Annotated in this window: 105 protein-coding genes and 1 riboswitch (2 of these 106 running past the window's edge); of the genes, 83 read left to right on the forward strand and 22 right to left on the reverse strand. The window is 71.0% G+C overall.

Features of this window, described 5'->3' with window-relative positions; translation table 11 throughout:
• From HQK15_RS09610 to HQK15_RS09625, 4 genes are all read left to right on the forward strand, one after another.
• On the forward strand, positions 1-767 hold the 3' portion of the coding sequence (locus tag HQK15_RS09610) for a 3-hydroxyacyl-CoA dehydrogenase family protein (protein WP_173491256.1). It extends 427 nt beyond the left edge of the window; the window shows 767 of its 1,194 coding nt (coding positions 428-1,194); the start codon falls outside the window, past its left edge; the stop codon is at positions 765-767.
• 114 nt (positions 768-881) lie between these two features.
• Positions 882-1,232 carry a hypothetical protein gene (locus HQK15_RS09615; RefSeq protein WP_173491257.1) on the forward strand — a complete coding sequence of 117 codons (351 nt, stop codon included), beginning with the start codon at positions 882-884 and terminating at the stop codon, positions 1,230-1,232.
• A gap of 31 nt (positions 1,233-1,263) precedes the next feature.
• Positions 1,264-1,530: an Rv1322 family protein gene (locus tag HQK15_RS09620; protein ID WP_173491258.1), complete on the forward strand. Its 267-nt coding sequence runs from the start codon at positions 1,264-1,266 to the stop codon at positions 1,528-1,530.
• A 21-nt stretch (positions 1,531-1,551) separates the two neighbouring features.
• Positions 1,552-2,346 carry an alpha/beta hydrolase gene (locus tag HQK15_RS09625; RefSeq protein ID WP_173491259.1) on the forward strand — a complete coding sequence of 265 codons (795 nt, stop codon included), beginning with the start codon at positions 1,552-1,554 and terminating at the stop codon, positions 2,344-2,346.
• Here HQK15_RS09625 and HQK15_RS09630 read toward each other — a convergent pair whose 3' ends face one another.
• The 3 genes from HQK15_RS09630 to mce form a co-directional block, all read right to left on the reverse strand.
• A complete protein-coding gene (locus HQK15_RS09630; RefSeq protein ID WP_173491260.1) occupies positions 2,347-3,498 on the reverse strand; it encodes a coiled-coil domain-containing protein in 1,152 nt (383 codons plus the stop codon).
• Between the two features lie 118 nt (positions 3,499-3,616).
• The gene (gene ccrA, locus HQK15_RS09635) at positions 3,617-4,954 is read right to left on the reverse strand and encodes a crotonyl-CoA carboxylase/reductase (protein WP_173491261.1); all 1,338 of its coding nucleotides are present in this window, start codon (positions 4,952-4,954) and stop codon (positions 3,617-3,619) included.
• Positions 4,955-5,037: 83 nt separating this feature from the next.
• Positions 5,038-5,487: a methylmalonyl-CoA epimerase gene (gene mce, locus HQK15_RS09640; RefSeq protein ID WP_173491262.1), complete on the reverse strand. Its 450-nt coding sequence runs from the start codon at positions 5,485-5,487 to the stop codon at positions 5,038-5,040.
• A 116-nt stretch (positions 5,488-5,603) separates the two neighbouring features.
• Between mce and HQK15_RS09645 the strand changes: the two genes are divergently transcribed.
• The 7 genes from HQK15_RS09645 to HQK15_RS09675 all read left to right on the forward strand — a co-directional run bounded on the left by HQK15_RS09645 (position 5,604) and on the right by HQK15_RS09675 (position 11,730).
• Positions 5,604-6,794: an acetyl-CoA C-acetyltransferase gene (locus HQK15_RS09645; RefSeq protein WP_173491263.1), complete on the forward strand. Its 1,191-nt coding sequence runs from the start codon at positions 5,604-5,606 to the stop codon at positions 6,792-6,794.
• Positions 6,795-6,819: 25 nt separating this feature from the next.
• Positions 6,820-7,809 carry a methylmalonyl Co-A mutase-associated GTPase MeaB gene (meaB, locus tag HQK15_RS09650; RefSeq protein ID WP_173491264.1) on the forward strand — a complete coding sequence of 330 codons (990 nt, stop codon included), beginning with the start codon at positions 6,820-6,822 and terminating at the stop codon, positions 7,807-7,809.
• A 52-nt stretch (positions 7,810-7,861) separates the two neighbouring features.
• Positions 7,862-8,020 carry a hypothetical protein gene (locus tag HQK15_RS09655; protein WP_173491265.1) on the forward strand — a complete coding sequence of 53 codons (159 nt, stop codon included), beginning with the start codon at positions 7,862-7,864 and terminating at the stop codon, positions 8,018-8,020.
• Positions 8,021-8,029: 9 nt separating this feature from the next.
• Positions 8,030-8,578, forward strand: coding sequence for a PH domain-containing protein (locus HQK15_RS09660; RefSeq protein ID WP_173491266.1), 549 nt, complete (start codon positions 8,030-8,032; stop codon positions 8,576-8,578).
• Between the two features lie 32 nt (positions 8,579-8,610).
• On the forward strand, positions 8,611-9,522 hold the full coding sequence (locus HQK15_RS09665) for a tetratricopeptide repeat protein (protein ID WP_173491267.1): 912 nt from the start codon (positions 8,611-8,613) through the stop codon (positions 9,520-9,522).
• 166 nt (positions 9,523-9,688) lie between these two features.
• A complete protein-coding gene (locus tag HQK15_RS09670; RefSeq protein ID WP_173491268.1) occupies positions 9,689-10,759 on the forward strand; it encodes a hypothetical protein in 1,071 nt (356 codons plus the stop codon).
• A complete protein-coding gene (locus HQK15_RS09675; RefSeq protein WP_173491269.1) occupies positions 10,756-11,730 on the forward strand; it encodes a DUF8094 domain-containing protein in 975 nt (324 codons plus the stop codon). The genes HQK15_RS09670 and HQK15_RS09675 overlap by 4 nt, the downstream gene beginning before the upstream one ends.
• A gap of 3 nt (positions 11,731-11,733) precedes the next feature.
• On the opposite strand, the gene HQK15_RS18295 is transcribed toward HQK15_RS09675, so the two are convergent.
• The gene (locus HQK15_RS18295) at positions 11,734-12,591 is read right to left on the reverse strand and encodes an NUDIX hydrolase (RefSeq protein WP_217361573.1); all 858 of its coding nucleotides are present in this window, start codon (positions 12,589-12,591) and stop codon (positions 11,734-11,736) included.
• Positions 12,592-12,670: 79 nt separating this feature from the next.
• Between HQK15_RS18295 and HQK15_RS09685 the strand changes: the two genes are divergently transcribed.
• Complete coding sequence (locus tag HQK15_RS09685) at positions 12,671-13,132, forward strand: aminoacyl-tRNA deacylase (protein ID WP_173491270.1); 462 nt, start codon at positions 12,671-12,673, stop codon at positions 13,130-13,132.
• A gap of 18 nt (positions 13,133-13,150) precedes the next feature.
• Here HQK15_RS09685 and HQK15_RS09690 read toward each other — a convergent pair whose 3' ends face one another.
• Complete coding sequence (locus HQK15_RS09690; RefSeq protein WP_173491271.1) at positions 13,151-14,305, reverse strand: S1C family serine protease; 1,155 nt, start codon at positions 14,303-14,305, stop codon at positions 13,151-13,153.
• Between the two features lie 141 nt (positions 14,306-14,446).
• Between HQK15_RS09690 and HQK15_RS09695 the strand changes: the two genes are divergently transcribed.
• Together HQK15_RS09695 and HQK15_RS09700 are read left to right on the forward strand one after the other, a co-directional pair.
• The gene (locus HQK15_RS09695; protein ID WP_173491272.1) at positions 14,447-14,857 is read left to right on the forward strand and encodes a hypothetical protein; all 411 of its coding nucleotides are present in this window, start codon (positions 14,447-14,449) and stop codon (positions 14,855-14,857) included.
• 111 nt (positions 14,858-14,968) lie between these two features.
• Positions 14,969-15,748, forward strand: coding sequence for an enoyl-CoA hydratase/isomerase family protein (locus HQK15_RS09700; RefSeq protein ID WP_173491273.1), 780 nt, complete (start codon positions 14,969-14,971; stop codon positions 15,746-15,748).
• A gap of 12 nt (positions 15,749-15,760) precedes the next feature.
• Here the strand turns inward: HQK15_RS09700 and HQK15_RS09705 are convergent, their stop codons facing one another.
• The gene (locus HQK15_RS09705; protein ID WP_173491274.1) at positions 15,761-16,255 is read right to left on the reverse strand and encodes a hypothetical protein; all 495 of its coding nucleotides are present in this window, start codon (positions 16,253-16,255) and stop codon (positions 15,761-15,763) included.
• A gap of 107 nt (positions 16,256-16,362) precedes the next feature.
• Here HQK15_RS09705 and malQ point away from each other — a divergent pair, with 107 nt between their 5' ends.
• The 4 genes from malQ (at position 16,363) to treZ (ending at position 24,469) form a co-directional block, all read left to right on the forward strand.
• A complete protein-coding gene (gene malQ / locus HQK15_RS09710) occupies positions 16,363-18,354 on the forward strand; it encodes a 4-alpha-glucanotransferase (RefSeq protein ID WP_173491275.1) in 1,992 nt (663 codons plus the stop codon).
• Entirely contained in the window at positions 18,344-20,479 is a 2,136-nt protein-coding gene (glgX, locus tag HQK15_RS09715; protein WP_217361575.1) for a glycogen debranching protein GlgX, read from the forward strand. Before malQ ends, glgX (HQK15_RS09715) begins: the two co-directional genes overlap by 11 nt.
• On the forward strand, positions 20,476-22,761 hold the full coding sequence (treY, locus tag HQK15_RS09720) for a malto-oligosyltrehalose synthase (RefSeq protein ID WP_173491276.1): 2,286 nt from the start codon (positions 20,476-20,478) through the stop codon (positions 22,759-22,761). Before glgX (HQK15_RS09715) ends, treY begins: the two co-directional genes overlap by 4 nt.
• 76 nt (positions 22,762-22,837) lie before the next feature.
• Complete coding sequence (gene treZ, locus HQK15_RS09725; RefSeq protein WP_173491277.1) at positions 22,838-24,469, forward strand: malto-oligosyltrehalose trehalohydrolase; 1,632 nt, start codon at positions 22,838-22,840, stop codon at positions 24,467-24,469.
• Here treZ and HQK15_RS09730 read toward each other — a convergent pair.
• From HQK15_RS09730 to HQK15_RS09740, 3 genes are read right to left on the reverse strand one after another with little or no spacing between them, the layout of a single operon-like run.
• Positions 24,448-25,032, reverse strand: coding sequence for a hypothetical protein (locus HQK15_RS09730; RefSeq protein ID WP_173491278.1), 585 nt, complete (start codon positions 25,030-25,032; stop codon positions 24,448-24,450). The two genes, treZ and HQK15_RS09730, sit on opposite strands and share 22 nt — an antisense overlap.
• Positions 25,029-26,558 (reverse strand): WXG100 family type VII secretion target, encoded by a 1,530-nt coding sequence (locus tag HQK15_RS09735; RefSeq protein ID WP_173491279.1) that lies wholly within the window; start codon positions 26,556-26,558, stop codon positions 25,029-25,031. Before HQK15_RS09735 ends, HQK15_RS09730 begins: the two co-directional genes overlap by 4 nt.
• Entirely contained in the window at positions 26,545-26,826 is a 282-nt protein-coding gene (locus HQK15_RS09740) for a hypothetical protein (RefSeq protein ID WP_173491280.1), read from the reverse strand. The genes HQK15_RS09735 and HQK15_RS09740 overlap by 14 nt, the downstream gene beginning before the upstream one ends.
• 115 nt (positions 26,827-26,941) lie before the next feature.
• Here HQK15_RS09740 and HQK15_RS09745 point away from each other — a divergent pair, with 115 nt between their 5' ends.
• The 7 genes from HQK15_RS09745 (at position 26,942) to glgB (ending at position 37,550) form a co-directional block, all read left to right on the forward strand.
• Positions 26,942-27,433, forward strand: a complete 492-nt coding sequence (locus HQK15_RS09745; RefSeq protein ID WP_173491281.1) for a hypothetical protein — start codon at positions 26,942-26,944, stop codon at positions 27,431-27,433.
• A gap of 76 nt (positions 27,434-27,509) precedes the next feature.
• Complete coding sequence (glgX, locus tag HQK15_RS09750) at positions 27,510-29,636, forward strand: glycogen debranching protein GlgX (RefSeq protein ID WP_173491282.1); 2,127 nt, start codon at positions 27,510-27,512, stop codon at positions 29,634-29,636.
• A 40-nt stretch (positions 29,637-29,676) separates the two neighbouring features.
• Positions 29,677-30,357: an alpha/beta hydrolase gene (locus HQK15_RS09755; protein ID WP_173491283.1), complete on the forward strand. Its 681-nt coding sequence runs from the start codon at positions 29,677-29,679 to the stop codon at positions 30,355-30,357.
• A 77-nt stretch (positions 30,358-30,434) separates the two neighbouring features.
• A complete protein-coding gene (locus HQK15_RS09760) occupies positions 30,435-32,399 on the forward strand; it encodes an alpha-1,4-glucan--maltose-1-phosphate maltosyltransferase (protein ID WP_173491284.1) in 1,965 nt (654 codons plus the stop codon).
• Between the two features lie 2 nt (positions 32,400-32,401).
• Complete coding sequence (treS, locus tag HQK15_RS09765; RefSeq protein WP_173491285.1) at positions 32,402-34,246, forward strand: maltose alpha-D-glucosyltransferase; 1,845 nt, start codon at positions 32,402-32,404, stop codon at positions 34,244-34,246.
• Complete coding sequence (locus tag HQK15_RS09770; RefSeq protein WP_173491286.1) at positions 34,243-35,643, forward strand: maltokinase N-terminal cap-like domain-containing protein; 1,401 nt, start codon at positions 34,243-34,245, stop codon at positions 35,641-35,643. The genes treS and HQK15_RS09770 overlap by 4 nt, the downstream gene beginning before the upstream one ends.
• On the forward strand, positions 35,640-37,550 hold the full coding sequence (gene glgB, locus HQK15_RS09775) for a 1,4-alpha-glucan branching protein GlgB (protein WP_173491287.1): 1,911 nt from the start codon (positions 35,640-35,642) through the stop codon (positions 37,548-37,550). The genes HQK15_RS09770 and glgB overlap by 4 nt, the downstream gene beginning before the upstream one ends.
• A 4-nt stretch (positions 37,551-37,554) precedes the next feature.
• On the opposite strand, the gene HQK15_RS09780 is transcribed toward glgB, so the two are convergent.
• The 4 genes from HQK15_RS09780 to HQK15_RS09795 are packed head-to-tail and all read right to left on the reverse strand — an operon-like array spanning position 37,555 to position 41,233.
• On the reverse strand, positions 37,555-38,220 hold the full coding sequence (locus tag HQK15_RS09780) for a class I SAM-dependent methyltransferase (protein WP_367649131.1): 666 nt from the start codon (positions 38,218-38,220) through the stop codon (positions 37,555-37,557).
• The gene (locus HQK15_RS09785) at positions 38,202-39,269 is read right to left on the reverse strand and encodes a prenyltransferase (protein ID WP_217361576.1); all 1,068 of its coding nucleotides are present in this window, start codon (positions 39,267-39,269) and stop codon (positions 38,202-38,204) included. Before HQK15_RS09785 ends, HQK15_RS09780 begins: the two co-directional genes overlap by 19 nt.
• A gap of 4 nt (positions 39,270-39,273) precedes the next feature.
• Positions 39,274-39,987 carry a class I SAM-dependent methyltransferase gene (locus tag HQK15_RS09790; protein ID WP_173491288.1) on the reverse strand — a complete coding sequence of 238 codons (714 nt, stop codon included), beginning with the start codon at positions 39,985-39,987 and terminating at the stop codon, positions 39,274-39,276.
• Entirely contained in the window at positions 39,974-41,233 is a 1,260-nt protein-coding gene (locus HQK15_RS09795) for a glycosyltransferase family 4 protein (protein ID WP_173491289.1), read from the reverse strand. Before HQK15_RS09795 ends, HQK15_RS09790 begins: the two co-directional genes overlap by 14 nt.
• A gap of 276 nt (positions 41,234-41,509) precedes the next feature.
• On the opposite strand from HQK15_RS09795, the gene HQK15_RS09800 reads away from it, so the two are divergent.
• Positions 41,510-44,272, forward strand: a complete 2,763-nt coding sequence (locus HQK15_RS09800) for a coiled-coil domain-containing protein (RefSeq protein ID WP_173491290.1) — start codon at positions 41,510-41,512, stop codon at positions 44,270-44,272.
• Between the two features lie 21 nt (positions 44,273-44,293).
• On the opposite strand, the gene HQK15_RS09805 is transcribed toward HQK15_RS09800, so the two are convergent.
• Positions 44,294-44,479, reverse strand: a complete 186-nt coding sequence (locus HQK15_RS09805) for a hypothetical protein (protein ID WP_173491291.1) — start codon at positions 44,477-44,479, stop codon at positions 44,294-44,296.
• A gap of 379 nt (positions 44,480-44,858) precedes the next feature.
• Between HQK15_RS09805 and HQK15_RS09810 the strand changes: the two genes are divergently transcribed.
• The 18 genes from HQK15_RS09810 (at position 44,859) to HQK15_RS09890 (ending at position 69,834) form a co-directional block, all read left to right on the forward strand.
• Positions 44,859-46,121: a hypothetical protein gene (locus HQK15_RS09810; RefSeq protein ID WP_173491292.1), complete on the forward strand. Its 1,263-nt coding sequence runs from the start codon at positions 44,859-44,861 to the stop codon at positions 46,119-46,121.
• Between the two features lie 122 nt (positions 46,122-46,243).
• Positions 46,244-46,378: a hypothetical protein gene (locus tag HQK15_RS18855; protein ID WP_302477575.1), complete on the forward strand. Its 135-nt coding sequence runs from the start codon at positions 46,244-46,246 to the stop codon at positions 46,376-46,378.
• Positions 46,379-46,581: 203 nt separating this feature from the next.
• Positions 46,582-47,364: an electron transfer flavoprotein subunit beta/FixA family protein gene (locus HQK15_RS09815; protein ID WP_367649132.1), complete on the forward strand. Its 783-nt coding sequence runs from the start codon at positions 46,582-46,584 to the stop codon at positions 47,362-47,364.
• Positions 47,365-47,379: 15 nt separating this feature from the next.
• Positions 47,380-48,327, forward strand: a complete 948-nt coding sequence (locus HQK15_RS09820) for an electron transfer flavoprotein subunit alpha/FixB family protein (RefSeq protein WP_173491293.1) — start codon at positions 47,380-47,382, stop codon at positions 48,325-48,327.
• Positions 48,328-48,585: 258 nt separating this feature from the next.
• The gene (locus HQK15_RS09825; protein WP_173491294.1) at positions 48,586-50,229 is read left to right on the forward strand and encodes a peptide ABC transporter substrate-binding protein; all 1,644 of its coding nucleotides are present in this window, start codon (positions 48,586-48,588) and stop codon (positions 50,227-50,229) included.
• Positions 50,230-50,374: 145 nt separating this feature from the next.
• Positions 50,375-51,304: an ABC transporter permease gene (locus tag HQK15_RS09830; RefSeq protein WP_173491295.1), complete on the forward strand. Its 930-nt coding sequence runs from the start codon at positions 50,375-50,377 to the stop codon at positions 51,302-51,304.
• Positions 51,297-52,277, forward strand: a complete 981-nt coding sequence (locus tag HQK15_RS09835; RefSeq protein ID WP_173491296.1) for an ABC transporter permease — start codon at positions 51,297-51,299, stop codon at positions 52,275-52,277. The genes HQK15_RS09830 and HQK15_RS09835 overlap by 8 nt, the downstream gene beginning before the upstream one ends.
• Positions 52,274-54,001 (forward strand): dipeptide ABC transporter ATP-binding protein, encoded by a 1,728-nt coding sequence (locus HQK15_RS09840; protein ID WP_173491297.1) that lies wholly within the window; start codon positions 52,274-52,276, stop codon positions 53,999-54,001. Before HQK15_RS09835 ends, HQK15_RS09840 begins: the two co-directional genes overlap by 4 nt.
• Positions 54,002-54,063: 62 nt before the next feature.
• Positions 54,064-54,714: a DnaE2-dependent mutagenesis accessory factor ImuA' gene (gene imuA' / locus HQK15_RS09845; protein WP_173491298.1), complete on the forward strand. Its 651-nt coding sequence runs from the start codon at positions 54,064-54,066 to the stop codon at positions 54,712-54,714.
• Complete coding sequence (locus HQK15_RS09850; RefSeq protein WP_367649133.1) at positions 54,711-56,243, forward strand: DNA polymerase Y family protein; 1,533 nt, start codon at positions 54,711-54,713, stop codon at positions 56,241-56,243. The genes imuA' and HQK15_RS09850 overlap by 4 nt, the downstream gene beginning before the upstream one ends.
• Before the next feature lie 135 nt (positions 56,244-56,378).
• Positions 56,379-59,780 (forward strand): error-prone DNA polymerase, encoded by a 3,402-nt coding sequence (locus HQK15_RS09855; RefSeq protein ID WP_173491763.1) that lies wholly within the window; start codon positions 56,379-56,381, stop codon positions 59,778-59,780.
• 204 nt (positions 59,781-59,984) lie between these two features.
• The gene (locus tag HQK15_RS09860; protein ID WP_254450914.1) at positions 59,985-60,677 is read left to right on the forward strand and encodes an NUDIX hydrolase; all 693 of its coding nucleotides are present in this window, start codon (positions 59,985-59,987) and stop codon (positions 60,675-60,677) included.
• On the forward strand, positions 60,674-61,930 hold the full coding sequence (gene nadA, locus HQK15_RS09865) for a quinolinate synthase NadA (RefSeq protein ID WP_173491299.1): 1,257 nt from the start codon (positions 60,674-60,676) through the stop codon (positions 61,928-61,930). The genes HQK15_RS09860 and nadA overlap by 4 nt, the downstream gene beginning before the upstream one ends.
• Positions 61,931-61,957: 27 nt before the next feature.
• Entirely contained in the window at positions 61,958-63,499 is a 1,542-nt protein-coding gene (gene nadB / locus HQK15_RS09870; protein WP_173491300.1) for an L-aspartate oxidase, read from the forward strand.
• A gap of 123 nt (positions 63,500-63,622) precedes the next feature.
• Positions 63,623-64,465, forward strand: coding sequence for a carboxylating nicotinate-nucleotide diphosphorylase (gene nadC / locus HQK15_RS09875; RefSeq protein WP_173491301.1), 843 nt, complete (start codon positions 63,623-63,625; stop codon positions 64,463-64,465).
• Positions 64,466-64,468: 3 nt separating this feature from the next.
• Complete coding sequence (locus tag HQK15_RS09880) at positions 64,469-65,587, forward strand: cysteine desulfurase family protein (RefSeq protein ID WP_173491302.1); 1,119 nt, start codon at positions 64,469-64,471, stop codon at positions 65,585-65,587.
• Positions 65,588-65,634: 47 nt separating this feature from the next.
• Positions 65,635-66,729, forward strand: a complete 1,095-nt coding sequence (locus HQK15_RS09885; protein ID WP_173491303.1) for a hypothetical protein — start codon at positions 65,635-65,637, stop codon at positions 66,727-66,729.
• A 114-nt stretch (positions 66,730-66,843) separates the two neighbouring features.
• On the forward strand, positions 66,844-69,834 hold the full coding sequence (locus HQK15_RS09890) for a glycosyl hydrolase (protein WP_217361577.1): 2,991 nt from the start codon (positions 66,844-66,846) through the stop codon (positions 69,832-69,834).
• Here HQK15_RS09890 and HQK15_RS09895 read toward each other — a convergent pair.
• Positions 69,824-70,282 carry a DUF3995 domain-containing protein gene (locus HQK15_RS09895; RefSeq protein WP_173491304.1) on the reverse strand — a complete coding sequence of 153 codons (459 nt, stop codon included), beginning with the start codon at positions 70,280-70,282 and terminating at the stop codon, positions 69,824-69,826. The two genes, HQK15_RS09890 and HQK15_RS09895, sit on opposite strands and share 11 nt — an antisense overlap.
• Positions 70,283-70,328: 46 nt before the next feature.
• Here HQK15_RS09895 and HQK15_RS09900 point away from each other — a divergent pair, with 46 nt between their 5' ends.
• The 11 genes from HQK15_RS09900 to HQK15_RS09950 all read left to right on the forward strand — a co-directional run bounded on the left by HQK15_RS09900 (position 70,329) and on the right by HQK15_RS09950 (position 81,221).
• A complete protein-coding gene (locus HQK15_RS09900; protein WP_173491305.1) occupies positions 70,329-71,399 on the forward strand; it encodes a hypothetical protein in 1,071 nt (356 codons plus the stop codon).
• Positions 71,400-71,476: 77 nt separating this feature from the next.
• On the forward strand, positions 71,477-72,682 hold the full coding sequence (locus tag HQK15_RS09905) for a cysteine desulfurase family protein (RefSeq protein WP_173491306.1): 1,206 nt from the start codon (positions 71,477-71,479) through the stop codon (positions 72,680-72,682).
• An 11-nt stretch (positions 72,683-72,693) separates the two neighbouring features.
• Positions 72,694-73,782: a tRNA 2-thiouridine(34) synthase MnmA gene (gene mnmA / locus HQK15_RS09910; RefSeq protein WP_173491766.1), complete on the forward strand. Its 1,089-nt coding sequence runs from the start codon at positions 72,694-72,696 to the stop codon at positions 73,780-73,782.
• Between the two features lie 123 nt (positions 73,783-73,905).
• Positions 73,906-74,877 carry a uroporphyrinogen decarboxylase/cobalamine-independent methonine synthase family protein gene (locus HQK15_RS09915; protein WP_173491307.1) on the forward strand — a complete coding sequence of 324 codons (972 nt, stop codon included), beginning with the start codon at positions 73,906-73,908 and terminating at the stop codon, positions 74,875-74,877.
• 4 nt (positions 74,878-74,881) lie between these two features.
• Positions 74,882-75,775 (forward strand): ribokinase, encoded by an 894-nt coding sequence (locus HQK15_RS09920; protein ID WP_173491308.1) that lies wholly within the window; start codon positions 74,882-74,884, stop codon positions 75,773-75,775.
• 53 nt (positions 75,776-75,828) lie between these two features.
• Positions 75,829-77,982, forward strand: a complete 2,154-nt coding sequence (gene ligA / locus HQK15_RS09925) for an NAD-dependent DNA ligase LigA (RefSeq protein ID WP_173491309.1) — start codon at positions 75,829-75,831, stop codon at positions 77,980-77,982.
• Positions 77,982-78,368: a VOC family protein gene (locus HQK15_RS09930; protein ID WP_173491767.1), complete on the forward strand. Its 387-nt coding sequence runs from the start codon at positions 77,982-77,984 to the stop codon at positions 78,366-78,368. The genes ligA and HQK15_RS09930 overlap by 1 nt, the downstream gene beginning before the upstream one ends.
• A 16-nt stretch (positions 78,369-78,384) precedes the next feature.
• Entirely contained in the window at positions 78,385-78,633 is a 249-nt protein-coding gene (locus HQK15_RS09935; RefSeq protein ID WP_173491310.1) for a DUF1272 domain-containing protein, read from the forward strand.
• Positions 78,630-79,274, forward strand: coding sequence for a hypothetical protein (locus HQK15_RS09940; protein ID WP_173491311.1), 645 nt, complete (start codon positions 78,630-78,632; stop codon positions 79,272-79,274). Before HQK15_RS09935 ends, HQK15_RS09940 begins: the two co-directional genes overlap by 4 nt.
• On the forward strand, positions 79,275-80,303 hold the full coding sequence (locus HQK15_RS09945) for a hypothetical protein (RefSeq protein ID WP_173491312.1): 1,029 nt from the start codon (positions 79,275-79,277) through the stop codon (positions 80,301-80,303).
• A 99-nt stretch (positions 80,304-80,402) separates the two neighbouring features.
• Positions 80,403-81,221, forward strand: coding sequence for a pseudouridine synthase (locus HQK15_RS09950; RefSeq protein ID WP_217361624.1), 819 nt, complete (start codon positions 80,403-80,405; stop codon positions 81,219-81,221).
• Here the strand turns inward: HQK15_RS09950 and HQK15_RS09955 are convergent.
• Positions 81,218-81,565, reverse strand: coding sequence for a YrdB family protein (locus HQK15_RS09955; protein WP_173491314.1), 348 nt, complete (start codon positions 81,563-81,565; stop codon positions 81,218-81,220). The genes HQK15_RS09950 and HQK15_RS09955 overlap by 4 nt on opposite strands.
• Positions 81,566-81,597: 32 nt before the next feature.
• On the opposite strand from HQK15_RS09955, the gene HQK15_RS09960 reads away from it, so the two are divergent.
• On the forward strand, positions 81,598-83,262 hold the full coding sequence (locus tag HQK15_RS09960) for an NAD(P)/FAD-dependent oxidoreductase (RefSeq protein ID WP_173491315.1): 1,665 nt from the start codon (positions 81,598-81,600) through the stop codon (positions 83,260-83,262).
• Here the strand turns inward: HQK15_RS09960 and HQK15_RS09965 are convergent.
• Positions 83,259-84,095, reverse strand: coding sequence for an alpha/beta fold hydrolase (locus HQK15_RS09965; protein ID WP_173491316.1), 837 nt, complete (start codon positions 84,093-84,095; stop codon positions 83,259-83,261). The two genes, HQK15_RS09960 and HQK15_RS09965, sit on opposite strands and share 4 nt — an antisense overlap.
• 143 nt (positions 84,096-84,238) lie before the next feature.
• On the opposite strand from HQK15_RS09965, the gene gatC reads away from it, so the two are divergent.
• From gatC to HQK15_RS09990, 5 genes are all read left to right on the forward strand, one after another.
• Entirely contained in the window at positions 84,239-84,547 is a 309-nt protein-coding gene (gatC, locus tag HQK15_RS09970) for an Asp-tRNA(Asn)/Glu-tRNA(Gln) amidotransferase subunit GatC (protein ID WP_173491317.1), read from the forward strand.
• A gap of 1 nt (position 84,548) precedes the next feature.
• Entirely contained in the window at positions 84,549-86,063 is a 1,515-nt protein-coding gene (gene gatA / locus HQK15_RS09975; RefSeq protein ID WP_173491318.1) for an Asp-tRNA(Asn)/Glu-tRNA(Gln) amidotransferase subunit GatA, read from the forward strand.
• Positions 86,060-87,556 carry an Asp-tRNA(Asn)/Glu-tRNA(Gln) amidotransferase subunit GatB gene (gene gatB, locus HQK15_RS09980; RefSeq protein WP_173491319.1) on the forward strand — a complete coding sequence of 499 codons (1,497 nt, stop codon included), beginning with the start codon at positions 86,060-86,062 and terminating at the stop codon, positions 87,554-87,556. Before gatA ends, gatB begins: the two co-directional genes overlap by 4 nt.
• Before the next feature lie 98 nt (positions 87,557-87,654).
• A complete protein-coding gene (locus HQK15_RS09985; protein WP_173491320.1) occupies positions 87,655-88,641 on the forward strand; it encodes a GGDEF domain-containing protein in 987 nt (328 codons plus the stop codon).
• A gap of 87 nt (positions 88,642-88,728) precedes the next feature.
• A complete protein-coding gene (locus HQK15_RS09990) occupies positions 88,729-89,022 on the forward strand; it encodes a DUF1540 domain-containing protein (RefSeq protein WP_173491321.1) in 294 nt (97 codons plus the stop codon).
• A gap of 9 nt (positions 89,023-89,031) precedes the next feature.
• Here HQK15_RS09990 and HQK15_RS09995 read toward each other — a convergent pair whose 3' ends face one another.
• The 3 genes from HQK15_RS09995 to HQK15_RS10005 form a co-directional block, all read right to left on the reverse strand.
• A complete protein-coding gene (locus tag HQK15_RS09995; protein ID WP_173491322.1) occupies positions 89,032-89,913 on the reverse strand; it encodes an alpha/beta fold hydrolase in 882 nt (293 codons plus the stop codon).
• Positions 89,914-90,028: 115 nt separating this feature from the next.
• Positions 90,029-91,282: an HNH endonuclease signature motif containing protein gene (locus HQK15_RS10000; protein ID WP_173491323.1), complete on the reverse strand. Its 1,254-nt coding sequence runs from the start codon at positions 91,280-91,282 to the stop codon at positions 90,029-90,031.
• 179 nt (positions 91,283-91,461) lie between these two features.
• Entirely contained in the window at positions 91,462-92,313 is an 852-nt protein-coding gene (locus tag HQK15_RS10005; RefSeq protein ID WP_173491324.1) for an ATP-grasp domain-containing protein, read from the reverse strand.
• Positions 92,314-92,385: 72 nt separating this feature from the next.
• Here HQK15_RS10005 and HQK15_RS10010 point away from each other — a divergent pair, with 72 nt between their 5' ends.
• From HQK15_RS10010 to HQK15_RS10025, 4 genes are read left to right on the forward strand one after another with little or no spacing between them, the layout of a single operon-like run.
• Positions 92,386-93,015 carry a SatD family protein gene (locus HQK15_RS10010; protein WP_217361579.1) on the forward strand — a complete coding sequence of 210 codons (630 nt, stop codon included), beginning with the start codon at positions 92,386-92,388 and terminating at the stop codon, positions 93,013-93,015.
• Positions 93,012-93,674 carry a hypothetical protein gene (locus HQK15_RS10015; protein ID WP_173491325.1) on the forward strand — a complete coding sequence of 221 codons (663 nt, stop codon included), beginning with the start codon at positions 93,012-93,014 and terminating at the stop codon, positions 93,672-93,674. Before HQK15_RS10010 ends, HQK15_RS10015 begins: the two co-directional genes overlap by 4 nt.
• A 59-nt stretch (positions 93,675-93,733) precedes the next feature.
• Positions 93,734-95,419, forward strand: coding sequence for a dihydroxy-acid dehydratase (gene ilvD, locus HQK15_RS10020; protein WP_173491326.1), 1,686 nt, complete (start codon positions 93,734-93,736; stop codon positions 95,417-95,419).
• Between the two features lie 4 nt (positions 95,420-95,423).
• Positions 95,424-96,089, forward strand: coding sequence for a hypothetical protein (locus tag HQK15_RS10025; protein WP_173491327.1), 666 nt, complete (start codon positions 95,424-95,426; stop codon positions 96,087-96,089).
• Between the two features lie 104 nt (positions 96,090-96,193).
• Here HQK15_RS10025 and HQK15_RS10030 read toward each other — a convergent pair whose 3' ends face one another.
• Positions 96,194-96,598 carry a hypothetical protein gene (locus HQK15_RS10030; RefSeq protein ID WP_173491328.1) on the reverse strand — a complete coding sequence of 135 codons (405 nt, stop codon included), beginning with the start codon at positions 96,596-96,598 and terminating at the stop codon, positions 96,194-96,196.
• Positions 96,599-96,710: 112 nt separating this feature from the next.
• On the opposite strand from HQK15_RS10030, the gene HQK15_RS10035 reads away from it, so the two are divergent.
• Together HQK15_RS10035 and HQK15_RS10040 are read left to right on the forward strand one after the other, a co-directional pair.
• Positions 96,711-98,168, forward strand: a complete 1,458-nt coding sequence (locus HQK15_RS10035) for an SDR family NAD(P)-dependent oxidoreductase (protein ID WP_173491329.1) — start codon at positions 96,711-96,713, stop codon at positions 98,166-98,168.
• Positions 98,165-98,788, forward strand: a complete 624-nt coding sequence (locus HQK15_RS10040; RefSeq protein ID WP_173491330.1) for a maleylpyruvate isomerase N-terminal domain-containing protein — start codon at positions 98,165-98,167, stop codon at positions 98,786-98,788. Before HQK15_RS10035 ends, HQK15_RS10040 begins: the two co-directional genes overlap by 4 nt.
• 57 nt (positions 98,789-98,845) lie before the next feature.
• Here HQK15_RS10040 and HQK15_RS10045 read toward each other — a convergent pair whose 3' ends face one another.
• Positions 98,846-99,145 (reverse strand): hypothetical protein, encoded by a 300-nt coding sequence (locus HQK15_RS10045; RefSeq protein ID WP_173491331.1) that lies wholly within the window; start codon positions 99,143-99,145, stop codon positions 98,846-98,848.
• 351 nt (positions 99,146-99,496) lie between these two features.
• On the opposite strand from HQK15_RS10045, the gene HQK15_RS10050 reads away from it, so the two are divergent.
• The 16 genes from HQK15_RS10050 to HQK15_RS10125 all read left to right on the forward strand — a co-directional run.
• The gene (locus HQK15_RS10050) at positions 99,497-101,275 is read left to right on the forward strand and encodes an acetolactate synthase large subunit (RefSeq protein WP_217361580.1); all 1,779 of its coding nucleotides are present in this window, start codon (positions 99,497-99,499) and stop codon (positions 101,273-101,275) included.
• Positions 101,275-101,808, forward strand: coding sequence for an acetolactate synthase small subunit (gene ilvN / locus HQK15_RS10055; RefSeq protein ID WP_173491332.1), 534 nt, complete (start codon positions 101,275-101,277; stop codon positions 101,806-101,808). Before HQK15_RS10050 ends, ilvN begins: the two co-directional genes overlap by 1 nt.
• Positions 101,809-101,848: 40 nt before the next feature.
• Positions 101,849-102,874 (forward strand): ketol-acid reductoisomerase, encoded by a 1,026-nt coding sequence (ilvC, locus tag HQK15_RS10060; protein WP_173491333.1) that lies wholly within the window; start codon positions 101,849-101,851, stop codon positions 102,872-102,874.
• Positions 102,875-102,934: 60 nt separating this feature from the next.
• A riboswitch (TPP riboswitch) is annotated at positions 102,935-103,031 on the forward strand.
• Entirely contained in the window at positions 103,022-103,825 is an 804-nt protein-coding gene (gene thiM / locus HQK15_RS10065; protein ID WP_173491334.1) for a hydroxyethylthiazole kinase, read from the forward strand. It overlaps the preceding riboswitch by 10 nt.
• Before the next feature lie 23 nt (positions 103,826-103,848).
• On the forward strand, positions 103,849-104,463 hold the full coding sequence (gene thiE / locus HQK15_RS10070; RefSeq protein WP_217361581.1) for a thiamine phosphate synthase: 615 nt from the start codon (positions 103,849-103,851) through the stop codon (positions 104,461-104,463).
• On the forward strand, positions 104,460-105,257 hold the full coding sequence (thiD, locus tag HQK15_RS10075; RefSeq protein ID WP_217361582.1) for a bifunctional hydroxymethylpyrimidine kinase/phosphomethylpyrimidine kinase: 798 nt from the start codon (positions 104,460-104,462) through the stop codon (positions 105,255-105,257). Before thiE ends, thiD begins: the two co-directional genes overlap by 4 nt.
• Entirely contained in the window at positions 105,254-105,913 is a 660-nt protein-coding gene (locus HQK15_RS10080) for a TenA family protein (RefSeq protein WP_173491336.1), read from the forward strand. The genes thiD and HQK15_RS10080 overlap by 4 nt, the downstream gene beginning before the upstream one ends.
• A gap of 202 nt (positions 105,914-106,115) precedes the next feature.
• Positions 106,116-106,940 carry an amidohydrolase family protein gene (locus HQK15_RS10085; protein ID WP_173491337.1) on the forward strand — a complete coding sequence of 275 codons (825 nt, stop codon included), beginning with the start codon at positions 106,116-106,118 and terminating at the stop codon, positions 106,938-106,940.
• A gap of 96 nt (positions 106,941-107,036) precedes the next feature.
• Positions 107,037-107,561, forward strand: a complete 525-nt coding sequence (locus HQK15_RS10090) for an MSMEG_0572/Sll0783 family nitrogen starvation response protein (RefSeq protein WP_173491338.1) — start codon at positions 107,037-107,039, stop codon at positions 107,559-107,561.
• A 40-nt stretch (positions 107,562-107,601) separates the two neighbouring features.
• The gene (locus HQK15_RS10095) at positions 107,602-108,693 is read left to right on the forward strand and encodes an MSMEG_0568 family radical SAM protein (protein ID WP_173491339.1); all 1,092 of its coding nucleotides are present in this window, start codon (positions 107,602-107,604) and stop codon (positions 108,691-108,693) included.
• Position 108,694: 1 nt separating this feature from the next.
• Entirely contained in the window at positions 108,695-110,164 is a 1,470-nt protein-coding gene (locus HQK15_RS10100) for an MSMEG_0567/sll0787 family protein (RefSeq protein ID WP_173491340.1), read from the forward strand.
• The gene (locus HQK15_RS10105; RefSeq protein ID WP_173491341.1) at positions 110,161-111,018 is read left to right on the forward strand and encodes a carbon-nitrogen hydrolase family protein; all 858 of its coding nucleotides are present in this window, start codon (positions 110,161-110,163) and stop codon (positions 111,016-111,018) included. Before HQK15_RS10100 ends, HQK15_RS10105 begins: the two co-directional genes overlap by 4 nt.
• Positions 111,011-111,313 (forward strand): MSMEG_0570 family nitrogen starvation response protein, encoded by a 303-nt coding sequence (locus HQK15_RS10110; RefSeq protein WP_173491342.1) that lies wholly within the window; start codon positions 111,011-111,013, stop codon positions 111,311-111,313. The genes HQK15_RS10105 and HQK15_RS10110 overlap by 8 nt, the downstream gene beginning before the upstream one ends.
• Entirely contained in the window at positions 111,310-112,563 is a 1,254-nt protein-coding gene (locus HQK15_RS10115; protein WP_173491343.1) for an MSMEG_0569 family flavin-dependent oxidoreductase, read from the forward strand. Before HQK15_RS10110 ends, HQK15_RS10115 begins: the two co-directional genes overlap by 4 nt.
• A 5-nt stretch (positions 112,564-112,568) precedes the next feature.
• Positions 112,569-113,432 (forward strand): carbon-nitrogen hydrolase family protein, encoded by an 864-nt coding sequence (locus HQK15_RS10120; RefSeq protein ID WP_254450916.1) that lies wholly within the window; start codon positions 112,569-112,571, stop codon positions 113,430-113,432.
• Positions 113,429-113,914 carry the beginning of an MSMEG_0565 family glycosyltransferase gene (locus tag HQK15_RS10125; protein WP_173491344.1) on the forward strand. Its footprint extends 597 nt past the window's final position, so only the first 486 of its 1,083 coding nucleotides appear in the window; it begins with the start codon at positions 113,429-113,431; the stop codon falls past the right edge of the window. Before HQK15_RS10120 ends, HQK15_RS10125 begins: the two co-directional genes overlap by 4 nt.

The raw sequence follows: 113,914 nt of genomic DNA on the forward strand, positions 1-113,914 counted from the left end.
ACGCCGTGACGTTCGTCGGACGCGGCGACGACAAGATCGCCGGCGTCGTCGCCGCGATCACCAAGAGCCTCGACAAGGCTGTCTCGCGCGGCAAGCTCGACGAGGACGGCAAGTCCGCGGTGCTCGGACGCCTGACCGGTGCGACCGAGCGCGAGGCGCTGGCCGACGCCGACATCATCGTCGAGGCCATCGCCGAGGACCTTGACATCAAGCTCCAGCTCTTCGCCGACCTCGACCGCATCGCCAAGCCCGGCGCGATCCTGGCCACGACCACGTCGTCGCTGTCGATCAACGCCTGCGCCGCCGCGACGAAGCGCCCGCAGGACGTCATCGGCATGCACTTCTTCAACCCGGCCGCGATCATGAAGCTGGTCGAGGTCGTCACGGCCGACGAGACGTCGGTGGAGGTCGACGAGACGGTGCGCGCCCTGTGCCTCGCCACCGGCAAGCACCCCGTGTCGTGCGGCGACCGCGCCGGGTTCATCGTCAACGCCCTGCTGTTCCCCTACCTCAACGACGCGATCAAGCTCACCGAGGCCGGCGGCGGCTCGCTCGACGAGATCGACGAGGCCCTCAAGGCGACGCTGCTGCCGATGGGTCCGTTCCAGCTGCTCGACGTCGTCGGCAACGACGTGTCGCTCGCGATCCAGCAGTCGCTCGTCGGCACGTTCGGCCACGCCGGGTGGCAGCCCGCGCCCACGCTGGAGCGCCTCGTCGCGGAGGGCAAGCTCGGTCGCAAGACCGGAGCGGGCTTCCACACGTACTGAGAGGTGAAAAGTCACGGCCGTCGTCCGTGATCTTTTTTCTCTGCGAGGCCGGTAACTCCGTGTTGCCGGCCTCGTTGCTCTGTGCGGGGGATCGACGCGCAGACAGGAGCGGCCATGACGTTGACCTCCCGGGTCGTCGCCGTCGCGCGGATGGTCCGAGCCGTCACCCTGGGTCTCGCGCTGTCGATGACGCTCGGGTTCGTCGCCGTCCAGGCCTTCTCGTCACAGTACGGTGACCGGGGCGTGACGACGGTGCTGATCGACTCCCGGTCCGACGACACGATGTTGACCGCGGCGATCGCGCGGCAGGAGTCGGCCGGGCTCCGCTGCTCGGAGAGCCCGACGCTCACCGACGTCATCCTGTTCCAGCGCGAGCAGGGGGCCGAGGTCACGGTGATGACGTTCGACGAGGCCATCACCGCCTCGGCGTCCCGTCTGGGCTGGATCCGCCGCTACTGCGTCTGAGCCCGCGGGCCCACCTCCGTAGACTGGCCGCATGCCCCGTCGCCGAGTCGCCCGACCGTCGACACCGCCACTGCGGGCCGCAGCCGAGCAGCAGGAGCACAAGGCGGACGGTGACTGGTACGTCCGCGCGACCCGCGGGTCGTCGACGAAGGACTACCGGTGCCCGGGCTGCTCGCAGCTGATCGGACGTGGGCTCGCGCACCTGGTGGTGTGGCCCGTGGAGAGGGCGCTGCTGAGCGAGGCCGCGATCGACGAGCGACGACACTGGCACACCGCGTGCTGGGCACGCCGCCACTGACCCCGAGGACTGACTGACCCCATGACCGAGAAGATCCGCGGGAACTCCGTGCTGCCGGCGAGGCGCGAGCCCATCACGCTGGAGACCGCCGACGGCCTGTCCCTCGTGGGCGAGCTCGCGCTCCCGCCCGATCGTGATCCCGTCGCGACGATGATCTGCCTGCACCCCCTGCCGACGCACGGCGGCATGATGGACAGCCACCTGTTCCGCAAGGCGTCCTACCGCCTGCCCGCGCTGGCTGGCATCGCCGTCCTGCGGTTCAACACCCGAGGCACCTCGAGCATGCAGGGGACCAGCGACGGGGCGTTCGACAACGGTGTGGGGGAGCGGTTCGACGTCGCGGCCGCGGTCGAGCACGCGGAGTTCGCCGAGCTGCCCCACATCTGGCTCGTCGGGTGGTCGTTCGGCACCGACCTGACCCTGATGTACGGCCTCGAGCCGTCGGTCGAGGGCATCGTGCTGCTGTCACCGCCGCTGCGCTACTCCCGGCCCGAGCACCTGGCCGCCTGGGCCGGGTCGGGACGTGCCGTGACGGCGCTCGTGCCCGAGCACGACGACTACCTGCAGCCGCCGGAGGCCCGCGAGCGGTTCGCGGCGATCCCGCAGGCCGAGGTCATCGGTGTCGATGGTGCCAAGCACCTCTGGGTGGGTGACGCGGAGCGGGCGCTCGACGAGATCACCCGCAAGCTCGCCCCGGGGGTGCCGCTGCCGCTGCCTGACACGTGGGACGGCCCGATGGAACGGGCCGACTCCTCGGCGTACGCCGACCGCACGGTCGCCGCGTTCAGCGACGTGCCCGTGCAGCCGGCGGACTGACTAGCTGGCGTCCTTCGCCTCGGCGGCCTTGTCGTCGGCGTTCGGCTCGTCGACCTCGGCGTCCGGGGTGGCCTTGGCCTGCGGGGCGGCCTTGTCGGCCACCGCGTCGGCGACCGCACCGGGGGCGAAGGTGGCCACGATGTCGCGCAGCTGACCCATCTGGGCCATGATGCCGTCGCGCTTGCGCTGCAGCTCCTCGACCTCGGCCCGCAGCGAGCGGGTCTGCCGCTCGGCCTCGGTGGTGGCGGTCGCCCGGATCTTCTGTGCCTCGGCGTTGGCGCCGGACACGAGCTGGGAGGCCTCGGTCTTGGCGTTGTCGAGCAGCCGGGCAGCGTCGGCGCTCGCGGCGTCGCGGGCCTTGGTGGCCTGCGCCATGATGTCGCGGGCACGGTCGTCGGCGGCCGACGCGCGGGTCTCGGCGTCCTTGACCAGCTTGCCGGTCTGCTCGGTCGCGGAGGCGTGGTTCTCGGACGCCTCGCGGGCGAGCCGCTCCTTCTCCACCGCGAGCACGCGGCGGGCCTCGGTGACCTCGCGGTCGGCCGCGGCGCGGGCCTGCTCGACGTCGCGGGTGGCGCCCAGGCGCATGTTCTGCGAGTCCTGCTCGGCGGCGAGCTTGAGCTGCGCGGCCTCGCGCTCGGCCTGCGCGCGCAGGTCCTCGGTGTGGGCCAGGGCGTCGGCGTGCATGGCCTCGGCGTCCTCGAGCAGCTGCTTGCGCTTCTCCTCGAGCTCGGTGACGGCCTGGCCGCGCATCTCCTCGGCGTCGTGGTGGGCCGCTGCGCGCACCATGGCGGCCTCCTCCTCAGCCTTCTTGACCAGCTCGTCGGCCTCGCGGATGGCGCGGTTGCGCACGTCCTCGGCCTCCTGCTCGGCCAGGCCGAGCAGCTGGGCGGCGTGGTTGCCCAGGCCCGTGTAGGTCGGCTTCTCGACGGCCTCGACGCGGTCCTTGAGCTTCTCGATGATCTCGCGCAGGCTCTCGTTCTCGGCCTGGGACGTCTTCAGGCCCTCGGCCGCGCGCTGGAGCTCGGCGGACTGGGTGCGGACCCAGGCATCGACGGCGTCGCTGTCGTAGCCGCCGCGACGAGCCAGCGGGAACGAGGCGTCGGCCGACTTGTCGGCGGCATCGAAGATGGACAATCCGGGCTGGTCGGACATGCAGATCCCATTCGTGGCGATTGGTCGGTTGGCGAGGCCCACCTTACCTGTCCGAAAAGAGCAGGGGCACGACCGATGTCGGTCGTGCCCTTGCCCGGGACGGATGGCCCAGAAGGCCTCAGATGCCGCGGAAGCGGTTGATCTTGTCGAGGTGGACGGCGCGCTTCTCCTCGTTGCGGACGCCGAGCCCCTCCTCGGGCGCCAGGCACAGCACGCCGACCTTGCCCTGGTGCAGGTTGTGGTGGACGTCGAGCGCGGCCTGGCCGGTCTCCTCCAGCGAGTAGACGCGCGACAGGGTCGGGTGGATCAGGCCCTTGTCGATGAGGCGGTTGGCCTCGAACGCCTCACGGTAGTTGGCGAAGTGCGAGCTCTTGATGTTCTTGAGGTTCATCCACAGGTAGCGGTTGTCGTACTGGTGCATGTAGCCCGACGTCGACGCGCAGGTGATGATCGTGCCGCCCTTGCGGGTCACGTAGACCGAGGCGCCGAACGTCTCGCGACCCGGGTGCTCGAACACGATGTCCGGGTCCTCGCCGCCGGTGAGCTCGCGGATCTTCTTGCCGAAGCGCTGCCACTCCTTGGGGTCCTGGGTGTTCTCGTCCTTCCAGAACTTGTAGCCCTCGGCCGAGCGGTCGATGACGTGCTCGGCGCCGAGCGAGCGCACGATCTCGGCCTTCTCGGGCGACGAGACGACGCACACGGGGATCGCGCCACCGTTGAGGGCGAACTGCGTCGCGTAGGAGCCGAGGCCGCCGGAGGCGCCCCAGATGAGGACGGTGTCGCCCTGCTTCATGTTGGCGCCGTTCTTGGACACCAGCTGGCGGTAGGCGGTCGCGTTGACGAGGCCGGGGCTGGCCGCCTCCTCCCACGTGAGGTGGTCGGGCTTGGGCAGCAGCTGGTTGGACTTGACGATCGCGAGCTGCGCGAGGCCACCGAAGTTGGTCTCGAAGCCCCAGATGCGCTGCTGCGGGTCCATCATCGTGTCGTCGTGGCCGTCAGGGCTCTCGAGCTCGACCGACAGGCAGTGGGCGACGACCTCTGCGCCGGGCGCCCAGGCGTTGACGCCGGGCCCCGTGCGCAGCACGACGCCGGCCAGGTCGGAGCCGACGACGTGGTAGGGCAGGTCGTGGCGCTTGGTGTACTCCGACAGCCGGCCGTAGCGCTCGAGGAAGCTGAACGTCGAGACGGGCTCGAAGATCGAGGTCCACACGGTGTTGTAGTTGATCGCGCTGGCCATGACGGCGACGAGCGCCTCGCCCGGGGCGAGCTCGGGGATCGGTACGTCGTCGAGGTGCAGGCTCTTGCGCGGGTCCTTGTCGCGGCTGGCCAGCCCCTCGAACATGTCGACCTCGTCCTTGTGGACGGTGATGCCCTTGTAGGAGTCGGGAAGGGCGATGGACGCATAGTCCTCGGCGGCGGTGTCGCCGGCGAGGATGGCATCAAGGATCTGCTGCACGAGTGGAACCTCCAGGTTGGTATCCCGGCGATGTTACCGAGCCGTAATCTAAGCCGTCACCCGTCCGCGCTGTGATCCAAGACTCAGTGCGCTGGGGTTGCGGCCGGCTCGACGAGCTCCACCAGCACGCCGCCGGCGTCCTTGGGGTGCACGAAGTTGACCTTGGAGTCCGACGTCCCGCGCTTGGGGGCGTCGTACAGCAGGCGGACGCCACGCTCGCGCAGGATCGCCGACACCGCCTCGATGTCGGCGACGCGGTAGGCCAGCTGCTGGATGCCCTGGCCGTTGCGGGCGATGAACTTGGCGATCGTCGACTCCTCGCTGAGCGGCGCGAGCAACTGGATGCGCGTGTCGGAGTCGCCGACGGCGAGCATCGCCTCGCGGACGCCCTGCTCCTCGTTGACCTCCTCGTGGACCGAGTGGAGGCCGAACGTCGTGGCATAGAACTCGAGCGCGTCGTCCAGGTCGGGGACGGCGATGCCGACGTGGTCGATCGTGAGCAGGAGGTGGTCGGGGACCAGCGGGGTCGTCATGCAGACGAGGGTAGGGCACGACCAGCGAGGTCGAGAGGTGATCCAGCGCACACCGCGGTCTCGCGCAGGTTACCTCTGAGTAAAGTGGCAGAAATGTCTTCGAAGGAGCCTCTCTCATGACCCAGTCCGTCATCATCGCCGGCGCGCGCACCCCGATCGGCCGCCTCCTCGGCGGTCTCAAGACCCTCTCCGGCTCGGACCTTGGCGGTCTGGCCATCAAGGGAGCCCTCGAGAAGGCCGGCGTCAGTGGCGACCAGGTCGACTACGTGATCATGGGCCAGGTGCTGCAGGCCGGCGCCGGTCAGGTTCCCGCCCGCCAGGCTGCGCACAAGGGTGGCATCCCGCTGGGTGTCCCCGCGGTCTCGATCAACAAGGTCTGCCTCTCGGGCATCAACGCGATCGCGCTGGCCGACCAGCTCATCCGCGCAGGCGAGTACGACGTCGTCGTCGCCGGTGGCCAGGAGTCGATGACCCAGGCGCCCCACATGCTGCTGGGCTCGCGCGAGGGCACCAAGTACGGCGACACCAAGCTCGTCGACCACATGGCGGCCGACGGTCTCTGGGACGCGCTGACCGACCAGGCCATGGGCGGCCTGACCGAGCAGATCAACGCCGACCAGCAGAAGTTCACCCGCGAGCAGCAGGACGCGTTCAGCGCCGCGTCGCACCAGAAGGCGGCCGTCGCGCAGAAGAACGGTGTCTTCGACGAGGAGATCGTCCCGGTCGAGATCCCGACCCGCAAGGGTGACCCGATCGTCGTCGCCGCCGACGAGGGCGTGCGGGGCGACACCACGACCGAGTCGCTCGGCAAACTGCGCCCGGCGTTCGACAAGAACGGCACCATCACGGCCGGCTCGGCCAGCCAGATCTCCGACGGCGCCGCCGCGGTGGTCGTCATGAGCAAGGCCAAGGCCGAGGAGCTCGGGCTGTCGTGGATCGCCGAGATCGGCGCCGCCGGCGTCGTCGCGGGCCCCGACTCCAGCCTGCAGAGCCAGCCGGCCAACGCCATCGCGCTGGCGTGCGAGAAGGAGGGCATCACGCCCGCCGACCTCGACCTCGTCGAGATCAACGAGGCCTTCGCGGCCGTGGGCATCGCCTCGACCGCCGAGCTCGGCATCAGCGAGGACATCGTCAACGTCAACGGCGGCGCCATCGCCCTGGGTCACCCGATCGGCGCCAGCGGCGCCCGCATCGCGCTGCACCTCGCGCTCGAGCTGGGACGTCGCGGCGGCGGCATCGGCGCTGCTGCCCTGTGCGGCGGTGGCGGTCAGGGCGATGCGCTGATCATCCGCGTCCCCAAGAAGTAGTCGTCCGCACGGACGAGCCCGACCGATGACGTCAGACAGCCGCGCCACCACGCCCCCGCAACCCGGAGGCGCCCCGAGCGTGGCCGATCTCGTGCAGCAGGCACGTGACGGCCAGCCTCGGGCGGTGGCGCGGCTGATCTCGTTGGTCGAGGACCGGTCGCCGTCGTTGCGCGAGGTGAGTGCCGCACTGACGCCGCTCGTCGGCGGTGCTCACGTCGTGGGCATCACCGGCTCGCCCGGCGTCGGCAAGTCGACCTCGACGTCCGCGCTCGTCACCGCGCTGCGCGCGCAGGGGCAGCGCGTGGGAGTGCTGGCGGTCGACCCGTCGTCCCCGTTCTCCGGTGGTGCCCTGCTCGGTGACCGGATCCGCATGCAGGACCACGCCCTCGACGAGGGCGTCTACATCCGGTCGATGGCCAGTCGCGGTCACCTCGGCGGGCTGTCGGCCACGGCGCCCCAGGCCCTGCGGGTGCTGGACGCTGCCGGCTGCGACGTCGTCCTGGTCGAGACGGTGGGAGTCGGTCAGTCCGAGGTCGAGATCGCGGGCCTCGCCGACACGACGCTCGTGCTGCTCGCGCCCGGCATGGGCGACGGCATCCAGGCGGCCAAGGCCGGCATCCTCGAGATCGGCGACGTGTTCGTCGTCAACAAGGCCGACCGCGACGGTGCGGTCTCGACGCGGCGCGAGCTGCGCTCTGTCATCGCGATGACCGACCGCGCCGACGGCTCGTGGACGCCCCCGATCCTCCTGACGACGGCCACGACGGGGGAGGGCGTCCCCGAGGTCGTCGAGCAGATCCTCGCCCACCGTGCCCACCTGCAGGACTCGGGCGAGCTGGAACGACGTCGCCTGGCCCGCACCCGTCGCGAGATCGAGGCCCTCGCGCTCACCCAGGTGCGGTCGCGGTTCGCCCACCTGTCGGGCGACACCCGGCTCGACACCCTGGCCGCGCAGGTCCTGGCCGGGCAGACTGATCCCTTCGCGGCGGCGGACACGCTCGTCGAGCACCTGTGACCCGTCGGCGCGCCTGCAGGGATTCGTCAGCTTCGGTCGACACAATGGGACCGTGTTGAAGAAGGTCATCGCGCTATTCGTCGTGGGGTTCATCATCTATTACCTGTTGAACACGCCCGCGAACGCCGCAGACGTCGTCAGTGATGCTGCCGGCGGGATCATGGACGCCTTCAGCCAGGTCGGCGTCTTCTTCAACGAGCTCGTCGCCTAGGGCATCGACATGATCCGGGCGCTGCTCGATCGTCTGCCCGAACAGGATGTCGACCGACACCTCCTCGCCGACGAGGGCGAGATCGTCATCGACCTCGTGCGTCACCACTACATCGTCTTCTGGCGTCCGGTCGCCGAGGCGCTGGGCGGTGTCCTCTCGCTGCTGCTGGCCTTCGTCGGACCGATCAGCCTCGGCTGGTTCTTCATCATCGTGTTCCTCGGGCTGACGCTGCACGCGCTCTACCTCACGGCTCGTGAGCACCGCGACATCTTCGTCATCACCAACATGCGGGTGTTCCGCATGACGGGCGTCTTCTCGGTGCGCATCGCAACGATGCCGATCACCCGCATCCTCGACATCACGGTCGAGAAGCCGCTGCTCGGCCGCATGATCGGCTACGGGCACTTCATCTTCGAGTCCGCGGCGCAGGCACAGGGGCTGCGACACATCCGGTTCATCGGCGACCCCGATGCCCGTGACCTGACGATCCAGCGCGTGATCCAGCGCTCCGGCCTGCGTGGCAAGACGATGGAGCAGCGCCTGATGGATGGCAACTGACCGCTCCGGGCCCTCCTTCCTACAATGGGGGCATGACGTTCTCGCGCCCCGGTGCCATCGACCTCTCTGCACTGAAGCAGCCCGCCGCACGACCGACCCCGGCCCCTGGTCCGGGCGGCGGATCCTACGCCGTCGACATCGACGAGACGACGTTCCAGACCGTCGCGCTCGAGGGCTCCATGTCGTACGTCGTGGTGCTCGGTCTCTGGTCGTCACGGGCGCCTCAGGGGGCCGCCTTCAACGACACCCTCGGATCGGTCGTCGACTCCTACGCCGGCCAGATCATGCTCGCGCGGGTCGACGTCGACGCCAGCCCCCAGATCGCCCAGGCGCTCAACGTGCAGGGCGTCCCCTACGTCGCCGGTCTGGTCAAGGGCCAGCCCGTCCCGCTCTTCCAGGGCACGGTCGACGAGACCGAGATGCGTCGCTACTTCGACGAGCTCGTCCGCATCGCCGCCGAGAACGGCCTCACCGGCCGGGCCCAGCCCGTCGGGGGAGCGCCCGCCGCGAGCGAGCCGGCCGAGGAGCCGGAGGACCCGCGCTTCGCAGCCGCCGAGGAGGCGTTCATGGCGAGCGACTTCGAGACGGCGGTAGCCGAGTACGAGAAGCTGCGCGTGCAGTACCCCGCCGACGTCGAGGTCGCTGAGCGCCTCGCCCGGGTCAAGTGGCTGTCGCGCACCAAGGGTGCCGACCTGCAGGCGGCCCGCAGGGCCGCGGCCGACGATCCCGACGACGTGCCGGCGCAGATGCTGGTCGCCGACCTCGACATCAGCGGCGGCAACGTCGAGGACGCCTTCCTGCGGCTGATCGACCTGGTCAAGCGCACCTCCGGCGACGAGCGCGAGGCCATCCGCGAGCGGCTTCTCGAGCTCTTCACGGTCGTCGGCATCGCCGACCCCGTCGTCATGTCGGCCCGACGGTCGCTCGCGACCGCCCTGTTCTAGGAGACGCCCCCGGGACCGGCCCGGACGACCCGTCTGACAACCGGCCCGAACTGACGGTCTGGGGCGGTCGGGACAGGTAGGGTCAGGGCGGCGTCACCACCGGTGGGACGTGAGAGGGAGCGGTCAGATGCGGACGAGGTGGGGCTGGGCGTTGTCCGGTCTCGGCGTGCTCGTCGCACTCCTCGGGGCGGCCGTCATGGTCGTCCTCGGGCCCGACAGCCGCTTCTCCACCGGACCTCACGCGATCGAGACCGATGACACCGCCGTCGTCACGACGCCCCGGGTCATCAGCTGGGCCGACGTGCAGGTCGACGTCCTGGCCGAGGTGCCCGTCCGCAAGCCCGTCTTCGTCGGGCTGGCCAACTCCGTCGACATCCGCGACTACGTCTCCAAGACCAAGCGGCTCGAGATCACGAAGTTCCGGCGCCCGTGGACGATCTCGACCCGCGCCGTCGAGGGCAACAGCAACCTGCCCGGCGCCCCGACAGCCCTCGACTGGTGGATCGCCAGCTCGGCGGGGCTCGGCGGCGCCTCGATCAGCACACAGCTGCCTGACCAGTCGGTCTCGCTCGCGATCTTGTCGGTGGGCTCCTCCAACCTCTCGGGGCTGCAGGTCAGCGTGGCCTATGGCGTCAAGGGCGGCTTCGCGAAGGGGGCCGGGCTGCTGCTGCTCGGGGTCGCGCTGGTCTGGGTCGGTGTCCTGGTGCGTCGAGACCGAGGCTGGGTCGACGAGGACGACGAGGACGACCTCGACGACGAGGTCGTCGAGGAGGTCGTCTACGTCTATGTCGACGACGACGGTGTCGAGCACGAGATCTCTGCGGAGGAGGCCGAGACCTTCGAGGTCGTCGAGGAAGTCGTCGAGGTCGATGACGCCGACGTCGAGGTCGACGATGCGGAGGCCGCCGACGAGCCGGAGCCAGAGCCCGAGCCGGAGGCCGAGCCTGAGCCTGAGTCGCCCGACGACTCCCGGGAGGCCGAGCTCGTCGCACCGGCCAGGAGCGTCCCACCGGTGCCGGGCATCCTGACCGCAGCCGACATCGCCGCCGGTGCCGAGCCTGCGTCCGAGCCCGAGCCCGAGCCCGAGCCCGAGCCCGAGCCCGAGCCCGACCCCGACCCCGACCCCGACCCCGACCGCGTCGTCTACGTCTACGTCGACGAGGACGGGGTGGAGCACGAGGTGAGCGAGGACGAGCTCGCCGAGTTCGAGGTCGTCGACGAGGAGGACGAGACATGAGGCGACACCTGCGCGTGCTGCTCGTCGCGACCTGCTCGCTGGCGCTCGCTGCCTGTGCCGTCCCGCACCACCGCGGTGACGCCAAGGTCGAGAAGACCGCCGCTCGCACCGCCGAGGTCACCCAGATCTTCGACCGCTACCGCGAGGTGCGCAACACCGCGATCGAGCTGCTCGACGCCAAGCCGCTGTCGACGGTCGAGACGGGGGCCGTCCTGGCGATCGACTCGGGCTCGTTCGAGGTGTCGCAGCGCCTGGCCAAGACGCAGCAGACCGACACGACCGCCGTCGACGTCACCGACGTCCTGACCCCACGTTTCGGCTCCTATCCCTTGTGGTTCTTCGCGGTCGTGCGCGAACGGGGCTCGGACGTCAACCGGGTGCAGATCTTCGAGCGGGCCTCGTCGGTCGACCCGTGGCTGCTGAGCGCGAGCCCCGAGACCCTCGTCGACACCGAGCTGCCGGAGATCCGGCGCGAGTCCGGTGCACCGGTGACGGTCAAGGCGCGGGACGGCGTCGGCATGGCGATGTCGGCCCAGGATGCGGCGGTCGCCTATGCGAAGGTGCTCGCCGATCCGGAGTCCGACGAGGCCGGTCAGATCGAGGACGACTCGTTCATCAAGCAGATGCGGTCGACCGCGGCCACCAACGGCGGGCTGAAGGGCGTGACGTTCTCCCAGACCTGGGTGGCCGACGACGTGAAGTACGCGCTGCGGACCAGCGACGGCGGCGCCCTGGCGTTCGTCACGCTGCTGCGGTCGGACACCTACGAGGTCGGGGACGGCCTGACGATCACCTGGCCCGAGGGCACGCCGCAGCAGGCGTTCCTCGCATCGGGCATCGCCGGCTCGGGCAAGCTCAACTACTACCACCAGGTGCTGCTCTACATCCCCGGCGGCAGCGGCAAGCCGCGGGCGCTGGGTCAGTACGGCGGGGTGGTCAGCGCGGACGCCGACCGCACGGCGACGGGCTGAGGCCTACTCCGCGGCCTTCGGCGCCTCGCGGTAGGACGGCAGGCCGCCGGTCTCGACGGCCTCGAGCAGCTCGATCGCCGCGGCCGCCCCTCGCTCGCGGATCGTGTCGGGGTCGCACCACCTGACCGACTTGATCTCGGTCGGCTGCAGGGTCATGCCCTCGGTGATCGAGCTGTCGACGACACCGAGGTCGAACAAGAAGATGCACGCGTCGTCCCACCCGCGCCAGGCCGGCAGCCAGTTGACGGTGAGCAGCCCGCGGACCTCGACCGTGATACCGAGCTCCTCCTCGAGCTCACGGACCAGGCCGAGCGCAGGGGCCTCGCCGACCTCGACGACGCCGCCGGGCAGGTCCCACTCGTTCTTGTAGGTCAGCTCGCACAGCAGGACGCGTCCCTGCTCGTCGCGCACCAGCCCCTGGCTGATGACCCGCTTGGTCGGCAGGCCGGCGTTGAGGATCGCGATGAAGCCGTCGCGGCTGTGGGCCGGGGGATCGTCGACGAGACGCGCCATGAGCACCTGGTCGGGGGACTCGCCCGCGATGCGGATGATGCCCTCGCGGCGCAGGCCACCGATCGAGGCGGCACGGATGTCGCCGGTGTCGTCGACCGGGAGACGCACCTCGACGCGGCCGACCTCGAGCGCCGTGAAGGCGTGGTCGATCGCGAGTCGCAGGGCCCGGGCGACCACGAAGGGCTGCAGCCGCGAGTTCCACCGGATCGACGCGGCCTGGGTGTCCTCGCGCCGCAGGGCGACGGTGCCGACCCGTTCATCGGCGAGGACGATCGCGAAGCCGGTGAACTCGTCGGAGCCCGAGGTGGGCTCGAGGGAGAGGTCGTCGTCTCGCAGGGTGACCGTCATGTGATCAGGTTATCGGGCCGACGCAGGTCGGGCAGATCTCGTCCGCCGACGCCGGGCCGGCCCGGCGTACGCTCGTGCCGTGAGCGAGCAACGGGCGATCGCCGCCGTGGCGGCCAGCGGCATCGCGTACGAGGTCACCCGCCACGGGCCGGTGTCGTCCCTGGTCGAGGCCGCTGCTGCGCGCGGCGTCGAGCCCCGCCAGATCGTCAAGACCCTGGTGGTGCGGCGGGCGGACGACGACTTCGTCCTCGTCCTGGTGCCGGGTGACCGGACGTTCTCGTGGCCCAAGCTCCGGGCGCTGCTCGGCACCTCGCGCCTGTCGATGCCGGACCCGGCCGGCGCGCAGGCCGCGACGGGCTACGAGCGCGGCACGATCACCCCGTTCGGCTCCACGACCGCGTGGCCCGTGATCGCCGACTCGCTCGTCACCGGTCGCGTGTCGCTGGGCGGCGGCGCCCACGGCGTCGCGATCACGGCCGATGCTGGTGACGTGATCCGGGTGCTCGACGCCCGGGTCGCCGACATCTCCGACGACGGATAGACCAGCTGACGGACAAGATCAGCCGACGGGCCCGTCGCCGAGCGTCATGGTCTCGGTGTGCGCCTGTCCCGCCGTGTCGGTCCAGGCGACCGTGACGCGGTCGCCGACCGCGAGCCCGGCGACGGCCTCCGACAGGGCGTCGGCGGACGTGACGGGGCTGCCGTTGAACGAGGTGATCGTGCTGCCGGCGGTGAGCCCGGCGGACGCGGCGGGGGAGTCGTCGACGACGCCGGCGACGAGCGCGCCGGTGACCTCGGACGAGAGCTGCACGCCGAGATAGCCGTGGTTGCCGATCTGCACGGTGGCGGACGCGGTGCCCGACTCGATCTGGTCGGCGATGGCGAGCGCCTGCGAGATGGGGACGGCGTAGCCGGTCACGTCGGCCGAGCCGCTGGTCGCCGCGGTGTTCATGCCGACGACCTCGCCGTCCTCGTCGTAGAGGGCTCCTCCGGAGTCACCCGAGATGATGTCGGCGTCGACCTGGATGAGGCCGCTGAGCCGCGACGACGCACCGCCCTGCTCGTCCGACACCGTGATCGACTGGTCGAGAGCGACGACAGTGCCCGCCGCTGCGCTGGCCGCCCCGCCGTCGCCGTTGGCGTTGCCCACGCCGGTGACGTCGTCGCCGACCGCGACGGCTCCGGTGGCGTCGGTCGTGACGGGGGTGAGCCCCGAGGCGCCCTCGAGCTGCAGCACCGCGACGTCGTGCGTGCTGTCGTAGCCGACGACGTCCGCGGTGTAGGTCTGCCCGGTCGAGACGACCTCGACCTCGATGGCCGTCGCACCCTCGACGACGTGGTGGTTGGTGAGGATCTCACCGTCCGACGTCAGCACCATGCCGGTGCCGGCGGCCTGTCCGGTCCCGTAGTCGAGCGTCGTCGTGATGTAGACGAGTCCGACCTCCTGGGCGGCGGTGGCGTCGACCGCCTCGGTTTCGGTGCCCTGGGACCGTGTCGCGGCCGGTGGTCCGAACGTCCCGCCGTAGGTGCCGCCATAGCCTCCGGCGTACGGCTGCTGGACGCTCGACGGCCGCTGCACGTCGGTCGTCACCGCCGACGCACCGGACGACGTGGCGTAGCCGATGCCGGTCAGTCCGACGGCGCTCGCGGCAATGCCGGCGAGGACGAGACGACCGCGCGGACGGCGGGGGACGAGGGTGGTGTGCTGGGTCATGGGGGAGCCTCCTGGGGTGCTGGTGACTCCAGACAAGTCGTCCTTCTTGGGCGCAGGCTGTGAGCCGCCCGGGAGGCGGATAGGACGTCGAACCGGACGGATGGAGTACCCGTCGGCTGTGACCTGTGCCACGATGCCACGGTGGAACTCGAGAACATCCTGTGGATGCTGGTCGCCCTCGCGGGTGTGGTGGTGCTGCTGACGAGGCTGCGGCTGCACGCCAACGAGGCCCAGGCCGGGCATGCCCAGATCTCCGACGGGCTGGTCAACGCTCACACCGTCGTCGGCGTCGTGACCCTCGCGGTCGCGGGCTACTACCTGTCGTCACCCAGCGACGGCCTCGGCTACGCGGCCGCGGGAGTCTGGTGGATCGAGGCGATCATCGGGCTGCTCATCCTGGCGCGCTGGCTGCCCGGGGGAGGGCGGCACGCCGCCGACGCCACCGACGACAGCTGGGCCCAGGGCCCGTTCCTGTCGATCCTCGGCCACGTCGGCATGGTGCTCGGCGTCGCGTTCTTCTCGTACTGCGTGCTCGCCGGCAAGATCGGCTGAGCCATCGGCCCCTCCGGCCGCCCGCCCGCTCGACGTGTCGCGTGACGACGGCCCCTATGCTCGGGGCGACGGCGCTCGCCGCGGGCGTCGATGAGCTTTCAGGAGGACATCGTGGGCGAGTTCGTACGACTCGAGGTCAGCGACGGCGTGGGCACGATCCGGCTCGACCGGCCGAAGATGAACGCCCTCAGCGCGCAGGTCCAGGACGAGCTGTCCGCGGTGGCGCAGGAGGCCGACTCACGCGACGACGTCGCCGCCGTCGTCGTCTACGGCGGTGAGCGGGTCTTCGCGGCCGGCGCCGACGTCAAGGAGATGGCGGCGATGTCGTACGGCGACATGGTCAGGCGAGGCCACTTCCTGCAGGCGTTCACGCGCGACCTGGCGGCTATCGGCAAGCCCACGGTGTCGGCCATCACCGGCTTCGCCCTCGGGGGTGGCTGCGAGGTCGCGATGGCGACCGACCTGAGGTTCGCTGCCGACAACGCCAAGCTCGGCCAGCCCGAGATCCTGCTCGGCATCATCCCCGGAGCAGGCGGAACGCAGCGGCTGACCCGCCTGGTCGGACCGGCCAAGGCCAAGGAGCTGATCTTCTCGGGCCGCTTCGTCGATGCCCAGGAGGCGCTCGCGATCGGCCTGGTCGACCAGGTGCACCCGGCCGACGAGGTCTATGCCAAGGCCGTCGAGTGGGCCTCGCAGTTCGTCGGCGGACCCGCGCTCGCGCTCCGTGCCGCCAAGAACGCCGTCGACCGCGGCATCGAGGTCGATCTGCAGACCGGCCTCGACATCGAGCGGGCGGAGTTCACCAGCCTCTTCGCGACGGACGACCGCCAGGCCGGCATGGACTCGTTCGTCGAGAACGGGCCGGGCAAGGCGACGTTCAGCGGCAGCTGAGGCTCGCCTGCGTCAGGCGCGTCGGTCGGTGACCGTGCTGCCGTCCGGGTCGACACCGCCCGCGGGCGGTGTGTCGACCGGCGCGGCGTGCGCAGGCGCTGCTGCCGAGGGCGCCGCCGGCTCCTCGGTGGCCGTGCGGTCGACGTGGGAGCCCGTCGCGACGTCCCCGGTCACGTCGGGGTCGATGCGATCGGCCTCGGCGAGCCGCTCCTCCACCGCTCCACGGGCACGAGCGGCCTCGCGCTCGCGCTCGGTCGCGGCCTGGTCGAGCTGCTCGGCCTCCACGCGGGCCTGCTCGGCCTCGGCACGGATGGTCGAGGCGTCGGCCTCCTTGCGGCGGGCCTCGACCTCGACGCCCCTGGCCTCCTCGCGCAGGCCGGCTGCCTGGTCGCGGCGTGCGACGGTCTTGCGCACCCGTGCTCGTCTCGAGGCCGCGACCCCCAGCACGATCACCGCGACCACGGCGATGGCGATCAGGGCCCAGACCCACCAGTCGATGTCGGACATGTCGTCCCTCCCTCTCGAAATGTTCCCCAGGGCGTACCCGCCACCGGGCGGGGCAAACCACTCACCCGGGTCCACGGGCGGATTGGCGTCCTCAGGCACGGTCGGCAATGCTGGAGCACGTGCCGCCGACCCCCTGCCCGCCGGACCTCGCCGAGCTCGCGACGCTGCACGGCGTCGCGACGTCCTACGAGGGATCTGACCGCACCGAGGTGCTCGTCGACGCCCCGATCGTCGTCGCTGTCCTCGGCATGCTCGACGTCGACGCCGCGAGCCCCGACGCCGTCGAGGCGAGCCTGCGATCGGCCCGGGACGCCGCTGCCCGAGCCGGTCTGCCTGCCACGGTGGTCGTCGTCGCCGGTTCCGGCCGCGACCTGCCCGCGCCGGCGCGGATCGTGCTCGAGGACGGCACGACCCACCAGGTCGACGCCGTGCCGGACGACCTGCCCCTCGGCTACCACCGCATCGTCACCGCCGACCAGGACGTCGCGCTGCTGGTGGTGCCCGACCGCATGCCCGAGGTGTCGCGGACGTGGGGCTGGATGCTCCAGCTCTATGCGCTGCACTCCGACGCCTCGTGGGGCATGGGCGACTTCGGCGACCTCGCCGAGATGGCCCGTCGCTCCGGCGACGAGCAGGGCGCGGGGGTGCTGCTGGTCAACCCCGTGCAGGCCGTCAGCCCGACGCACCCGATCCAGCGCTCGCCCTACTCCCCGGCGAGCCGCCGCTTCGCCAACCCGCTCTACCTGCGCCTGAGCGACACGGCCGCCTACGCTGCGGCGCCCGACGACGTGCGGGCCCGGGTCGACGCGCTGAGGCCCGAGCTCGGCCCGCTCATCGACCACGACGCCGTGTGGGACGCCAAGCTCGCTGGTCTCGAGCTGCTCTGGCCCCACCGGCCCGAGGACGAACGCACCCGCGCTGACGACGAGCTCGCGACCTTCGCCACGTTCTGCGCCGTCGCGGAGCGTCACGGCGGTGACTGGCGCGACTGGCCGGCCTCGCTCCAGGACCCCGACGGCGAGGCGGTCCGTCAGGTGCAGGTCGATCTCGCCGACCGCATCGGGTTCCACGCGTGGCTCCAGGTGCTGTGCCGCCAGCAGCTCGACGCGGCGCGAGACGCCGCCTGGGCCGCCGGCATGCCGGTGGGCGTGGTGCACGACCTGCCGGTCGGCGTCAGCGCCGGCGGGCCCGACACGTGGTCTCACCGCGACGACTTCGCCCCCGTCGTCCGCGTCGGCTGTCCCGCCGACGCGTTCAACGAGCTGGGCCAGGACTGGGGCCTTCCGCCGTGGAAGCCTCGAGCCCTCGCCGCGTCGGGATACACGCCCTTCCGCGACGTCGTGCGCAGCGTCCTGCGGCACGCCGACGGCATCCGCATCGACCACGTCGCGGGACTCTGGCGCCTGTGGTGGATCCCGCCGGGGGAGCCCGCGCACCGCGGCACGTACGTCCACTACGACCCTGACGCGATGGTCGGCGTCCTGATGCTCGAGGCCCAGCGCGCCGGCGCGATCGTCGTCGGGGAGGACCTCGGCACCGTCGAGGACGTCGTCACCGACACGATGCACCGCCGCGGCATCCTCAGCTCGGCCGTGCTCTGGTTCGAGCGTGACTGGGACGCTCCCGGCCAGCCCCACGACCGGCCCGAGGACTGGGCGGTCGAGGCGATGGCGAGCGTCACGACCCACGACCTGCCGACCGCCAGCGGCTGGCTCCGTGCCGAGCACGTCCGCCTCCGTGCGTCGCTCGACCTGCTCGACGGACCCGAGGACGAGGCCTACGCCAAGGCGGCGGCCGACAAGGCGGCGCTGCTCGACCTGCTGCGGTCCGAGGGCATCGCCCACGACGATGACGACACCGCCAGCATCGTCGTCGCGCTCCACGCCGCCATCGCTCGCGCAGGCTCACGTCTCGTGCTGAGCTCGCCGAGCGACGTGGTGGGTGACCTTCGCCAGCCCAACCTCCCCGGCACGATCGACGAGTACCCCAACTGGCGCATCCCGCTGCCGGTCGACCTCGACGCGTTCTTTGCCGACGACGGGGTACAGCAGGCCATCGAGCCCTTGCGAGCAGCGCGAGCGGTCGACCATGAGCGATGACCTCGAAGGAGACCGTGTGCAGCCCTGGCCCGGCAGTGCCTATCCGCTGGGAGCCACGTACGACGGCACCGGCACCAACTTCGCCCTGTTCTCGGAGGTTGCCGAGTTCGTCGAGCTCTGCCTCTTCGACGAGCACGGCACCGAGACGCGCGTCCGGCTCGACGAGGTCGACGGCTTCGTCCACCACGGCTTCCTGCTGGGCGTGAGCCCCGGGCAGCGCTACGGCTACCGGGTGCACGGCACGTACGACCCCGAGCAGGGGCTGCGCTGCAACCCCGCCAAGCTGCTGATCGACCCCTACGCCAAGGCCGTCACCGGCCAGATCGACTGGGACCCGTCGCTGTTCTCCTACGACCTCGACGACCCCGATGCGCGCAACGACGACGACTCCGCGGGGCACGTGCCCTACTCGTTGGTCGTCAACCCGTTCTTCGACTGGTCCAACGACCGCCCGCCGCGCACGCCCTACAACGAGTCGGTCGTCTACGAGGCGCACGTCAAGGGGCTCACGATCAACCACCCCGACGTGCCCGAGGTGCTGCGCGGCACCTACGCCGGCATCGCGCACCCCGCGATCGTCCGCCACCTCAAGGACCTCGGCGTCACGGCGATCGAGCTGCTGCCGGTCCACCAGTTCGTGACCGACCACTACCTCGACGAGAAGGGCCTCACCAACTACTGGGGCTACAACACGATCGGCTTCTTCGCCCCGCACGACGCGTACGCCGCACAGCCCGGTGGCCAGGTGCAGGAGTTCAAGGGCATGGTGCGCGCCCTGCACGAGGCCGGCATCGAGGTCGTGCTCGACGTCGTCTACAACCACACCGCCGAGGGCAACCACCTCGGGCCGACGCTCTCGATGCGCGGCATCGACAACTGCGCCTACTACCGCACCGTCGAGGACGATCCGTCGTTCTACATGGACTACACCGGCACCGGCAACTCGCTCAACGTGCGCAGCCCGCACACCCTGCAGCTCATCATGGACTCGCTGCGCTACTGGGTCACCGAGATGCACGTCGACGGCTTCCGCTTCGACCTCGCCGCGACGCTGGCTCGCGAGTTCTACGACGTCGACAAGCTGGCCACGTTCTTCGAGCTCGTGCAGCAGGACCCGGTGGTCAGCCAGGTCAAGCTCATCGCCGAGCCGTGGGACGTCGGACCCGGCGGCTACCAGGTCGGCAACTTCCCGCCGCTGTGGACGGAGTGGAACGGCCTCTACCGCGACACGGTGCGCGACTTCTGGCGCGGCGAGCCGTCGACGCTGGGCGAGTTCGCGTCGCGCATCACCGGCTCGTCCGACCTCTACCAGGACAACGGCCGGCGCCCGTACGCCTCGGTCAACTTCGTGACGGCGCACGACGGGTTCACGCTCGACGACCTCGTGTCGTACAACGACAAGCACAACGAGGCCAACGGCGAGGACGGACGTGACGGCGCCGACGACAACCGTTCGTGGAACTCCGGGGTGGAGGGGCCGACCGACGACCCCGAGATCCTCGACCTGCGGCGCCGGCAGCGTCGCAACCTGATGGCGACGCTGCTGCTGTCGCAGGGTGTGCCGATGATCCTGCACGGCGACGAGCTCGGACGCACGCAGGGTGGCAACAACAACGCGTACTGCCAGGACAACGACGTCGCCTGGGTCGACTGGCACCTCGACGAGGGCGAGACCGACCTGATGGAGTTCACGTCCGCCGTGACGGCGTTCCGTCGCCGGCACCCGGTCTTCCGGCGGCGGCGGTTCTTCCAGGGCAAGCCGATCCGCAAGGCCGACGAGCTGCGCGACATCGCCTGGTTCACGCCCTCCGGCGAGGAGATGAAGGAGCAGAACTGGGACGACGCCTTCGGCAAGTCGATCGTCGTGTTCCTCAACGGCGACGCGATCGCCGATCGCGACACGCGCGGCGCGCGCGTCGTGGACGACTCGTTCCTCATGGCCTTCAACGCGCACCACGAGGACATCGAGCTCGTGCTGCCCGACCGTGACTACGGCGAGAGCTGGACCGTGGTGGTCGACACCTCGACCGGCATCGTGGAGCAGGTCGGCGGGGCGATGCACGCCTCGGACGCCACGATGAACCTGCCGGCCCGCTCGCTCGTCGTCCTGCAGCGGGTGTCATGAGCGCTCCGACCTCGACCTACCGGCTGCAGCTGCGTCCGGAGTTCGGGTTCGCGGAGGCGAGTGACGTCGTGGCCTACCTCGGGGCGCTCGGGGTCGGTGCGGTCTACGTCTCCCCGATCCTCGACGCGACGCCGGGATCGACCCACGGCTACGACGTCACCGATCCCCGCGTGGCCCGCCCGGAGCTCGGTGGCGAGGAGGCTCGGGTCGGCCTGGCCGAGGCCGCGCGGGCGACCGGTCTCGGCCTCGTGGTCGACATCGTGCCCAACCACATGTCGGTCGAGGTGCCGAGGGCCAACCCGTTCTGGTGGGACGTCCTCAAGGCCGGACAGGCATCCGGGTTCGCGCACTACTTCGACATCGACTGGTCGCGCGGGCGCATCCTGGTGCCGGTGCTCGGGTCGGCCGACGACGTGTCGGCGCTGACGGTGCAGGACGACGAGCTGGTCTACGCAGGCCACCGCTTCCCGATCTCCGGGTCGGCGGACGGGACGCCGCAGGAGGTCCACGACCGGCAGCCGTACGAGCTGGTCGACTGGCGTCGCGGCAACGCGGAGCTGAGCTATCGCCGCTTCTTCGACATCACGACGCTCGCCGCGGTGGCGGTCGACCGCGTCGACGTCTTCGAGGTCGCGCACCGCGAGGTGCTGCGCTGGGTCGCGGACGGCGACGTCACGGGCCTGCGCATCGACCACCCGGACGGGCTCGCCGATCCCGGAGCCTACGTCCGACGTCTGCGCGAGCGTGCGCCGCACGCCTGGATCGTGATCGAGAAGATCCTCCACCCGGGCGAGCACCTGCCGGCCTCGTGGCCGGTGGACGGCACCACGGGCTACGACGCGCTGGGCGAGGTCGCGGGCGTGCTGCTCGACCCGGCCGGTGAGGAGCCCTTCACGCGGCTGGCGGACGTCCTCGGTGTGCGGACGGACTATGCCGCGGTCGAGGAGGAGGCGCGTCGCCTCGTGACCGACACGATCCTCGTCGCGGAGGTGCGGCGCATCGCGGGGCTGGTCGCGGACGTCCCCGAGGACGCCGCGCGCGCCGCCGTGGCCGAGACGATGATCGCCTTCGGCGTCTACCGGTCGTACCTGCCGGAGGTCGCCGACGAGTGGGCCGCCGCGATCGTGCGCGCCACCTCACGGCGGCCCGACCTGACCGACGCCCTCGCGGCGCTCGACGAGCAGGTGCGGGGTGATCCCGGGGGCGAGCTCGCGACCCGGATCCAGCAGACCTCGGGGATGGTCGTGGCCAAGGGCACCGAGGACACGACGTTCTACCGCTGCACGCGGTTCGCCGCGCTCAACGAGGTCGGTGGCTCACCTGACCACTGGGGCATCGGGGTGGAGGAGTTCCACCGGCTGGCCGCGGCCCGCGACGAGGACTCGCCAGCGACGATGACGACGCTGACGACCCACGACACCAAGCGGTCGGAGGACACCCGCGCCCGCATGATCGTGCTGTCCGAGGTCGCCGACGACTTCACGGGCCTCGTGGCCGACTGGACGCAGCGGTCCGTCGATGCGGGATGGGGCATCGACGAGCCGGCGCTGGGCCTGCTGGCGTGGCAGACCCTCGTCGGCGCCCACCCCATCGGCGACGACCGGTTGTCGGACTACCTGCTCAAGGCCGCCAAGGAGGCCAAGCTGCGCACGACGTGGACCGAGCCGGACGAGGCGTTCGAGGCGAGGATCGCCGCCTGGCCCGCCCGGGTGGCCGCCGAGCTCGGTGACGAGGTGACGGCCTTCGTCGAGCAGATCACCCCGGCCGGCTGGACCGTCTCCCTGTCGCAGAAGCTGCTCCAGCTGGCGGGCCCCGGCGTGCCGGACGTCTACCAGGGCACGGAGCTGTGGGACTTCTCGCTGGTCGACCCCGACAACCGGCGCGAGGTCGACTACGGGCTGCGGCGCGAGCTGTTGAGCCGCTTCGAGGAGGGTCTCGTCCCCGAGGTCGACGTCTCCGGCGCGGCGAAGATGCTGGTCGTGCTGCGGACGCTGAGGCTCCGCCGCGAGCGTCCGGAGCTGTTCGGTGGCTACACGCCGCTGACGTCGACCGGTGTCGCCGCCGACCATGCGATCGCCTTCGGCCGCAGCGACGACCTCGTGGTCGTGGCGACGCGGCTCCCGGTCGGGCTCGAGCGGCTCGGTGGCTGGGGCGACACGACGCTGCCTCTGCCCGCAGGCGAGTGGACGGACGCGTTCACGGGCGCCTCGGTCGAGGGAGGCGACGTGCGTCTGGCCGACGTGCTCGGCCGCTATCCCGTCGCCCTGCTGGTGCGGGGCTGACCGTGGTCGAGCGCGTGGGAGGCGTCGGCTCGGGACGGTGGCGGCGCTCACCGCAGGTTCGCCTAGGCTCGGCGGCATGACGATCACGGTGTGGTGCCCCGACCTGGAGCGCGTCCGCCTGCGGGTCGACGGCACCGACCACGAGATGCGGCCGTGGCAGCGCAGCGGCTGGTGGTCGGCGGCCGTCGACGTCTCCCACGGCACGGACTACGCGTTCGTCCTGGGCGACGACGAGACACCGCTGCCCGACCCGCGGTCGGCGTGGCAGCCGCGCGGCGTGCACGAGGCGTCCCGCGCGTACGACCACTCGCTCTTCACCTGGACCGACGCTGCCTGGACGGGACGAGAGCTCGCCGGCGCCGTGGTCTACGAGCTGCACATCGGCACGTTCACGCCCGGGCGCACGTTCGACAGCGCGATCGAGCGCCTCGACCACCTGGTCGACCTCGGCATCGACCTGGTGGAGGTGCTTCCGGTCAACTCCTTCGACGGCCCGCACGGCTGGGGCTACGACGGGGTGCTCTGGGGAGCGGTGCACGAGCCGTACGGGGGGCCCGACGGGTTCAAGCGGTTCGTCGACGCGTGCCACGAGCGCGGTCTCGGGGTGCTGCTCGACGTCGTCTACAACCACCTCGGGCCGTCGGGGGCCTACCTCGACCGCTTCGGGCCCTACTTCGCGGGCCAGAACGACTGGGGGCCCGGGCTCAACCTCGACGGCGCCGGCTCGGACGACGTGCGGCGCTACGTGCTCGACAACGCGATGACGTGGTTCGAGCACTTCCACGTCGACGGGCTGCGGCTCGACGCCGTCCACGCCCTCGTCGACCGGCGGGCCCTGCCGATCCTGGAGGAGCTGTCGGCCGAGACCGAGCGGATGTCGGCGGCGCTGGGACGCCCGCTCACGCTGATCGCGGAGTCGGACGCCAACGACCCGCGCACCGTCACGTCCCGGGCGTCCCACGGCATCGGCATGGACGCCCAGTGGTCGGACGACCTGCACCACGCGCTGCACGTCCGCGTGACGGGCGAGACCGACGGCTACTACGCCGACTTCGCGGCGCCGGGCGCGCTGGCCACGACGCTGCGAGGCGCGTTCTTCCACGCCGGGACCTGGTCGTCGTTCCGGGACCGGACGCACGGCCGGCCGGTCGACACCGCGGAGCTGCCCGGAACGGCGTTCCTCGCCTATCTGCAGAACCACGACCAGATCGGCAACCGGGCGACCGGCGATCGCATCTCGGCGACGATCTCGCCGGGGCTGCAGGCCTGCGCCGCAGCGATCGTCCTGCTCGGCCCCTACACGCCCATGCTGTTCATGGGGGAGGAGTGGGCCGCGAGCACGCCGTGGCAGTTCTTCGCCTCGTTCCCCGATCCCGAGCTCGCCGAGGCCGTGCGCACCGGGAGGCGTCGTGAGTTCGGCCGGCACGGCTGGGGCGAGTCCGAGGTGCCCGACCCGATGGACCACGCCACGGTCGAGCGGTCGACGCTCGACTGGTCGCAGGTGGCCGAGCCCGGCCACGCCGAGATGCTGCAGACCTATCGCTCGCTCATCGCGCTGCGCCGTCGCCACCCCGAGCTCGCGGACCCGTCGCTCGACGGCTTCGCCGTGGACGTCGCCGACGACGACTCGTGGCTCGTGATGCACCGGGGCGCGATGCGGGTGCGGGTCGACTTCGCCGCCGAGACCTACGAGGTCGTGGCGGGGTAGGGCGACCCGTTGGCGACGTCGTCGACCTCGACCGAGGGTGTCTTGGGGCTTGAGACGCAGGTGCTCGCGGGGTCGACGGGCTCCGGGCGAGGCCAGCCGCGATCGGCGTGGTGGGGGACGTACACCGTGACGACGATGCGGTAGGCCGGTGCATCCCGGGTGCCCTCGGGCTGGGGCACGATCGTGGCCCGGGCCGTGTCGTCGAGGGTCGTGCCGCGCGTGAGCTGGACCTCCTCGACGCCGAGCTCGTCGCAGACCGCGCCCACCAGGGCCCAGCCGTCGCCGATCGCCGCGTCCACCTCGTCGCGGACCATGGGGCGGTTGTCGTCGCCGGGCAGGGTCTCCTCGCGCACGCCCGCCTTCCGGACGAGCAGCCCGTTCGACCCGTAGGCCTGGCGGGGGAGCGACGTCGTGGTCGGGGCGGCCCACGGGTCCTTCTCGATGCGGGCGACGCGCTCGCGGTCGACCGCGTCAGGCTTGAGCTCCTCCTGCGGCGCCGCGGGGCAGCCCGCCAGCAGCACGGCCGCTGCCAGCACGAGCAGCGGCGCGGCGGCACGTCTCACGACGGCGTCACCGCGAGCCAGGGCTTGGTCCAGCCGGCGACGTCGACCGTGCCGTTCTCGAAGTCGTCGCGGGAGACCGTGATCGTCTCGCCGGCCGAGGGCTCGTAGATCGTCAGCGAGTCGTCGGAGCTCGACGTCACGAGCACGACGTGGCGCGGGATCTTCTCGTCGCCGACGTAGAGCGGGACGGTCTCGCCGTCCTGTGTCGCCGCGACGATGCTGTCGTAGTCGGCGGCGGGCGAGCTGGGGTCGGTGAGGTCGGTGTCGTAGGTCGACCCGGGGATGCCGGACCCGCCGTCGCCTCCCATCTGGTGGATGACGCCCGAGGGCGAGGTGCCGAAGGGGCCGGGCCACGGCACCTGGAGGTCGTCGTCGTGGTCGGTCAGGCCGTTGGTCTGCTCGTGCATGTCGAGCGACTCCTGGTCGAACAGCTCGGACGGTGACAGATCGGACGTCTCGCCCGTGACCGGGTGGTGGCCGGTGGCGATGTACATCGCGTAGGCCGGGTCGTTGAGCATCTTCGACATCACGAGCGTCGATGACCCGCACGTCGTCTGGTCGGGCTGCGTGTAGGTGCCGTCGTCGGCGGTGCCCGGGTCGAGGGCGTCGATCTGCTCGGGCGTCATCGTGGCGAGCTGTCCGGCGTACTTGTCGAGGTCGGAGCCCTTCAGGCCCGACGCGATGGCCGCGAGGATCCAGGCCTTCTCCTCGTCGCCGTCGGCGCCGTCGAGCAGCTGCTGGGCGGCCGTGCGGTCCTTGGCGGACATGTCGTCGAGCGCGTCGTCGGCCCGCTCGAGCACCGATCCGCGCAGGGCCCCGGACTCGTCGCCGTCCCACGCGTTGACGACGCTGGCGGGACTGACGCCGTCGGGCAGGTGGGCCGGCAGCTCGATCGCGTCGATCGCCGCGACGATGAGCCGCCGGGCGGTCGCGACGGTCGAGGCGGCGTCCTGGTAGGACCCGATGAGGGCCTCGACGGCATCGATGCAGTCGCCGACGATGTTCTTGAGCTTCGACACCAGCTCCCACGGGAACATGTCGCCCCACGAGATGTCGAGGTGCTCGGTCAGGATCGAGTAGGCCGAGCCGTGGCGCTCCCGGGCCGCGGTCATGTCGTCCGACACCGTGATCAGCGCGCCGCGGACCTTCTCGGCCGCCGTGGTGACGGTCTCGACGCGGTCGGTCAGCTGGCCCAGGTGAATGCGCGCGGCGTTGCCCGCGTCGCCCTCCCAGACCTGGACGGTCATGGCCTGCTGCGAGCGGGTCAGGTCGACGGCGCCGCGGTCGACGCTGGTCGCGATCGATCCCCAGGCGTCGGCGGCCGCCTCGACGTCGACGGGGTCGGGGTCGGGGGGAGTCGTGGCGACCTCGATCGCGGTCGCGACCGCGTCGACGATCGTCTGCGCGGCGTCCCACGGTGGGAAGAAGTCGATGTTCTCGAGCCGGGCCAGCACCGATCGCAGGTTCTCGATGGTCTCGTCGAGGGCATCCTCGCCGGCCGCGAGGAGGTCGTCACCGAAGCCCATGGAACCGTCCCGTCGACCGGCCGTCGCTCGCGGCGTACTCGGCGAGGCAGCCGTCGATCGTCGACGTCGTCTCGCCCATGACGGCCGAGGCGACTGCCAGGACCTGTGCGACGTGGTCGGCCGCTGAGGTCAGGGTCGCTTGCAGCCCTGCCATGTCGGTGCCCGCCGCGGCGGACGTGAGGCCGCTGGCGGTGTCGAGGTCGGTGTCGGCGCGCAGACCGATCGCCCAGGCCTTCAGGACGCCCCCCGGCTCGATGTCGATGCCCATGGCAGCACTGTAGTGACATCGTGTCGCCCAGGGAGGGGGTGAGGCGCCCGAACCGGACGACCTGTGGACGTCGCACCTAGGGTGGGACGTGAACCGTCACCTACTCGGAGGTCCCATGTCGATCCGTCTTGCCCACGTGCCGCTGCGTCTTGCTGCAGGCTCGTTCATCCTCAACTCCGGCCTGTCGAAGTGGTCGGCCGACGCCGAGACGGCCGCGGGGCTCCACGGGTTCGCCGCGGGCACGTACCCCGTCGTGAAGAACATCGAGCCGCCGATCTTCGTCAAGGCGCTGGCCGCGGGCGAGATCGCGCTCGGCGCCGCCCTGCTGACCCCGGCCGTCTCGCCCACCAAGGCCGGCCTCGGCCTGACGGCGTTCTCGGCCGGGCTGCTCGGCCTGTACGCCAAAACCCCCGGCATGCGCGACGGCATCCGTCCGACCCAGCAGGGCACCCCGATCGCCAAGGACGTCTGGCTCCTCGGCATCGGCACGAGCCTGGTGCTCGACGGTCGCGGCGAGAGCCGCGCCGTGCGCCGCGCGGAGAAGAAGGCGGCCAAGGCCGAGAAGAAGACCGCCAAGCTCGAGGCCAGGGCGGCTCGCAAGGCCTGAGCAGCCTCCGGTGGTGATCTCGGTGGTCCCGCCGCAGATTCACCACCGGGAAACATCGACCTGAGACAATGGCGCCATGGCCACGCACCCCACGTCCGACTCCCAGGTGCTCGCCGGGCGACCGTTCCCGCTGGGCGCCCACCCCGAGGCGGGCGGTGTGCGGTTCGCGGTCGCGAGCACCGTCGCCGAACGGGTCGAGGTCTGCCTGATCGACGACGACCTCGGTGAGCGGCGCTTCGAGCTGACGGAGCGGACGTTCGGCGTCTGGCACGGGCTCGTGCCCGGCGTGACGCCCGGGCAGCGGTACGGCTTCCGCGTGCACGGCCCGTACGAGCCCAAGACCGGCCTGCGGTGCAACCCGCACCAGATCCTCGTCGACCCCTATGCGCGCCGCATCAGCGGCTCGATGACCGACATGGCCGCCGCCCTCGGCTACGCCGACGATCCCGAGGGCCCCGAGCCCAGCACGGTCGACTCCCTCGGCAGCGTGCCGCTCAGCGTCGTCACCAGCCCCGGCGGGCCAGACACTGGCGTCAAGCCGGAGGTGCCGTTCGAGGAGACCGTGATCTACGAGCTGCACGTCAAGGGCTTCACCGAGCAGCACCCCGACGTGCCCGAGTCGCTGCGGGGCACCTACCTCGGGCTGGCGCACCCCGCGGTCGTCGACCACCTGATCCGCCTCGGCGTCACGAGCGTCGAGCTGCTGCCGGTGCACGCGTTCAGCGACGAGCCGTCACTCGTCCGCGACGGCCGGCACAACTACTGGGGCTACTCGCCGCTGGGCTACTTCGCGCCGCACGCGGGCTATGCGAGCGAGCCAGGCCACGAGGTCGAGGAGTTCCGCACGATGGTCGCGGCGATGCACGCCGCGGGCATCGAGGTCATCGTCGACGTCGTCTACAACCACACCTGCGAGGGCGGTCCCGACGGACCCACCCTGAGCTTTCGCGGCTACGAGGCGACGGCCTACTACCTGCACGACGACGACGGCCACATGGCCGACATCACCGGCTGCGGCAACACGCTCGATGCCGGGTCACCGACGGTGGTCCGCCTGGTGACCGACTCGCTGCGCTACTGGACGACCGAGCTCGGCGTCGACGGGTTCCGGTTCGACCTCGCGAGCACGCTCGGTCGTCCCCACGGAGGGGCGTTCGACATGCACTCCACGATGCTGACGGCGATCGCCCAGGACCCGGTGCTGTCGCGCTGCAAGCTCATCGCCGAGCCGTGGGACGCGACGGGGGAGGGCTACAAGGTCGGCTACTTCGGCGCGCAGTGGGCCGAGTGGAACGGCATCTACCGCGACGTCGTGCGCGACTTCTGGCGAGGCGAGGCCGGGGTCGACGACCTCGCGTCACGGCTGTCGGGCTCGGCCGACCTCTACGACCACACGCTGCGCCGGCCGTGGCAGTCGATCAACTTCGTCAACGCCCACGACGGCTTCACCCTGCGTGACCTGGTGTCGTACGACGGCAAGCACAACGAGGCCAACGGCGAGGACAACCGCGACGGCACCGACGACAACAGGTCCTGGAACCACGGCGTCGAAGGCGAGACCGACGACACCGAGGTCGTGACCCTGCGGCAGCGCCAGGCCCGCAACCTGTTCGCGACGCTCATGCTCTCGACCGGCACGCCGATGTTCGTCGCCGGCGACGAGCGGTGGCGCACCCAGGGAGGCAACAACAACGCCTACTGCCTCGACGACCCGACGTCGTGGGTCGACTGGACCGCGACCGACGAGTCCGAGGCGATGCTGGCGTTCGCCCGGCGCGTGATCCACCTGCGGGCCGACAGCCCCGCGCTGCGCCAGCCGGAGTTCTTCGACGGGCGCACGACGCCGACCGGCCGCCCCGACCTGATCTGGCTGCGTCCCGACGGCAGCGAGCTCGACGAGTCCGACTGGCACGACCCGGAACGACGGACCCTGGGCATGTGGATCGACGGGTCCAACAGCCAGTCCCGCACGCGTGACGGGCAGATCCTCACCGACCACTCGTGGCTCCTGCTGCTGCACGCCGGCGCCGAGCCGGTCGAGGTGACCCTGCCCGACCGCGAGTTCGGCGAGACCTTCAAGCCGGTGCTCGACACCACCACCCCCGACGGAGCGCCGGTGAGCGACGAGAGGCTGGCCGCCGGTGGGTCGATCACGCTGGCAGGACGCTCGCTGCTGCTGCTCAAGGCGCCGCGAGAGCAGTGACACAGGTGTGGGCAGGGCCGACGACGGGTACACCGCGTCCATGCCCAACAGTCCTCGCCTGATCGCGACCTCCGAGCCACGCCGCCCCGAAGGTGTCGTGCTGGTGCTTCACGGCGGGGCGAGCCGCCTTGGCAACCCGATGGTCAGCCCGACGCAGCTCTCGGTCGTCCGGATGATCCCGATCGCCCGCCGGGTCGCCCGCGCGGGGCGACGTCGACTCGCGGTCTACCGTCTGCTCAACTCCACCCGGGGCTGGGACACCTCCCACACCCCCGTCGACGACGTGCACTGGGCGATCGACCAGTTGAGGCACGGCTTCGGCTCCGACCTGCCGGTCGGCCTGGTCGGCCACTCGCTGGGAGGCCGGGCTGCGATCCTGGCCGGCGACCGTCCCGAGGTCCGCAGTGTCGTGGCACTCAACCCGTGGGTCTATCCGGCCGACGGCGAGGTCGACCTGGCCGGTCGTCGAGTGCTGGTGGTGCACGGCACCGACGACCGCATCGCCGCCCCCGAGAGGTCGGCCGCCGCGGCGCGACTCCTGGCCCGCACGGCGGACGTCGCGTACGTCCGGGTGGGCGGTGGCAAGCACGCGATGCTGCGCCGGCACGCAGACTTCGACCGACTTGCCGCCACGTTCATGGCGTCGACGCTGTTGCCCGACCGCACCCCCCGAGGGGTCGTTGCGCGAGCGCTCGCAGGGGAGACGTCGATCGAGATCTGATGGACGTGCGGGCGGCGCGTAGGGCGTGCAAGGGTGGGTACGGGACTTCGACGACGTGACTCCACGGAAGGGACCGCATGACTGGCCGACTCGGCATCGACGACGTAGGACCGGTCATCGGGGACGGCAGGGACCCGGCCAAGGCCGTGGTCGACGAGCACGTCCCGGTGACTGCGACGGTCTGGCGCGAGGGGCACGACGCCGTGGCGGCCACGGTCGTCTGGTCCGGCCCGGACGGCACCCCGCGCAGCACCCGCATGGCCGAGCTCGGCCGGGGCCTCGACCGGTTCGCGGCGACGATCGTGCCTGATGCCGAGGGTCTCTGGACCTTCCGCGTCGACGCGTGGAGCGATCCGTGGTCGACGTGGACGCACGCGGCATCGGTCAAGGTCGAGGCGGGCCAGTCGGCCGACGAGCTGGCCAACGACCTCGAGATCGGGGCCAGGCTGCTGGACCAGAAGGCCGGCGCCGGGCGGGCCGGCACGGTCGTCAAGGACGCCGCCGCCGCCCTGCGCTCCCGCACGTTGCCCGTCGCCGACCGCGTGGCCCTGGCCCTCGGCGCCGAGGTGCAGCAGGTCATGCACGACGACCCGGTCCGCGAGCTGGTCACCGCCGGCGACCCGCACACGATCGTGGTCGACCGCCGACGCGCGGCCTTCGGCTCCTGGTACGAGCTCTTCCCCCGCTCCACGGGCGGCGTGGACAAGAAGGGGCAGCCGCGCCACGGCACGTTCAAGACCACTGCCAAGGCCCTCGACCGCGTGGCCCGCATGGGCTTCGACGTCGTCTACCTCCCCCCGATCCACCCGATCGGGCGGGTCAACCGCAAGGGCAAGGACAACACCTTGACCCCGGCCCCCGGCGACGTGGGATCTCCATGGGCGATCGGCGCCGCGGAGGGCGGTCACGACGCCCTCCACCCCGAGCTCGGCACGTTCAAGGACTTCGACGCGTTGGTCAAGCGCGCCCGGGCCCTGGGCCTGGAGATCGCCCTCGACCTCGCGCTGCAGGCAGCCCCCGACCACCCGTGGGCGGCCGAGCATCCTGAGTTCTTCACCGTCCTGCCCGACGGCACGATCGCCTACGCGGAGAACCCGCCCAAGAAGTACCAGGACATCTACCCGCTCAACTTCGACAACGACCCCGACGCCGCCTACGCCGAGATGCTGCGCGTCACGATGGTGTGGGTCGAGCGGGGCGTCCGGATCTTCCGGGTCGACAATCCGCACACCAAGCCGACGAGCTTCTGGGCGTGGCTCATCGCGACGATCAAGCAGACGCACCCCGACGTCCTGTTCCTCGCCGAGGCCTTCACCCGACCCGCACGCCTGTACGGCCTCGGTCGCGCAGGCTTCACCCAGAGCTACACCTACTTCACGTGGCGCACCGAGAAGCAGGAGATCGCCGAGTTCGCCGAGGAGATCCGCGACCGGTGGGACGAGTCGCGGGCCAACCTGTTCGTGAACACTCCCGACATCCTCCCGGAGCACCTGCAGGTCGGCGGTCCGGCGATGTTCGCGATCCGGGCGGCGCTGGCGGCCACGATGTCGCCCACGTGGGGCGTCTACTCCGGGTTCGAGCTCTACGAGCACGAGCCGCAGAAGCCCGGCAGCGAGGAGTACCTCCACAGCGAGAAGTTCGAGCTGCGCCCGCGCGACTTCGACGCGGCGCTCGCGCAGGGACGGTCCCTGGAGCCGTGGATCACCCGCCTCAACGAGATCCGGCGGGCCCATCCGGCGCTGCAGCAGATGCGGACCCTGGCCGTCCACCAGGTCGACAACGACGCGCTGCTGGCCTACTCCAAGACCGATCCGGCAACAGGTGATGTCGTCGTGGTGATCGTGTCGCTCGACCCGCACGGCCCCCAGGAGGGCATCCTGCACCTCGACCTGCCGACGCTCGGCCACGACTGGGACGACCGGGTCGTCGCCCACGACGAGGTGACGGGGGAGACCTACGACTGGGGCGCCACCAACTACGTACGACTCGACCCGATTCGCGCCGTCGCACACGTCGTGAGCATCCACCCGAAGGAGGCCTGATCATGGAGGACGACATCCGCACGCACGACGGCACGACTCCCGCACCCGACGCCGCGCTCAGCGGCCTCGAGGACACCCCGCACACCGGCGAGGACGTCGAGGCCGACGGCACGCTCGTCCAGCCCGAGGCCGCCGACTTCGAGCACGCCGACCAGGCCAGCGACAACCCCGAGTGGTTCAAGCGAGCCGTCTTCTACGAGGTCCTCGTGCGGGCGTTCGCCGACTCCAACGGCGACGGCACGGGCGACCTGCGCGGACTGGCCGGCAAGCTGGACTACCTGCAGTGGCTCGGCGTCGACTGCCTGTGGCTCCCGCCGTTCTACGCCTCGCCCCTGCGCGACGGCGGCTACGACATCAGCGACTTCCGCGCTGTCCTGCCCGAGTTCGGCACGGTCGACGACTTCGTCTACCTGCTCGAGGAGGCGCACAAGCGCGACATCCGCGTCATCACCGACCTGGTGCTCAACCACACGTCGGACGCCCACCCGTGGTTCCAGGCCTCGCGCAACGACCCGGACGGCCCCTACGGCGACTACTACGTGTGGAGCGACGACGACCAGCAGTACCCCGACGCACGCATCATCTTCGTCGACACCGAGTCGTCCAACTGGACGTACGACCCCGTCCGTGGCCAGTTCTTCTGGCACCGCTTCTTCAGCCACCAGCCCGACCTCAACTTCGAGAACGAAGAGGTCCAAGAGGCGATGCTGGACGTCCTGCGGTTTTGGCTCGACCTGGGAATCGACGGCTTCCGCCTCGACGCCGTGCCCTACCTGTTCGAGGAGGAGGGCACCAACTGCGAGAACCTCCCGCGCACGCACGAGTACCTCCGCAAGACCCGCGAGACGATCGACCGGGAGTTCCCGGGCCGGATCCTGCTGGCCGAGGCCAACCAGTGGCCGGCCGACGTCGTGGAGTACTTCGGCAACCCCGATGTCGGCGGCGACGAGTGCCACATGGCATTCCACTTCCCGCTCATGCCGCGCATCTTCATGGCGGTGCGGCGCGAGTCGCGCTTCCCGATCTCGGAGATCCTCGCGCAGACGCCCCAGATCCCGACCGGCACGCAGTGGGGCATCTTCCTGCGCAACCACGACGAGCTCACCCTCGAGATGGTGACCGACGAGGAACGCGACTACATGTACTCCGAGTACGCCACCGACCCGCGGATGAAGGCCAACATCGGCATCCGTCGCCGGCTCGCCCCGCTGCTCGACAACGACCGCAACCAGCTCGAGCTGTTCACGGCGATGCTCCTGAGCCTCCCGGGCTCGCCGGTGCTCTACTACGGCGACGAGATCGGCATGGGCGACAACATCTGGCTCGGCGACCGTGACGCGGTCCGCACCCCGATGCAGTGGTCGCCCGACCGCAACGCCGGCTTCTCGCGCTCCGACCCGGGCCGCGTCTACCTGCCGCCGATCATGGACCCGACCTACGGCTACGAGGCGATCAACGTCGAGGCGCAGCAGGGCAACGCCGCATCGCTGCTCAACTGGACCCGGCGCATGATCGCGGTCCGCAAGGAGCACGTCGCGTTCGGCGAGGGCGAGTTCGTCGACCTCGGCGGCTCCAACCCGAGCGTGCTGGCCTACAAGCGGGTCTACACGCGTCCTGACGGCGAGCAGGACGTCGTCCTGTGCGTCAACAACCTCTCGCGCTTCCCGCAGCCGGTCGAGCTCGAGCTGGCCGAGCACCAGGGTGCGACCCCGGTCGAGCTCACCGGCAGCGTCCGGTTCCCCCGCATCGGCGAGCTGCCCTACCTGCTCACGCTGCCCGGGCACGGCTTCTACTGGTTCCAGCTCTCCGAGCTGGGCGACGAGGGCGAGCGGAGGAGTCTCGCATGAGCGGGCCCGTGGACGTACCTTCGGGCCACGACGACCTGGTCGAGCGGCTCGTCGCCGAGCTGCCGGCGTGGCTGCCCACCCAGCGCTGGTTCGCGGGCAAGGACCGGCCGATCACGGCGGTGCGGCCCGCCTCGTGGAGCACGGTGCGCGACGGTGACCCGCTGCTGCTCCACCTCGTCGTCGAGGTCGAGCAGGGCGATCGCACCGAGCCCTACCAGCTGCTGATCGGCCGCCGGCAGTCCGACGTGCCCGACGTCGCCTCGTCGGCCTCGATCGGTCCCGACAGTGGGTTGGCCTGCTACGAGGCCAGCGGTGACGCCGACCTGACGGCGTCCCTGCTCGAGCTGATGGCCACCGGCGCCGTCGTCGACGGACTGGCCTTCGAGGCCGAGCCCGGTGTCGAGCTGGTGACGGGTCTGCGCGCGCACCCCATCACGTCCGAGCAGAGCAACACCTCGCTGGTCTACGGCAACCAGTACATCCTCAAGCTCTTCCGCAAGCTCACGCCCGGCCTCAACAAGGACCTGCAGCTGCACCGGGCCCTGCGCGAGGTGGGCTGCGAGCACATCGCCGACCCGCTCGGATCGATCAGCGGCGAGCTCAACGGCGAGCCGGTCACGATCGGCATGCTCCAGCGCTTCATGCCTGACGCCGCCGACGGCTGGGTCATGGCGACCACGAGCGTCCGCGACTTCATGGCCGAGGGCCTGCCGCCCGAGGAGCTCGGCGGCGACTTCGCCAGCGAGGCCGCGCGCCTGGGACGGGCCATCGCGACCATGCACGCCGACCTCGCCCGCGCGCTCGGCACCGAGGAGGGCGACCGGGCCGAGCTCGCCCGCACCGTCACCTCGATGCTCGACCGGCTCGACCGGGTCGCGGCCGACGTGCCGGAGCTGGCCGATCACGTGCCCGCGCTGCGGGCCGCGTTCGAGAAGGTCGGCGACATCGACACCCCCGTGCCGATGCAATACGTCCACGGCGACCTGCACCTGGGCCAGGTGCTCCGCACCCTGCTCGGCTGGCTCGTGCTCGACTTCGAGGGGGAGCCGGCCGCCAGCCTCGCCGAGCGCTCGGCGCTGCGGTCCCCGCTGCGTGACGTCGCCGGCATGCTGCGATCCTTCGACTACGCCGCCCAGCAGCTGCTGGTGGGCCAGCCGGAGGAGCCCGGCGACGTCGAGCGCGCCATGACCTGGGCTGCGCGCAACCGCAGCGCGTTCTGCGACGGCTACGCAGCCGTGGCGGGCAGCGACCCACGCGACCAGACCGACCTGCTGCGGGCCCTCGAGCTCGACAAGGCGGTCTACGAGGTCGGCTACGAGCACGCCAACCGTCCCGACTGGCTGGCCGTGCCGCTGTCGTCCATCGCCCGACTGATGACCGAGGAGGAGACCGCATGACGGGATCCGCAGATGCATCGACCAGCGTGTGGCCCCCGGCGATCGGGGAGCTCGACCTCCACCTGATCAGGGAGGGCCGCCACGAGCGGCTGTGGGAGGTGCTCGGCGCACGCGTCCGCACCTACGACGGTGCCGACGGGCCCGTCGAGGGCACGTCGTTCGCGGTCTGGGCCCCCCACGCGCAGGCCGTCCAGGTCGTGGGCGACTTCAACTTCTGGGACGGTGCGGGCCACGGCATGCGTGCCCTCGGCGACTCGGGCGTGTGGGACCTGTTCGTCCCCGGTGTGGGCGCCGGGACGGCCTACAAGTTCCGCATCCACGGACCGGACGGCCAGTGGCACGAGAAGGCCGACCCCATGGCGTACGGCACCGAGGTGCCGCCCGCGACGGCCTCGATCGTCACGTCCAGCCGGCACGTGTGGAAGGACGACGCGTGGACGGCCGCGCGTGACGCGACGCGATGGCTCGACGCCCCCGTCAGCATCTACGAGGTTCACCTCGGCTCGTGGCGGCAGGGGCTCGACTACCGAGAGCTCGCCGACGAGCTCGCGGACTACCTCACCGAGACGGGCTTCACGCACGTCGAGCTCATGCCGATCGCCGAGCACCCCTTCGGCGGGTCCTGGGGCTACCAGGTCACGTCCTACTACGCCCCGACGTCGCGCTTCGGCTCGCCCGACGACTTCCGCTGGTTCGTCGACGAGCTGCACCGCCGAGGCTTCGGCGTCATCGTCGACTGGGTGCCCGCGCACTTCCCCAAGGACGAGTGGGCCCTCGCGCGCTTCGACGGCACCCCGCTCTACGAGCACCCCGACCCGCGCCGCGGCGAGCAGCCCGACTGGGGCACGTACGTCTTCGACTTCGGACGTCCCGAGGTGCGCAACTTCCTGGTCGCCAACGCGCTCTACTGGCTCGAGGAGTTCCACCTCGACGGCCTGCGGGTCGACGCCGTGGCCTCGATGCTCTACCTCGACTACTCCCGCAACGACGGGGAGTGGGTGCCCAACGTGCACGGCGGCCGCGAGAACCTCGAGGCGGTGCAGCTGCTCCAGGAGCTCAACGCGACGGTCTACAAGCACCATCCCGGCGTGCTGATGATCGCCGAGGAGTCGACCGCGTGGCCCGGTGTCACGAGCCCCACCGACGGCGACGGTCTCGGCTTCGGCTTCAAGTGGAACATGGGCTGGATGCACGACACGCTCTCCTACCTGGGGCACGAGCCGGTGCACCGGTCGTACCACCACGGCGAGATGACGTTCTCGATCGACTACGCGTGGAGCGAGCACTTCATCCTGCCCCTCTCGCACGACGAGGTCGTCCACGGCAAGGGATCGCTGTGGGGTCGCATGCCCGGCGACGCGTGGAACAAGGCGGCGGGAGTCCGCGGCCTGCTGGCGTTCATGTGGGCGCACCCGGGCAAGCAGATGCTCTTCATGGGTGGCGAGTTCGGGCAGGAGTCGGAGTGGGCCGAGTCGCGGTCGCTGGAGTGGCAGCAGCTCGAGGACCCGTTGCACTCGGGCATCCTGCACCTGGTCAGCGATCTCAACGCGCTCTACCGGTCGGCTCCGGCGCTCTACTCGGTCGACAGCCGGCCCGAGGGATTCGCCTGGATCGACGCCAGCGACGTGGCCGGCAACGTCGTCTGCTTCCTGCGCACGGGGACGGACGGTTCGCAGCTGGCGTGCCTGGCCAACTTCTCCGGGTCGCCGCACCACGACTACCGCGTGGGTCTGCCGGCATCGGGCACCTGGCGTGAGGTGCTCAACACCGACAGCGAGATCTACGGCGGCTCCGGCGTGGGCAACCTCGGTGCGGTCACGACGGAGGACGTCCCGATGCACGGGTTCGCGGCCTCTGCCGTCGTCCAGCTGCCGCCGGCCGGAGTCGTCTGGCTCAGCGCTCCCTGACCCCTCAGTGGGCGTGGGCGGACAGGACGACGCGCTGCAGCACGCGCAGCGAGCCGGTCACGGACTGCTCGACGAACTCGCCGCTGTCGATGGCCTCGCGGTAGATCCGGTACGGGGCCTGGCCCCCGTCGGCCGGGTCGGGGAACACGTCGTGGATCACCAGCGCTCCGCCGAGCCGCACCCGCGGCGCCCAGCCGTGGAAGTCGGCCTGGGCCGCCTCGTCGGTGTGGCCGCCGTCGATGAACACCAGGTCGAGGGCGGTGTCCCACCACCGGGAGATCGCCGACGACCGCCCGACCATGAGGACCACGACGTCCTCGAGACCCGCGGTCGCGACCGTCCGGCGGGCGAAGGGCAGCGTGTCCATGAGCCCGAGATCGGGGTCGACGGTCGACTCGTCGTGGTACTCCCAGCCGGGCTGCTGCTCCTCGGAGCCGCGGTGGTGGTCGATCGTCACGACCGTCGAGCCGCGCACGGACGCCGCGTGTCCCAGGTAGATCGTCGACTTCGCGCAGTAGGTGCCGATCTCGACGACGACCCCGCCGGCGGAGTGCTGCAGCGCTGCGGCGTGCAACGCGAGCCCCTCGTCGTCGGGCATGAAGCCCCTGGTGTCGGCGACGAGGCGCGCCAGCTCGTCGGGGAAGGTCTCGCTCACGTCGCTGCCGGGCACGGGTCGTCCACCTTCCACTCGCAGCGAGGCAGGTCCTCGCCGCGGAACAGTCCACTCGCGGCGGTCGTCCGCGAGAGTGCGTCGGCCGCCAGCACGACGGTCGCGGCGGTCCACGTCGTGCGCTCGACGGGCCACCGCACGCCGTCGTCGTAGACGAGCCCGGTCCAGTAGGAGCCGTCGTCGTCGCGCAGGTGCTGCATCGCTGCGAGCTGGCGACGCGCCTCGTCGCCCCGGCCGAGGACGTCGAGGGCGAGCACGAGCTCGCACGTCTCGGCTCCGGTGACCCACGGGTTGGTCGAGACGCAGCGCGAGCCGAGGCCGTCCACCACGAACTCGTCCCATCGGTCGTCGATGCGGTCGGCGCCGTCGACGGGGGAGAGGGCGCCGCCGAGCACGGGGTAGTACCAGTCCATGGCGTGGGTCGCCTTGGCGGCAAACAGCTCGGGATGGTCGTCCAGCGCGTGGCGCAGTCGTGCGGCCGCCAGCTCCCAGTCGGGACGGGTCTCGCCGACCACGTCGGCGAGGGCGAGGCCGCACCGCAGGCTGAGGTGGATGCTGGCGTTGCCCGTCACGAGTGCCTCGTCGAGCGGTCCGCCGGGGCCGGCCGCCCAGGCGATCGTCCCGTCCTGCCGCTGCATCGTCAGCACCGCGTCGAGCCCCCGCTCGACGGCGGGCCACATCACGTCGACGAACGCCCGTCCACCGGTGACGCGCCAGTGGTGCCAGACGCCCGTGGCGAGGTAGGCGCAGAAGTTGGAGTCGGTGTTGGCGTCCTCCACGACCTCGTCCTGGTACTTGATCGCCCAGGTCCCGTCGGTGCGCTGGTGCGTGCGCGACCACTCGTACGCCCGCGCCGCGGCCTCGAGCCGGCCGGAGGCGCTGAGCGCCATGGCGGCCTGCACATGGTCCCACGGATCGGTGTGGCCGCCGGCGAACCACGGGATCGCGCCGGACGACAGCTGGGTCGCGGCGATCGCCTCGGCGGTCTGCTCGACCTGGGAGGTGCTCAGGACCCCGGGGACGGAGGGAAGGCGCGCCACGGTGCTCACGGACTCAGAACGGCTTGTGGAAGTACAGCGCGACGGACTTGCCGATGACCGGGTTGAGGGCCTTCTCCGTCAGCCGCGTCGCCGCGGGCGCCTTCATCATGTCCCACACCAGCAGCTGGTGGTAGGCGCGGACGGCAGGGTGCTGGTCGCGGTTGACGCCGACGGCGCACTTGAGCCACCAGAAGGGCGAGTGCAGCGCGTGCGCGTGGTGACGGTGGGTCGTCGTCAGGCCGTGGGCCTCGACCTTGGCCTGGAGCTCGTCGGCCTTGAAGATGCGGATGTGGCCGCCCTCGTTGGCGTGGTACTCGTCCGAGAGCGCCCAGCAGATCCGCTCCGGCAGCCAGCGCGGCACGGTGATCGCCAGGATGCCGCCCGGTGCGAGGATGCGGACGAGCTCGCTGATCGCCCGGTCGTCCTCGGGGACGTGCTCGAGGATCTCCGAGGCGAGGACCACGTCGAACGTGCCGTCGGCGTAGGGCATGTCGAGGATGTCGCCGACCTTGACCTCGCCGGAGCCGCCCGGCGGGACCTCACCGACCTCGGCCATCGCCCCGAACATGCCGTCGACGCCCTTGAGCTCGACCTCGTCCATGTCGAAGGCAGTGACCGTCGCGCCGCGTCGCAGCGCCTCGTAGGAGTGGCGACCGGCGCCGGCGCCCACGTCGATGAAGCGGGTGCGGCGACCGACGCGGAGGCGATCGAAGTCAACGGTCAGCATGGCGGTTCCTCCGGGTGCGGGCGGCCTCGATGGCCTCGGTGTAGGCGGCGACGGTGGCCTCGGCCACCGACGTCCAGCTGTAGCGGTCGAGCGCGCGGCGGCGGCCTGCGGACCCGAGCCGCTCACGGGTCTCGGGCGAGTCGAGCAGGTCGCGGATCGCGGAGGCGAGGGCCTCGGGATCGCCCGGCTCGACCAGGACGGCGCAGGTGCCGTCGTCGCCGACGACCTCGGGCAGCGCGCCGGCGCGGCTCGCGACGACGGGCGTGCCGCACGACATCGCCTCGACGGTGGGCAGCGAGAACCCCTCGTAGAGAGAGGGGACGCACATGACCTCGGCCGAGGCGAGCAGTGAGGCGAGCTCCTGGTCGGAGATGTTGTTGACGACGTGGACGGCGTCGCCGATGCCGAGCTCGGTGATGCGGCGCTCGGTCGGCCCCCCGGGCTCGAGGTTCGACACCAGCTGCAGCTCGACGTCGTGGTCGGTGCGGAGCTTGGCGACTGCCTCGAGGAGGTGGACGACGCCCTTGAGCGGGCGGTCGGCACTGGCGACCGCGACGATGCGGCCGGGCACGCGACCGTCCGCCGGTGCGAAGAGGTCGGTGTCGACCCCGAGCGGGACGATGCGCATCTGTGCCGGGTCGAGGTCGAAGTCGGCGACCGAGTCGGCGGCCGAGGCGCCGGCGACGGCCAGCACGATCGGGATGCGACGGGCGACGCGCGCCTGCATCGGCACGAAGCTGTACCACCGCGAGACCGACAGCTTGCGGCGCCAGCCGCGCGCGGCCGCCAGGTCGACCAGACGGTCGCGGCTGATCGGGTGGTGCACCGTGGCCGCGAGGGGGACACCGCGGCGCATCATGGCCAGGAGCCCGTAGCCGAGGCTCTGGTTGTCGTGGACGACGTCGAACTCGTGGGCCCGGTCCCTGAGGATCTTCGCGGCCCGCAGGCTGAACGTCAGCGGCTCGGCGAAGCACCCGGTGCACGTGAGCGCATACTCCAGCACGTCTGTCGCGCTGCGGAACTCGCTCAGTCGGGGGGTGCGGAACGGGTCGGGCTCGCGGAAGAAGTCCATGCTGGGGACCTTCGTGAGCGTGACGCGGGGGTCGAGGTCCTCGGGATAGGGCTGTCCCGAGAAGATTTCCACGTCGTGACCGAGCTCGGCCAGCCCCCGGCTCAGGTGGCGGACGTAGACGCCCTGCCCACCGCAGTGCTCCTTGCTCCGGTACGACAGCAGCGCGATGCGCACCCGGCCTCCTCGTTACTCATCGGTAGAGGGACCATCATGCCGGGTGGCGGCAATCGCGGCGCCAGCGGTCAGGACGCAGGATCGATCGAGATCGATGCGGGACCTCCGGGTGGGTTGCGTCGTTGTCCCCAGTGGCCCGTCACAGCGCACGACAGCCTGTCGAACACACGTGCTGTGGCGTGCTGGAACCAGCGTGACAGACGAGGCTGATGGGGCATACTGATCAACGACGTGCCATCAGCGGTCTCTTCACTGTGCCGTAAATGAAAGGGAGTCATGACCGACTCAGAGTCCAACCAGCCGGTCGAGCGTCGGCGGGCCGATCCGTTGCAGGTTGCTGCGGACATGCTCGCGCAGGGCGAGGGAGACGGCGCGTCGACGCCCGTCCCGCCCACCTCGACGAGCAAGGACACCTCCGAAGCCCGTCCCCAGGCCGGTGACGCCCTGCGTCGTGCCGCGGCCAGCATCGATGAGTCGGCCGAGCCCCAGGGCGACGAGGGCGACAACAGCCCCCGGGCCCGCCGCGCAGCAGCGCGCGCCGCCCGACAGGCAGCCGCCGACAAGCGCAAGGCCGAGCGTGCCGCGGCCAAGGCGTTTGCCGCCGAGAAGCGTCAGACCGGGCGTGGCAGCGAGGCGCCGGCCAGTGAGGCGCCGGCGGAGAAGACCCTCGCCGAGAAGCTCGACGCGGCCCGCGAGGCCGTCTCGACCCCGCCGGACCGTCTCGACGCCGGGCCTGAGCTCGAGCAGACGCAGTCGTTCGACGCGATCCGTGACGAGGCGCCGGTCGAGGAGCAGGTGCAGCCTGCAGCTCCCGAGCCCTACTTCGTCGAGTCGCGCCTGGCCGCACCCCCGGTCGAGGACACCGTCGTTGCCGACGAGCCCGAAGCGCCGCAGCAGTCGCCCTTCAGCCGCTTCGGCGGAGCGCCCACCGCGGCCGAGCTCTCCGGCGAGACCGTCGAGCAGCCGGCCGTCGAGCCCGAGCCGGCGCCCGTGGAGGAGCCGGTCGTGGCCCAGGAGTCCGAGCCGGCGCCCGAGCCCGAGCCGGTCGTCGTCGAGGAACCGGTCATCGAGACCATCGTCGACGCCGAGCCCGAGCCCGAGCCCGAGCCGGTGGTCGAGGCACCCGTCGCCCCGCCGGAGCCTGAGCCGGTCGCCGAGCAGCCCGCCGAGCAGCCGTCCTACGAGCGTCCTGCCGAGACGCCCTCCTACGAGCGTCCCGCGGCCGAGACCCCGACCGTCACCTTTGCCGAAAAGCTTGCTGCGGCCAGCGCGGCCGCCCAGCAGCGTGTCGCCGCGGCTCGCGCCGAGGCTGCTCGCCTGATGGAGGAGGCAGCGCGCGAGCGCGCCGAGGTCACCGCCCGCCTGAGCGCCGACGAGGCCGCCCAGCGCGAGGTGACCGCCGCCAAGCTCAAGGCTGCCGAGCAGGCCGCCGCCGAGCGCGTCAGTGCCGCCCAGCAGGAGGCCGACCGGGTGTCGGCCGAGATCGAGCGTGAGCGCGAGGCCGCTGCCGCCAAGATCGCCGAGCTGCAGAAGGCAGCCGACGAGCGAGTCGCCGCCGCCAAGGCCAAGGCCGAGCAGGAGGCGCAGCAGCGCATCGAGCAGGCCGAGGCCGAGGCGCGACGCCTCGCCGAGCAGGCCGAGGTCGACGCCAAGGTGACCGCCGAGCGTCGTCTGGCCGAGGCCGAGAAGGCCGCCGAGGAGGCGGCCCAGCGTCGTCTCGAGGCAGCCGAGCAGGATGCGCAGCGCCGCATCGAGGCCGCACGGGCCGAGGCCGAGAAGGTCGCGGCGCAGGCTGCCGCCGATCGTGAGGCCGCGCTGGCCCAGCTCGCCCAGCAGCGCGAGGAGGCCGACGCCCGCCTCGCCGACGTCAAGGCGGAGTCCGAGCGGATCGTCGCCGAGGCCGAGCGGACCTCCGCCGGCCACGTCGCCGCGGCCCAGGCCGAGGCCGAGAAGGTCGCGGCGCAGGCTGCCGCCGATCGCGAGGCCGCACTGGCCCAGCTCGCCAAGGAGCGCGAGGAGGCCGACGCCCGCCTCGCCGAGGTCAAGGCAGAGTCCGAGCGCACCGTGCGGGAGGCCGAGGAGTCGGCAGCCAGCCATGTGGCGGCCGCCAAGGCCGAGGCCGAGAAGTACGCGCAGGAGACCGCCGCCGAGCGGGTCGCGATCGCTGTCCGCGTCGCCGACGCCGAGCGTGCCGCCGAGGAGAAGCTCGTCGCTGCCAAGGTGCAGGCCGATCGTCTGGCCGCCGAGGCAGCCCAGCGCCACGAGGAGGCCGCAGCCGAGCTCGCCCGCGAGCGCGACGAGGCCAAGGCGCTGGTCGATCGAGCCAACCAGGAAGCCGCCCAGCTCGCCCAGGAGGCCGAGGCCGAGCGTGCCGAGGCCGCTGCCAAGCTGGCCGATGCCGAGAGTGTCGCCGCCGAGAAGATCCGTGCAGCACAGGCCGAGGCCGAGCGGGTCGCCGCCGAGGCGGCCGAGGCCGCTCGAGCAGCCGGCGAGGCCCGCGAGGAGGCCGAGCGCAAGCTCGCCAGCGACGTCGAGGCCGCGCGCCTCGACGCCGAGCGCAAGGTCGCCCAGGCCGAGAAGGACGCCGCCGACCGTATCGCCCTGGCCCAGGCAGAGGCGCAACGGGTCGCCGACCAGTCGCAGGAGGACGCCCGACAACGGGTCGCTGCGGCGCAGGCCGAGGCCGAGCGGGTCACGCTGCAGTCCAAGCGCGACGCGCAGGAGCGACTCAGCCAGGCGGTGGCAGCAGCCCGGTCCGCTGCCGAGGAGAAGCTGCAGGAGGCAGAGCGCACCGCGCTCGAGTGGGTCGCCGCCGCCGAGGCCGAGGCCGAGCGCGTCGCGCAGGAGCACATCGTCATGGCCAACCACGCGTCGGCCTCGACCCCGTTGAGCGCTCCGGCCCCGCTGGTCGATGAGTATGTCGACGAGTACGTCGACGAGGTTCCTGCCGGTCACGAGGATCATTCGCCCGAGGAGGTGAACGACGACTCTGGGGCACTCGCCCCCAAGATCAAAAAAAGAGTCGTCCGACGCAAGTGACTCCTTCGATCCGCTAGCGGATCAGGCATCCGATGGCCTCGCGGCGAAGCGCCGCGAGACCGTCGAGGTCGACGCGCCTGCCCTGACGCAGGTCGAGGAGCCGGAGACGATCGGCCTGGAGTCGGCCGCCACGCCGGCCGACTGGCTCTTCTCGCCGGTCGCGCCGGACGTCGACCCCGTCGAGGAGCTGGCGAGCGTCCCCGACATCGAGGTCCCGGTCGAGGCTGTCGCGCCTGACCCGGACGCGGAGCCCGAGCCCGACCCCCGCCGGCTCAAGGCCGAGGCCAGGGCGACGGCACGTCGTGAGCGTGCCGATGCCAAGCAGGCGCGGCGCGAGGCGAAGGAGCGTGCGCGCGCCGAGCGCGAGGCCGAGCGGAGGCAGGCCGCCGAGGCCAAGGCCGAACAGGCCAGGGCAGCCGAGGCGGAGGCTGCTGAGGCCAAGGCCGAACAGGCCAGGGCAGCCGAGGCGGAGGCTGCGTCACGTGCAGCTGCCTTCGCCGCCGAGACCGCCGCTGCCCAGGAGGCTGCCCGCCTCGAGGCCCAGCAGGCCCCCGCGGCATCCGAGACCGACGACGCTGATGCCGAGGTGGCGCCGATCGAGCCGGAGCAGGTCGAGCCGGATCAGTCCGAGCCGGACGAGCCGGACGAGCCCGCGACGGTCCTGTCGGCCCGTGAGGAGCGCGCTGCTGCCAAGCAGCGTGCCCGGGTCCAGCGGGTCGAGGCGCGAGAGAAGGCCGCCAAGGCCAAGGCCAAGGCCCGTGCCGACATCGCGGCCGCCCGGCAGGCCGAGCGCGTCGACAGCCGGCTCGCCGAGCAGGAGTCACCCGAGGTCGATTCGCCCGAGGTGGAATCGGTCCAGGCGGAATCGCCCGAGGTCCAGTCACCCGAGGTCGAGTCGCCCGAGACGGAATCGGTCGAGGTCGAGCTGCCTGTGGCCCCGGCCGAGGAGGCGCCGGCCGACGTCGACACCGACACCGACACCGACACCGACACCGACACCGACACCGACACCGCCACCGAGAGCGTCGAGGACGTGGAGGTCGTGGAGGACGTCCAGGACGTCGCGACGGAGGCCGAGGAGCCGACCGCCGAGCAGATCGCGGTGCCCGAGGCCGACGTGGCAGCCCTGGCGGCCGCCAAGCAGGCCGAGGCCGAGGCGCGCGAGGTCGAGCGGCGACGCCGTGAGGACGAGAAGCAGGCTGCTCAGCAGGCACGCGTGCAGGCCCGTGAGGCCCAGCGCCGTGAGCGCGAGGAGGCCAAGAAGGCCCTCGCCGCTGCGACCGCCGAGACTCAGGCTGCTGCGCGCGACGAGCGTCGCGAGGCCAAGGAGGCCGCGCGCCGTGAGCGAGCTGAGGCCAAGGAGGCCGCGCGCCGTTCCAAGGCGTCCCGCGAGACCGACGACGATCCCTTCGTCGAGCCCCCCCGCGAGCCCAAGCTGAGCTTCGTCGACCGTCGCCGCCAGGCCTCTGCCGCCAAGCGCCAGGCGTCCGCCGACGCGCTGGTCTCCCCGGATCGCAAGGGGCGCACCGGGGCCGCGCCGGACGCGTCGAGCACGAAGCGTCTCGCGTTCGCCGCCGGAGCGATCGGGGCGATCGGCCTCATCTGCTCGGTGCTGCTCGCGGTCGGCGCGCTGATGGTGGCGCTGGGAGTGGGGGAGGGCAATGGTGCCTATGACGCCCTGTCCTCGGTCTGCGACACCCTCGTGGGCCCGCTGCGAGACGCGTTCTCCTTCAGCGGCGTCAACGCCGACATGAAGGAGGCGCTCGTCGCCTGGGGTGCCGGGTCGATCGGCTACCTGCTCGTGGGTGTCTTCGCTCAGTCGTTCCTGCGGTCGCGCATCGACGACTGAGGGCACGACAGCATGGGCTCGCGCCGCGTGTCCCAGGTCGCACGGTCGAACGGCGTCACGAACCCGGTGCTGGTGAGTCTTCATCTGTGCAGCGTCTCGCTGCCCTGACCGATCGGACTCCCATGTTTCTCTTCATCGTCATCGCGCTCGCCGCGACGTTCGTCGCTGCCATCGGAGCGGTCGTCCTCATCAGCGTCGACCGTGCGGCCTCGCTCGTCGACGATCCCTCGATCGACCTGATCCTCGCCCGCAAGTAGCTCCCGTCGCGGTGACGTGGGCCAGGTGTGACCTACCCCATGCCGCGCAGAGGTCGCCCGAATTACTACGGCTGGGTAACATTCAGGTGAAGTAGGGCCACCTCACCCCTGCCTCAGCTGCATGGGATGGTGGCCTGTGAACAGTCCCAGACTGCCGCGACGCCCGACTGGACGTCGTGACCCAGATTCACAGGAGGGTCCTCGTGACCAAAATCGTTGTCGCTGTGAAGTACGTGCCGGATGCCACTGCAGACCGGACCTTCAGCGCCGATAACACCGTCGACCGCGTTGGCGTCGATGGTCTGCTCTCAGAGCTCGACGAGTACGCGGTCGAGCAGGCGCTCCAGGTCGTCGAGGCCGGTGAGGGTGAGGTCGTCGTGCTGACGGTCGGGCCTGATGACGCTGCCGACGCCGTCCGCAAGGCGCTGCAGATGGGCGCCGACTCGGGCATCCACGTCTCCGACGAGGCCATCCACGGCTCCGACGCCTTCGCCACCTCCGCCGTGCTCGCCAAGGCGATCGAGAAGGTCGGCGACTACGACCTGCTGTTCTTCGGCATGGCGTCGACCGACGGCGGTCTGGGTGTCGTCCCGACGCTCGTCGCCGAGCGCCTCGGCCTCCCGGCGGTCACGTTCGCCTCGGAGATCACGGTCGACGGCGACACGGTCAAGATCCGCCGCGACGGTGACGTCGCGACGCAGGAGATCGAGGCGACCGGCAAGGTCGTCGTCTCGGTGACCGACCAGACCGGCGAGGCCCGTTACCCGTCGTTCAAGGGCATCATGGCCGCCAAGAAGAAGCCCGTCGAGGAGTGGTCGCTCGCCGACCTGGGTCTCGACGCCGGCTCGGTCGGTCTCGACGCCGCGTGGTCCCAGGTCCAGTCGTTCGAGCCGCGCCCCGCGCGCACGGCCGGCGAGATCGTCACCGACGAGGGAGACGGCGGCGCCAAGCTCGTCGAGTTCCTCGCCTCCAAGAAGTTCGTCTGAGAAGGGCTGCAGCACATGACTGAAGTACTCGTCCTGATCGACGCTCCCGACGGCAAGGTCACCAAGCCGTCGCTCGAGCTGCTCACGATCGCCCGCCGCATCGGCGAGCCGTCCGCCATCGTGTTCGGCGCTGCCGACAACGGCGTCCTCGCCGAGTACGGCGCGGAGAAGATCTACACCTACGACGACGCCGCCTACGGCGAGTTCCTCGTCGGCCCCAAGGCCGAGGCCATCGCGCAGCTCGTCACCGAGACGAGCCCCGCGGCCGTCCTCGTCGGTGCCAGCGCGGAGGGCAAGGAGATCAGCGCCCGCGTGGCGCTCAAGACCGAGGCCGGCTGGATCGGCGACGCGGTCGACGTCCAGGCCGACGGCGGCACCATCACCACGACGCAGTCGGTCTTCGCCGGCAACTTCACGGTGCAGTCGCAGGTCACCCAGGGTGCGCCGGTCATTTCGGTCAAGCCCAACTCAACGGCCCCCGAGGCCGCCGCCGGCGCCGGTGCGGTCGAGGCCAAGACGGCCGACATCTCCGACGCCGCCAAGGGCGCCAAGATCACGTCGTCCAAGGAGAAGGCCGCCTCGGGTCGTCCCGAGCTGACCGAGGCCGCGATCGTCGTCTCCGGCGGCCGTGGCACCGGTGGCGACTTCACCGAGGTCGAGGCGTTCGCCGACAGCCTCGGCGCGGCCGTGGGCGCGTCGCGCGCGGCGGTCGACTCCGGCTGGTACCCGCACTCGTTCCAGGTGGGCCAGACCGGCAAGACGGTCTCGCCGCAGCTCTACGTCGCCAACGGCATCTCCGGTGCGATCCAGCACCGCGCCGGCATGCAGACGTCCAAGACGATCATCGCGGTCAACAAGGATGACGAGGCCCCGATCTTCGAGCTCGTCGACTTCGGTGTCGTGGGCGACCTGAAGGCCGTCCTCCCGCAGGCGACCGACGAGGTCAAGAAGCGCAAGGGCTGAGCCTCGGCGTCACCCCTGAGATGCCCGGTCCCGCGCACCCGCGCGGGACCGGGCATCTCGCATTTCGAGACAAGCACTCACCCGCTCTGACCAGCGGCGATGACCCGTGCGGACGTCCCGCATGGCCCGTGCTGACTATTGACAATCTTTGGTGTCAACTTGGTTAAGCAGGCCTTCAGCGCTGTCCGCTGACCGGATCCCAGTGATAGTCATAGGAGGCGCGCGCCAGCGTGCACCAGACAAACACAGGAGGAATCCATGCGACTCTCTCGGCGTACCCGCCTGGCGGGTGTGGCGTTGATCGCGGCCGGCAGCCTGACCCTGGCTGCCTGCGGTGGCGGCAGTGACAGCGATGGAGGCAGCGCGAGCAGCGACGCCATCATCTCGGTCTACGGCACCAACCCGCAGAACCCGCTGATCCCGACCGCGACCAACGAGGTCGGCGGTGGCGACCCGCTCGACAACCTCTTCTCCGGTCTGGTGGCCTACAACACCGACGGATCCGTCACCAACGAGGTGGCCGAGTCGATCGAGGGCAACGAGGACAGCACGGTCTGGACCGTCAAGCTCAAGGATGGCCAGAAGTTCACCGACGGCTCCGACGTGACCTCCGACTCATTCGTCAAGGCATGGAACTACGGCGCCAACCCCGCCAACAAGCAGCTCAACAACTACTTCTTCTACCCGATCAAGGGCACCGACGACGTGGGCAACACCGAGAAGGGCGCAGACACCGTCTCCGGCCTCAAGGTCGTCGACGACAAGACCTTCACGATCACGCTGAAGGAGTCGGAGTCCGACTTCCCGCTGCGCCTGGGCTACTCGGCCTACTTCCCGGTGCCTGACGTCGCGTACGACGAGTCGGGCAAGATCACCAAGGAGTACGGCGACGCCCCGATCGGCAACGGCCCGTACAAGCTGACCAAGTCCGGCTGGGAGAAGAACAAGCAGATCTCCCTCGAGCCGAACCCCGACTACACGGGCGTCCACAAGCCGAAGAACGGCGGACTGGTCTTCAAGTTCTACAACTCGACCGACGCTGCCTACACCGACGTGCAGTCGGGCAACCTCGACGTCCTGGACCAGGTCCCGCCGAGCGCCCTGACCACGTTCGAGAGCGACTCGGGCGTCAAGGCCTACAACGAGCCCGGCTCGAGCTTCTCCTCCTTCACGATCCCCGAGCGCCTCGCGCACTTCGGCAACGACGAAGAGGGCAAGCTGCGTCGCGCGGCGATCTCGATGGCGATCAACCGTCCCGAGATCACCGAGAAGATCTTCAACAACGCCCGTACGCCCGCGAGCGACTTCACGTCGCCCGTCCTCGACGGCTGGACCGACGAGGTTCCCGGCAACGAGGTGCTGACGTTCAACGCCGAGGAGGCCAAGGCCAAGTGGGCCGAGGCCGACAAGATCGACAAGTGGAGCGGCAAGTTCGAGCTCGCCTACAACAACGACGGAGCAGGCAACAAGGAGTTCTCCGAGGCGATGGCCAACCAGATCAAGAACACCCTGGGCATCGACGCGGCGCCCAAGGCGTACCCGACGTTCGACGAGCTGCGCACGGTCGTCACCGACCGCAGCATCAAGACGCCGTTCCGCACCGGTTGGCAGGCCGACTACCCGTCGATGCTCAACTACCTCGGACCGATCTACGCCACGGGCGCCGGATCCAACGACGGTGACTACAGCAACAAGGACTTCGACAAGCTGATCCAGCAGGCCGCCGCCGCCAAGGGCGACGACCGCTACAAGCTGATCACCGAGGCCCAGACGCTGCTCCTGACGGACCTTCCGGCCATCCCGCTGTGGTACCAGAACGCCACGGCAGTGACCACGACGGACCTCAAGGACTTCGTGTTCAACTGGAAGCAGAAGCCCGACTACTACGCTCTGACGAAGTAGCTCGACCGGCACCATCGGCCGCGGGGGCAGCCCTCACCAGGGCTGCCCCCGTGCGCCGCGTCCGACATCGGTGCACCATTGTCAATTGGACCAGGTGGCAATGTAGGTGTGCCGGTTCCATCCTTCCGACATCCCAGGAGGCCTCGTGTGGTGGTACGTCGCCAAGCGACTGCTCCAGACCATCCCGGTTTTTCTCGGGGCCACGCTCATCATCTTCTTGCTGACGAAGCTGCGCCCCGGCGACCCGATCGTCGCTCTCGCGGGCAACAAGCCCATCTCCGACGAGGTTCGTCAGGCACTGCGCGACCAGTACCACCTCAACGACTTCGTCCTCGTCCAGTGGCTCTACTTCCTGAAGGACGTCGTCACCTTCAACCCTGACTTCGTCGGTCTCGACGGTCAGCCGGTCTTCCAGAAGATCAGCAACGCCCTCCCGGTCACGGCGACCCTGGCGCTCATGGCGCTCGCGATGGACGCCGTCATCGGCATCGTCGTCGGCACCATCGCCGGCCTTCGCCGCAACGGTTGGTTCGACTCGATCACGCTCGTGCTGTCCCTGGTCCTGCTCTCGGTGCCGATCTTCGTGGTCGGCTTCGTGCTCCAGTTCCTGTTCGGGGTCAAGTTCGGCATCTTCTCGCCCACGGTCGGAGGGGACTGGTCGGTCGGCGACCTGATCCTGCCGGCCTTCGTGCTGGCCATCGCCAACATCGCCACCACGACGAGGCTGACGCGCACGTCCGTGGCCAACAACCTGACCGCCGACCACGTCCGCACCGCACGCGCCAAGGGCCTGTCCGAGTCGCTCGTGATCCGCAACCACGTGCTGCGCAACTCGCTGGTGCCGGTCGTCACCTACATCGGCATCAACCTCGGCTCGCTGATGGCCGGTGCCATCATCACCGAGGGCATCTTCAACGTGCAGGGCATCGGCAACCTCGCCTTCCAGGCGGTCAACCGCGGCGACACGCCGTTGACCGTCTCCGTCGTCGCCGTCATGGTCATGATCTACGTCTTCATGAGCCTGATCGTCGACCTCCTGTACGCCGTTCTCGATCCGAGGATCCGCTATGTCTGAGACCCGTCCGGGGCAGGAGCGTTTCGTCGCCCCACTCGACGAGACGCCGCTGCGTGCGATCGACGCCGTCGACGTCGACGCCGTGCCCGAGAGCCAGTGGAGAGAAGCCTGGAAGCGACTGCGCAGGTCGCCGCTGTTCTGGCTGTCGAGCGTCATCATCCTGGTGCTGGCGGTCATGGTCGCGTTCCCGGGGCTGTTCACCGACGTCGACCCGTACGCGCGCAACGCGAACAACCTGAGCAACCAGTTCGCACCGCCCAGCGAGGGACACCCGTTCGGCTACAACTTCCAGGGTGGCGACATCTGGGCCCGCACGGTCTACGGCGCGCGCGCCTCGGTGGCCGTCGGCGTGCTCGCCACGATCGCCACGGTGCTGCTGGGCATGATCTCCGGTGCGGTCGCTGGCTTCTACGGCGGCATCACCGACACGCTGGTCTCGCGCCTGAGCGACATCTTCTTCTCGATCCCGCTGCTGCTGGCCTGCATCGTGGTCATCTCGGTGATCAACAACATCTTCCCCAACCGCGGGTTCTGGGGCTCGGTGTCCGTCGTCGTGCTGGCACTCGCGGTCTTCGCCTGGCCGCAGATCACGCGACAGATGCGTGGTGCCGTCCTCGAGGTCAAGAACCTGGAGTTCGTCGACGCCGCCACGGCGATCGGAGCCTCCAAGCTGACCAACCTGCGCCGTCACATCGTTCCCAACGCCCTCTCGCCGGTCATCGTGTCGGCGACGATCATGCTGGGTGTGTTCATCGTGTCGGAGTCGGCGCTGTCGTTCCTCGGGCTCGGTCTGCCGCAGAACATCGTGTCGTGGGGCAACGACCTGTCCGACGCGCAGACGCTCGTCCGGTCGGGCCAGCACCTGGTCGTCATGTGGGTCCCGGCAACGGCGCTGGCCGTCACGGTGCTCGGCTTCGTCCTGCTGGGAGAGGCCGTCCGTGAAGCGCTCGACCCGAAGGCGAGGAAGTCATGACCACGCAACCTGTGAACGATGCGCCCCTGCTCGAGGTCAAGGACCTCAAGGTCGGCTTCCGCACCGGCAAGAAGGCGGTCCTGACGGCCGTCGACGGTGCGTCGCTGAGCATCTACCCGGGCCAGACCATCGCGATCGTCGGTGAGTCCGGGTCCGGCAAGTCGACGCTGGCGCACGCGGTCATCGACCTGCTGCCCGGCTCGGGCCACGTCATCAGCGGCGAGATCCTCTTCGAGGGCCGAGACATCTCCCGGGCCGACCGCAAGGCGGTGCTCGCCCTGCGTGGCTCGTCGATCGGCCTGGTGCCGCAGGACCCGATGTCCAACCTCAACCCGCTGTGGAAGGTGGGGCGCCAGATCAAGGAGGCGCTCGTCGCCAACGGTGTGGCCACGGGCGACGCCGCCGACAAGCGGGTCGTCGAGCTGCTGGAGGAGGCAGGTCTGCCCGATGCGGAGACCCGCGCGCGGCAGTACCCCCACGAGTTCTCCGGTGGCATGCGCCAGCGCGCCCTCATCGCGATGGGGCTCGCGTCGCGGCCCAAGCTCCTGATCGCCGACGAGCCGACCTCGGCCCTCGACGTGACGGTGCAGAAGCAGATCCTCGACCACCTCGACACGTTGACCGACACCCTGGGTGTCGCGGTCATGCTGATCACGCACGACCTGGGCCTCGCGGCCGAGCGGGCCGACCACCTCGTCGTGATGTATCGCGGCAAGATCGTCGAGTCCGGTCCGGCGCGCGAGATCCTGCAGGACCCGCAGCACCCCTACACCAAGCGGCTGGTGTCGAACGCCCCGTCGTTGGCGTCTCAGCGGTTGTCGTCGGTCCGGGCACGTGCCGAGGTGCGTGAGCAAGCGGTCCAGACCGCCTCCGAGATCGCGGCAGAGGTCGCCGAGAGCAGCTCGGCGCTGGGCGAGGGCCGTGACGACATCCTCGTCGCGGAGAACCTGACCAAGATCTTCACGCTCCGTGGCTCCAAGCCCTGGGAGAAGATCGACTTCGCCGCTGTCGAGGACGTCTCGTTCCGGCTGCGCCGCGGCACCATCACGGCGATCGTGGGGGAGTCGGGCTCGGGCAAGTCGACCGTGGCCCGCATGGTCCTCGACCTCCTGCCGCCCACGTCGGGCAACGTGATCTTCGACGGCAAGAACGTGCGTGACCTCAAGGGACGCGGCGAGCACCTGAGGCTGCGCCGCCAGATGCAGCCGGTGTTCCAGAACCCGTACGCATCGCTCGACCCGCTCTACTCGATCTACCAGTCGATCGAGGAGCCGCTGCGCACCCACGAGATCGGCACCAAGAAGGAGCGCGAGGCGAAGGTGCGCGACCTGCTCGACAAGGTCTCGCTGCCGACCACCGTGATGTCGCGGTTCCCGACCGAGCTGTCCGGCGGCCAGCGTCAGCGCGTGGCCATCGCCCGTGCGCTCGCCCTGGATCCCGAGGTCGTCATCTGCGACGAGGCGGTGTCGGCGCTCGACGTCCTGGTGCAGGCGCAGATCCTCGAGCTGCTCAACGACCTGCAGGCCGAGCTGGGCCTCAGCTACCTGTTCATCACGCACGACCTCGCCGTCGTCCGGCAGATCGCCGACGACGTCCTGGTCATGCAGAACGGCAAGGTCGTCGAGGCCGCCTCGGTGTCCGAGGTGTTCGACAACCCGGGTCAGGAGTACACGCGCCGGCTGCTCGACGCGATCCCGGGAGCGTCCATCCCGCTGGGTGGATAGGGAGCGTCTCGTAGTTCGATCGCCGGATTGACTCGTTCGAACAGATGTTCGAAGATGGGTGAATGAGCCCATCCGCAGCACCCACCCTCAGTGAGCTGCGTGAGCGGGTCCAGCAGATGCAGGGGCGACCGGCCGCCCAGCCGGTCGCCACGCATCCAGCCTTCGCCGGGCTGCTGCAGCTGCAGGCCGGGTCGACCTACTCGGTCGACTCCATGAGCCTGGCGGTGGCGCTCATGGCGGGGCCGTCCGCCGACGGCGCGTGGTGCGGTGTCGTGGGCTCGGCCGAGCTGGGGCTCGAGGCGGCTGCGGCGGCCGGGGTCGAGCTGCGCCGCACGATCCTGGTGCCCGATCCGGGCGAGGCCTGGCTCGAGGTGACGGCGGCACTGATCGACGTCCTCGGCGTGGTGGTGCTGCGGGCACCGGCGCACGTGGGGGCCAAGGACGTCAGCCGCATCGGCGCCCGGCTGCGGCAGCGCGGCGGCATCCTGATCGCGCACGGCGACTGGCCGCGCAGCGAGGCGCGACTGACGATGCGCGAGGTCGAGTGGGTCGGCGTCGGCCGGGGCCACGGGCACCTGCAGGCGCGGCGCGCCACGATCGAGGTGCAGCGAGGCACGGCACCGGCGCGCCGGGGGCGGCTGTGGATGCCCGACGAGGCCCAGGTCATCCGCCGGGTCGAGGACGCCCCGACCCGGCTGCGGAGCGTGTCGTGAGCACCGATCGCGGTCGGGCCGCAGGCCGCACGATGGTGCTGTGGGCACCCGACTGGCCCGTCGTCGCGGTCGACGTGCCGGCCACGGTGCCTGCTGCGGTGCTGCACCAGGGGCAGGTGCTGGCGTGCTCGCAGGCGGCACGTGCCGAGGGCGTACGTCGTGGCATGCGCCGACGTGACGCCCAGTCGCGGTGTCCCGGGCTGGTGCTGCGCGACCACAACCCCGATGCCGACGCCCGGGCGTTCGAGGCGGTGCTGACCGCGATCGAGCAGCTCAGCCCCGGTGTCGCGCCGCTGCGGCCGGGGCTGTGCGCGATCTCGGTGCCGGCCCGCTTCTACGGAGGCGAGGCCGAGGCGGCGGCCGTCATCGCCGAGCGGCTCGTCGACCTCGGGGTGTGGGACGTCCGCGCGGGCATCGCCGACGGGCTGTTCGCCGCCGAGCAGGCCGCCCGACGCGCCCTGGCCCAGGACAGCGTGGTCGTCCCCGAGGGCGGGTCGGGGCAGTTCCTGCGCGACCTGCCGATCGATGCGCTCGACGATCCCGACCTGGTGGGTCTGCTGCGGCGCATGGGCCTGCTGACCCTGGGCGACTTCGCGGCGCTGCCGCCGGCCGACGTCCACACCCGGTTCGGCACGCACGGTGCGCTGCTGCACCGGCTGGCGCGCGGCCAGGACCCGCAGCCCATCAGTCGCCGGCAGGTGCCGCCGGAGTTCGAGGCGACGCTGGTGCTGGAGCCACCGCTCGAGCTCGTCGAGCCGATCGCGTTCAGCCTCCGCACGACCGCCGAGGCGTTCGTCAGCGATCTCGCGGGCCACGGTCTGGTCTGCACGACGGTGTTGATCGAGGTCGACGCCGACGGATCGCTCGCGACGTCACGGCGCTGGATGCATCCGCGCTGGTTCGGCCCCACCGACCTGATCGACCGGGTCCGGTGGCAGCTCTCGGTCGACGGCGCGATCCGGGCGCCGGTCGACGCGGTGCGCCTGATCCCCGAGGTCACCGAGCCGTTGGGCGACCACGCCGACAGCCTCTTCGGCGGGGGGCCCGACGAGCGGGTCGAGCGGGGCGTCGCCCGGGTGCAGAGCATCGTCGGGCACGAGGCGGTCGTCTCGGTCGCGGTGCAGGGTGGCCGGGGTCCGGGGGAGCGGCGGCTGCTCACGCCGTGGGGCGAGCGCCCTGTGGCAGCCCGGGCAGTGGGACGGCCGTGGCCGGGGAGCCTGCCGCCGCCGGCGCCGGCCACGGTGTTCACCGAGCCGCAGCAGGCCATGGTCGTCGGTGCGGAGGGGCAGCCGATCGGGGTCACCGGGCGCGGCGTCGTCACGGGCGAGCCCGCCCGGTTCCGCGCAGCGGCCGGGCAGGAGTGGCAGCCGGTCGCGTCGTGGGCGGGGCCGTGGCCGGTCGACGACCACTGGTGGGACGAGGCGCAGGCGCGCCGGATCGCACGGTTCCAGGTCGTCGGCGTCGACGGCAGCGCATTCCTCATGATCGTCGAGGGCGGTCACTGGTGGACCGAGGCCCAATATGACTGACCCACCCCCCGTTCCGCGAGTGGCGCAAGATCAAGGTTTTGAGACGGCGTGTCGTGCGTATCTGCGCCACTCGCGGCTCGGTTTGCGCCACTCGCGAGGCAGCGGGTCGTGCTCCCCGTGCTCGGAGGCGCCCTGATGGGGTGGAACAATCCCGACATCTCGTGGCGCGAGCTCGAGCGCCGGCTGTCGGGGCGGACCGAGCCCGACGGCGGTGACGCCCCCGGATGGTCGCGCAAGCGCAAGAAGACCGGTCCCAAGGAGATCTCCCGACCCGACGGGCCGGTCGTCCCCTATGCCGAGCTGCACTGCCACAGCCACTTCAGCTTCCTCGACGGTGCGAGCGGTCCCGACGCCCTGGTCGAGGAGGCCATCGCCCTGGGCCTGCACGGGCTCGCGATCACCGACCACGACGGCTTCTACGGGGCGCCGCGGTTCGCCGAGGAGAGCGCCAAGTATCCCGAGCACGGTCTGCGGACGGTCTACGGCGCCGAGCTGTCGCTGGATCTGCGCGCGCCCCAGAACGGTGTCGCCGACCCTGAGGGCAACCACCTGCTCGTGCTCGCACGGGGGGTCGAGGGCTACCACCGTCTCGCCGCAGCCATCACCGACGCGCAGCTGCGCGGCGACGAGAAGGGACGCCCGGTCTACGACCTCGAGGAGCTCGCTGCGCAAGGGCGAGACCACTGGGTCGTCCTCACCGGGTGCCGCAAGGGGCACGTCCGCGACGCGCTGGCCACAGGCGGACGTGATGCTGCCGCGGCGGCGCTCGACCGGCTGACGGCGTTGTTCGGCATCGACGGCGTCGGTGTCGAGCTCATCGACCACGGCTTCCCGACCGACAGCGCGGTCAACGACACGCTGGCCGATCTCGCCCGCGACCACGGGCTCGCGACGGTCGCCACCAACAACGTGCACTTCGCCAGGCCTGCGTCCGGCCGCCTGGCGGCGTCGATGGCGGCCGTCCGCGCCCGTCGCAGCCTCGCCGACATGGACGGCTGGCTGCCCGCCACGGGCAGTGCGCACCTGCGGTCGGGCGCCGAGATGCGGCGGCTGTTCCACCGCTTCCCGGGAGCAGTCGAGCGCACGGTCCCGCTGGCCGACGAGATCGCCTTCGACCTGCGGGCCGCCACCCCGAGGCTGCCCAAGCAGGGCATCCCCGCCGGCCACACGGCCATGAGCTGGCTGCGGGAGCTGGCCGAGCGAGGCATCCGCGACCGCTACGCGCACGACCAGGACGCGGCACGCGAGCGCATCGAGCGTGAGCTCGCGGTCATCGAGGAGAAGGACTTCCCGGGCTACTTCCTCATCGTCCACGACATCGTCGCCGAGGCGCGCCGCCGCGGCATCCTCTGCCAGGGTCGGGGATCGTCGGCCAACTCCGCGCTCTGCTACGCCCTCAAGATCACCGCGATCGACTCGATCTTCTACGACCTGCCGTTCGAGCGGTTCCTCGCGACGACGCGCGAGGAGGAGCCCGACATCGACGTCGACTTCGACTCCGACCGCCGTGAGGAGGTCATCCAGTGGGTCTACGAGACCTATGGACGCCACAACGCCGCGCAGGTCGCCAACGTCATCAGCTATCGACCGCGATCGGCGATCCGCGACGCCGCCAAGGCGCTCGGGCACTCCACGGGGCAGCAGGACGCGTGGTCCAAGCAGATCGACGCGTGGGGGGCGATCGGCAGCGACGACGCGCAGGGCGTCCCCGACCAGGTCGTGGCGCTGGCGCGGCAGATGATGACGGCGCCTCGGCACCTGGGCATCCATTCCGGCGGCATGATCCTCACCGAGCGGCCCATCGGGGAGGTCTGTCCGATCGAGCGCGGCCGCATGGACCGGCGCACGGTCCTGCAGTGGGACAAGGACGCGTGCGAGTTCATGGGGCTGGTCAAGTTCGACCTGCTGGGGCTCGGCATGCTCGGGGCCCTCGACCACACGATGCAGATCGTCGCCGAGCACCTGGGGGAGCAGTGGGACCTCGACTCCATCCCCAAGGAGGAGGCCGCGGTCTACGACATGCTCTGCCGGGCCGACTCGATCGGGGTGTTCCAGGTCGAGAGCCGGGCACAGATCGGCACCCTGCCCCGGCTGCAGCCCCGTCGGGCGTACGACCTCGCGATCGAGATCGCGCTGATCCGGCCCGGGCCGATCCAGGGCGGTGCGGTGCACCCCTACATCCGCCGCGCGATGGGCAAGGAGGAGATCACCTATCCGCACCCGATCCTCGAGCCCGTGCTGCGGCGGACGCTGGGGGTGCCGCTGTTCCAGGAGCAGCTCATGCAGATGGCGATCGCGATCGGCGACTGCACCGGAGACGAGGCCGACCTGCTGCGCCGGGCGATGGGCTCCAAGCGAGGCATCGAGCGCATCGAGTCGCTGGAGGACAAGCTCTTCGCCGGCATGGCGCGCCACGGGCTGACCGACGAGGAGGCCCAGGGGATCTATCTCAAGATCAAGTCGTTCGCCAACTTCGGCTTCGCCGAGAGCCATGCCCTCAGCTTCTCCCTGCTGGTCTACGCCAGCTCGTGGCTCAAGCTGCACTATCCGGGGGCGTTCCTCGCGGCACTGCTGCGCAACCAGCCCATGGGGTTCTACTCGCCGCAGTCGCTGACGACCGACGCGCGGCGTCACGGCGTCACGGTGCTGCGGCCCGACATCACGCGGTCCGGGGCCCTCGCCGACCTCGAGCCGCTGGGCGACGGGGGAGCAGGTCCGGTCCGTGTCGCCTGCCTCGACCGTGTCCAGCCGCCGGTGCCGTCGTTCGTGCCCGGCACGCCCGACCCGACGCCGGAGCACCGCCGTGACGGTGCGTTCGCCGTTCGTCTGGGGCTCGACGAGGTGCAGGGCATCGGCGTCGACGTCGCCCGGCGGATCGTGGCGGAGCGCGAGCAGCGTCCCTTCGACGACATGGCCGACGTCGCCCGGCGGGCCGGCCTGACCGTGGCGCAGATGGAGTCGCTGGCGACCGCGGGGGCGTTCGACGCCTTCGGGCTGTCGCGGCGCCAGGCGCTGTGGAACGCGGGCTACGTCGAGAGTCGCGACCAGCTCGAGGGCACGGCGGTGCAGGCCCCACCGCCGATGCTGCCGGGCATGAGCGACGTCGAGATCACGATGGCCGATCTCTGGTCGACGCGGATCTCGCCCGAGACCCATCCGGTCGAGCACCTGAGGCCGTTGCTGCAGGGTGAGGGCATCCTGTCGGTGGCCGACACGGCCGTGGCGGAGTCGCGCCGTCGGGTCAAGGTCGCGGGCCTGATCACCCACCGGCAGCGGCCGGCGACCGCCGCGGGGGTCACGTTCCTCAACCTCGAGGACGAGACCGGCATGCTCAACGTCGTCTGCTCCGAGGCGCTCTGGAGGCGTTATCGGGTCGTGGGTCGCAATGCCGCGGGCATGATCATCCGCGGCATGCTCGAGCGCAGCCCCGAGGGTGTCGTCAACCTCGTCGCCGACAAGCTGATGCGCATCGAGGAGGTCTACCCCCAGGCCGCCCGCGCCATCCCCGCCCGCCACCGCGGCCGCGACTTCCAGTGACGCTGACGAGACCTTTGTGGCCCCTTGACGAGACCTCTACCGCCCCTCGACGAGACCGTTGCCGCCCCACCAGGGGCGGGAACCCTCTCCTCAGGGGGCGGGAAGGGTCTCGTCAGCGGACGGGGGGTTAGTGTTGACGTGACTTTAAGGTCGGGTTACCCTGTCTTAGAGTCATTTCTACTTTAAGTCGCGGAGGGAGCTGTCATGACTATGTCGTCGTCGATCGACCAGCGGGTCTCGCTCGCGGTCTCCACCGTCATCTTCGCGTTGCGGCCGCACCCCGACAGCGGCCTGATGACGCTCTGGCTCCCGCTGGTGCGGCGCATCCGCGAGCCCTACGAGGGGCAGTGGGCCCTGCCGGGCGGCCCCCTCGAGGCCGACGAGGACCTTGCCGCCAGCGCGCAGCACACCCTCGAGCGCACGACGGGGCTCGCCCCGCACTACCTCGAGCAGCTGTACGCCTTCGGCAACGTCGACCGCTCGCCCGACGACCGCGTCGTGTCGATCGTCTACTGGGCGCTGGTGCGTCCCGACGAGGTGGCGCGCGCCGTCGACGGCGAGAACGTCGAATGGTTCGTCGCCGACGAGCTGCCGCCCCTGGCCTTCGACCACACCTCGATCGTCGACTACGCCCTGGCCCGCCTGCGCGCCAAGATCACCTACACCCCGATCGCGCATGCGTTCCTGCCGGAGGAGTTCACCCTCGCGGAGCTGCGCGCCGTCCACGAGGCAGTGCTGCGCACGACCCTCGACCCGGCCAACTTCCGCCGCCAGGCGCTGGCCAGCAAGACCCTCGTCCCCACCGGCACCTGCCTGCAGGGCACCAGCCACCGTCCCCCCGCGCTGTTCCGTTTCGAGGCCGGCGCGCCCTCTCCCGCCCCCGAGGAGCAACGATGAGTTCCGTCAACACCCAGATCGTCGAGAAGCCCGCCGAGAGCTGCGACGTCGAGCTGGCCAAGGGGCCGTGGGAGTTCGACACGTTCCCCGGCTACGGCCCCGGAGCCTCCGAGGACGACGTCATCCCCACCCCGGTCACGCGCCCCGGGCAGCTGCCCGCCGCCTACCAGCGCATGAGCGACGAGGAGCTCCACGCCCGCATCAAGGCGGCGAAGGAGACCCTGGGCGACCGGCTCGTCATCCTCGGGCACTTCTACCAGCGTGACGAGGTCATCCAGTACGCCGACTTCGTGGGTGACTCGTTCCAGCTGGCCAACGCGGCGCTCACCAAGCCGGACGCCGACACGATCGTGTTCTGCGGCGTCCACTTCATGGCCGAGACCGCCGACATCCTGGCCCGCCCGGAGCAGAAGGTCATCCTGCCCAACCTGGCCGCCGGCTGCTCGATGGCCGACATGGCCGACGAGGACTCGGTCGAGGCCTGCTGGGAAGACCTCATGGACTACTACGGCACCGAGCCCGATGCGGACGGCAAGCAGCCGGTCATCCCGGTCACCTACATGAACTCCTCGGCCGCCCTCAAGGCGTTCTGCGGCAAGCACGGCGGCATCGTCTGCACGTCGTCCAACGCCGCGACCGTCCTGGAGTGGGCGTTCGAGCGCGGGCAGCGCGTGCTGTTCTTCCCCGACCAGCACCTGGGCCGCAACACGGCCAAGGCGATGGGCATCCCGCTCGAGCAGATGCCGATGTGGAACCCGCGCAAGCCGCTCGGCGGCAACAGCCTCGACGACCTGGAGAGTGCCCGCGTCATCCTGTGGCACGGCTTCTGCTCGGTCCACAAGCGCTTCAGCGTCGCGCAGATCGAGAAGGCCCGCGCGGAGTACCCCGGTGTCAAGATCATCGTGCACCCCGAGAGCCCCATGCCCGTGGTCGACGCCGCCGACGCCGCCGGCTCGACCGACGCGATCCGCAAGTTCGTCATCGCATCAGAGCCCGGCGATACGATCGCGATCGGCACCGAGATCAACATGGTCAACCGGCTCGCAGCCGAGTTCCCCGACCGGACGATCTTCTGCCTCGACCCGGTGGTGTGCCCCTGCTCGACGATGTATCGCATCCACCCGGGCTACCTCGCGTGGACGCTCGACGGGCTCGTCGCCGGCGAGGTCCACAACCAGATCGTCGTCGCCGATGACATCGCGGCCGACGCCAAGATCGCGCTCGAGCGCATGCTCGCCGCGCTCCCGAAGTGACACACCGTGCACACGAAGGGCAGTGAGATGACCAGCATCATCGTCGTCGGCAGTGGCGTCGCGGGCATGACCGCGGCGCTGGAGGCCGTGGACACGTTCGACGTCACGCTCCTGACGAAGGCCGACCTCGCCGAGAGCAACACCCGCTACGCGCAGGGCGGTGTCGCCGTCGTCATCGACGACATGGCCGATCCGGGTGCGCCGACGCTGGGCGACTCCGTCGCCTCGCACGTCGCCGACACCCTCGTGGCCGGAGCAGGCCTCAGCGATCCCGACACCGTCGGCATCCTGTGCGCCGAGGGCCCGGCCGCGATGGACGAGCTCATCGGACGTGGCGTGCAGTTCGACCGCCACGACGGCGAGCTGTCGCACGGCCTGGAGGCGGCACACGCACACGCCCGCATCCTGCACGCCGGCGGCGACGCCACGGGCGCCGGCATCGCGTACGCCCTCATCGACCGCGTCCGCGCGAGCGACGTGACGGTGCGCGAGCAGACCACGGTCGTCGACCTGATCGTCGAGGGCGGCACGGTCGTGGGCGTCACGCTGCTGGGCGGTGAGCAGTTGCGCGCCGACGCGGTGATCCTGGCGACCGGCGGCGCCGGACAGCTGTTCCCCTACACGACCAACCCCGCGGTCGCGACCGCCGACGGTCTGGGCATGGCGCTGCGCGCCGGCGCCGTCGCGGCAGACCTGGAGTTCTACCAGTTCCACCCGACGTCGCTCGATGCTCCCGGCAACTTCCTGGTGTCGGAGGCCGTTCGCGGTGAGGGTGCCGTGCTGATCGACGCCGACGGCAAGCGGTTCATGCTCGACGTGCACCCCGACGCCGAGCTCGCGCCCCGTGACGTCGTGGCCCGCGGCATCGCCCAGCAGATGGCCCGCCAGCCCGGCATCCCCGTGCGGCTCGACGCAACGGCGCTGGGCGCGGAGTTCCTGGCTCGCCGGTTCCCCAACATCGACGCCGCGTGCCGCGCCCAGGGCTACGACTGGGGCATCGTCCCGATCCCCGTGACGCCCGCGGCGCACTACTACATGGGCGGCATCCGCACCGACGAGTGGGGACGCACCTCGGTGCCGGGTCTCTACGCCGTGGGCGAGGCCGCCTGCAACGGTCTGCACGGTGCCAACCGCCTGGCGTCCAACTCGTTGCTCGAGGGTGCGGTCTACGGCTCGCGCGTCATCGAGGGCCTGCGTGATTCGCAGCCGGTCGCCGCCTTCGACGCCGACTGGCTCGCTCCGCTCGACCTCGACCTGACCGACGACCCTGACGCGCACGACGTCAGCCGGGCCGACCTGCAGCAGCTCATGTGGGACGCCGCCGGCCTGGCCCGCAACGGGGCCGACCTGGCGCAGGCTGCGTCAGAGCTCAAGCGCTGGAAGTCGCCGGAGGTCACCGACGCCAAGGCCGCCGAGGACGCCAACCTGCTGGTCGTGGCCCGAGCGGTCGTCGCCACGGCCCTGGCGCGGGAGGAGTCGCGTGGCGGCCACTACCGCACCGACTACCCGCAGACCGATCCTGCCCAGGCCCGGCACTCGGCGATCGCCGCCCGGGACGACGCATCATGAGGCATTCGGGTCGTCAGAGCGTCCGAATGTCTCACGATCCGTCGGCTCCGCACCAGAGCCTGAGGCATCCGGGTCGTCAGAGCGTCCGAATGCCTCACGATCCGTCTCCTCGAAGGAACCCCGATGCTTGAACGTCGTCAGATCCAGCGGGTCGTCGACATGGCGCTCGACGAGGACGCCCCCTTCGGCGACCTCACGTCGCAGACGCTCGTGCCGGCGACGGCGATCGCCCGGGCCGAGCTGGTCGCCCGTGAGCCCGGAGTCTTCGCCGGGGCAGAGGTCTTCGAGATCGCCATGACGCGCCTCGATCCCGCAGTGACCGTGACCCTCGAGGCGTCCGACGGTGACTCCTTCGACCGCGGCGCCGTGCTGGCCCGGGTCGAGGGACCTGCCCGGGTCGTCCTGCAGGCCGAGCGGGTCGCGCTCAACCTCGTGCAGCGCATGACCGGCATCGCGACCCTCACCCGCACGTACGTCGAGGCGGTCGCCGGCACGGGCGTCCGCGTCGTCGACACCCGCAAGACCACGCCCGGGCTCCGCGCGCTGGAGCGCCACGCCGTGCGCTGCGGCGGCGGCCACAACCACCGCTACTCGCTGTCCGACGCCGTCATGGCCAAGGACAACCACCTCGCCGTCATCACCGACGTGACCACGGCTCTTCGCCAGGCCGGCGCCGACCTGCCGCACACGACCCACATCGAGGTCGAGGTCGACCGGCTCGACCAGATCGACACGGTGCTCGACTCCGGCGTGGTCGGGACGATCATGCTCGACAACTTCAGTCTCGACGACCTGCGCGCGGGCGTCGCCCAGGTCGCGGGACGTGCCGTCATCGAGGCCAGCGGTGGCATCACGCTCGACACCATCGCCGACGTCGCCGGCACCGGTGTCGACGTGATCTCCGTCGGGGCGCTGACCCACAGCGTCCGTGCCCTCGACCTCGGGCTCGACATCCGGGTGTCCTGACGCGTGATCTACCTCGACGAGGCGGCCACCACCCCGGTCAGGCGGGAGGTGCTCGAGGCGATGTGGCCCTACCTGGGGCCACAGTTCGGCAACCCGTCGAGCCACCACGAGGTCGGTGAGGCCGCGAGCCGAGCGCTCGAGCAGGCCCGCGCCGACGTCGCGCAGGTGCTCGGTGCGAGGGCGTCGGAGATCACCTTCACCTCCGGGGGCACCGAGTCCGACAACACCGCGATCAAGGGCATCGCCCTGGCGGCACCGCGAGGACGGCACGTCGTCGTCTCGGCGGTCGACCACCCGGCGGTGCTGGAGTCCGCAGCCTTCCTCGGCCGAACCGGGTACGAGATCACGCTGCTGCCGGTCGACGACGTCGGCACGGTCCAGCCCGAGACCCTGGAGGCGGCCCTCCGCGACGACACCACGCTGGTCAGCGTCCAGTACGCCAACAACGAGGTCGGCACGGTCCAGCCGATCGCGGAGCTCAGCCGCATCGCGGCCACCCGCGGGGCGCCGTTCCACACCGATGCCGTGCAGGCCGCCGGATGGCTCGACCTCGACGTCGGACGGCTCGGTGTCCAGGCGCTCAGCATCTCCGGCCACAAGGTCGGGGCGCCCAAGGGGGTCGGCATCCTCTTCGTCCAACGGCGCGTCCCGCTCGAGCCGCTGATCCATGGTGGTGGCCAGGAGGGGGGACGACGCTCGGGCACCGAGAACGTCGCCGCGGCCGTCGGTATGGCGACGGCCCTGCGCCTCGCCGGCGGCGACACCAGCGAGGCGGCCGCCCGCCGGGACGCCTTCATCGCCCGAGTGCTGGCCGGCGTCCCGGGGGCCGTGCTGACCGGCCACCCGCAGCACCGGCTGCCCGGCAGCGCCTCGTTCGTGTTCCCGGGCACCAGCGGGGAGTCGATCCTGCTCGACCTCGAGCGCCGCGGCATCGTCAGCTCGAGCGGCTCCGCCTGCGCGGCCGGCAGCGACGACCCGAGCCACGTGCTCACGGCGATGGGTCTGTCGGCCGAGGTCGCACAGACCGCGGTGCGTTTCACGTTCGGGCGGACGACCACCGAGGCCGATCTCGACGCAGCCGCCGACGAGCTGGTGCGCGCGGTCGGCGGCCTGGGCGCCTAGGCATCCCGCGACAGCGTCAACCCGCGCGTGCTGTGAGGATGGTCGCCATGGACGATCGGGGGACCGCCGCGACGGTGCTACGCGCAGACGTCTCGGCCTATCGCCGCTGGTTCGGCACGCCCGTCCGCGGCCTGGGGGTCCTGGTCGCTCTGGTCGGCGGCGGTGTGGCCTCGGCCCTGCGGCGCGGCGAGGTCGCCTTCCTGATCATCCTGCTCGTGGTCACGGTCGCGGTGACGCTCGGGTGCATCGCGATCCACATCGCCTCGAGCCGCGTCGTCCTGACGTCCGACCGCATCGAGTACCGCCGGTGGCTCCGCCGCACCCGGATCCGCCTCGACGACGACGTGGTCGGAGCGCTGGCCGAGCTCAATGCCTCACCGGTCGGCAGGACCAGCCAGGTCCTGGTCCTTCGGGCGCGCTCGGGCGGACCGCGGATCCGGTTGAACGGCGCCTACTGGGAGCAGGACGACCTGGTCCGGATCGCAGCCGCCGCGGACGTGCCGGTGCTCGACGGCTTGCTCACGCCCCGGGAGTTCGACCGCGCCGCCCGAGGCACGATGCCGTGGCGGGCCCTGCACCCGTGGCTGGCCGGCTTCGGCGGGACGCTGGTGCTGATCGTCCTGATCGTGGCGGGTGTCATCGCCTGGTTCGACGCCACGAACCGACCGCCGTTCGACGACCAGCCTCCGCGAGGCGTCTCGGCCCGGACCGTCGATCTGCAGGGCACGATGGTGACCGAGCTGCAGCAGGCCGTGGGCGGCGAGTGGGAGTCCCCGGAGTCTCGGCTGAGCGCCTGCGAGGACGACGCCGGCTACAAGGGCTGGAGCCGCCGGGTGTCGGTCCGTCTGCGGGAGAGCGTCGTGGAGGAGACGGGGGAGGACCGGGTCGTCACGCCGATCGCCCCCAGCCGCGACCTCGTCGACTCGATCTCGCAGGTGATGGTCGAGCAGGGCAGTCCGGAGCCGCTGGTCGACCTCGACGACCTCGCGGAGTTCGGCCGCAGCGACGACGCCTACCTGCGTATCTCGTCCTATCCCGACGACGGGGACGCACTGCGCAGCACCGTGGAGGTGACCTTCAGCGGCAGCGGAGGATACGTGTCGATCTCGATGTACTCCGCCTGCGAGACGCCGCCGCGCTGAGACGCGTGCGAGATGGCCGGACCCGGCCACCGGCGGACCGTTGACCTGCGTGTGACCCCGGTCATAGGGTGGTCCGCAGTTCATTAAATCGTTTCAATATCTCGGGGGACCGCCTTGCACGACGACACGTCCGACCTGCCCACCTCCACCGGCCCGAGCCGCCGTCGCGTGCTCCAGGTGAGTGCGGCCGCGAGCCTCGGCCTTCTCGCCGCACCCGTGCTGCCCTCGTCGCCGGCCGTGTCGACGGGGTCCCACGGCTCGTTCGAGGGCCGCTTCGCCGCGCCGCCCGCCTCGGCCGGTGCGCGCTTCCGCTGGTGGTGGCCCAACGGCCACGTCGAGCCGGCCGAGATCGCCCGTGAGGTCAAGCAGGTCGCCGACGCCGGCTTCGGCGGTCTCGAGGTCGCCGACGTGCACCACAGCATCAAGAGCGGGCTGGACCCGGCGGGACACGGATGGGCGACGGCGCCGTGGATCGCGGGTCTCGACGCGGCACTGACCCAGGCATCACGCGAGGGCATCACGATCGACGTCACCGCCGGCCCCTCGTGGCCCGCCGCTGTCCCCACCGTGCAGCCCGACTCGCCCGACGCGTCGCACGAGCTGGCGCACGGGCTCGCGACGGTGGCCGCGGGGCAGACGTACGACGCCGCCCTGCCCGAGCCCGTCGTGGAGGCCGCTGACGGCGTGACCGGCAAGACCCTGGTCCGGGTGCAGGCCGTCAGGCTCGTCACCCCGTCGACCCGTGAGAGCACCCTCGACCGCGAGTCGCTGGTCGACCTGACCGACCAGGTCGAGGACGAGAGGATCACCTGGACGGCCCCGGCCACGGGCTCGTGGCTCCTGCTCGCGTACTGGCAGCGCGGCTCGGGCCAGAAGCCCGAAGCAGGCCCGCACACCTCGCCCGACTCGTTCGTCATCGACCACTTCAGCCGATCGGCGACCGACACCCTCACGGCCTACTGGGACCGGCACATCCTGTCGTCGCGCATCGCCCGGCTGCTGCGCCGCGCCGGCGGCACGTTCTTCGAGGACTCCCTCGAGATCGAGACGGACGCCACGATCTGGACCCCGGGCTTCCTGGCGGCGTTCCGTGACAACCGCGGCTACGACCTGACGCCCTACCTGCCGATCATGCTCGAGGTCAACGAGAAGTACCTCTACACGTACGAGCCCGACCGCACGAGCCGTGTCCGTGACGACATCGCGCAGGTCTTCAGCGACCTCTACCGCGACCACCACCTCATCCCGGCCCGCGACTGGGCCCACCGTCAGGGCCTGCAGCTGCGCATCCAGGCGTACGGCCTCGAGACCGACACGCTGGCCTACTCCGGCCTGCTCGACGTGCCGGAGACCGAGTCGCTGGGCTTCAAGAACCTCGACGACTACCGCGTCATGGCCGGCGGCCGCGACCTCGGCGGTCGCACGGTGCTGTCGTGCGAGGCGGCTGCCTACAACGGCGCTGCCTACAACGTCACGTGGGATCGCGTGCTCACGACGGTCAACAGCATCTACGCCGCGGGCGTCAACCAGGCCGTGCTCCACGGCTTCCCGTACGCCGAGGCGCCCGGGGCCGCGTGGCCCGGTTTTGCCGCGTTCTCGCCGTACGGCAACAACACCCCCGGATTCTCAGAGGCCTGGGGCCCGCGCCAGCCGACGTGGAAGCACGTGCCGGACGTCGCGGCCTACCTCAAGCGCACGCAGTGGGTGCTGCAGACCGGCACCAACACCGTCGACCTGGTGTTCTACCGCCAGAAGGGCTGGGCCGCGACGGGCATCGGCGCGCTCTGGGCGACCAACGACGGCATCCCGCTGGGCTGGAGCCACAGCTTCATCAGCTCCGACGTGCTGGGCTGGCCGTCGGCATCGCTGAAGCGCGGCCGGCTCGCGCCGGACGGCCCTGCCTACAAGGCCATGATCATCGAGGGTGACGCGTTCCGCGGCCGTCGGGCGACGCTCACGCTGTCGGCGGCGAAGCGGGTCGCCGAGCTGGCGAAGAACGGCTTCCCGATCGTCTTCCTGGGCGACTGGAGCACGCCGACGGCCGACGGGCTCGGGTCCACGGCGGACGACGCGGTGGTCGCCGCTGCCGTCGCCTCGGCGCAGTCGCGGGCGAACGTCCGGACGGTCGCGCTCCCGGCGGACGTGCCCGGTGCGCTGTCGGCGCTCGGCGTCCGGCAGCACGTCACGCACGAGCGCTCGACCCTGATCCACGTGCACCGTCGCACCGACGACGCCGACCTGTTCTACGTCGCCAACGCGCGGCACGCCGAGAACCGCAAGCTCGAGACCGTCGAGCAGGTCGTGTGGTTCGACCGTCGCGACGCGCGCCAGGTGCCGTTCATGCTCGACGCGTGGACGGGCGAGGTCAGCCGCGTGGCGGAGTACGTCCGCGAGGGCGAGCGCATCGGCGTCCGGCTGCGGCTCAAGCCCGGCCAGAGCACGATCGTCGTGCTGGCCCGGAGCACATGGGCGGCGCGATCGGCGCAGCGCGTGCCGCAGGTCGTCTCCACCGAGGCCGACGCCGCGCGGGTCGAGGGCCCGCACCTGGTGATCCGCTCCGCGACTGCCGGCACGTACGCCACGGTGCTCGGTGACTCCCGCACCCGGCGCACGACGATCGGCGCTGTGCCTGCTGCCCGCCAGCTCACCGCATGGAGCCTCGAGGTCGAGGACTGGCAGCCCGGCAGCACCCCGTCGACCACCCGCAAGGTCGTGACGAAGCACCAGCTCTCGGCCCTCGTGCCGTGGCTGGAGGTGCCCGGACTCGAGGACGTCTCGGGCATCGGTCGCTACACGACCACCCTCACCTGGGACGGTCGACGTGGCACCGGCGCCTACCTCGACCTCGGCTCGGTGCTCGGCTCGTTCCGGGTGACGGTCAACGGCGACCGGGTCGCAGGGACCAACCCTCTCGACACCGTGGTCGACCTCGGCGACGTCCTGCGCACGGGACGCAACACGATCGAGGTCGAGGTCGCCTCGACGCTGCTCAACCGGCTGCGCACGGCACAGGCGGTCGTCTTCGGCAGCTCGGCGCGACAGAAGTACGGCCTGGTCGGACCGGTCACGCTCCAGCCCTACGGCACCGCCGAGGTCAAGGCCTGAGGTCGCGGACCCTCGTGGCGTTCAGCGCCGCGAGGGTCGCCAGCCCCCACAGCAGGAACCAGGGGTCCCAGAAGTAGGCGTGCCACCGCAGCGCGTACGGGTCGGCCGCTCCCTCGAGCGAGGTGGTGCTGACGTAGACGACGCCGACGAGCGTGAGCACCCCGCCATAGAGGGTGAGCACGATCCCGGCCAGCCAGGCGAGGACGCGCGCCGGCCGCGTGGGACGAACGACGGCCAGCCAGAGCACGCCGACTGCACCCGCCTTCGCAACGACGACGAGCAGCAGGGCCAGGCGCACGCCGAGACCACCGTCGCGGCCCCACCGCTCGATCGACCCACCGACCGTGTCGAGCAGCCAGGTGCCGCCGAGCACCCAGACCAGGCTGACGGCCGCGTGTCCGAGCCCGAGGACGGTCGCGACGGCTGCCCGTCGGTGCGGCTGGTCCATGCCGCCAGCCTAGGACGAGCGACGCCGCCACTGACAGACTGTCCGGGTGAAGGACGCGACGGGGGTGCGGACGCAGGTGCTTCGGCCGAGCAGGCAGCGCTACTGGCGGTGGCTCGCGTCGCTGCGTCGTCGCGCCCTGGTCCTGGTGCTCGTCCTGGTCGTCATCAACGTCACCCGGGCGGACACGATCGGTGAGGCCCTGTTCTTCCTCGCGCTGGTCGGCGGGGCCGTGGTCGCGGTGCTCGGCTGCACCCTGGTCCTGATCAGCACGTCCCGCGTCACGATCGGCGGCGGCCGGGTCGACTACCGGCGCTGGTGGGTGCGGCGCACGGTCCTCGACGGTGACGACGTGGTCGGGGTGCTCGCCCCGTTCCACGCCTCGGCGGTGAACGTGCGTGAGGCGAGCCGGTTGCTGGTCCTGCGTGCCAGGGACGGCGGACCCCGCATCCGGCTCAACGGGGTCTTCTGGACGACGGAGCAGCTCGAGGCGATCGCGGCCGAGGTCGGCGTGGAGGCGACCGACGAGACCCTGACGACTCAGGGCTTCGAGGCCGAGGTCCCGCACATCATGTATTGGCGCGAGCGGCACTGGGTCGCCTTCGGGACGGTCGCGGGGCTGCTGCTGGTCGCCCTCGTGACCGCGATCGTCATCGGCTGGTGGAACCACCAGGGTCGTCCGCCGTTCGACGACAGGCCACCGCGGGGCGTCCCGGCTGCCACGGTGAGCGAGCAGGACGAGCTGGTCGCCGACATCGTCGCGGCCGTCGACGCTCCGTGGGGTGTGCCACAGGTCGAGCTGACCGCGTGCGAGGACGATGACGACCACAAGGGCTGGCAGCGGGACGTCCGGGTCGAGGTGATGACGACGGACGACCCCGAGACGGGGGAGGTGCTGCCGGTGGCCGTCCCGCCCCTGGACGAATCGCTGGCCCGACAGCTGACCTCCCTCTTCACGAGGCAGGGCTACGGCAGCGTGAGCAGGGACGACGACGGTGAGCTCGGGGGCATGCCCAAGCGCGCCTTCACCAACGACGACCTCCGTTCGGTGCGTGTCCGACTCGACGACCGGTTCACCGAGATCGACGTGCGGGGACGCTGCGAGACGCCCGGGCGGTGACCTGGTCGCACGTCCGCGGAGCTGCTGCGCCGCTGCGGGCGGTGACCGCTGTGACCGCGGGCTACGATTGACGAGCGATGAACGACAGCGACGGCACCGTCTACCTCGACCATGCGGCGACCACGCCGATGGTCCCCGAGGCGATCGCCGCGATGGCCGAGCAGATGGCGGTCACCGGCAACGCCTCGTCCCTGCACGCGTCGGGTCGCGCCGCCCGTCGGACGGTCGAGGAGGCCCGCGAGCTGATCGCCGAGCGCTTCGGCGCCCGGCCCAGCGAGGTCGTGTTCTGCTCCGGCGGCACCGAGGCCAACAACCTCGCGATCAAGGGGCTCTACTGGTCGCGGCTGGCCCAGGACTCGGCGCGTCACCGCATCGTCTTCAGCTCGATCGAGCACCACGCCCTGCTCGACCCCGTCACGTGGCTGGCCAAGCACGAGGGGGCCGAGGTCGAGATGACCCCGGTCGACAAGCAGGGCCGCATCCTGGTCGACGACCTGCGCGCCGCCGTCGAGAGCGACCCCGCGAGCGTGTCGGCCGTGACGATGATGTGGGCCAACAACGAGATGGGCACGATCCAGCCGATCCGCGAGGTCGTCGAGATCGCCCGCGCCCACGACATCCCGGTGCACAGCGACGCCGTGCAGGCGGCCGGCTACCTGCCGCTCGACTTCGCCGCGAGCGACCTCGACGCGATGACCGTGACGGCCCACAAGCTGGGTGGTCCGGTCGGTGTCGGCGCCCTGATGATCGGCCGCGAGATCGAGGCGACGCCGCTGCTGCACGGCGGCGGCCAGGAGCGTGACCTGCGATCCGGCACGGTCAGCGTCGCGCTGATCGCCGCGTTCGCCGCCGCCGTCGACGTCACCCTCGGTCGTCAGGCCGAGACCGTCGCCCGCATCGAGTCGCTGCGTCAGCGGCTCGTCGAGGGCATCGTGCGGGTCGTCCCCGACGCGATCGTCAACGGCGACCCGCTGCCCGGAGCCGACCACCGGCTGCCCAACATCGCGCACGTGACCTTCCCCGGCTGCGAGGGCGACGCGATGCTGATGCTGCTCGACGCCCAGGGCATCGAGTGCTCGACGGGCTCCGCCTGCGCGGCGGGCGTGCCGCAGCCGAGCCACGTCCTGCTCGCCATGGGCTACGACGAGGTGGCCGCGCGTGGATCACTGCGCTTCAGCCTCGGCCACACCTCCACCGAGGCCGACGTCGACCGCGTGCTCGCGGCGCTGCCGGCCGTCCACCAGCGGGCCCAGCGGGCCTCGCTCGTGAGGTCCGGATCGTGACCGTCGCCCCGATGCGGGTCGTCGCTGCGATGTCGGGCGGCGTCGACTCCGCCGTCGCCGCTGCACGGGCCGTCGACGCGGGCCACGACGTCACCGGCGTGCACCTCGCGCTGAGCCGCAACCCTCGGTCCTACCGCTCCGGCGCCCGCGGCTGCTGCTCGATCGAGGACGCCGGCGACGCCCGTCGCGCCGCCGACGAGCTCGGCATCCCGTTCTACGTCTGGGACATGAGCGAGGAGTTCGCCGACCACGTCGTCGACGACTTCATCGCCGAGTACACCGCCGGACGTACGCCCAACCCGTGCCTGCGCTGCAACGAGAAGATCAAGTTCGCGGCCGTCCTCGACCGGGCGCTCGCGCTCGGCTTCGACGCCGTCGCGACCGGTCACTACGCGCAGCTGCGCACCGCAGGCGACGGCACGATCGAGATGCACCGGGCGATCGACCACGGCAAGGACCAGTCCTACGTGCTGGGCGTGCTGACGCAGGAGCAGCTGGCGCACTCGCTGTTCCCGCTCGGCGACACGACCAAGGACGTCGTCCGCGCCGAGGCGGCCGCCCGCGGCATCCAGGTCGCCCAGAAGCCCGACAGCCACGACATCTGCTTCATCCCCGACGGTGACAACGCCGGCTGGCTCGGCGAGAAGATCGGACCCCGGCCCGGCACCATCGTCGACGAGGACGGCACGGTGCTGCGCGAGCACGACGGCGCCTACGCGTTCACGATCGGCCAGCGACGGGGTCTGCGGCTCGGCGTGCCGGCGGACGACGGCAAGCCGCGGTTCGTCCTCGACATCGAGCCGGTCAGCGGCACCGTCACGGTCGGCTCGCGCGAGGCGCTCGCCGTCGACGCGCTCGAGTGCGTCAAGCCCCTGTGGTGCGGCCTCGCCCCGGCGGAGCCGCTCGACTGCACGGTGCAGCTGCGCGCCCACGGCGACGAGCACCGGGCCCGGGTCGTCGTCACCGACGACTCCGTCCACGTCGACCTGCTCGACCCGGCGAGCGGCATCGCGCCCGGCCAGGCGTGCGTCATCTATGCCGGGACCCGCGTCGTGGGCTCGGCCACCATCTCCGCCACCTCCCGCGTGGCGGTGCACTAGCGTCCACCACCGCCCGTCGCGGTGCACCAGCGTCCAGGCTCGCGCCGCAGGTGGACGCCAGCGCACCGCCCCCGCGGGAGCGTGGACGCCAGCGCACCGCCCTCACCACAGAACAGGATCCCCATGGCAGTCGGCACCGGCATCGGCTCGATGCCCGGCACGGACTTCGAGGAGTCGCTGCGCGTCATCCTCGACGAGGTGGGGCTTCCGTACGTCCCCGAGCTGCCCGGTCGCGGGGTCCATGCCGGCATGATCGGCCGGACGCTCGCGATCCTGGCCGGGCTCGAGGCCGACCTGCAGCCCGACGGCTGGCGCATCGGCGTGGGGGAGGGGGCCGACGTGCGAAGGGCCCGCTCGCTGCTGGCGCAGGACCTCGACGTCGCCGAGGAGCTCGCGCACGAGCACGAGGGACCGATCAAGATCCAGGTGACCGGGCCGTTGACGCTCGCCGCGACGGTCGAGCGTCCTCGCGGCGACAAGATGCTCGCCGACCACGGTGCTCGCCGTGAGATCGCCCAGTCGCTCGCCGAGGGGCTGGGCGCCCACGTGCGGGACGCCCGGAGGCGCTTCGCCCGCGCCGATCTCGTGGTGCAGGTCGACGAGCCGGCGATCGCGGCTGTCCTCGACGGCGGCATCCCCACCGCGAGCGGCTGGTCGCGGCACCGCAGCGTCCACCCGCCCGAGGCGGACGAGCTGCTCCGCGGCGTCGTCGAGTCGATCGTCGACGCCGGTGCACGCCCCGTCGTGCACTCCTGTGCGTCGGACGTGCCGGTCGGGCTGCTCGCCGGAGCAGGATTCACCGCCATCTCGTTCGACCTGGGCCTCGCGCGGCCCGCCGACGTGTGGGCGGAGTCGTTCGAGCAGGGCGTCGACCTGTGGTTCGGGGTGGTGCCGTCGACCGACACGACCGGAGTCACCGACACGCTGCTCGCCGGCCGGATCGAGACGTTCCTCGGCCACTTCGGCTTCGAGGCCGAGGCGTACGCCGGCCGGCTCGTCGTGACCCCGACCTGCGGCCTGGCAGGTGCCTCGCCCCACTGGGCGCGGGCCGCGACGTCCCTGGCCACCGCGACCGCCGTACGGCTGGGAGGCTAGCCAGATGGCGAAGGTGACGGTGGTGGGCAGCGTCAACCGCGACGTGATCGTGACGGTCGAGCGGCTGCCGGTCGAGGGTGAGACGGTGCTCGCGACCTCGACGCGCGAGGGGATCGGCGGCAAGGGTGCCAACCAGGCCATGGCCGTGGCGCGCACGGGCACGGAGGTGACCCTCGTCGGCGCCGTCGGCGACGACGAGGCAGGTGCCCGGCTGCGCTCGGTGCTGGCGGACGCCCACGTCGACGTGTCGGCACTCGCGGCGGTGACCGGCACCGGCTCGGGCACGGCGTACGTGTTCGTCGACGTCGACGGGCAGAACCAGATCGTGGTCGAGCAGGGCGCCAACGCCCAGGTGGTGCTCGACGGGCCGGCGCTCGACCTGGTGCGATCGGCCGACGTGCTGGTCGTGCAGTGCGAGGTCTCCGACCAGGTCGTGGCGGAAGCGGTGACGGCGGCCTCGGCCGCCGGCACGCGGGTGGTCGTCAACCTCGCGCCCTATCGGTCCGCCGCCGACGTCGTGGCCCTCGCCGACCCGCTCGTGGTCAACGAGCACGAGGCCGCCGACCTGCTGGGTCGACCGGTGGCCGGTGCCACCGACGTCAGGGCGGCGCGCGACGAGCTGCTCGCGCTCTGCCGCACGGCCGTCGTGACGCTCGGATCCGCGGGCGCGGTGCTCGTGACGCCCGACGAGGTCGTCGAGGTGGCGTCCCCGACGCCGCCCCGGGTCGTCGACACGACGGGTGCCGGCGACGCGTTCGTCGGCGTGCTCGCGGCCGGGCTCGCGTCCGGCCTGTCCCTGCGCCCGTGCGTCGAGGCGGCAGCCGCGGCAGGCTCGCTCGCGGTCCAGTCACCGGGGGCGGGCTCGGGATACCCCGCGTTCCACCTGCCCCGCGGCTGAGGGCCCACCCTCGCCCCGAGCGGAGTGTCGTCACCCGGCGATAAAGTCAGACCATGGCGAACGACGACGGGTTGAGGCAGCGGCACAAGGAGCTCGCGGAGACGCTCATCGAGCACCGTGAGCGCTACTACGTCGACGACTCGCCGACGGTCTCCGACGTCGAGTACGACCAGCTCATGCGTGACCTCGAGGAGCTCGAGGAGCAGCTGCCCGAGCTGCGGACGCCCGACTCCCCGACACAGACCGTCGGCGGGCACGCCTCGTCGTCGTTCGAGGCCTACGAGCACCGCGAGCGGCTCTACAGCCTCGACAACGCCTTCTCGAGCGAGGAGCTCGAGGCCTGGCACGGCCGCCTGGTCCGCGAGGGCGTCGACGACGCCGAGTTCCTGTGCGAGCTCAAGGTCGACGGCCTGGCGATCTCGCTGACCTACGAGGACGGCAGGCTCACCCGTGGGGTCACACGCGGCGACGGCCGGGTGGGCGAGGACGTCACCAACAACGTGCGCACCATCAAGGTCATCCCGCACCAGCTCAAGGCCTCGGCGGACCATCCGGTCCCGGCCTACGTCGAGGTGCGGGGCGAGGTGTTCTTCCCGACGAGGGAGTTCGAGGAGTTCAACACCGCGTGGGCCGAGGCGGGCAACAACCCGTTCTCCAACCCCCGCAACGCCGCCGCGGGCACGCTGCGGATGAAGGACGTCACGGTCACGGCGGGCCGTCCCCTGTCGATGGTGTGCCACGGCCTCGGCTACCGCGAGGGGTTCAGCCCCGAGCGCCAGAGCGAGGCCTACGACGCGCTCAAGGCCTGGGGCCTGCCCACCAGCGACCGCGCCAAGGTCGTCAAGGACCTGGCCGGCGTCGAGGAGTTCATCGCCTACTACGGCGAGCACCGCCACGACGTCGTCCACGAGATCGACGGCGTCGTGGTCAAGGTCGACCAGGTCGACCGCCAGCGGCGTCTCGGGTCGACGTCGCGGGCGCCGCGGTGGGCGATCGCGTGGAAGTATCCGCCCGAGGAGGTCAACACCCGGCTGCTCGACATCCGGGTCAACGTCGGCCGCACAGGTCGGGTGACGCCCTACGGCGTCATGGAGCCGATCCGCGTGGCGGGCTCGACGGTCGAGATGGCGACGCTGCACAACCAGCACGAGGTCAAGCGCAAGGGTGTCCTGATCGGTGACATGGTCGTGCTGCGCAAGGCCGGTGACGTGATCCCCGAGATCGTGGGCCCGGTCGTCGCGCTCCGCGACGGCAGCGAGCGCGAGTTCGTGATGCCCACCGAGTGCCCGGCCTGCGGCACGCCGCTGGCGCCGTCGCGCGAGGGCGACAAGGACATCCGCTGCCCCAACACGCGCTCGTGCCCCTCGCAGCTGCGCGAGCGTCTCACGCACGTCGGCGGACGCGGGGCCTTCGACATCGAGGTCTTCGGCTGGGAAGGTGCCACCGCGCTGCTCGACGCCGGGGTGCTCACCGACGAGGGCGGGCTGTTCGCCCTGACCCACGACGACCTGATGAAGGTCGGCCTCTACACCCGAGCTGCCAAGAAGACCGAGACCGACGACGCGGTCGACGGTCGTGTCCTGAGCGCCAACGGCATCGCCCTGCTCGCGAACCTCGAGACGGCCAAGACCCAGCCGCTGTGGCGCGTCCTCGTGGCGCTGTCGATCCGCCACGTCGGTCCCACGGCGGCGCGGGCGCTCGCGACGCACTTCGGCACGATGCAGGCCATCGAGGACGTCCTCACCGTCGACGACCCGGCCCAGACGCTCTCGGCAGTCGACGGCGTCGGCCCGACGATCGCCGATGCCCTCGTCGAGTGGTTCGCCGTCGACTGGCACGCCGACATCGTCAGGCAGTGGCGCGACGCCGGTGTCGTCATGGCCGACGAGCGCGACGAGTCGATCCCGCGCACCCTCGAGGGACTCACGATCGTCGTCACCGGCTCGCTCGAGCGGTTCACCCGCGACTCGGTCAAGGAGGCGATCATCGCCCGCGGCGGCAAGGCGTCGGGATCGGTGTCGAAGAAGACCGACTACGTCGTGGTGGGGGAGAACGCCGGCTCCAAGGCCGACAAGGCCGAGGAGCTCGGTCGTCCGATCCTCGACGAGGAGGCCTTCGAGAAGCTGCTGGCCGAGGGCCCGCCGGCGGCCGACGACGACGCGGCCGACGATGACGCAGCCGCAGCCGATCAGGTCGGCGAGGCGTGATGTCGTCCCTCGCGTCGGTCAACTTCCTGGTCCACGACATCGACCAGGCGCTCGCGTTCTTCACCTCGTCCCTGGGCTTCGACGTGCTCACCGACGAGACGAGCGGCGGACGGCGTCGTGTGGTCGTCGCGCCGGCTGGTGGATCGGGTGCGGCGCTGGTGCTCAAGCCTGCCGAGGGCGACGAGCAACGGGCCGCTGTCGGACGTCAGGGAGGTGGCGCCGTGCTGTTCTTCCTCGAGACCGACGACTTCGCCCGCGACCACGAGCGCATGCTGGCGGCGGGCGTCTCGTTCCGCGAGGAGCCCCGCCACGAGGTCTACGGCAGCGTGGCCGTCTTCGACGACCTCTACGGAAACGGCTGGGATCTCATCCAGCCAGCGTCCTGACGGTCATACTGGTCCCATGCTCGACATCCGCCCCAGCTGTGAGTGCTGCGACCGCACGGTCGCGCCTGACTCGACCGATGTCTTCATCTGCAGCTACGAGTGCACGTGGTGCCGCGACTGCGCCCAGGACGTCCTGCGCGGTGAGTGCCCCAACTGCGGCGGCGAGCTCGTGCGCCGTCCGGTTCCGTCGGCCTCGCGGCTGGTCGACGACCCGCCGTCGACGACTCGTGTCTTCAACCCCGACTGCCGCGCGGTCCCCGCATGACCGACGAGGAGCTGCTGGCGGGGCTGCGCCGGCTCTTCGAGACCCGTGACCCGTCCGACGGCCTCGACCGCAGTGACGGATACGGCAGCGACTACGTCGTCGACCGTCTCGAGCTCGTGACCGGCGACGACGGCTTCGACACGCTCGAAGTGGTCGTCGCGATCGGCCCCGACCGGGCGGTGTCGCGTCTGCTGTTCGACCGTTCGTGGCGCCGTGACAGTGGTCTGGACGACGTGATGGCCTACGCCGCCTACGTGATCGCCAAGTGGGCGGAGTCCCGCGTCGACGAGGTGCGCACGACGGTGGGCAGTGGCTCCACGGCTGAGGGGAACGACGACCTCGAGGCCGTCCTGCGTCGGACCTACGCCAACGTCAACGTGACCGGTCACGGCTCCTACGAGGTGGTCGACGAGGACGGTGAGGTCTTCGTCGTCCACGTGACGCCGCCGGAGTGGAGACGTTTCGTCGCCGGTCGCCCCGATCCGCTGGCCGAGCTCGAGGAGCGCATCGCGACACGCTGGGACGACGAGTCGCACATCGTCTACTTCCGCGACGGGCTGCACCGCTCGATCCGGGCCGAGCTGCCGCCGGTGCGGAGCATGCTGCTGAGGGATGCCTCGGTGCCGGACGAGGTCGTCTGAGTGGCGTCCCTCCCGCCGCTCGCCGACCGGCTGCTCGAGGCCCAGGTCCGGTTCCACGTCGACCGTCTGTCCGGCGACGAGCTGACGACCACCGTCACCCGCCTCTGCGAGACGCTGCTCGACGCCGCAGGCGGCCACCAGATCGCCGACCTGGTCGACCGGTCGGTCGTCAAGGACGTGGTCGGCCGCGCCCTGACCGACGTGCCCGGCAGCGCTGCCGTGGCCGGCTTCGTCGAGCTGGCGCGCGAGATCGTCCGGGCGGGGCCGGCCGAGCCGTTCCCGCTGTCCGACGTCGTCGACCGTGACCAGGTCGAGCGTCTGCTCGACGAAGGCCTCGCGCTCACACCGTCCCTCGAACGGGCCCTCGAGCGGCTGACCGCCAGCCCCCTCGTCGGGGCTGCGGCGACCCGGTTCATGGGCCGCATCGTGGGCGAGGCGCTGGCCGCCAACCAGGCCGTCGCCGACAAGGTGCCGGGACTCGGCTCCCTGATGTCGTTGGGCACCCGTGCCGCGGCGGGTGTGGTCGGTGCGGCCGACAAGCAGCTCGACGGGCTGCTGGCCGACACCGCGGGCAAGGGCGGCACGCTCGCGGTGCGCCGGCTCAACCGGATCATCGTCGACACGCTGCGCGACCCCGTCACCCGCGAGGCGGTGCTGCAGGTGTGGGACCTCGCCGCGGCCGAGCCCATCCGCGGCCTCGGCGACGCCGCGGGCGCCGACGAGGCAGCCGGTGTCGTGGATGCCGCTCGCGACCTGGTGGTCTCGATCCTGGCCGATCCGCACGTGGTGGCGCTCGGCCACGCCGTCGTCGACGGCTTCTTCGAGTCGTTCGGCGGCTACACGCCGAGCGAGCTGCTGGTGGAGCTCGAGCTCGATCGTGCCGACCTCGTGGCCGACGTCGTCAGACTCGCGCCCGGCGTCGTGGGCACCCTCGTCGAGTCCGGCGAGCTGGCCGAGCTGCTCCGCGCCGAGCTCGCGCCGTTCTACGCCTCGGACGAGGTCGCAGGGCTGCTGGCCGAGGGACGCTGAGTGCCGCCGCGGTCACCACTGCCGATGCGCCACGGTCTCGGTGCGGCATGGCTGCGCACGCCCGACCGCGACAAGCCCCGACCCGATCCGTGGCCGACGATGGGCGCCTGGCTCCGTGAGCGCCTGCCCGAGCGGGTCGACATCGAGCGGATGCTGGCCGAGGAACGGTTCGTCCACGACGACCTGAGCCCCGTGCGTGACGACGAGCCCTATGCCCCGCACACCTTCGTCTGGTTCCACCGCGACCTGCCCGAGGAGGTCGAGGTGCCGGGTCAGATCCACGTCGTCCACCGCGACGATCGGCTCGTCGTGGTCGACAAGCCGGCGTTCCTCTCGTCGATCCCGCGCGGCCAGCACGTCCGGCAGAGCGTCGTGACCCGCCTGCGCGCCGAGCTCGACCTGCCGGAGCTGTCACCGCTGCACCGGCTCGACCGGATCACGTCCGGGCTCCTGATGCTGGCGACGACGCGCCAGTGGCGCGGCCCGTACCAGTCGCTGTTCCAGGCCGGCACCGTCCACAAGACGTACTGGGCGCTGGCGCCCGTGCGGGACGACCTGGAGCTCCCGGCCGTGGTGCGCAACCACCTGGTCAAGCGCCGCGGCAGCTGGCAGGTCGACGTCGTGCCTGACGCGCCGGTCAACGCCGAGACCCGCGTCGAGCTGGAGTCGCAGGTGGGCGAGCAGGGCGTCTACCGCCTGACGCCGCGCACGGGACGGACCCACCAGCTGCGCGTGCACCTGCACGGACTCGGCATCCCGATCGTCGACGACCCGCTCTACCCGGACGTGCTGGACGTCGCGGTCGACGACTTCAGCCGGCCGCTGCAGCTGCTGGCCGGAGAGCTGGCGTTCACCGACCCGGTCGACGGGTCGGCCCGGACGTTCCGCAGCGTTCGGCGTCTGCCGCTGACGAGCTAGGCGTCCTTGGCGGCCTGCACGACGAAGACGCCGATCGAGAGCACGGCGAACACGATGCCCTGCCACCACAGCCCACCGGCCGCCGCATAGAGCGCGACGGTGATGAACAGCATGACCTGCACGACCAGGCGCGTCGGCTGGTCGAGGCGGCGCACCGACAGCGGTGCCATCCACTGGGCCCAGATGCCGACCGCGACCATCGCCAGGAACACGCCGACGGCCCAGCCGCGCCAGCCGTCGGCGAAGCCGTGACCGGCCAGCACGAGCAGCACGACCATCGCGATCTCGCACAGGAAGGCGACCGCGTCGAGGGGGCCGAGGTCCTCGGGCTTCTGGGGAGGCATGACCCCAGCCTAGGGAGTGCTACTTTCGCGCCATGACCGAGACTCCGCGGCCCACTCCCGTGATCCTGCTCGTCACGACTCAAGATCACCGCGACGTGCTCCAGGACGAGTTCGAGAGCCGGTACGCCCGCGACTACGACATCCGGGTGACGACGGACGTCCTGGGAGTCACCGACCACGCGGCAGCGATCATCGCGGACGGCCAGGGCATCGCCCTGATCGGCGTCGACTTCGGCCTGGAGATCGACGCCGTCGACGTCCTGGACGTGCTGCGCAACGTCTCGCCGAGCAGCCGGCGCATCGTGCTGGTGAAGTTCGGGACGTTCCAGCAGGCGCTCGAGGAGCTGCGACCGGCGCTCGCGGTCGGTCGGCTCGACACCTACCTGATCATCCCGCAGGCCCCCCGCGACGAGGAGTTCCACACCGCGATCGCGGAGTACCTCTCGGAGTGGGCGACGTCGACCTCGACGCCGGAGGTCGCGGGCGTCCGGATCGTCGACGACGGCACGCAGGTCGAGGTCGCGGGCATCCGTGACTTCCTCGACCGGATGGGTGCGCCGTGGACTCGCTACCGCCCCGACAGCCCGGTGGGACGAGAGCTGCTCGCCGAGGTCGGCGACGACGCTCCGCTGCCGGTCGTCGCGGCGTTCGGACGTCCGCCGATCGCCGGGGTGACGGAGCGGAGCCTGGCGGCCACGTTCTACGGGTCGCCGGCCGACCTCGGTGACGACTACGTCGCCGACCTGCTGATCATCGGTGCCGGACCGGCTGGCCTCGCGGCCGCGGTCTACGGCGCGTCGGAGGGCCTGCGCACCGTCGTGCTCGACGCCGAGGCCGTCGGCGGGCAGGCCGGCACGAGCTCGATGATCCGCAACTACCTCGGCTTCCCCCGCGGCGTCTCGGGCATGCGCCTGGCGTTCCGGGCCCGTCTCCAGGCCACCCGGTTCGGAGCGCGCATCTTCACCGGCCGGGCGGTCGAGGGGCTGAGCGTCGGTGACCTCCACGAGGTGACGTACGACGCGGGGGTCGTCCGGGCTCGTGCGGTGCTCATCGCGTGCGGCGTGCGCTACCGGCGCCTGGGTGTCCCGGCGCTCGAGGAGCTGGTGGGTCTCGGCGTCCACTACGGCGCGGCGTCGAGCGTCGCCCGCGAGATGGAGGGCCGCGACGTGTTCATCGTCGGCGGTGGCAACTCAGCCGGTCAGGCCGCGATCCACCTGGCTCGGTTCGCCCGCTCGGTGACGATCATCGTCCGCCGTGCGAGCCTGTCCGAGACGATGTCGGCCTATCTCGTCGACGAGATCCAGATGCAGCGCACGATCCGGGTGCGCACGGGGGCCCACGTCGTCGACGGCGGCGGCGAGGGGCGTCTGCAGTGGATCGACCTCGAGGTCGGCGGGTCGACCGAGCGGCTCGACGCAGACGGGCTGTTCCTGCTGCTGGGTGCCGAGCCCGGATGCGACTGGCTGCCCTCCGAGGTCAGTCGTGACGGGCGTGGCTTCGTCCTCACCGGTCGCGACATCCCCAAGCAGCTGTGGCGAGACGGTCTGCCGCCCGCCCCGCTGGAGACCGCGGTGCCCGGCATCTTCGCGGCAGGCGACGTCCGGGCCGGGTCGATGAAGCGGGTGGCCTCGGCCAGCGGCGAGGGGGCCGGCGCGGTCTCCCAGGTGCACGCGCACCTGGCCCCCGCTCCGGACTAGACGGACCGCACCCGCTTGACGATGCTCGCGGCGAGCTGGTCGGCGTTCTGGTCGGGGAGCCAGTGCGTCGCGCCGTGGATGACCTCGAGCTCGTACGGGCCCGTCACGAACTGCGGGTTGAGGTCGGCGCCGCGGCGGACCAGCGCGGTGTCGCCGTCGCTCCAGACGTACGTCGTGGGCACCGACACCCGGCGCCCCACCTGGTTGGCGCCGAGGAACAACGAGCGGTAGTAGCCGAGGCCGCCGCGCAGGGCGCCGTCGGCGACGATCTCGCTGCGGAACGTCTCGATCATGGTGCGGTCCATGCCCGACGCCCGCAGCATCTTCTCACCGAAGCCGCCGGGCCGGCTGAGGATCCGCTCCGGCAGGAAGGGCAGCTGGAACAGCAGCATGTAGTAGGACTTCAGGATCTGCGAGCTGCTGAGCATCGACTTCATGAACGCGCCGGGGTGCGCGACCGACACGGCCGTCAGGGAGAGGACGTCGTCGGGGTGGTTGCCGGCGACGGCCCACGCCACGGCCGATCCCCAGTCGTGGCCGACGAGGTGGACGGGCCGGCCGATCTGGTCGATCAGCGCCTTGACGTCGCTGACGAGGCCGGTGATCCGGTAGGCGAAGCGGGAGCGGGGTCGGGCGCCGGGGGAGTAGCCGCGCTGGTCGAGCGCATACGTGCGGAAGCCCTCGGCGTGGAGCTGCTCGGCGACCTGCGCCCACGACGTGGCCCGCTGGGGGAAGCCGTGCAGGAGCACGACCGGCGTGCCGTCGAGGGGGCCGCTGTCGATCACGTCGAACGTGAAGCCGGCGTGGGTGAACTGGGAGATGCGCTCGGTCATGGCTCCATCGTGTCAGAGAACGTGGTTATCTGACAGCCTCGGAGCCCGGCGCCGGGTCCGCGCCGGAGTCACTAGGATGGATCAGCACCCTCGGTGCATCGCACGACCACCCATCGCACGACCTCCCATCCCAAGGAAGCTGTATGTCTGAGCCCGTCACGGGTATCTCGCGTGACGACGTCGTCCACCTGGCCGGCCTCGCCCGCATCGACCTCAGCGACGCTGAGCTCGACCACCTCGCCGCTGAGCTCCCCGCCATCCTCGAGCACGTCGCGAGCGTCCAGCAGGTCGCCGGCGACGACGTCCCGGCGATGAGCCACCCGGTGCCGGTCGACAACGTGTTCCGCGACGACGTCGTCCGTCCGAGCCTGGCCCCGGAGGACGCGCTCGCCGCCGCCCCGGCGTCCGACCAGCAGCGCTTCCTGGTGCCCAAGATCCTCGGGGAGGGCTGACATGACGACTGATCTCACGCGCAAGACCGCTGACGAGCTGGCGCACGCGCTGGCGACCAAGGAGGTCTCGTCGGCCGAGGTGACCCGGGCCCTGCTCGACCGGATCGGCGCGGTCGACGGCGCGATCCACGCCTTCCTGCACGTCGACGCCGAGGGCGCGCTCGCCGCGGCCGCCGACATCGACGACCGCCGGGCCTCGGGCGAGGAGCTGTCCTACCTCGCCGGCGTGCCGATCGCGGTCAAGGACGTCCTGGCGACCCGGGGCGTCCCGACGACCTGTGGCTCCAAGATCCTCGAGGGCTGGATCCCGCCGTACGACGCGACCGTCACCGCCAAGATCAAGGCCGCGGGCCTGCCGATCCTCGGCAAGACCAACATGGACGAGTTCGCGATGGGCTCCTCGACCGAGCACTCCGCCTACGGTCCGACGCACAACCCCTGGGACACGACCCGCATCCCCGGCGGCTCGGGCGGTGGCTCGGCCGCGGCCGTCGCCGCCTTCGAGGCGCCGCTGGCGATCGGCACCGACACCGGCGGCTCGATCCGCCAGCCCGGTGCGCTGACCGGCACGGTCGGCGTCAAGCCGACCTATGGTGGGGTCAGCCGCTACGGTCTCGTCGCCATGGCCAGCAGCCTCGACCAGGCCGGACCGGTCACCCGAACGGTGCTCGACGCCGCCCTGCTGCACGAGCTCATCGGCGGGCACGACCCCATGGACTCCACGAGCATCCCCGAGGCCGTCCCGGCCGTCGTCGCCGCCGCGCGTCGCGCCGACGTCAAGGGCCTGCGGATCGGCATCGTCAAGGAGCTCGGTGGCGAGGGGTTCCAGCCCGGCGTGCAGGCACGCTTCACCGAGGCCGTCGACCTGCTCACCGCAGCGGGTGCCGAGGTTGTCGAGGTCTCGATCCCGAGCCTCGAGTACGCCCTCGGTGCCTACTACCTCGTGATGCCGAGCGAGGCGAGCAGCAACCTCGCCAAGTTCGACGCGATGCGATACGGCGTGCGCGTGGCTCCCGCCGGCAACGACGACCCGAGCGCCGAGCAGGTCATGGCCTCGAGCCGCGACGCGGGGTTCGGCGACGAGGTCAAGCGCCGCATCATCCTGGGCACGTACGCCCTGTCCAGCGGCTACTACGACGCCTACTACGGCTCGGCGCAGAAGGTCCGCACGGTCCTGTCGCGCGACTTCGCAGCAGCCTTCGCCGACGTCGACGTGCTGGTCTCGCCGACCTCGCCGACCACGGCGTACCCGCTCGGCGACAAGCTGGACGACCCGCTCGCGATGTACCTCGGCGACGTCGCGACGATCCCCGCCAACCTGGTCGGCATCCCCGGCCTCTCGCTGCCCGTCGGCCTGGCCGACGAGGACAGCCTGCCCGTGGGGCTGCAGTTCCTGGCCCCGCAGAAGGCCGACGACCGCCTCTACAACGCGGCCGCCGCGCTCGAGCGACTGCTCGAGCAGAAGTGGGGCGGCACGCTGCTGTCCCGTGCACCCGAGCTGGAGGTCGTGCGATGAGCACGGAGACGTTGGTCCCGTTCGACGAGGCCCTGACCCGCTATGACCCCGTGATGGGTCTCGAGATCCACATCGAGCTCAACACCGCGACCAAGATGTTCTGCGGCTGCCCGACCGAGTTCGGCGCCGAGCCCAACACCCAGGTCTGCCCGGTCTGCCTGGCGCTGCCCGGTGCGCTGCCGGTCGTCAACGCCAAGGCGGTCGAGTCGGCGATCCGCATGGGCCTCGCGCTCAACTGCGAGATCGCCGAGTGGTGCCGGTTCGCGCGCAAGAACTACTTCTATCCCGACATGCCGAAGAACTTCCAGACCTCGCAGTACGACGAGCCGATCGCGTTCGACGGCTGGGTCGACGTCGAGGTCGACGGTGAGACGTTCCGCATCGAGATCGAGCGGGCCCACATGGAGGAGGACACCGGCAAGGCGCTGCACGTCGGCGGCTCCACCGGACGCATCCACGGCGCCGACTTCTCGCTGGTCGACTACAACCGTGCCGGCATCCCGCTGATCGAGATCGTCACCCGCACGATCGAGGTCCCGCCCGAGAAGGCCCCGGCCGTCGCTCGCGCCTACGTGTCGTACGTGCGTGACCTGATCGGCGGTCTCGGTGTCTCCGACGTCCGCATGGACCAGGGGTCGCTGCGCGCCGACGTCAACCTGTCGCTGAAGCCCAGGGGCTCTGACGTCCTCGGCACCCGTTCGGAGACCAAGAACGTCAACTCGTTCCGGTCGGTCGAGCGTGCCGTGCGCTACGAGATCTCGCGTCACGCGGGCATCCTCGACGCCGGGGGCAAGGTCGTGCAGGAGACGCGTCACTTCCAGGAGGACACCGGCACGACGCTGTCGGGTCGCGAGAAGTCCGACGCCGACGACTACCGCTACTTCCCGGAGCCCGACCTGGCTCCCGTCTCGCCGTCGCGCGAGTGGGTCGAGGAGCTGCGGGCGACCCTGCCGGAGCCGCCGGCCGTGCGTCGCGCCCGGCTCCAGGCCGACTGGGGCTTCTCCGACCTCGACATGCGCGACACGATCGGCGCCGGGGCGCTCGACCTGATCGTCGCGACGGTCGAGGCCGGCACGACCCCCCAGGCTGCCAAGAAGTGGTGGCTGGGGGAGATGGCCCGTCGCGCCAACGAGTCGGGGCAGGACATCGACACCCTCGGCATCACGCCGCAGCAGGTCGCCGAGATCCAGGCGCTGATCGACGCGGGACGCATCAACGACAAGCTCGCCAGGTCGGTCTTCGACGGTGTCATCGCCGGCGAGGGCACGGCCGAGGAGGTCGTGGTGGCCCGGGGGCTCGAGGTCGTCTCGGACGACGGTGCGCTGGGCGCGGCCGTCGACCGTGCGATCGAAGGCGATCCGGACGCGGCGGCCAAGATCAGGGCCGGCAACCTCGGTGTGGCCGGTGCGCTGATCGGAGCGGTGATGAAGGAGATGCGCGGCCAGGCCGATGCCGGTCGTGTCCGCGAGCTGATCCTCGAAAAGCTCGCCTAGGACCCGACTCGCACGACCCACACGGGGCAATCTGCCGGTTGCCCCGTGTGGGCCCGCCCGGACGGTTAGAATTGCAACCAGTCCAGGGAGGGAGACCCGTGACGCTGACATCTGATGTCGATGGTCCAGACGCGCTCGCAGCGTGGCACCTGCGCGGCAGCATGCACTTCGCCGGCAGCTTCGTGGTGCTGCTGATCGCCACCGGCCTGACGGAGACGCTCACGTACGACGTGGGTCTCGTGCTCCTCGGCGTCGTGGCTGCGACCGGCCTCGCGTTTCTCGCACTGATGGTCGTGCGTCAGCTCGAACGTCGGTGGTCCTTGCTCCTGTGGCCCGTCGCCGTGTGCTGCGGCGTGGGCGCCCTGGACGCTGTCGCCCATGCGGCAGCGGGTCTCGTCATGGGCCTGGTCGTCCTGTCCTTCCTGTTCGTCGGCCTCAGCCAGCCGCCCCACTGGGGCCTGCCGCTGGTGGTGCCGGCTGCCGCGCTGTTCGTCCAGGTCATGGACCTGGAGCCTCGGCAGGTGGCCGTGCGCCTGCCCGTCGCGGCGGCGGTGTGGGTCGTCTGCAGCGAGGTGCCGTCGCGGCTCATCATGGAGCTGCGCCAGAAGAACGCGGCGCTCGAGCTGCTCGCCACGACCGACAGCCTGACCGGGCTGCTCAACCGGACCCGGCTCGACGTCCACCTCGACCGGGTCGGTGGCACCGGGTCGGTGGCACTGATCGACCTCGACCACTTCAAGGAGTTCAACGACGAGCACGGTCACGTCGCGGGAGACGTCGTGCTGATGGACTTCGCCACGGCGCTCAAGAACGGCGTGCGTCCCCAGGACGCGGTGTTCCGCTACGGCGGCGAGGAGTTCCTCGTCGTGCTGGCCAGCACGACGCCCGACGAGGCAGGGCTGGTGCTCGACCGTCTTCGCGCCGCGTGGTCGGGCCACGGGTCGGGCCTGACCTTCAGTGCGGGCGTCACGACCGGCGGTCTCTCCGCGGTGCGACGGGCAGACGCCCTGCTCTACGAGGCCAAGGCGGACGGGCGAGACCGACTGGTCGTCGACACCGGGCGCGCGGGACGCATCGCGGTCTGACAGAGCCAAGCCTGACCTTCGTGAGGCTGTCCTGATCAGGGGGGTGCGGGGTTACGGTCGCACCATCGTCCCGACCAGGAGGCAGCCATGACCGTCGTCGATCTCCCCGAAGTCCACACCTGTTCTGTCGAAGGGTGCTCCTACAACAGCGACACGGCGTGTCACGCGGGAGCGATCACCGTGTCCGGCGACCAGGCCGCCTGCGGCACGTTCATCGACATCGGGACCCACGGCGGGCTCAGCATGACGCTGGCCAAGGTGGGCGCCTGCCACCGAGCGGACTGCAGCCACAACGACAACCTGGAGTGCGGTGCGACGTCGATCTCGGTCGGGCCCGGTGCCGACGCGGCGGACTGCCTGACGTACGCGCCGACCTCCTGACGGTCGGGCTCAGCCGACGCGGGTCAGCAGCTCGCGCAGCTCGTCGAGCACGATCCCGGGGAACTCGATCGGGATGAAGTGTGTCGCGCTGAGCTCTCGGTAGCGCGAGCCCTTGATCCGCTGCGACGCGGTGAGCATGTCGCGGGCTCCGGTCAGCACGTCCCATCGCCCGGCAAGGAACGTGACCGGGATGTCGATGTCGCTCAGCGACACCCGCGTGTGCTGGGCGACGCTCAGCGCCAGCTTGGCGTACCATGCCGGGTGCGTCGTGAAGAACTCCTGCAGCAGCGTCCGCAGCTCGGCGGTGTCGGCCGCGGGGTGGATGAGGCGCGTCTGACGCACGATGTCGGCGGTCAGGTTGGTCCACGGGAGGCGGCGGGTCACGGGGGCCAGGGCGTGCCCGGTCAGGGTCACCGACTTCGCCAGCCCGACCATGACGCCGCGGGCCAGCATCGGAGGCACCCGCAGTGGCGCCAGCATCGTCGAGAAGGTGTTGCCGGGCACGCCCGCGACGGCCAGGATGCCGGTGACCCGCTCGGGATGACGCGTGGCCAGCTCGAACGCGATGGTCACGCCGGTCGACCAGCTGGCGACGACGCAGGACTCGATGCCGGCGTCGTCCATGACGGCGATGGCGTCCTCGACGAACGACTCGAGGTCGACCCGGCCGTCGACCGGGCGCGCGGAGCCGCCCACGCCGCGGTGGTTCCAGCCGACCACCCGCAGGCCCGAGTCGGGGCGGAGCAGGGACGGCCAGGCGTGCGGGTTGGTGCCCAGGCCGTTGGAGACCAGGATCGTCGGCCCGTCGCCGTCGTTGGTCCACGCCCGGATGCTGGTGCCGTCAGCACTCTTGACGTCGTAGTAGCGCAGGAGGGCGGGGGTTGTGGGCACGCGCTGATTGTCCACGGCGAGGCCCCACGTGGCAACGCGGAACGCGTGCAGCAACGATGGGGGATCGGCTCCGGGCGTGCCGGTGGGCCGCCGGACCAGGGGGATGGGTGGCTGGTCAGGCGGCTCGGCGGTAGCCGGTTCGTCGTCGACGCCGTAGGCGTCTGCCGTCGCGGGTCGTGAACACGAACCCGGTGACCGCGTCCCCGCTGATCTGCAGGAGGTTGCGGTGCACCAGATGATGGCACCTGGTGCACAGCCCGATGAGGAGGTCGATGTCGGTCGGGCCGCCCATCGACCACCAGATCGAGTGGTGGATCTCCAGATGGGTCTGCTTGCAACCGGGCGCAGCGCACTCGCCCATCTGCCGAGCGATCACACCCTTGCGCTGCCGAAGGTTCGGCGAATACATCGCCGTGCCGACATTCAAGATCTGCGACTGCACGGCCTTGCCGTCCTTCATCACGATCGGCGTCACCGCAGCCATGCACGTCAGCATCATCAGCAGCTGTGGGCCGATCGCCCCGTGACCGGCCAGCACCGCGGGCTCCGTCGCCGGCATGACCGGCGGATTCAGATAAGGCTTCTTCGTGGTCTGCTCGACATGCTCGGCCGCAGCGGCGAGGGTCTCGGCGTCCACGAACACGCTCATGTGGGGCTTGACGCCCTTGTCAGCCGGCAGTCCTGAACCGAGGAACGCCGACGCGAGGTCGTCGACGGCCTGGACCCGACGCTCGGCCCCGGTCCTGGTGTCATCCACCCCCGTAGGAGCGGAGAGGGCGTCGATAGCCTTCTTCAGCTTCGACCCGGTGACGGTGTTCAAGAACCCGGTCACATGAAACCCGTCCGGCAGTGCGTCGATGGAGAAGTCCTCCTTCTCCATCCCGTCCAAGTACTTCTCGTCCAGGTCCTCGGGATGCAGCACGTCCTGGAGGTGCTTGACCGCCTCGAACAGATCACCCGGCGCACGAGCCAGAGCGACCTCGACGAACTCGGCCTCGAACTCGCGCATCGACTCCAACCCGATGTGCCGCAACCCGTAGGCGAACACCGCCACATGCGCGGCGCTGATCTTGCCGGCCAAGGCCGCTTCAGCCACCAACGACAAGTCACCCAACGCCTGAACGTTGCGAACGAGGATCGATGCCTGGCCCGGCTTCAGCCGCAGCTGGTTACGGACCCACGCATTCAGGGTCGACGCACCATCGAGCTCGAACTCCTTCGAACCCTGAAGCTCCGCCAACAACATCGACTTCGCCGCATCCAAAGCATCCTGGGCAACCTGCACCGCATGCAACGACTCCCGCACATCCCCCGACGAGAGCGCGAGCGCAGCGGTGCGCATCGCCTCGATCGTCGGCTGCGGATTCATGACCCCAGACTACTCGAACAGACGTTCGATCACAAGGCTTTGGCGATACAAATCTCCTGCAACCGCAGCAGAACATGTGCGATTCTGCACTTTGGATGAGACGACGCTTGAGTCCTGTGTCGAGTTGAATCTGTTGCGCGCCGTCTGTGCTCGGCAGACTGACCGCGGCTCGCCGGCCCTCAGCCCAGCGCCAGCACCGCGTCGACGAATCGTCCGGCGCCGCCGTCGGAGTCGGGCAGGAAGAGGCTGGGCTCCGCGAGCTCGAGCTCGATGAGGACGGGCGCGCCGTCGGCGCCGGTCACCAGGTCGATCCGCGCGTAGAGCGGAGCCGACTCGAGGCCCAGCAGGGAGACGGCCGTCGCGAGCACGTGCTCGGAGACCTCCCGCTGGGCGTCGGACGGCGTGCGCGGGGTGATCGACTCGCGGCTGTCGCGGTCCTGTCGGACGCCTTCACCGCGGTTGAGGAGGGGGCCCTTGCGGATGGCGTGCGAGAACGTCCCGGAGAAGTGGAGCATGGCGGTCTCGCCCTCGTCGTCGACCGAGGCGATGTAGGGCTGTGTCATGGAGGTGCGGCCGGCGGCGACGAGCTCGGCGCTGTGGGCCCACACCTGCTCGCGGGTGGACCAGCGGGCGGTGTCCTTCGAGCCGGACGAGATCGTGGGCTTCACGACCCACTCGTCGTGGTCGCCGATGTCGTCTCCGGCGGCGACGTCCCACCGGGTCTCGATGATCGGCACGCCGGCGGCCTGCAGCTGCTGGAGATAGACCTTGTCGGTGTTCCAGGTCAGGACGTCGTGGGAGTTGTGCAGCTGCGGCACCGCCGCGGCCCAGGCGAGGAACTCGTCGCGGCGGGCGATGTAGTCCCAGCACGAGCGCACGACCACCGCGTCGTACGACGGCCAGTCGACGGCCGGGTCGTCCCACACGACGATCTCTGCATCCGTGCCGCGCTGCTCCGCGGCTGCGAGGAGGAGCGGGAGGTCGGCGTCGTAGGGGCGGTGAGTGCTGCTGGTCACGAAGGCGATGCTCATGCGTCCACCCTAATCGGTGAAGCGCAACACTTCACTCTTGCTATTTGAAGCAAATGACTTCACTATGGGGAAATGAACCAGAACGCTTCACTGCACTATGCGGTGATCGGCGACCTCGTCGGCTCCCGCGAGCAGCCTTCGCGCACGCAGGCCCAGGAGCAGCTGGTCGCCGCGCTCGCTGCGGTCAACGACCGGGTCGAGGCCGTGCAGCCGCTCGAGCCCACGATCGGCGACGAGCTGCAGGGCGTCTACGCCGACCTGCACGGTGCGGCGTACGCGACCGTACTGCTGCGACTCGCCCTGCCGGAGCCGATGGACTGCCGGTTCGGGATCGGGGTCGGCCATCTGGAAATCGTCGGCAGCTCCGCCTACGGTCTGACCCAGGACGGTCCGGCCTGGTGGTCGGCGCGTGAGGCGATCGACGCCGCCAAGGCCATGGGGCGACAGGTCCCGGGTCTGCGGACCAGGATCGTGCGACCCGACCACGAAGGGGGAGACATGGCGAACGCCTACCTGCTCTGCCGCGACACGATCGTCAGCGACTTCGACGCCCGACAGCGGCGGATCGCCCTCGGCGTGCTCGACGGCAGGACGTTGGCGACGATCGCCGACGACGAGGGCATCTCGACCTCCGCGGTGTCGCAGCGTCATCGGGCCGGCATCAGCGCCCTGGTGCAGTCGATCGGCGAGGTGCCCCGATGAGTGCCCTCGCGGTGCTGCTGGCCGCGGTCGGCCTGGCCGACCTGTCGCGGCGCTGGAAGGTCGCCGTCGGTGTGGTCGTGCTCGTGGCAGGCCTGCTCACGCTCGGCGCCGGCTGGCACACGCTGTGGCTCGCGGTCGTCCTCGGCATCGTGCTCGTCGTGTGGGTCGACGCGGCCGACCATGACTCGTCCGCCGGCATCGGGCTGCTCGGGGTGGCGAGCACCGTCCTGGTGCTGTCGTCCGGCGCGCTGAGCTTTGACGACGCGCCTCTGCAGGACTGGTACGACGACCTCCCGATCCCGCGACTGGCCGCCGTGCCGCTCGACCGGGCCGCCCTGGGGCTCGGCGTCGTGCTGTTCCTCGCGACCGCGGCCAACGTGGTCGTTCGCCGGGTGCTCCAGGCGACCGGGCCGCACGTCCTCGACCAGGGCAACGACCTCAAGGGGGGCCGGGTCCTCGGGCCGCTCGAGCGGTGGTTCGTGCTCGCCTGCGCGCTCAGCGGCAACCTCGCGGTCATCGCGGTGGTCGTGGCGGCCAAGGGCATCCTGCGGTTCCCCGAGATCTCGCGCGACGGGCCTGACGGCCTGCGGGCGGAGTACGTCCTGGTGGGCAGCTTCGTCAGCTGGGCGCTCGCGCTGGTGTTCGTGCCGCTGTTCTAGCCGCAGCCGGGAGGGACTCCGCGAACGAGGCCCGGCGCCTCGCGCGTAATCTTGGGCACATGCCTTCCGAGAACGAGATCGACATCAAGCCGCGCAGCCGCACCGTCACCGATGGCCTCGAGGCCACCGCGTCACGAGGGATGCTGCGCGCCGTCGGCATGGGTGACGACGACTGGGCGAAGCCCCAGATCGGCGTGGCCTCGAGCTGGAACGAGATCACCCCCTGCAACCTCTCGCTCGACCGCCTCGCCAAGCGCGCCAAGGAAGGTGTGCACGCCGGCGGGGGATACCCGCTCGAGTTCGGCACGATCTCGGTGTCCGACGGCATCTCGATGGGCCACGAGGGCATGCACTTCTCGCTCGTCTCGCGCGAGGTCATCGCCGACTCGGTCGAGACCGTGATGATGGCCGAGCGCCTCGACGGGTCCGTGCTGCTCGCGGGCTGCGACAAGAGCCTGCCCGGCATGCTGATGGCTGCCGCACGCCTCGACCTGGCGAGCGTCTTCGTCTACGCCGGGTCGATCATGCCCGGCAACGTCGACGGCAAGGACGTCACGATCATCGACGCCTTCGAGGCCGTCGGCGCCTGTCTCGCCGGGAAGATGTCGCGCGAGCAGGTCGACAAGATCGAGCGCGCCATCTGCCCCGGCGAGGGCGCCTGCGGTGGCATGTACACCGCCAACACCATGGCGTCGGCCGCCGAGGCCCTCGGCATGAGCCTGCCGGGCTCCTCGGCCCCGCCCGCGATCGACAGCCGCCGCGACGAGTACGCGATCGCCTCGGGCGAGGCCGTCGTCGAGATGCTGCGCCAGGGCATCACGGCCCGCGACATCCTGACCAAGGAGGCGTTCGAGAACGCCATCACCGTCGTCATGGCGCTCGGTGGATCCACCAACGCGGTCCTGCACCTGCTGGCCATCGCCCGCGAGGCCGAGGTCGACCTGACCCTCGCCGACTTCAGCCGCATCGGCGACAAGGTCCCGCACCTGGGCGACCTCAAGCCGTTCGGCCGCTACGTCATGAACGACGTCGACAAGGTCGGTGGCATCCCGGTCATCATGAAGGCGCTGCTCGATGCGGGCCTGATGCACGGCGACTGCCTGACGGTCACCGGCAAGACGATGGCCGAGAACCTCGCGCACATCGAGCAGCGCATCGACGGCGACGTCATCCGTGCGATCGACAAGCCGATCCACCAGACCGGCGGCCTGACGATCCTGCACGGGACCCTGGCCCCGGAGGGTGCCGTCGTCAAGAGCGCCGGCTTCGACTCCGACGTCTTCACCGGGACGGCACGCGTCTTCGACGGCGAGCGCAAGGCGATGGACGCCCTCGAGGACGGCACGATCGTCGCCGGCGACGTCGTCGTCATCCGCTACGAGGGCCCCAAGGGTGGCCCCGGCATGCGCGAGATGCTCGCCATCACCGGCGCGATCAAGGGCGCGGGGCTGGGCAAGGACGTCCTGCTGATGACCGACGGTCGTTTCTCCGGCGGCACGACGGGCCTGTGCGTGGGTCACGTCGCCCCCGAGGCCGTCGACGGCGGACCCATCGCGTTCGTCAAGGACGGCGACCAGATCACCCTCGACGTGGCCAACAAGCGGCTCGACGTCGCGGTCGACGCCGACGAGCTCGAGGCGCGCAAGGTCGGCTGGGAGCCGCTGCCCCCGAAGTACACCAAGGGCGTGCTCGCCAAGTACCGCAAGCTCGTCAGCTCCGCGGCCGACGGCGCCGTCTGCGGCTGACGGCGTGAGCGGACCGGTCTTCGCGACCCGGTGGGACTTCCTGCTCGCCACGGTGCTGATCGGCGTCGACCGGAGCACCGGGGTCTACTCGGGGAGCGAGACCGTCCCCGGGCAGCAGATGGTGTGCGTGTGGACGCGCCGTGAGATCGCCGAGGAGGCGCTGCACGTCGAGTCGTGGGACCTGCGACCCATCGAGGTGCGCGATCTCGTGGCGATGCTCCCGCCGGGCATCGGCGTCGTCGTCGACCCCGAGCGCCCGTCGGGCATGACGGCATCGGCGGCCTACGTCTCCGCGCTCCGGCCGTTGCTCGATCCGTTCCCGCCCGACGTGGCGATCCTGGTGGGCAGCTGGGACGAGCTGGCGGGCGACGTGCTCGACGCCGTCCGCGCGACGATGTCCGGCCCGGCGGCCGTGCGTGACCTGGTCGCCTTCACGTACCGCGTCGACGACAGCCCCCCGCTGGGATGTCTCGCCTTCGCCGCCGACGACCCTGCGCCGGCCACCGCGGCGCTCAGGGCCGCGACGGCCTCGGTGGTCGACCCCGGTGCCCTCGGCGTCGCGGCGATCAGGATCGTGCCCACCGGCGTCGTGCCGGCCGAGGTGCTGACCGCCGTCGGTGACACGTTCAGGGTCGCGCCACCCCGCCGTCGGGGTCGCTGGCGCCGCTGACCTGGCGGTCCGCCGGTGACCTGCGCCGGAACGCGAAAGGGCCACCACCTCGCGGTGGCGGCCCTCTGCGAGCCCGACCCGTCGGCCGGCTCAGGGGTGTCGGATCAGGCGCAGTCCTTCGCGGCCGACGCCGCGATGTCTTGGTAGGCCTTGGTGTCCTTGGTGCTCGGCTTGTACTTCACGTCGCGGTTGACCAGCGCGGCGAGCAGCTCGTCGGGGAGCTTGGAGTCGTCGAGCTTCTCGCCGAAGCAGCCGGCCTGCTTGTCGGTGAGGCCAGCGGTCTTGAGCGTCGCGGTGAGCTGCTTGACCGAGGGGCGCTCGTCGGGGTCGACGGACTCGACAGGCGCGGCAGGTGTGGCCGGTGTGGCGTCGGACGGTGCGGCGGAGGTCGGCGCGCTCGACGTCTTCGTGTCGCCGGCGGTGTCGCCGTCGGATGAGCTGCCGCCGCACGCACTGGTGATCGTGAGGGCGAGCGCGGCAAGCGCGAGCCCGGTGGTGCGTCGCATCATGGTGGTCCTTCGAGATGGGGGACGGAACTTCCCCATGAAAGCAACCGGCCCCAACCCCGTGCAGCGGCGGGGTGTCGGACGCGCGGTGCGCCGCACCTAGAATGGGGACGTCATGAGCGTCCCAGTCGATCCCCCCGAGCCCGTCTCCGACATCGATCCTGACGAGCTGGTGATCGCTCTGCGGGTGCTGGCCGCCGCCGAGCGCCTAGACGAGGAGGATCCCGACTACGTCGCGCTGCGACGCGCCTGCGGCACGTTCTACAAGAACGTCAAGAAGCACCGCCGCCTGGAGAAGCGGGCCCAGATCGCCGCTGCCGACCGCGCCGTCGTGGCGAGCACCGCGACGGGGTCGCCCACCCGGATCGACGACGAGACCGAGGGCATCCCGCTGGTCTCCAACGCCGAGGGCGCCACGGCAGGCACGCTGCTCGTCCCGCGGCCCTGCTACATCTGCAAGCAGAAGTACACCGTCGTCGACGCGTTCTACCACCAGCTCTGCCCCGACTGCGCGGCCCTCAACCGGTCCAGGCGCGACGCCCGCACCGACCTGACGGGCAAGCGGGCGCTGCTCACCGGCGGGCGGGCCAAGATCGGCATGTACATCGCGCTGCGGCTGCTCCGCGACGGCGCCCACACGACCATCACGACCCGGTTCCCCCACGACGCGGTGCGCCGGTTCACCGCGATGCACGACAGCGCCGACTGGATCCACCGGCTCCGCATCGTCGGCATCGACCTGCGCGACCCGGCGCAGGTGGTGGGCCTGGCCGACTCCGTCGCCGCTGCCGGGCCGCTCGACATCCTGATCAACAACGCGGCCCAGACGGTTCGCCGCACGCCGGGGGCCTACGCGCCGCTGGCCGAGGCCGAGTCGGCTCCGCTGCCCGAGGGGCCGCTGCCGGAGCTGCTGACGTTCGGCCACACGAGCGACGCCCACCCGGCCGCGCTGGTCGGCTCGGTGTCGGCCCATCCCGTGCTCGCGGGCGACAGCCACACGGCCGAGGAGCTCACGTCCCTGGCGATGACGGCCGGCTCGGCCGACCTCAGTCGCATCGACGCCGGAGGGCTCGTGCCCGACACGGTCGACATCAACAGCTGGACCCAGCGCGTCCACGAGGTCGACGCCCTCGAGCTGCTCGAGGTGCAGCTCTGCAACACGACGGCGCCGTTCATCCTCGTCAGCAGGTTGCGTCCCTCGATGGCCGCAGCCGAGGCCCGTCGGACGTACGTCGTCAACGTCTCGGCGATGGAGGGGCAGTTCGGCCGGCGCTACAAGGGCCCCGGGCACCCGCACACCAACATGGCGAAGGCAGCCCTCAACATGCTGACCCGCACGAGCGCGGGGGAGATGCTGGCCGAGGACGGCATCCTGATGACCGCGGTCGACACCGGGTGGATCACCGACGAGCGGCCGCACCCGACCAAGGTCCGTCTGGCGGAGGAGGGGTTCAAGGCGCCCCTCGACCTGGTCGACGGGGCGGCACGCGTCTACGATCCGATCGTGCGCGGCGAGGCGGGGGAGGACGTCCACGGCGTGTTCCTGAAGGACTACGAGGCGTCGCCCTGGTGACCCGTTCGGCGCTGCTCCAGGACCAGTGGACGGCGCTGCGTGCCTGGATCGGGGAGTCCGGACTGCTCGACCACCGCGACGATCCCAGCGTCCTCGAGGCCTGGAACGTCCACGAGCTGGTGACGCACCTCGGGCGGTCGTTCCTGGCGCTGACCCTGCTCGGCCCGGAGCGCGGTGCCGAGCCGCAGCCGCTGGGCTCCTACCTCGGCGCCTACGCCGCGTCGGCGCAGGAGATCGCCGACGGCACCACCGAGCTGGCGCGGTCGCTCCGTGCCGACGTGCTCGGTGGCATCGACAACTGCGCCCGGCTCGGCTTCCGCAGCCTCGAGCGGCTGCGGGCCGACGTGGTGAGGGGGCCGCGCGGGCCGATCACGCTCGACGACTTCGTGCTGACCCGCCTGATCGAGCTGGTCGTGCACGGTGACGACCTGGCCCGTTCGGTGCCGCAGGTCGCACCCGCACCGCTGCTCGACGGCCCGGTCGAGGCGGTGTCCGCGGCACTCGCCGGTGTCTACGAGGCCGCGAACGGCACGACGCCGCAGGTGGGCGACCGGCTCGACTGGATCCGCCGGGCGACCGGGCGCGTCGCGAGCGACGACGCGGCGCTGCCCCTGCTGTGAGACGCACGACGGCCCGCGACGATCAGGGATCGTCACGGGCCGTCGCGGGGCAGGACGTCAGCCGGTGACGCACTTGCCGATCGCGGTGGTCATGTCGGCCTGGACCTTCTTGTCCTCGTCGCTGGGCTTGTAGTCAGCGTCGCCCTCGGCGAGCGCGTTGAGGGCCTCGTCCGACAGCTTGGAGTCGAGGATCGCGGCAGCAGCGCAGTCGGCCTGCTTCTTGGTGATGGCACCGTTCGACGACTTCTCGAGCTGGTCGGCGAGCTCGCCCTTGCTGGGACGGTCGCTGCCGCCGCCACAGGCGGACGTGAGTGCCAGAGCAGCAACGACGACGGCCGTGCTGAGAGTCTTCTTCATGGGTTCCCCTAGTTCTGGCCCGCGTCATGAGTGGCGGGCGGACGCAGACATCGTGTCAGTTGGTCACCGGTCTTGTCAGATCCGGTGGGCTGGAACGACGCGGAGTCGTTCTCGCCGCGTCCACATGGTGGTACGCGTTGTCTCACGACTTGACCATCCTCGGTCCGGCGACGAGACTTGTCAGGTGCACATGAACCTTCTCGTAGTACGTCACTGACGCGCTGGCCCACCACGCCACGCGTCTCCCTCGATTGCACCCAGCGAACGGTCTGGGGCCGGGGGATTTTTTTATGCGAACAGGCCGGATGGCGACCGGCATACGATGGAACGAACAGTTAGGTAGCAGAACTCATGACCGAGCAGATCGCTGAGCAGCTGACCGGGGCCCAGAGCCTCGTGCGCGCGCTGGAGCACGCCGGGGTGGACACGATCTTCGGCATCCCGGGCGGCGCGATCCTTCCCGCGTACGACCCGCTCTTCGACTCCGAGCAGATCCGCCACATCCTGGTGCGCCACGAGCAGGGCGCCGGGCACGCCGCGCAGGGCTATGCGATGGTCACCGGCCGCGTCGGTGTCTGCATGGCGACCTCGGGACCCGGCGCGACCAACCTGGTCACCGCGATCGCCGACGCGTTCATGGACTCCGTGCCGATCGTCGCCATCACCGGACAGGTCGCGACGCACCTGATCGGCACCGACGGCTTCCAGGAGGCCGACATCCGCGGCATCACGATGCCGATCACCAAGCACAGCTATCTCGTGACCGACGCGGCCGACATCCCGCGCGTCATCGCCGAGGCGTTCCACATCGCCGGCACCGGTCGTCCCGGCCCGGTCCTGGTCGACATCGCCAAGGACGCGCTGCAGGCCTCGACCTCGTTCCACTGGCCGACCGAGCTGGCCCTGCCGGGCTACCGGCCGACGACCCGACCGCACGGCAAGCAGGTCCGTGAGGCCGCACGCCTGATGGCGGCCGCCGAGCGTCCCGTCCTCTACGTCGGTGGCGGTGTCATCAAGGCCAACGCGTCGGCCGAGCTCAAGATGCTCGCCGAGCTGACGCAGATCCCCGTCGTCACGACGCTCATGGCGCGCGGTGCGTTCCCCGACTCGCACGAGCTGCACCTGGGCATGCCGGGCATGCACGGCACCGTCGCGGCCGTGGCGGCGCTGCAGCGCAGCGACCTGCTGATCTCGCTGGGCGCGCGGTTCGACGACCGGGTGACGGGCCAGCTGGCGTCGTTCGCCCCGCTGGCCAAGATCATCCACGCCGACATCGACCCGGCCGAGATCTCCAAGAACCGCACGGCCGACGTCCCGATCGTGGGCGACTGCCGCGAGGTCATCGCCGATCTCATCACGATGCTGCAGAAGCAGGCCGCCGACGACGGCGTCCAGGGCGACTACTCCGCCTGGAAGTCCCAGATGCTGGGCGTCAAGGCCAAGTTCCCCGTCGGCTACGACAAGCCCGAGACGGGCCTGGCGCCGCAGACCGTGATCGAGCGCCTCAGCGCCATCGCCGGCCCCGAGGCGACGTACGTCGCCGGCGTCGGGCAGCACCAGATGTGGGCGGCCCACTACGTCGACTACGAGCGTCCGCGGCAGTGGCTCAACTCCGGCGGCGCCGGCACGATGGGCTACTCCGTGCCGGCCGCGATGGGCGCCCAGGTGGGCCTGCCGGGCTCGGTCGTCTGGGCCATCGACGGCGACGGCTGCTTCCAGATGACCAACCAGGAGCTCGCGACGTGCGCGCTCGAGGGCATCCCGATCAAGGTCGCCGTCATCAACAACTCCTCGCTCGGCATGGTCCGCCAGTGGCAGACGCTGCTCTACGAGAGCCGCTACTCCAACACCGACCTCAACACGGGCCCGGAGTCGATCGGCGCTCGTCGCATCCCTGACTTCGTCAAGCTCGCGGACGCCTACGGATGCGTCGGCCTGCGCTGCGACAACGAGGCCGACCTCGACGCGACGATCGAGAAGGCCATGGCGATCACCGACCGCCCCGTCGTCATCGACTTCGTGGTCGAGCGCGACGCGATGGTGTGGCCGATGGTCCACGGTGGCGCCAGCAACGACGACATCCAGATCGCGCGAGACCTCGCGCCTGAGTGGGACGACGAGGACCTCTGATGAGCACGCAGCACACCCTCTCGGTGCTGGTCGAGAACACCCCCGGTGTCCTGGCCCGCGTCTCCAGCCTGTTCATGCGGCGCGGCTTCAACATCGACTCGCTGGCCGTCGGTCCGACCGAGATCCCCGAGATCTCGCGGATGACGATCGTCGTCAACGTCGACGAGCTGCCGCTCGAGCAGGTCACCAAGCAGCTCAACAAGCTCGTCAACGTGCTCAAGATCGTCGAGCTCGACTCCTCGAGCGCCGTCGAGCGCGAGCTGATGCTGATCAAGGTCAAGACCGACCCCCAGACCCGCGGACAGGTGCTGGAGACCGTCAACCTCTTCAGGGCTAAGGTGGTCGACGTTGCCACCGATGCCGTGACGATCGAGGCGACCGGAGACGCGGGCAAGCTCACCGCGATGCTGAACGTCCTCGAGCCGTTCGGGATCCGCGAGATCGCCCAGTCCGGACGCGTGGCCATCGGCCGCGGATCCCGCTCCATCACCGACCGCACCCTGCGCACCGTTCCCGGCTCGCAAGCTAGCTGACATCCCTGCCTCAAAGGCACGATCCAAGGAGAATCACCCCGTGGCTGAACTGTTCTACGACGACGACGCTGACCTGGGCATCATCCAGGGCCGCCATGTGGCGGTCATCGGATACGGCAGCCAGGGTCACGCCCACGCGCTCAACCTGCGCGACTCGGGCGTCGACGTGCGCGTCGGACTGCCCGAAGGCTCCAAGAGCCGCGCCAAGGCCGAGGCCGAGGGCCTGCGGGTCCGCAGCGTCGCCGAGGCCGTGGAGGAGGCTGACGTCATCGTCATCCTGACCCCCGACCAGGTGCAGCGCCACGTCTACGCCGACTCGATCGAGCCCAACCTCGTCGACGGCGACGCGATCGTCTTCGGTCACGGCTTCAACATCCGCTTCGGCTACATCACCGCCCCCGAGGGCGTCGACGTCGTCCTGGTCGCCCCCAAGGCTCCGGGTCACACGGTCCGTCGCGAGTTCGTCGACGGCCGCGGCATCCCCGACATCATCGCGGTCGAGCAGGACGCCAGCGGCAAGGCGTGGGACCTCGCGCTGTCCTACGCGAAGGCGATCGGCGGCACGCGCGCCGGCGTCATCAAGACGACCTTCACCGAGGAGACCGAGACCGATCTCTTCGGCGAGCAGGCCGTGCTGTGCGGCGGTGTGTCGCACCTGGTCCAGGCCGGGTTCGAGACCCTGACCGAGGCCGGCTACCAGCCCGAGATCGCCTACTTCGAGGTGCTGCACGAGCTCAAGCTGATCGTCGACCTGATGTGGGAGGGCGGCATCGCCAAGCAGCGCTGGAGCATCTCCGACACCGCCGAGTACGGCGACTACGTCTCCGGCCCGCGCGTCATCGACGCCGGCGTCAAGGAGCGCATGCAGTCGGTGCTCGCCGAGATCCAGGACGGCACCTTCGCCAAGCGCTTCATCGACGACCAGGACGCCGGCGCGCCGGAGTTCACGCGTCTGCGCGCCGAGGAGGCCGGTCACCCGATCGAGGCCACCGGCAAGGTGCTGCGCTCGCACTTCTCGTGGCAGCAGCAGGACGCCGACTACATCGACGGCCAGGCCGCTCGCTAGTCACCCGTTCGTCGAGAGGCCCCGTCCGCACGCCGGACGGGGCCTCTTGTATGTTCGAGCCACACAAGGCCGGGGTGCCCCTACCGAGGGGCTGAGATGAGACCCGCCGAACCTGATCCGGTTAGCACCGGCGCTAGGGAGCCTGGGATGAACAGTCCTGTCACCACGTCCGTCGTCGACGTCGCAGCACGCGTGCGGGAGCGGTCGCCGCTCGTGCAGTACGTCACCAACTTCGTGTCGATGGACGTCGCCGCCAACGTCCTCAACGCGGTCGGCGCCTCGCCCGCGATGGTGCACGACGCCCGCGAGTCGGGGGAGTTCGCCCGCATCGCCTCGGCCGTCGGCATCAACATCGGCACGCCGTCCCCGTCGTGGGTCGAGGGCATGACGGCGGCCGCCTCGGCCGCCCGGGAGGTGGGCACGCCGTGGGTGCTCGACCCGGTCGCCGTCGGGGCGACGGCCTATCGTCGCGAGATCGTGAGCGACCTGCTGGCGTACGCGCCGACGGTCGTCCGGGGCAACGCGAGCGAGATCCTGGCGATCGCCGACGAGCGGGTGGGCGGTCGCGGGGTCGACAGCCAGGCGGCCGCGCTCGACGCCGTCGACGCTGCGCGGGCGCTGGCCGGCAGCCTGTCGACCGTGGTGGTCGTGACAGGGGCCGAGGACGTCGTCACCGACGGTGAGCGGCTGGCCGTGGTGCACGGCGGGCACACGTTGATGCCGCTGGTCACGGCGCTCGGCTGCTCCGCGACGGCACTCGTCGCCGCGTGCTGCGCCGTCGCTGACGACCCGTTCGACGCATCGGTGGGGGCGATGGCGATGCTCGCCGCGGCGGGGGCACGCGCCGGTGACGGAGCGGCCGGCCCGGGCAGCTTCCGGGTGCGGCTGCTCGACGAGCTCGCGGCGCTCGACGCCGACCGGCTCTCGACCGTCCGCGTCGACCGGTCATGACCGTCGACCTGAGGGTCTACCTCGTGACCGACCCTGCCTACGACGACCTCGAGGGCGTCGCCGCCGCAGCCGTCGCCGGGGGAGCGACGTGCGTGCAGGTGCGGGACAAGGCGGGCACGCCGCAGGCCCGAGCCGCGGTGATCGGGCGCCTGCGGTCGGTGCTGCCTGCTGCCGCCGCCGTGCTCGCCAACGACGACGTCGAGGCCGCCCGTCTGGGCGACGGCCTGCACGTCGGTGTCTCCGACACCCCGCCGAGCGCGGCGCGGGCAGCGCTCGGGCCCGGCGCCATGATCGGCTGGTCAATCAACGACCTGGCCCAGCTCGACGACGCGGTCGAGCTCGCCGCGTGCGACTACGTCGCGGCCAGCCCGGTGTGGGCGACGCCGACCAAGACCGACACGTCCGCGCCGTTCGGGCTCGACGGCGTCCGTGCGATCGCTGCCGGCCTGGCGGGACGGCTGCCGCTCGTCGCGATCGGTGGCATCCACGCCGGCAACGCCGAGGACGTCGTGGCGGCCGGCGCCGACGGCATCGCGGTCGTCAGTGCGATCTGCGGCGCGGCCGATCCGGCGGCCGCGGCGCGGGAGCTGCGGGCCTGCGTCGACGCGGGGCTGCGCCGCCGAGGGGTGCACGCATGAGCCGGACACCCGTGATGCTGACCATCGCGGGGTCCGACCCGTCGGGTGGGGCCGGCATCCAGGCCGACCTCAAGACCGCGAGTGCGCTGGGCGTCTACGGCGCGACCGTCATCACCGCGCTCACGGTGCAGAACACGCTCGGGGTGACCGGCATCCACCCGGTGCCGATCGAGTTCATCACGCAGCAGCACTTGTCGGTGGTCGAGGACCTCGACGTCCGGGCGGTCAAGATCGGGATGCTCGGCAGCGCCGAGGTCGTCGCGGCGGTCGCGGACGTGCTGCGGAGCCACCCGGTGCCGTTCGTCGTGCTCGACCCCGTCATGGTGGCCACGTCGGGCGACCGGCTGGTGCCGGAGGACGCGGTCGCGGCGATCAGGGAGCTGTTGCTCCCGCTGGCGACGGTCGTGACGCCCAACGTCCCCGAGGCCGAGGTGCTGTCGGGCCTCGGCATCGAGTCCGAGGACGATCTCGAGCCCGTCGGCCGCGCCCTCCTGGCGCTGGGATCCCGTCACGTGCTCGTCAAGGGAGGGCACCTGGCGGGGGATCGAAGTGTCGACGTGCTGGTCTCGGCGGACGGCGTGCAGCACCTGGCGGCGCCGCGCGTGGCCACGTCCCACACGCACGGGACGGGGTGCACGTTGTCGTCGGCGATCGCGGCCTACCTGGTGCGGGGCGAGCAGGTGCCGGTCGCGGTCGAGGCGGCCAAGGCCTACCTGACCCGCGCGCTCGTCGCGGGTGCGTCGCTCGAGGTGGGGCGTGGCAACGGCCCCGTCGACCACCGGGTGGCGGGATGACGGCGTCGCAGCGGTGCTGGGACGCCGTCGACGACTGGTTCGACGCGATCTGCCGGCACCCGTTCGTCCTCGGGCTCACCGACGGGAGCCTGCCGGAGGAGGTGTTCGTCCGCTATCTCGTCGACGACGCCCACTACCTCGATCGCTACGCCCGCGTGCTGGCCCAGCTGGCGGCCCGAGCACCCGATCCGACGGGCATCGAGCTGCTGGCGGGATCGGCCGTCGGGGCGATCGCCGCGGAGCGTGAGCTCCACCGCTCGTACCTCGTCCCTCGCGGGCTCGACCCGGACTCGGGGGCATCGCCCGAGGCGTCGCCGACGTGCGCGGCCTACACCGGGTTCCTGGAGTCGACCGCGGCCACGGCGCCGTTCGAGGTGGCCCTGGCAGCGGTGCTGCCGTGCTTTCGTGTCTATGCCGAGGTCGGGCGTCACGTCCTCGCGAGCCGTTCGCCGGGCGAGCACCCGTATGCGGCGTGGATCGACACCTACGCCGCGCCCGCGTTCGACGAGGCGGTGCGCCGGGCCGAGGCCTACCTCGACGCCGTGGCGACCGACGTCCCGGCGGTGATCGACGTCTATCGGCGGTCGACCCGCTTCGAGTGGATGTTCTGGGACGCGGCCTGGCGCGACGAGACCTGGCCCACCCCCCCCCGCTGACGAGACCCTTTCCGCCCCTTGGCGAGACCTTTACCGCCCCTGATCAGGGCGGCAACGGTCTCCTCGAGGGGCGGGAACGCTCTCCTCGGGGGGCGGGAACGCTCTCGTCGGCGGAGGGGGCGTAACACGGGGACACGGACACGTCACGGCTCTTTGTTCCGACCGTGACCAACCCGAAACATCCGGGGCGCTCACTGGATGCATGACCCAGCGAGTGTTCGACAGCCACCGCCACATCGGCGCGCTGCCGGAGTTCCCCTTCTACGGAGGCCCGGCGATTCGCGCCGACGTCACCGCCAAGGAGACCGTCGCCGCGTTCTTCGCCGACCTCGACCGTGAGGGCACCGAGCGCGCGCTGGTGCTGCCCAACTACGGCGTCCCGATCCCCGACGCGGCGTTCGACCTCAACCCGCTGGCGATCGAGGCGGCCCAGAAGGACGATCGCGTGAGCTGCGGCCTGTGGGTCTCGCCCAAGGCGTCCGACGCGGCCCGCAACGACGAGGCGCTGAAGCTCGTGGGCGAGTCCGGCGTCAAGGCGCTCAAGACCAGCTTCCTGCTCGGCGGCCACCCGACCGACCCCGACTGCGCCGACGAGATCGACAAGATCTTCACGACCGCGGCGGAGCACGACCTCGTGGTCCACGTCCACACGTCGCCGGGCGCCGCCTCCGACGTCGACCAGGTCGGCACGCTCGTCGACAAGTACGGCGACGACACCAAGATCCACCTGGTCCACCTCGGCGGCGGCATGAGCGGTCACATGAAGCTCATCGGCGGCCGACTCTTCGACTGGATCGAGGCCGGCAAGCAGGTCTACACCGACACGAGCTGGACGATCGGCTTCGCGCCGGTCTGGCTCGTGCAGGAGATCGAGAAGCGCGGCATCGGCCACGACCGCATCCTGTTCGCGACCGACTGCCCCTGGGGCGACTTCGAGGGCGAGTACGCGCGCCTGTCGGCCGTCGCGAAGGACCCGGAGCTCGCCCAGGCCTTCTTCCGCGGCAACTTCACCTCTCTGTACGGCTGAGGGCTCCCCTCCACGGCTGACCACTCCCACGATCCCTGGCTCGTACGAGCCAGTGCAGCACCCCTGAGAATCCCGACCCAGCACCCAGGAGAAGCAATGACCGAGATCGACGACCAGATCGCCGCCAACATCGAGGCCTCGCTGGCCGAGATCCAGCACCCGTCGCTGCCCAAGGGCACCAACCTCTACGGCTCGACGAAGATCTTCCCCGACTACCAGGCCGAGGAGGGACAGTCGTACTTCACGCTGATCCACGGCATCCCGCACGAGTCGTCGGTCAGCTTCGTGGCGATCCTGCAGGCGACCCGCGCGCTCCGCAAGGGCTTCGAGACCGCGATCTACTTCTACGGCCCCGGCACCCTGGCGTGCTCGGCCAACCGCGGCTTCCCGACGACGGGCGATGCCGGCTTCCCGGGCGAGCTCAACATGAACGCCTCGCTCGAGACCTACATCGCCGAGGGCGGGACGGTCTACTGCTGCCGCTTCGGCCTGGCGCTGCACGGCATCCGTGAGGAGGACCTGATCGAGGGCGTCATCCCGGCGCACCCGCTCGACGTCCAGGACGCGATCATCCACTACGCCCGCAAGGGCGCGATCATCAACTCCGTCTACAACCTCTGAACTGCGACGAACCGACCGGACCCAGGACAGAGGAGATCTGATGAACGCACCCGGCTGCGGCGGCGCCACGGCGACGCGCACCAGCACACGAGTCGATGTCGCCATCCAGGGCATCCGACTGCTCGACGCGCCGGTCAGCCGGCAGTCGGGTGCGGGACCCAGCGACGACGGGCACGTGCTGCTCGGGGGAGTCGGGACCGCGATCCCGGTCAACCCCGACAGCCCGTTCACTATCAACCGGGGGCGCCTGCTCCTCGACGGGGCCGACACCGGCCTCGGAGTGGAGCCGGTGCGCCGCCCGAAGTTCTACGACCTGCAGACTGCGGACGGCGTCTCGTACGAGAAGATCGCCCGCCTGCACTCGGCCAACGTGCTCGCGACGACCGTGGTGCAGACCTGCATCCGCTACGACGAGGCCGAGCGCTGCCGCTTCTGCGCGATCGAGAAGTCGCTCGAGGCCGGGTCGACGATCGCGGTCAAGACTCCGGCGCAGATCGCCGAGGTGGCCCGGGCCGCGCACGACCTCGACGGCATCACCCAGATGGTCATGACGACCGGCACGTCCAACGGACGCGACCGGGGTGCGACGCACCTCGCCCGGTGCGTCAGTGCCGTGCGGGCGGTGCTGCCGGACCTGTCGATCCAGGTGCAGTGCGAGCCACCGGCCGACCTGCAGACCATCACCGACCTCTACGAGGCCGGAGCCCGCTCGATCGGCATCCACGTGGAGTCGATGGACGACGACGTCCGTCGCCGGTGGATGCCGGGCAAGTCGTCCGTGCCGCTCGAGGAGTACCGCGCCGCGTGGCGCGAGGCGGTCCGCGTCTTCGGCCACAACCAGGTCTCGACCTACCTGCTGGTCGGGCTCGGCGAGGACCCCGACGAGATGGTCGCGGCGGCACAGGAGCTCGTCGACATGGGCGTCTACCCGTTCGTGGTGCCGTTCAGGCCGCTGGCCGGGACGCTCGCGACCGACGTCGACCAGGTGCCACCCCCGCCGGCCGAGGTGCTCCAGGACGTGACCCGCCGCGTCGCCCACGCGCTGATGGAGGCCGGGATGCACGGCTCCGACCAGGCAGCCGGATGCGCCGCGTGCGGCGCCTGCAGCGTGCTGCAGAGCGAAGGTGCCTGACATGACGATCGTCGACCTCGACCGCGGCATCCTCACCGGTACCAGGCCCGCTCCGGCGCCGACCTTCCTGGTCGAGCAGGCGCAGACCCGCGCCGAGCTCGCCGCCTTCCGGACCCTGCGCCGTGAGGTGTTCGTCGCTGAGCAGGGCATCTTCGACCGCGACGACTCCGACCGGGTCGACGACGACCCGCGCGCGATCGTCCTCGTCGCCCGGACGCTCGACGGGACGCTGCTCGGCGGGGTGCGGATCGCTCCCGCCACCGAGGGTCGCGACATCGGCTGGTGGTCGGGCAGCCGTCTCGCCGTCAGCGCCGCGGCCCGCACCCACGCCGGCATCGGCGGGGCGCTCGTCCGCGCCGCGTGTGCCCGTGCCGAGGCCGAGGGCGCCCTGCGCTTCGACGCCACGGTGCAGGCCCAGAACGAGACGCTGTTCCAGCGCCTGGGCTGGAGGACGGTCGCCGCGCTCGACGTCCACGGGCGCCCCCACGTGCACATGCTGTGGCCGATCGACCGCGTCCAGCGGCTCGCCGACGCCACCAAGGCCGCCCTCGGCTCGCTGCTCGAGGGACTGGACCATCCCGCCTCCCTGGACGGGATGGGCTTGGGCGGGGGCAGCTTCGTCGGTGACGACGCCGCCCCCGTTCCCGGGTCCGACCTGCTGGCGGCGTGCGACGCGATCCTGCCGTCGATGGTCGAGCGTGACCCCGAGTGGGCCGGCTGGTGCGCGGTCCTGGTCAACCTCAACGACATCTCGGCGATGGGCGCCGCGCCCGTCGGGCTGCTGGACGCCGTCGGGGCCCGCGACGCCTCGTTCGCCCGCCGGATCTTCCGGGGCCTGCGCGCCGCGTCGGAGGCGTGGGGCGTCCCGGTGCTGGGTGGTCACACCCAGCTCGGCGTGCCGGCGTCGCTCAGCGTCACGGCGCTCGGCCGCGCCGACCGTCCCGTCCCGGGAGGCGGGGGCAGCCCGGGTGAGTCACTGCGACTCACCGCCGACCTCGGCGGCGGGTGGCGACCGGGCTACACGGGCTCGCAGTGGGACTCCTCGTCGACGCGGCGCTCGGACGAGCTCCGTGCGCTGGCCGGCGTGGTGCCCGCCCTGCGGCCTACGGCCGCCAAGGACGTCAGCATGACGGGCGTCATCGGCACCACCGGGATGCTGGCCGAGGCGAGCGGCTGCAAGGCCGTGCTCGAGGTCGACCAGATCCCGACGCCGGCCGGAGCCACCGCGGGTGACTGGCTCACGTGCTTCCCCGGCTTCGCGATGATCTCGGCCGAGCGCACCCCTGCCCGCACCGCACTCGCGGGCAGCGGACTCCCGACCTTCGTCGACACCGCCGTCTGCGGGCGGCTGACCGCCGGCCGGGGCGTCGAGCTGCGCTGGCCCGACGGCCTCGTGACGTCTGCGATCACCGGGCCCGTCACGGGTCTCGGTGCCACTGTCCACGGCCCCATCGAAAGGCACTCCGCATGACGATCACCCACCTGGCTGCTGCATCGGCCAACTTCGGGCGCGACCTCGACGAGGCGTACGCCCAGATCACCCGCCTCGTCGCCGAGGCGCGGCAGCAGGACGTCAAGCTGCTGGCCCTGCCCGAGGCCGCCCTCGGGGGCTACCTCTCGACGTTGCACACCGACGGCGACGGCCCCGACTCCCTGCCCCCGATCATCGACCTCGACGGCCCCGAGCTGCGCAGGGTCGCCGAGATCGCCGGCGACATGACCCTCGTGCTCGGCTTCTGCGAGGCCGACAGGGGGGTGCGCTACAACAGTGCCGCCGCCGTGACCGGCGACGGGGTCATCGGAGTCCACCGCAAGGTGCACCAGCCACTGGGGGAGAACCTCTACTACGAGTCGGGCGAGACCTACGAGGCCTTCGACACTCCGGTCGGCCGTCTCGGCATGCTGATCTGCTACGACAAGGCGTTCCCCGAGGCGGCCCGCGCGCTGGCCCTCGACGGAGCCGAGGTCGTCGCCTGCATCTCGGCCTGGCCGTCGTCGCGCACCGCCGGGGCGACCGACATCGCCGAGGACCGATGGACCAAGCGGTTCAACCTGTTCGACCAGGCTCGTGCGCTGGAGAACCAGATCATCTGGGTCGCCGCCAACCAAGTCGGCACCTTCGGCTCGATGCGGTTCGTCGCCAACGCCAAGATCGTCGGGCCGGGCGGGGACGTCCTCGCGACGACCGGCACCGAGGCCGGACTGGCGATCGCCGGGGTCGACATCGGTGAGGCGCTCGCGACGGCGAGACGCGCGATGTTCCACCTGCGCGACCGCCGTCCCGACACCTATCCGGTCCACGTCGGAGCGCCGGTCCATGCCTGAGATGACCGTGACGGTGCGCTGGCCCGACGGCCGCGTGGCCGACTGCTACTCGCCCTCGCTGGTCATGCACGACCACCTGAGCCCGGGATCGACGTACCGGGTGGACGACTTCACCCGTCGGTCGGCGACCGCCCTGGCGGAGGCCAGCGAGCGGGTGCGCGCGAAGTACGGCTTCGCCTGCACCGCGTCGGCCGCCTCGTTCGAGCGCATCCAGACGACAGCGTCGACCTTCGACGCCGCCGACCTCGTCGAGGTCCTTGCCATGCACCCACCCCTCCCGCAGGAGAACTCATGACCATTCCCGTCGCGATCGTCGGAGCCGGCCAGGCCGGTCTCTCCGTCAGCTGGTTCCTCACCCGGGACGGCGTAGAGCACGTCGTGCTGGACGCCGTGACACCCGGTCACGAGTGGGCCGACCGGCGGTGGGACAACTTCACGCTGGTCACCCCCAACTGGCAGTGCCGGCTGCCGGGCTACGAGTACGACGGCCCGGAGCCGCACGGCTTCATGGACAAGGAGCAGATCTCGGCGTGGGTGGCCGGCTACGCCGACACCTTCGACCCGCCGGTGCGGTCGCACACCCGCGTGACGCAGCTGCTGGAGCGCGAGGGCGGCGGATTCGTGCTCACGGTGTCCGGGCCCGACGGCGAGGAGACGATCGAGGCCGACAACGTCGTGCTGGCCACCGGCGGCTACCACCTGCCGATCGTCCCGCCGTTCGCGTCCAGGATCGACCCGATCATCACCCAGGTGCACTCGGCCGACTACCGCAACGCCGCGCAGCTGCCGGCCGGCGAGGTGCTGGTCGTCGGCTCGGGCCAGTCCGGCGCGCAGATCGCCGAGGACCTGCACCTCGAAGGACGCAAGGTGCACCTCGCCCTGGGCGACGCCCCTCGCGTGGCCCGGTTCTACCGCGGCCGCGACTGCATCGACTGGCTGCACGACATGGGTCTCTACGACACGCCCGTGCAGCAGTATCCCGGTGGTCTCGCGGCCCGGGAGAAGACGAACCACTACGTCACCGGACGCGACGGCGGGCGTGACATCGACCTGCGCCAGTTCGCGCTCGAGGGCATGCAGCTCTACGGCCTGATGTCGGACGCGACCGGCACGCAGCTGAGCTTCGAGCCCACCATGACGAAGGCGCTGGACGACGCTGACCGGGTCTACAGCTCGATCCGCAACGACATCGACGCCTACATCGAGCGGGAAGGCATCGACGCACCCACCGAGGAGCCGTACACGCCGGTCTGGGAGCCGACCCACGAGCCGCGCATGCTCGATCTCGAGGACGCCGGCATCACGTCGATCGTCTGGGGGATCGGCTACCGACCTGACTACCGCTGGGTCAAGGTCGGTGTCTTCGACGGGTCCGGCGTGCCGACGCACTCACGGGGCGTGACGTCGGTGCCCGGCCTGTACTTCCTCGGGCTCCCGTGGCTGCACACCTGGGGCTCGGGCCGGTTCGCCGGCATCGCCCGCGACGCCGAGTACGTCCACCAGTCCATCGTCGGCGCGCACCGCCCCACGCCGGCCGATCGCTGACGCGGATGCGGCTCGCCTCCGTCGCCGCGCACTTCGGGCGTGACATCGACCGGTCCCTGGAGAAGATGGCGGGGATCGTCGGTGACGCGCGGGCGTCGGGCGTCGAGCTGCTGGTGTTCCCCGACGCGACGCTGGGCGGCTACCTGTCCGACCTGCGGCACCCCGACGCCCACGCCCTGCCGCCGGCCCTGGCCGAGGACTCGTTCGAGGTCGGGCGCGTCATCGCGATGGCGCAGGAGATGGTCGTCTGCTTCGGCTACACCGAGGAGGTCGTGGCCGACGGCGACGTGCTGCACTACAACGCGGCGCTGTGCGTCAACGGCGACGGCGTCCTCGGGCGCCACCGCAAGGTGCACCAGCCGGCGGGTGAGGCCCTGGCCTATTGCGCCGGCGAGACGTTCGCCGCGTTCGACACCCCGGTCGGGCGGATGGGCATGCTGATCGACTACGACAAGACGTTCCCCGAGGCCGCACGGTCACTGGCCCTGGACGGCGCACACGTCATCGCCTGCCTGTCGGCGTGGCCGGCGAGCGTCACCGACCGCGCGTCGCGACTGCCACAGGACCGTCAGTCGCGTCTGTTCGACCTGTACGACAGCGCGCGGGCCGCCGAGAACCAGATCGTCTGGGTGTCGTCCAACCAGACCGGGGTGATGGGCGGGCTCCGGTTCCTCGGGCAGGCCAAGGTCGTGGGGCCCGGCGGCGACGTGCTGGCGCGCACGTGGTCCAAGGGCGCCCTCGCCGTCGCCGAGGTCGACGTCGAGGTCGAGGTCGCGCGCTCACGCCGGATCCTGCACCACCTCGAGGAGCTGACCCCGAGCGCGTACGTCGGCTCGCTGCGCTCGTCGCCGTCCGAGGAGGACGCGTGAGGATCGCCCTGCTGACCTACTCGACCAAGCCGCGCGGCGGCGTGGTCCACACGCTCGCCCTGGCCGAGGCGCTGAGCCGAGCCGGCGCCCGGGTGGACGTCTGGACGCTCGGGCGCGGCGGCGACTCGACCTTCTACCGGGCCGTCGACCCGGCCGTCGGCATCCACGCGGTGCCGTTCCCCGAGGTGCCCGGCGAGGACGTCGGCGCGCGCATCCAGCGGTCGATCGCGGTGCTCGGTGAGGCGTTCACGCCCCAGGCGTACGACATCGTGCACGCGCAGGACTGCATCAGTGCCAACGCCGCCCTGCCGTGCCTGCGCACGATCCACCACCTCGACACGGTCTCCACGCCCGAGCTCGTCGCGTGCCACGAGCGGGCTGTCGTCGAGCCGGTCGGGCGTATCTGCGTCTCGGAGTCCGTCGCCGCGGAGGTCAAGGCGGGCTGGGGCCTGGTGCCGACGGTCATCCCCAACGGCGTCAAC

The organism is Aeromicrobium stalagmiti (assembly GCF_013283745.1).
In the GTDB taxonomy this organism is placed as follows: Bacteria; Actinomycetota; Actinomycetes; order Propionibacteriales; family Nocardioidaceae; genus Aeromicrobium; species Aeromicrobium stalagmiti.

Excerpts from the sequence above, each read along its gene's own strand:
- treS (WP_173491285.1), top strand. The coding sequence starts at position 32,402 with ATGGAGGACGACATCCGCACGCACGACGGCACGACTCCCGCACCCGAC.
- HQK15_RS10105 (WP_173491341.1), top strand. The coding sequence starts at position 110,161 with ATGACGATCACCCACCTGGCTGCTGCATCGGCCAACTTCGGGCGCGAC.
- HQK15_RS09760 (WP_173491284.1), top strand. The coding sequence starts at position 30,435 with ATGACTGGCCGACTCGGCATCGACGACGTAGGACCGGTCATCGGGGAC.
- HQK15_RS09625 (WP_173491259.1), top strand. The coding sequence starts at position 1,552 with ATGACCGAGAAGATCCGCGGGAACTCCGTGCTGCCGGCGAGGCGCGAG.
- glgB (WP_173491287.1), top strand. The coding sequence starts at position 35,640 with ATGACGGGATCCGCAGATGCATCGACCAGCGTGTGGCCCCCGGCGATC.
- gatC (WP_173491317.1), top strand. The coding sequence starts at position 84,239 with ATGTCTGAGCCCGTCACGGGTATCTCGCGTGACGACGTCGTCCACCTG.
- HQK15_RS09805 (WP_173491291.1), bottom strand. The coding sequence starts at position 44,479 with ATGTCGGGGACGCTCGCCAGCTCCTCGACGGGGTCGACGTCCGGCGCG.
- HQK15_RS09630 (WP_173491260.1), bottom strand. The coding sequence starts at position 3,498 with ATGTCCGACCAGCCCGGATTGTCCATCTTCGATGCCGCCGACAAGTCG.
- HQK15_RS09740 (WP_173491280.1), bottom strand. The coding sequence starts at position 26,826 with ATGGGCATCGACATCGAGCCGGGGGGCGTCCTGAAGGCCTGGGCGATC.
- HQK15_RS09645 (WP_173491263.1), top strand. The coding sequence starts at position 5,604 with ATGACCCAGTCCGTCATCATCGCCGGCGCGCGCACCCCGATCGGCCGC.
- HQK15_RS09905 (WP_173491306.1), top strand. The coding sequence starts at position 71,477 with ATGAACGACAGCGACGGCACCGTCTACCTCGACCATGCGGCGACCACG.
- treZ (WP_173491277.1), top strand. The coding sequence starts at position 22,838 with ATGACGATCACGGTGTGGTGCCCCGACCTGGAGCGCGTCCGCCTGCGG.
- HQK15_RS10035 (WP_173491329.1), top strand. The coding sequence starts at position 96,711 with ATGAGCGTCCCAGTCGATCCCCCCGAGCCCGTCTCCGACATCGATCCT.
- HQK15_RS10120 (WP_254450916.1), top strand. The coding sequence starts at position 112,569 with ATGCGGCTCGCCTCCGTCGCCGCGCACTTCGGGCGTGACATCGACCGG.
- HQK15_RS09835 (WP_173491296.1), top strand. The coding sequence starts at position 51,297 with ATGTCTGAGACCCGTCCGGGGCAGGAGCGTTTCGTCGCCCCACTCGAC.
- HQK15_RS09920 (WP_173491308.1), top strand. The coding sequence starts at position 74,882 with ATGGCGAAGGTGACGGTGGTGGGCAGCGTCAACCGCGACGTGATCGTG.
- HQK15_RS09825 (WP_173491294.1), top strand. The coding sequence starts at position 48,586 with ATGCGACTCTCTCGGCGTACCCGCCTGGCGGGTGTGGCGTTGATCGCG.
- HQK15_RS09915 (WP_173491307.1), top strand. The coding sequence starts at position 73,906 with ATGGCAGTCGGCACCGGCATCGGCTCGATGCCCGGCACGGACTTCGAG.
- HQK15_RS09990 (WP_173491321.1), top strand. The coding sequence starts at position 88,729 with ATGACCGTCGTCGATCTCCCCGAAGTCCACACCTGTTCTGTCGAAGGG.
- HQK15_RS09955 (WP_173491314.1), bottom strand. The coding sequence starts at position 81,565 with ATGCCTCCCCAGAAGCCCGAGGACCTCGGCCCCCTCGACGCGGTCGCC.
- ilvD (WP_173491326.1), top strand. The coding sequence starts at position 93,734 with ATGCCTTCCGAGAACGAGATCGACATCAAGCCGCGCAGCCGCACCGTC.
- HQK15_RS09690 (WP_173491271.1), bottom strand. The coding sequence starts at position 14,305 with ATGACCCAGCACACCACCCTCGTCCCCCGCCGTCCGCGCGGTCGTCTC.
- HQK15_RS09790 (WP_173491288.1), bottom strand. The coding sequence starts at position 39,987 with ATGCTGACCGTTGACTTCGATCGCCTCCGCGTCGGTCGCCGCACCCGC.
- HQK15_RS09660 (WP_173491266.1), top strand. The coding sequence starts at position 8,030 with ATGATCCGGGCGCTGCTCGATCGTCTGCCCGAACAGGATGTCGACCGA.
- gatA (WP_173491318.1), top strand. The coding sequence starts at position 84,549 with ATGACGACTGATCTCACGCGCAAGACCGCTGACGAGCTGGCGCACGCG.
- HQK15_RS09615 (WP_173491257.1), top strand. The coding sequence starts at position 882 with ATGACGTTGACCTCCCGGGTCGTCGCCGTCGCGCGGATGGTCCGAGCC.
- HQK15_RS10100 (WP_173491340.1), top strand. The coding sequence starts at position 108,695 with ATGACGATCGTCGACCTCGACCGCGGCATCCTCACCGGTACCAGGCCC.
- HQK15_RS09755 (WP_173491283.1), top strand. The coding sequence starts at position 29,677 with ATGCCCAACAGTCCTCGCCTGATCGCGACCTCCGAGCCACGCCGCCCC.
- HQK15_RS09895 (WP_173491304.1), bottom strand. The coding sequence starts at position 70,282 with ATGGACCAGCCGCACCGACGGGCAGCCGTCGCGACCGTCCTCGGGCTC.
- HQK15_RS09770 (WP_173491286.1), top strand. The coding sequence starts at position 34,243 with ATGAGCGGGCCCGTGGACGTACCTTCGGGCCACGACGACCTGGTCGAG.
- gatB (WP_173491319.1), top strand. The coding sequence starts at position 86,060 with ATGAGCACGGAGACGTTGGTCCCGTTCGACGAGGCCCTGACCCGCTAT.
- HQK15_RS09675 (WP_173491269.1), top strand. The coding sequence starts at position 10,756 with ATGAGGCGACACCTGCGCGTGCTGCTCGTCGCGACCTGCTCGCTGGCG.
- glgX (WP_217361575.1), top strand. The coding sequence starts at position 18,344 with ATGAGCGATGACCTCGAAGGAGACCGTGTGCAGCCCTGGCCCGGCAGT.
- HQK15_RS10050 (WP_217361580.1), top strand. The coding sequence starts at position 99,497 with ATGACCGAGCAGATCGCTGAGCAGCTGACCGGGGCCCAGAGCCTCGTG.
- HQK15_RS09735 (WP_173491279.1), bottom strand. The coding sequence starts at position 26,558 with ATGGGCTTCGGTGACGACCTCCTCGCGGCCGGCGAGGATGCCCTCGAC.
- mnmA (WP_173491766.1), top strand. The coding sequence starts at position 72,694 with ATGCGGGTCGTCGCTGCGATGTCGGGCGGCGTCGACTCCGCCGTCGCC.
- thiM (WP_173491334.1), top strand. The coding sequence starts at position 103,022 with ATGAACAGTCCTGTCACCACGTCCGTCGTCGACGTCGCAGCACGCGTG.
- HQK15_RS10095 (WP_173491339.1), top strand. The coding sequence starts at position 107,602 with ATGAACGCACCCGGCTGCGGCGGCGCCACGGCGACGCGCACCAGCACA.
- malQ (WP_173491275.1), top strand. The coding sequence starts at position 16,363 with ATGCTGGAGCACGTGCCGCCGACCCCCTGCCCGCCGGACCTCGCCGAG.
- HQK15_RS09745 (WP_173491281.1), top strand. The coding sequence starts at position 26,942 with ATGTCGATCCGTCTTGCCCACGTGCCGCTGCGTCTTGCTGCAGGCTCG.
- ligA (WP_173491309.1), top strand. The coding sequence starts at position 75,829 with ATGGCGAACGACGACGGGTTGAGGCAGCGGCACAAGGAGCTCGCGGAG.
- treY (WP_173491276.1), top strand. The coding sequence starts at position 20,476 with ATGAGCGCTCCGACCTCGACCTACCGGCTGCAGCTGCGTCCGGAGTTC.
- HQK15_RS09860 (WP_254450914.1), top strand. The coding sequence starts at position 59,985 with ATGACTATGTCGTCGTCGATCGACCAGCGGGTCTCGCTCGCGGTCTCC.
- HQK15_RS10090 (WP_173491338.1), top strand. The coding sequence starts at position 107,037 with ATGACCGAGATCGACGACCAGATCGCCGCCAACATCGAGGCCTCGCTG.
- thiD (WP_217361582.1), top strand. The coding sequence starts at position 104,460 with ATGAGCCGGACACCCGTGATGCTGACCATCGCGGGGTCCGACCCGTCG.
- HQK15_RS18295 (WP_217361573.1), bottom strand. The coding sequence starts at position 12,591 with ATGACGGTCACCCTGCGAGACGACGACCTCTCCCTCGAGCCCACCTCG.
- HQK15_RS09940 (WP_173491311.1), top strand. The coding sequence starts at position 78,630 with ATGACCGACGAGGAGCTGCTGGCGGGGCTGCGCCGGCTCTTCGAGACC.
- nadB (WP_173491300.1), top strand. The coding sequence starts at position 61,958 with ATGACCAGCATCATCGTCGTCGGCAGTGGCGTCGCGGGCATGACCGCG.
- HQK15_RS09800 (WP_173491290.1), top strand. The coding sequence starts at position 41,510 with ATGACCGACTCAGAGTCCAACCAGCCGGTCGAGCGTCGGCGGGCCGAT.
- HQK15_RS10000 (WP_173491323.1), bottom strand. The coding sequence starts at position 91,282 with ATGAATCCGCAGCCGACGATCGAGGCGATGCGCACCGCTGCGCTCGCG.
- HQK15_RS10010 (WP_217361579.1), top strand. The coding sequence starts at position 92,386 with ATGAACCAGAACGCTTCACTGCACTATGCGGTGATCGGCGACCTCGTC.
- HQK15_RS10030 (WP_173491328.1), bottom strand. The coding sequence starts at position 96,598 with ATGATGCGACGCACCACCGGGCTCGCGCTTGCCGCGCTCGCCCTCACG.
- HQK15_RS09965 (WP_173491316.1), bottom strand. The coding sequence starts at position 84,095 with ATGACCGAGCGCATCTCCCAGTTCACCCACGCCGGCTTCACGTTCGAC.
- HQK15_RS09930 (WP_173491767.1), top strand. The coding sequence starts at position 77,982 with ATGTCGTCCCTCGCGTCGGTCAACTTCCTGGTCCACGACATCGACCAG.
- mce (WP_173491262.1), bottom strand. The coding sequence starts at position 5,487 with ATGACGACCCCGCTGGTCCCCGACCACCTCCTGCTCACGATCGACCAC.
- HQK15_RS09960 (WP_173491315.1), top strand. The coding sequence starts at position 81,598 with ATGACCGAGACTCCGCGGCCCACTCCCGTGATCCTGCTCGTCACGACT.
- HQK15_RS18855 (WP_302477575.1), top strand. The coding sequence starts at position 46,244 with ATGTTTCTCTTCATCGTCATCGCGCTCGCCGCGACGTTCGTCGCTGCC.
- HQK15_RS10115 (WP_173491343.1), top strand. The coding sequence starts at position 111,310 with ATGACCATTCCCGTCGCGATCGTCGGAGCCGGCCAGGCCGGTCTCTCC.
- HQK15_RS09620 (WP_173491258.1), top strand. The coding sequence starts at position 1,264 with ATGCCCCGTCGCCGAGTCGCCCGACCGTCGACACCGCCACTGCGGGCC.
- HQK15_RS09935 (WP_173491310.1), top strand. The coding sequence starts at position 78,385 with ATGCTCGACATCCGCCCCAGCTGTGAGTGCTGCGACCGCACGGTCGCG.
- HQK15_RS10085 (WP_173491337.1), top strand. The coding sequence starts at position 106,116 with ATGACCCAGCGAGTGTTCGACAGCCACCGCCACATCGGCGCGCTGCCG.
- nadA (WP_173491299.1), top strand. The coding sequence starts at position 60,674 with ATGAGTTCCGTCAACACCCAGATCGTCGAGAAGCCCGCCGAGAGCTGC.
- HQK15_RS10005 (WP_173491324.1), bottom strand. The coding sequence starts at position 92,313 with ATGAGCATCGCCTTCGTGACCAGCAGCACTCACCGCCCCTACGACGCC.
- HQK15_RS10015 (WP_173491325.1), top strand. The coding sequence starts at position 93,012 with ATGAGTGCCCTCGCGGTGCTGCTGGCCGCGGTCGGCCTGGCCGACCTG.
- HQK15_RS10080 (WP_173491336.1), top strand. The coding sequence starts at position 105,254 with ATGACGGCGTCGCAGCGGTGCTGGGACGCCGTCGACGACTGGTTCGAC.
- HQK15_RS09820 (WP_173491293.1), top strand. The coding sequence starts at position 47,380 with ATGACTGAAGTACTCGTCCTGATCGACGCTCCCGACGGCAAGGTCACC.
- HQK15_RS09855 (WP_173491763.1), top strand. The coding sequence starts at position 56,379 with ATGGGGTGGAACAATCCCGACATCTCGTGGCGCGAGCTCGAGCGCCGG.
- glgX (WP_173491282.1), top strand. The coding sequence starts at position 27,510 with ATGGCCACGCACCCCACGTCCGACTCCCAGGTGCTCGCCGGGCGACCG.
- HQK15_RS10110 (WP_173491342.1), top strand. The coding sequence starts at position 111,011 with ATGCCTGAGATGACCGTGACGGTGCGCTGGCCCGACGGCCGCGTGGCC.
- HQK15_RS09705 (WP_173491274.1), bottom strand. The coding sequence starts at position 16,255 with ATGTCCGACATCGACTGGTGGGTCTGGGCCCTGATCGCCATCGCCGTG.
- HQK15_RS09665 (WP_173491267.1), top strand. The coding sequence starts at position 8,611 with ATGACGTTCTCGCGCCCCGGTGCCATCGACCTCTCTGCACTGAAGCAG.
- ilvN (WP_173491332.1), top strand. The coding sequence starts at position 101,275 with ATGAGCACGCAGCACACCCTCTCGGTGCTGGTCGAGAACACCCCCGGT.
- HQK15_RS09950 (WP_217361624.1), top strand. The coding sequence starts at position 80,403 with ATGGGCGCCTGGCTCCGTGAGCGCCTGCCCGAGCGGGTCGACATCGAG.
- HQK15_RS09840 (WP_173491297.1), top strand. The coding sequence starts at position 52,274 with ATGACCACGCAACCTGTGAACGATGCGCCCCTGCTCGAGGTCAAGGAC.
- HQK15_RS09885 (WP_173491303.1), top strand. The coding sequence starts at position 65,635 with ATGGACGATCGGGGGACCGCCGCGACGGTGCTACGCGCAGACGTCTCG.
- imuA' (WP_173491298.1), top strand. The coding sequence starts at position 54,064 with ATGAGCCCATCCGCAGCACCCACCCTCAGTGAGCTGCGTGAGCGGGTC.
- nadC (WP_173491301.1), top strand. The coding sequence starts at position 63,623 with ATGCTTGAACGTCGTCAGATCCAGCGGGTCGTCGACATGGCGCTCGAC.
- meaB (WP_173491264.1), top strand. The coding sequence starts at position 6,820 with ATGACGTCAGACAGCCGCGCCACCACGCCCCCGCAACCCGGAGGCGCC.
- HQK15_RS10045 (WP_173491331.1), bottom strand. The coding sequence starts at position 99,145 with ATGAAGAAGACTCTCAGCACGGCCGTCGTCGTTGCTGCTCTGGCACTC.